The sequence below is a fragment of the Elioraea rosea genome (assembly GCF_007644105.1).
GTDB lineage: Bacteria > Pseudomonadota > Alphaproteobacteria > Acetobacterales > Acetobacteraceae > Elioraea_A > Elioraea_A rosea.
Genome location: NZ_VFAC01000003.1, coordinates 1 through 112,141, shown reverse-complemented (window position 1 = coordinate 112,141; position 112,141 = coordinate 1). Strand labels below are relative to the sequence as shown.

Annotated in this window: 110 protein-coding genes and 3 tRNA genes (1 of these 113 cut by a window edge); 51 read left to right on the top strand and 62 right to left on the bottom strand. The window is 69.3% G+C overall.

What is annotated here, in order from left to right:
* Positions 1–482: the 5' portion of a DUF3108 domain-containing protein gene (locus tag FIF60_RS03690; protein ID WP_144183960.1), read on the bottom strand. 352 nt of this gene lie to the left of the window's left edge; the window shows 482 of its 834 coding nt (coding positions 1–482); the start codon lies at positions 480–482; its stop codon lies beyond the left edge, outside the window.
* A 237-nt stretch (positions 483–719) separates the two neighbouring features.
* Between FIF60_RS03690 and FIF60_RS03685 the strand changes: the two genes are divergently transcribed.
* Positions 720–1,538 (top strand): hypothetical protein, encoded by an 819-nt coding sequence (locus tag FIF60_RS03685; protein WP_144183958.1) that lies wholly within the window; start codon positions 720–722, stop codon positions 1,536–1,538.
* 40 nt (positions 1,539–1,578) lie between these two features.
* Positions 1,579–1,653: transfer RNA gene (locus FIF60_RS03680), tRNA-Val, on the top strand.
* A gap of 19 nt (positions 1,654–1,672) precedes the next feature.
* Here the strand turns inward: FIF60_RS03680 and cysK are convergent.
* On the bottom strand, positions 1,673–2,656 hold the full coding sequence (gene cysK, locus FIF60_RS03675; protein WP_144183956.1) for a cysteine synthase A: 984 nt from the start codon (positions 2,654–2,656) through the stop codon (positions 1,673–1,675).
* Between the two features lie 67 nt (positions 2,657–2,723).
* Here cysK and FIF60_RS03670 point away from each other — a divergent pair, with 67 nt between their 5' ends.
* Positions 2,724–3,164, top strand: coding sequence for an RrF2 family transcriptional regulator (locus FIF60_RS03670; RefSeq protein ID WP_144183954.1), 441 nt, complete (start codon positions 2,724–2,726; stop codon positions 3,162–3,164).
* Between the two features lie 98 nt (positions 3,165–3,262).
* Positions 3,263–3,916 carry a peroxiredoxin gene (locus tag FIF60_RS03665; RefSeq protein WP_144183952.1) on the top strand — a complete coding sequence of 218 codons (654 nt, stop codon included), beginning with the start codon at positions 3,263–3,265 and terminating at the stop codon, positions 3,914–3,916.
* A gap of 261 nt (positions 3,917–4,177) precedes the next feature.
* Here the strand turns inward: FIF60_RS03665 and cobA are convergent, their stop codons facing one another.
* Complete coding sequence (gene cobA / locus FIF60_RS03660) at positions 4,178–4,960, bottom strand: uroporphyrinogen-III C-methyltransferase (RefSeq protein WP_144183950.1); 783 nt, start codon at positions 4,958–4,960, stop codon at positions 4,178–4,180.
* 96 nt (positions 4,961–5,056) lie between these two features.
* On the opposite strand from cobA, the gene FIF60_RS03655 reads away from it, so the two are divergent.
* The 8 genes from FIF60_RS03655 (at position 5,057) to FIF60_RS03620 (ending at position 13,712) form a co-directional block, all read left to right on the top strand.
* Positions 5,057–6,745, top strand: a complete 1,689-nt coding sequence (locus tag FIF60_RS03655) for an NADPH-dependent assimilatory sulfite reductase hemoprotein subunit (protein ID WP_204251095.1) — start codon at positions 5,057–5,059, stop codon at positions 6,743–6,745.
* Positions 6,746–6,830: 85 nt separating this feature from the next.
* Positions 6,831–7,811: a Bug family tripartite tricarboxylate transporter substrate binding protein gene (locus FIF60_RS03650; RefSeq protein WP_158639052.1), complete on the top strand. Its 981-nt coding sequence runs from the start codon at positions 6,831–6,833 to the stop codon at positions 7,809–7,811.
* Positions 7,812–7,814: 3 nt separating this feature from the next.
* Positions 7,815–8,462 carry a precorrin-2 dehydrogenase/sirohydrochlorin ferrochelatase family protein gene (locus FIF60_RS03645; protein ID WP_144183946.1) on the top strand — a complete coding sequence of 216 codons (648 nt, stop codon included), beginning with the start codon at positions 7,815–7,817 and terminating at the stop codon, positions 8,460–8,462.
* Positions 8,463–8,517: 55 nt separating this feature from the next.
* Entirely contained in the window at positions 8,518–9,885 is a 1,368-nt protein-coding gene (locus FIF60_RS03640; protein ID WP_144183944.1) for an ethanolamine ammonia-lyase subunit EutB, read from the top strand.
* Complete coding sequence (gene eutC, locus FIF60_RS03635; protein WP_144183942.1) at positions 9,878–10,615, top strand: ethanolamine ammonia-lyase subunit EutC; 738 nt, start codon at positions 9,878–9,880, stop codon at positions 10,613–10,615. Before FIF60_RS03640 ends, eutC begins: the two co-directional genes overlap by 8 nt.
* A gap of 97 nt (positions 10,616–10,712) precedes the next feature.
* Positions 10,713–11,699 (top strand): Bug family tripartite tricarboxylate transporter substrate binding protein, encoded by a 987-nt coding sequence (locus tag FIF60_RS03630; protein ID WP_144183940.1) that lies wholly within the window; start codon positions 10,713–10,715, stop codon positions 11,697–11,699.
* A 34-nt stretch (positions 11,700–11,733) separates the two neighbouring features.
* On the top strand, positions 11,734–12,204 hold the full coding sequence (locus tag FIF60_RS03625; protein ID WP_144183938.1) for a tripartite tricarboxylate transporter TctB family protein: 471 nt from the start codon (positions 11,734–11,736) through the stop codon (positions 12,202–12,204).
* Positions 12,204–13,712 carry a tripartite tricarboxylate transporter permease gene (locus tag FIF60_RS03620; RefSeq protein ID WP_239451477.1) on the top strand — a complete coding sequence of 503 codons (1,509 nt, stop codon included), beginning with the start codon at positions 12,204–12,206 and terminating at the stop codon, positions 13,710–13,712. The genes FIF60_RS03625 and FIF60_RS03620 overlap by 1 nt, the downstream gene beginning before the upstream one ends.
* Here the strand turns inward: FIF60_RS03620 and FIF60_RS03615 are convergent.
* The 3 genes from FIF60_RS03615 to FIF60_RS03605 all read right to left on the bottom strand — a co-directional run bounded on the left by FIF60_RS03615 (position 13,709) and on the right by FIF60_RS03605 (position 15,896).
* Positions 13,709–14,089 (bottom strand): hypothetical protein, encoded by a 381-nt coding sequence (locus tag FIF60_RS03615; RefSeq protein ID WP_144183936.1) that lies wholly within the window; start codon positions 14,087–14,089, stop codon positions 13,709–13,711. The genes FIF60_RS03620 and FIF60_RS03615 overlap by 4 nt on opposite strands.
* A gap of 8 nt (positions 14,090–14,097) precedes the next feature.
* On the bottom strand, positions 14,098–14,433 hold the full coding sequence (locus FIF60_RS03610; protein ID WP_144183934.1) for a hypothetical protein: 336 nt from the start codon (positions 14,431–14,433) through the stop codon (positions 14,098–14,100).
* Between the two features lie 65 nt (positions 14,434–14,498).
* Positions 14,499–15,896: a M20/M25/M40 family metallo-hydrolase gene (locus FIF60_RS03605; protein ID WP_144183931.1), complete on the bottom strand. Its 1,398-nt coding sequence runs from the start codon at positions 15,894–15,896 to the stop codon at positions 14,499–14,501.
* A 68-nt stretch (positions 15,897–15,964) separates the two neighbouring features.
* Between FIF60_RS03605 and FIF60_RS03600 the strand changes: the two genes are divergently transcribed.
* From FIF60_RS03600 to FIF60_RS03580, 5 genes are read left to right on the top strand one after another with little or no spacing between them, the layout of a single operon-like run.
* The gene (locus tag FIF60_RS03600; RefSeq protein WP_144183929.1) at positions 15,965–17,308 is read left to right on the top strand and encodes an acyclic terpene utilization AtuA family protein; all 1,344 of its coding nucleotides are present in this window, start codon (positions 15,965–15,967) and stop codon (positions 17,306–17,308) included.
* Positions 17,305–17,685 (top strand): AtuA-related protein, encoded by a 381-nt coding sequence (locus tag FIF60_RS03595; protein WP_144183927.1) that lies wholly within the window; start codon positions 17,305–17,307, stop codon positions 17,683–17,685. Before FIF60_RS03600 ends, FIF60_RS03595 begins: the two co-directional genes overlap by 4 nt.
* A 32-nt stretch (positions 17,686–17,717) precedes the next feature.
* The gene (gene dgcN / locus FIF60_RS03590) at positions 17,718–18,725 is read left to right on the top strand and encodes an N-acetyltransferase DgcN (protein ID WP_144183925.1); all 1,008 of its coding nucleotides are present in this window, start codon (positions 17,718–17,720) and stop codon (positions 18,723–18,725) included.
* 4 nt (positions 18,726–18,729) lie between these two features.
* Entirely contained in the window at positions 18,730–19,716 is a 987-nt protein-coding gene (dgcA, locus tag FIF60_RS03585; protein ID WP_144183923.1) for an N-acetyl-D-Glu racemase DgcA, read from the top strand.
* 29 nt (positions 19,717–19,745) lie between these two features.
* Positions 19,746–20,936 carry a pyridoxal-phosphate-dependent aminotransferase family protein gene (locus FIF60_RS03580; RefSeq protein ID WP_162616869.1) on the top strand — a complete coding sequence of 397 codons (1,191 nt, stop codon included), beginning with the start codon at positions 19,746–19,748 and terminating at the stop codon, positions 20,934–20,936.
* Between the two features lie 6 nt (positions 20,937–20,942).
* Here the strand turns inward: FIF60_RS03580 and FIF60_RS03575 are convergent, their stop codons facing one another.
* Positions 20,943–21,668: a maleate cis-trans isomerase family protein gene (locus FIF60_RS03575; RefSeq protein ID WP_144183921.1), complete on the bottom strand. Its 726-nt coding sequence runs from the start codon at positions 21,666–21,668 to the stop codon at positions 20,943–20,945.
* Positions 21,669–21,807: 139 nt separating this feature from the next.
* Between FIF60_RS03575 and hydA the strand changes: the two genes are divergently transcribed.
* On the top strand, positions 21,808–23,244 hold the full coding sequence (gene hydA / locus FIF60_RS03570; RefSeq protein WP_144183919.1) for a dihydropyrimidinase: 1,437 nt from the start codon (positions 21,808–21,810) through the stop codon (positions 23,242–23,244).
* A gap of 70 nt (positions 23,245–23,314) precedes the next feature.
* Positions 23,315–23,797 carry a TspO/MBR family protein gene (locus FIF60_RS03565; RefSeq protein WP_144183917.1) on the top strand — a complete coding sequence of 161 codons (483 nt, stop codon included), beginning with the start codon at positions 23,315–23,317 and terminating at the stop codon, positions 23,795–23,797.
* Positions 23,798–23,809: 12 nt separating this feature from the next.
* Here FIF60_RS03565 and FIF60_RS03560 read toward each other — a convergent pair whose 3' ends face one another.
* The 7 genes from FIF60_RS03560 to rplU form a co-directional block, all read right to left on the bottom strand.
* A complete protein-coding gene (locus tag FIF60_RS03560; RefSeq protein ID WP_144183915.1) occupies positions 23,810–25,015 on the bottom strand; it encodes a TIGR04063 family PEP-CTERM/XrtA system glycosyltransferase in 1,206 nt (401 codons plus the stop codon).
* Positions 25,016–25,031: 16 nt separating this feature from the next.
* The gene (gene wecC / locus FIF60_RS03555) at positions 25,032–26,273 is read right to left on the bottom strand and encodes a UDP-N-acetyl-D-mannosamine dehydrogenase (RefSeq protein WP_275426708.1); all 1,242 of its coding nucleotides are present in this window, start codon (positions 26,271–26,273) and stop codon (positions 25,032–25,034) included.
* Positions 26,270–27,403, bottom strand: coding sequence for a non-hydrolyzing UDP-N-acetylglucosamine 2-epimerase (wecB, locus tag FIF60_RS03550; protein ID WP_275426707.1), 1,134 nt, complete (start codon positions 27,401–27,403; stop codon positions 26,270–26,272). Before wecB ends, wecC begins: the two co-directional genes overlap by 4 nt.
* Positions 27,404–27,526: 123 nt before the next feature.
* A complete protein-coding gene (gene proB / locus FIF60_RS03545) occupies positions 27,527–28,642 on the bottom strand; it encodes a glutamate 5-kinase (protein WP_144183911.1) in 1,116 nt (371 codons plus the stop codon).
* Complete coding sequence (obgE, locus tag FIF60_RS03540) at positions 28,639–29,649, bottom strand: GTPase ObgE (RefSeq protein WP_144183909.1); 1,011 nt, start codon at positions 29,647–29,649, stop codon at positions 28,639–28,641. The genes proB and obgE overlap by 4 nt, the downstream gene beginning before the upstream one ends.
* 71 nt (positions 29,650–29,720) lie before the next feature.
* On the bottom strand, positions 29,721–29,990 hold the full coding sequence (gene rpmA, locus FIF60_RS03535; RefSeq protein ID WP_144183907.1) for a 50S ribosomal protein L27: 270 nt from the start codon (positions 29,988–29,990) through the stop codon (positions 29,721–29,723).
* A gap of 10 nt (positions 29,991–30,000) precedes the next feature.
* The gene (gene rplU, locus FIF60_RS03530) at positions 30,001–30,312 is read right to left on the bottom strand and encodes a 50S ribosomal protein L21 (RefSeq protein WP_144183905.1); all 312 of its coding nucleotides are present in this window, start codon (positions 30,310–30,312) and stop codon (positions 30,001–30,003) included.
* A 211-nt stretch (positions 30,313–30,523) separates the two neighbouring features.
* Between rplU and FIF60_RS03525 the strand changes: the two genes are divergently transcribed.
* Together FIF60_RS03525 and FIF60_RS21890 are read left to right on the top strand one after the other, a co-directional pair.
* On the top strand, positions 30,524–31,021 hold the full coding sequence (locus FIF60_RS03525) for a hypothetical protein (RefSeq protein ID WP_144183903.1): 498 nt from the start codon (positions 30,524–30,526) through the stop codon (positions 31,019–31,021).
* 292 nt (positions 31,022–31,313) lie between these two features.
* Entirely contained in the window at positions 31,314–32,165 is an 852-nt protein-coding gene (locus FIF60_RS21890) for a VWA domain-containing protein (RefSeq protein ID WP_204251094.1), read from the top strand.
* Between the two features lie 102 nt (positions 32,166–32,267).
* On the opposite strand, the gene FIF60_RS03515 is transcribed toward FIF60_RS21890, so the two are convergent.
* Entirely contained in the window at positions 32,268–33,242 is a 975-nt protein-coding gene (locus FIF60_RS03515; protein ID WP_158639051.1) for a Bug family tripartite tricarboxylate transporter substrate binding protein, read from the bottom strand.
* Between the two features lie 161 nt (positions 33,243–33,403).
* Between FIF60_RS03515 and FIF60_RS03510 the strand changes: the two genes are divergently transcribed.
* Positions 33,404–34,051 carry a hypothetical protein gene (locus FIF60_RS03510; protein WP_144183899.1) on the top strand — a complete coding sequence of 216 codons (648 nt, stop codon included), beginning with the start codon at positions 33,404–33,406 and terminating at the stop codon, positions 34,049–34,051.
* A 69-nt stretch (positions 34,052–34,120) separates the two neighbouring features.
* A tRNA-Ser gene (locus FIF60_RS03505) sits at positions 34,121–34,210 on the top strand.
* 458 nt (positions 34,211–34,668) lie between these two features.
* Here FIF60_RS03505 and FIF60_RS03500 read toward each other — a convergent pair.
* Positions 34,669–34,956 carry a hypothetical protein gene (locus tag FIF60_RS03500; protein ID WP_144183897.1) on the bottom strand — a complete coding sequence of 96 codons (288 nt, stop codon included), beginning with the start codon at positions 34,954–34,956 and terminating at the stop codon, positions 34,669–34,671.
* 256 nt (positions 34,957–35,212) lie between these two features.
* Between FIF60_RS03500 and FIF60_RS21480 the strand changes: the two genes are divergently transcribed.
* Entirely contained in the window at positions 35,213–35,794 is a 582-nt protein-coding gene (locus tag FIF60_RS21480; RefSeq protein WP_158639050.1) for a dienelactone hydrolase family protein, read from the top strand.
* Positions 35,795–35,997: 203 nt separating this feature from the next.
* Positions 35,998–36,132: a hypothetical protein gene (locus FIF60_RS22240; RefSeq protein WP_275426706.1), complete on the top strand. Its 135-nt coding sequence runs from the start codon at positions 35,998–36,000 to the stop codon at positions 36,130–36,132.
* Between the two features lie 249 nt (positions 36,133–36,381).
* Here FIF60_RS22240 and FIF60_RS03490 read toward each other — a convergent pair whose 3' ends face one another.
* The 7 genes from FIF60_RS03490 to FIF60_RS03460 form a co-directional block, all read right to left on the bottom strand.
* Positions 36,382–37,644 (bottom strand): TRAP transporter large permease, encoded by a 1,263-nt coding sequence (locus FIF60_RS03490; protein ID WP_144183893.1) that lies wholly within the window; start codon positions 37,642–37,644, stop codon positions 36,382–36,384.
* 28 nt (positions 37,645–37,672) lie between these two features.
* Entirely contained in the window at positions 37,673–38,206 is a 534-nt protein-coding gene (locus tag FIF60_RS03485; protein ID WP_144183891.1) for a TRAP transporter small permease, read from the bottom strand.
* A 23-nt stretch (positions 38,207–38,229) separates the two neighbouring features.
* A complete protein-coding gene (locus FIF60_RS03480) occupies positions 38,230–39,231 on the bottom strand; it encodes a TRAP transporter substrate-binding protein (RefSeq protein WP_144183889.1) in 1,002 nt (333 codons plus the stop codon).
* A 101-nt stretch (positions 39,232–39,332) separates the two neighbouring features.
* The gene (locus FIF60_RS03475; RefSeq protein WP_144183887.1) at positions 39,333–40,325 is read right to left on the bottom strand and encodes a transketolase family protein; all 993 of its coding nucleotides are present in this window, start codon (positions 40,323–40,325) and stop codon (positions 39,333–39,335) included.
* Positions 40,322–41,164 (bottom strand): transketolase, encoded by an 843-nt coding sequence (locus FIF60_RS03470; protein WP_144183885.1) that lies wholly within the window; start codon positions 41,162–41,164, stop codon positions 40,322–40,324. Before FIF60_RS03470 ends, FIF60_RS03475 begins: the two co-directional genes overlap by 4 nt.
* Positions 41,164–41,913 (bottom strand): SDR family NAD(P)-dependent oxidoreductase, encoded by a 750-nt coding sequence (locus FIF60_RS03465; protein WP_144183883.1) that lies wholly within the window; start codon positions 41,911–41,913, stop codon positions 41,164–41,166. The genes FIF60_RS03470 and FIF60_RS03465 overlap by 1 nt, the downstream gene beginning before the upstream one ends.
* Before the next feature lie 93 nt (positions 41,914–42,006).
* Positions 42,007–42,945 (bottom strand): LysR substrate-binding domain-containing protein, encoded by a 939-nt coding sequence (locus FIF60_RS03460; RefSeq protein ID WP_144183881.1) that lies wholly within the window; start codon positions 42,943–42,945, stop codon positions 42,007–42,009.
* Between the two features lie 100 nt (positions 42,946–43,045).
* On the opposite strand from FIF60_RS03460, the gene FIF60_RS03455 reads away from it, so the two are divergent.
* Positions 43,046–45,022: a transketolase family protein gene (locus FIF60_RS03455; RefSeq protein WP_144183879.1), complete on the top strand. Its 1,977-nt coding sequence runs from the start codon at positions 43,046–43,048 to the stop codon at positions 45,020–45,022.
* A gap of 100 nt (positions 45,023–45,122) precedes the next feature.
* Here the strand turns inward: FIF60_RS03455 and ureG are convergent, their stop codons facing one another.
* The 12 genes from ureG to urtA are packed head-to-tail and all read right to left on the bottom strand — an operon-like array spanning position 45,123 to position 55,673.
* The gene (ureG, locus tag FIF60_RS03450; protein WP_144183877.1) at positions 45,123–45,743 is read right to left on the bottom strand and encodes an urease accessory protein UreG; all 621 of its coding nucleotides are present in this window, start codon (positions 45,741–45,743) and stop codon (positions 45,123–45,125) included.
* Positions 45,740–46,435 carry an urease accessory protein UreF gene (locus tag FIF60_RS03445; protein ID WP_144183875.1) on the bottom strand — a complete coding sequence of 232 codons (696 nt, stop codon included), beginning with the start codon at positions 46,433–46,435 and terminating at the stop codon, positions 45,740–45,742. The genes ureG and FIF60_RS03445 overlap by 4 nt, the downstream gene beginning before the upstream one ends.
* The gene (gene ureE / locus FIF60_RS03440; RefSeq protein ID WP_144183873.1) at positions 46,419–46,946 is read right to left on the bottom strand and encodes an urease accessory protein UreE; all 528 of its coding nucleotides are present in this window, start codon (positions 46,944–46,946) and stop codon (positions 46,419–46,421) included. Before ureE ends, FIF60_RS03445 begins: the two co-directional genes overlap by 17 nt.
* Before the next feature lie 2 nt (positions 46,947–46,948).
* Positions 46,949–48,658: an urease subunit alpha gene (gene ureC, locus FIF60_RS03435; RefSeq protein WP_144183871.1), complete on the bottom strand. Its 1,710-nt coding sequence runs from the start codon at positions 48,656–48,658 to the stop codon at positions 46,949–46,951.
* A gap of 13 nt (positions 48,659–48,671) precedes the next feature.
* Positions 48,672–48,986: an urease subunit beta gene (locus tag FIF60_RS03430; RefSeq protein ID WP_144183869.1), complete on the bottom strand. Its 315-nt coding sequence runs from the start codon at positions 48,984–48,986 to the stop codon at positions 48,672–48,674.
* 11 nt (positions 48,987–48,997) lie between these two features.
* Complete coding sequence (locus FIF60_RS03425) at positions 48,998–49,300, bottom strand: urease subunit gamma (RefSeq protein ID WP_144183867.1); 303 nt, start codon at positions 49,298–49,300, stop codon at positions 48,998–49,000.
* A gap of 10 nt (positions 49,301–49,310) precedes the next feature.
* The gene (locus FIF60_RS03420; RefSeq protein WP_158639049.1) at positions 49,311–50,102 is read right to left on the bottom strand and encodes an urease accessory protein UreD; all 792 of its coding nucleotides are present in this window, start codon (positions 50,100–50,102) and stop codon (positions 49,311–49,313) included.
* Between the two features lie 43 nt (positions 50,103–50,145).
* A complete protein-coding gene (gene urtE / locus FIF60_RS03415) occupies positions 50,146–50,841 on the bottom strand; it encodes an urea ABC transporter ATP-binding subunit UrtE (protein ID WP_144183864.1) in 696 nt (231 codons plus the stop codon).
* Positions 50,842–50,844: 3 nt separating this feature from the next.
* The gene (urtD, locus tag FIF60_RS03410) at positions 50,845–51,597 is read right to left on the bottom strand and encodes an urea ABC transporter ATP-binding protein UrtD (RefSeq protein WP_144183862.1); all 753 of its coding nucleotides are present in this window, start codon (positions 51,595–51,597) and stop codon (positions 50,845–50,847) included.
* A complete protein-coding gene (urtC, locus tag FIF60_RS03405) occupies positions 51,594–52,709 on the bottom strand; it encodes an urea ABC transporter permease subunit UrtC (RefSeq protein ID WP_144183860.1) in 1,116 nt (371 codons plus the stop codon). The genes urtD and urtC overlap by 4 nt, the downstream gene beginning before the upstream one ends.
* A gap of 4 nt (positions 52,710–52,713) precedes the next feature.
* Positions 52,714–54,375: an urea ABC transporter permease subunit UrtB gene (gene urtB / locus FIF60_RS03400; RefSeq protein WP_144183858.1), complete on the bottom strand. Its 1,662-nt coding sequence runs from the start codon at positions 54,373–54,375 to the stop codon at positions 52,714–52,716.
* A 2-nt stretch (positions 54,376–54,377) separates the two neighbouring features.
* On the bottom strand, positions 54,378–55,673 hold the full coding sequence (gene urtA / locus FIF60_RS03395; RefSeq protein ID WP_204251093.1) for an urea ABC transporter substrate-binding protein: 1,296 nt from the start codon (positions 55,671–55,673) through the stop codon (positions 54,378–54,380).
* A gap of 387 nt (positions 55,674–56,060) precedes the next feature.
* On the opposite strand from urtA, the gene cnbZ reads away from it, so the two are divergent.
* A complete protein-coding gene (gene cnbZ / locus FIF60_RS03390) occupies positions 56,061–56,816 on the top strand; it encodes a 2-amino-5-chloromuconate deaminase CnbZ (RefSeq protein WP_144183856.1) in 756 nt (251 codons plus the stop codon).
* A gap of 52 nt (positions 56,817–56,868) precedes the next feature.
* Here the strand turns inward: cnbZ and FIF60_RS03385 are convergent, their stop codons facing one another.
* From FIF60_RS03385 to FIF60_RS03335, 11 genes are all read right to left on the bottom strand, one after another.
* Positions 56,869–57,858, bottom strand: coding sequence for a Bug family tripartite tricarboxylate transporter substrate binding protein (locus FIF60_RS03385; protein WP_144183854.1), 990 nt, complete (start codon positions 57,856–57,858; stop codon positions 56,869–56,871).
* Between the two features lie 29 nt (positions 57,859–57,887).
* Complete coding sequence (locus FIF60_RS03380; protein ID WP_144183852.1) at positions 57,888–58,853, bottom strand: SMP-30/gluconolactonase/LRE family protein; 966 nt, start codon at positions 58,851–58,853, stop codon at positions 57,888–57,890.
* Complete coding sequence (locus FIF60_RS03375; RefSeq protein WP_204251092.1) at positions 58,853–60,139, bottom strand: TRAP transporter large permease; 1,287 nt, start codon at positions 60,137–60,139, stop codon at positions 58,853–58,855. Before FIF60_RS03375 ends, FIF60_RS03380 begins: the two co-directional genes overlap by 1 nt.
* Positions 60,136–60,609 (bottom strand): TRAP transporter small permease, encoded by a 474-nt coding sequence (locus tag FIF60_RS03370; RefSeq protein WP_158639048.1) that lies wholly within the window; start codon positions 60,607–60,609, stop codon positions 60,136–60,138. The genes FIF60_RS03375 and FIF60_RS03370 overlap by 4 nt, the downstream gene beginning before the upstream one ends.
* Before the next feature lie 11 nt (positions 60,610–60,620).
* On the bottom strand, positions 60,621–61,631 hold the full coding sequence (locus tag FIF60_RS03365) for a TRAP transporter substrate-binding protein (RefSeq protein WP_144183848.1): 1,011 nt from the start codon (positions 61,629–61,631) through the stop codon (positions 60,621–60,623).
* A gap of 35 nt (positions 61,632–61,666) precedes the next feature.
* On the bottom strand, positions 61,667–62,680 hold the full coding sequence (locus tag FIF60_RS03360) for a Gfo/Idh/MocA family protein (protein ID WP_144183846.1): 1,014 nt from the start codon (positions 62,678–62,680) through the stop codon (positions 61,667–61,669).
* Positions 62,677–63,768: an isocitrate/isopropylmalate dehydrogenase family protein gene (locus FIF60_RS03355; RefSeq protein ID WP_144183844.1), complete on the bottom strand. Its 1,092-nt coding sequence runs from the start codon at positions 63,766–63,768 to the stop codon at positions 62,677–62,679. The genes FIF60_RS03360 and FIF60_RS03355 overlap by 4 nt, the downstream gene beginning before the upstream one ends.
* Positions 63,759–64,457 carry a GntR family transcriptional regulator gene (locus tag FIF60_RS03350; protein WP_239451476.1) on the bottom strand — a complete coding sequence of 233 codons (699 nt, stop codon included), beginning with the start codon at positions 64,455–64,457 and terminating at the stop codon, positions 63,759–63,761. Before FIF60_RS03350 ends, FIF60_RS03355 begins: the two co-directional genes overlap by 10 nt.
* Before the next feature lie 391 nt (positions 64,458–64,848).
* The gene (locus tag FIF60_RS03345) at positions 64,849–66,024 is read right to left on the bottom strand and encodes a glycosyltransferase family 4 protein (protein WP_144183842.1); all 1,176 of its coding nucleotides are present in this window, start codon (positions 66,022–66,024) and stop codon (positions 64,849–64,851) included.
* 3 nt (positions 66,025–66,027) lie between these two features.
* Positions 66,028–67,200: a radical SAM protein gene (locus tag FIF60_RS03340; RefSeq protein ID WP_275426705.1), complete on the bottom strand. Its 1,173-nt coding sequence runs from the start codon at positions 67,198–67,200 to the stop codon at positions 66,028–66,030.
* A 48-nt stretch (positions 67,201–67,248) separates the two neighbouring features.
* Positions 67,249–68,223: a radical SAM protein gene (locus FIF60_RS03335; protein WP_158639046.1), complete on the bottom strand. Its 975-nt coding sequence runs from the start codon at positions 68,221–68,223 to the stop codon at positions 67,249–67,251.
* Between the two features lie 521 nt (positions 68,224–68,744).
* On the opposite strand from FIF60_RS03335, the gene FIF60_RS03330 reads away from it, so the two are divergent.
* Complete coding sequence (locus FIF60_RS03330; RefSeq protein WP_144183836.1) at positions 68,745–69,254, top strand: GreA/GreB family elongation factor; 510 nt, start codon at positions 68,745–68,747, stop codon at positions 69,252–69,254.
* Here the strand turns inward: FIF60_RS03330 and FIF60_RS03325 are convergent.
* The 3 genes from FIF60_RS03325 to FIF60_RS03315 form a co-directional block, all read right to left on the bottom strand.
* On the bottom strand, positions 69,224–70,306 hold the full coding sequence (locus FIF60_RS03325) for a glycosyltransferase (protein WP_144183834.1): 1,083 nt from the start codon (positions 70,304–70,306) through the stop codon (positions 69,224–69,226). The two genes, FIF60_RS03330 and FIF60_RS03325, sit on opposite strands and share 31 nt — an antisense overlap.
* Entirely contained in the window at positions 70,303–72,393 is a 2,091-nt protein-coding gene (locus FIF60_RS03320) for an NAD-dependent epimerase/dehydratase family protein (protein WP_144183832.1), read from the bottom strand. Before FIF60_RS03320 ends, FIF60_RS03325 begins: the two co-directional genes overlap by 4 nt.
* Before the next feature lie 97 nt (positions 72,394–72,490).
* A complete protein-coding gene (locus FIF60_RS03315) occupies positions 72,491–73,396 on the bottom strand; it encodes a LysR substrate-binding domain-containing protein (RefSeq protein WP_144183830.1) in 906 nt (301 codons plus the stop codon).
* 139 nt (positions 73,397–73,535) lie between these two features.
* On the opposite strand from FIF60_RS03315, the gene FIF60_RS03310 reads away from it, so the two are divergent.
* Genes FIF60_RS03310 through FIF60_RS03270 form a run of 9 tightly spaced genes read left to right on the top strand, consistent with a single transcriptional unit; the run spans position 73,536 to position 81,821 of the window.
* Positions 73,536–74,567, top strand: a complete 1,032-nt coding sequence (locus FIF60_RS03310; RefSeq protein ID WP_144183828.1) for an ABC transporter substrate-binding protein — start codon at positions 73,536–73,538, stop codon at positions 74,565–74,567.
* Positions 74,568–74,627: 60 nt separating this feature from the next.
* Positions 74,628–75,662, top strand: coding sequence for an ABC transporter ATP-binding protein (locus FIF60_RS03305; RefSeq protein ID WP_144183826.1), 1,035 nt, complete (start codon positions 74,628–74,630; stop codon positions 75,660–75,662).
* Complete coding sequence (locus tag FIF60_RS03300) at positions 75,659–76,519, top strand: ABC transporter permease (protein ID WP_144183824.1); 861 nt, start codon at positions 75,659–75,661, stop codon at positions 76,517–76,519. Before FIF60_RS03305 ends, FIF60_RS03300 begins: the two co-directional genes overlap by 4 nt.
* Positions 76,516–77,328, top strand: a complete 813-nt coding sequence (locus tag FIF60_RS03295) for an ABC transporter permease (protein ID WP_144183822.1) — start codon at positions 76,516–76,518, stop codon at positions 77,326–77,328. Before FIF60_RS03300 ends, FIF60_RS03295 begins: the two co-directional genes overlap by 4 nt.
* Complete coding sequence (locus tag FIF60_RS03290; RefSeq protein ID WP_144183820.1) at positions 77,325–78,449, top strand: NAD(P)/FAD-dependent oxidoreductase; 1,125 nt, start codon at positions 77,325–77,327, stop codon at positions 78,447–78,449. Before FIF60_RS03295 ends, FIF60_RS03290 begins: the two co-directional genes overlap by 4 nt.
* Entirely contained in the window at positions 78,430–78,732 is a 303-nt protein-coding gene (locus tag FIF60_RS03285) for a (2Fe-2S)-binding protein (RefSeq protein ID WP_144183818.1), read from the top strand. The genes FIF60_RS03290 and FIF60_RS03285 overlap by 20 nt, the downstream gene beginning before the upstream one ends.
* Positions 78,729–80,087 carry an FAD/NAD(P)-dependent oxidoreductase gene (locus FIF60_RS03280; RefSeq protein WP_144183816.1) on the top strand — a complete coding sequence of 453 codons (1,359 nt, stop codon included), beginning with the start codon at positions 78,729–78,731 and terminating at the stop codon, positions 80,085–80,087. The genes FIF60_RS03285 and FIF60_RS03280 overlap by 4 nt, the downstream gene beginning before the upstream one ends.
* On the top strand, positions 80,080–80,718 hold the full coding sequence (locus tag FIF60_RS03275; RefSeq protein ID WP_144183814.1) for a hypothetical protein: 639 nt from the start codon (positions 80,080–80,082) through the stop codon (positions 80,716–80,718). Before FIF60_RS03280 ends, FIF60_RS03275 begins: the two co-directional genes overlap by 8 nt.
* Positions 80,715–81,821, top strand: coding sequence for an NAD(P)/FAD-dependent oxidoreductase (locus tag FIF60_RS03270; RefSeq protein WP_144183812.1), 1,107 nt, complete (start codon positions 80,715–80,717; stop codon positions 81,819–81,821). The genes FIF60_RS03275 and FIF60_RS03270 overlap by 4 nt, the downstream gene beginning before the upstream one ends.
* A gap of 16 nt (positions 81,822–81,837) precedes the next feature.
* On the opposite strand, the gene gltB is transcribed toward FIF60_RS03270, so the two are convergent.
* The 3 genes from gltB to FIF60_RS03255 form a co-directional block, all read right to left on the bottom strand.
* On the bottom strand, positions 81,838–86,394 hold the full coding sequence (gene gltB, locus FIF60_RS03265) for a glutamate synthase large subunit (protein WP_144183810.1): 4,557 nt from the start codon (positions 86,392–86,394) through the stop codon (positions 81,838–81,840).
* A gap of 17 nt (positions 86,395–86,411) precedes the next feature.
* On the bottom strand, positions 86,412–87,851 hold the full coding sequence (locus FIF60_RS03260) for an NAD(P)-dependent oxidoreductase (protein WP_144183808.1): 1,440 nt from the start codon (positions 87,849–87,851) through the stop codon (positions 86,412–86,414).
* A gap of 243 nt (positions 87,852–88,094) precedes the next feature.
* A complete protein-coding gene (locus tag FIF60_RS03255) occupies positions 88,095–89,063 on the bottom strand; it encodes a complex I NDUFA9 subunit family protein (protein WP_239451474.1) in 969 nt (322 codons plus the stop codon).
* 147 nt (positions 89,064–89,210) lie between these two features.
* Between FIF60_RS03255 and FIF60_RS03250 the strand changes: the two genes are divergently transcribed.
* The 8 genes from FIF60_RS03250 to hpf all read left to right on the top strand — a co-directional run bounded on the left by FIF60_RS03250 (position 89,211) and on the right by hpf (position 96,173).
* Positions 89,211–89,297: transfer RNA gene (locus FIF60_RS03250), tRNA-Leu, on the top strand.
* 237 nt (positions 89,298–89,534) lie between these two features.
* Complete coding sequence (locus FIF60_RS03245) at positions 89,535–90,185, top strand: ribonuclease D (protein ID WP_144183806.1); 651 nt, start codon at positions 89,535–89,537, stop codon at positions 90,183–90,185.
* 160 nt (positions 90,186–90,345) lie between these two features.
* Positions 90,346–91,365 (top strand): KpsF/GutQ family sugar-phosphate isomerase, encoded by a 1,020-nt coding sequence (locus FIF60_RS03240; protein ID WP_144183804.1) that lies wholly within the window; start codon positions 90,346–90,348, stop codon positions 91,363–91,365.
* A 42-nt stretch (positions 91,366–91,407) separates the two neighbouring features.
* Positions 91,408–92,118, top strand: a complete 711-nt coding sequence (lptC, locus tag FIF60_RS03235) for an LPS export ABC transporter periplasmic protein LptC (RefSeq protein WP_158639045.1) — start codon at positions 91,408–91,410, stop codon at positions 92,116–92,118.
* On the top strand, positions 92,118–93,113 hold the full coding sequence (locus tag FIF60_RS03230) for an LptA/OstA family protein (RefSeq protein WP_144184208.1): 996 nt from the start codon (positions 92,118–92,120) through the stop codon (positions 93,111–93,113). Before lptC ends, FIF60_RS03230 begins: the two co-directional genes overlap by 1 nt.
* Positions 93,110–93,922, top strand: coding sequence for an LPS export ABC transporter ATP-binding protein (gene lptB / locus FIF60_RS03225; protein ID WP_144183800.1), 813 nt, complete (start codon positions 93,110–93,112; stop codon positions 93,920–93,922). Before FIF60_RS03230 ends, lptB begins: the two co-directional genes overlap by 4 nt.
* Before the next feature lie 17 nt (positions 93,923–93,939).
* On the top strand, positions 93,940–95,445 hold the full coding sequence (gene rpoN / locus FIF60_RS03220) for an RNA polymerase factor sigma-54 (RefSeq protein ID WP_144183798.1): 1,506 nt from the start codon (positions 93,940–93,942) through the stop codon (positions 95,443–95,445).
* A gap of 131 nt (positions 95,446–95,576) precedes the next feature.
* Entirely contained in the window at positions 95,577–96,173 is a 597-nt protein-coding gene (hpf, locus tag FIF60_RS03215) for a ribosome hibernation-promoting factor, HPF/YfiA family (protein WP_144183796.1), read from the top strand.
* Positions 96,174–96,377: 204 nt separating this feature from the next.
* On the opposite strand, the gene FIF60_RS03210 is transcribed toward hpf, so the two are convergent.
* The 4 genes from FIF60_RS03210 to FIF60_RS03195 form a co-directional block, all read right to left on the bottom strand.
* A complete protein-coding gene (locus FIF60_RS03210) occupies positions 96,378–98,345 on the bottom strand; it encodes a PQQ-dependent sugar dehydrogenase (protein ID WP_144183794.1) in 1,968 nt (655 codons plus the stop codon).
* 183 nt (positions 98,346–98,528) lie between these two features.
* The gene (gene pip / locus FIF60_RS03205; RefSeq protein ID WP_144183792.1) at positions 98,529–99,482 is read right to left on the bottom strand and encodes a prolyl aminopeptidase; all 954 of its coding nucleotides are present in this window, start codon (positions 99,480–99,482) and stop codon (positions 98,529–98,531) included.
* 68 nt (positions 99,483–99,550) lie between these two features.
* A complete protein-coding gene (locus FIF60_RS03200) occupies positions 99,551–99,781 on the bottom strand; it encodes a DUF1150 family protein (RefSeq protein WP_144183790.1) in 231 nt (76 codons plus the stop codon).
* 78 nt (positions 99,782–99,859) lie between these two features.
* Positions 99,860–100,300: an Hsp20 family protein gene (locus FIF60_RS03195; protein WP_204251090.1), complete on the bottom strand. Its 441-nt coding sequence runs from the start codon at positions 100,298–100,300 to the stop codon at positions 99,860–99,862.
* A gap of 170 nt (positions 100,301–100,470) precedes the next feature.
* Between FIF60_RS03195 and def the strand changes: the two genes are divergently transcribed.
* The 4 genes from def (at position 100,471) to FIF60_RS03175 (ending at position 103,216) form a co-directional block, all read left to right on the top strand.
* Positions 100,471–101,007: a peptide deformylase gene (gene def, locus FIF60_RS03190; RefSeq protein ID WP_144183788.1), complete on the top strand. Its 537-nt coding sequence runs from the start codon at positions 100,471–100,473 to the stop codon at positions 101,005–101,007.
* Positions 101,008–101,012: 5 nt separating this feature from the next.
* Entirely contained in the window at positions 101,013–101,930 is a 918-nt protein-coding gene (gene fmt, locus FIF60_RS03185; RefSeq protein ID WP_144183786.1) for a methionyl-tRNA formyltransferase, read from the top strand.
* Positions 101,930–102,691, top strand: a complete 762-nt coding sequence (gene truA / locus FIF60_RS03180; protein WP_144183784.1) for a tRNA pseudouridine(38-40) synthase TruA — start codon at positions 101,930–101,932, stop codon at positions 102,689–102,691. The genes fmt and truA overlap by 1 nt, the downstream gene beginning before the upstream one ends.
* Positions 102,692–102,799: 108 nt before the next feature.
* On the top strand, positions 102,800–103,216 hold the full coding sequence (locus FIF60_RS03175) for an ester cyclase (RefSeq protein ID WP_144183782.1): 417 nt from the start codon (positions 102,800–102,802) through the stop codon (positions 103,214–103,216).
* A 41-nt stretch (positions 103,217–103,257) separates the two neighbouring features.
* Here the strand turns inward: FIF60_RS03175 and FIF60_RS03170 are convergent, their stop codons facing one another.
* The 3 genes from FIF60_RS03170 to dapD are packed head-to-tail and all read right to left on the bottom strand — an operon-like array spanning position 103,258 to position 105,813.
* Positions 103,258–103,839: a YIP1 family protein gene (locus FIF60_RS03170; RefSeq protein WP_144183780.1), complete on the bottom strand. Its 582-nt coding sequence runs from the start codon at positions 103,837–103,839 to the stop codon at positions 103,258–103,260.
* On the bottom strand, positions 103,836–105,002 hold the full coding sequence (gene dapE, locus FIF60_RS03165) for a succinyl-diaminopimelate desuccinylase (protein ID WP_408869786.1): 1,167 nt from the start codon (positions 105,000–105,002) through the stop codon (positions 103,836–103,838). Before dapE ends, FIF60_RS03170 begins: the two co-directional genes overlap by 4 nt.
* Positions 104,995–105,813, bottom strand: a complete 819-nt coding sequence (gene dapD / locus FIF60_RS03160) for a 2,3,4,5-tetrahydropyridine-2,6-dicarboxylate N-succinyltransferase (RefSeq protein ID WP_144184202.1) — start codon at positions 105,811–105,813, stop codon at positions 104,995–104,997. The genes dapE and dapD overlap by 8 nt, the downstream gene beginning before the upstream one ends.
* Positions 105,814–106,029: 216 nt before the next feature.
* Between dapD and FIF60_RS03155 the strand changes: the two genes are divergently transcribed.
* Positions 106,030–107,397 carry a GGDEF domain-containing protein gene (locus tag FIF60_RS03155; protein ID WP_144183778.1) on the top strand — a complete coding sequence of 456 codons (1,368 nt, stop codon included), beginning with the start codon at positions 106,030–106,032 and terminating at the stop codon, positions 107,395–107,397.
* Entirely contained in the window at positions 107,394–108,707 is a 1,314-nt protein-coding gene (locus FIF60_RS03150) for a DUF2336 domain-containing protein (RefSeq protein ID WP_144183776.1), read from the top strand. The genes FIF60_RS03155 and FIF60_RS03150 overlap by 4 nt, the downstream gene beginning before the upstream one ends.
* A 128-nt stretch (positions 108,708–108,835) precedes the next feature.
* On the opposite strand, the gene argB is transcribed toward FIF60_RS03150, so the two are convergent.
* From argB to yidC, 3 genes are all read right to left on the bottom strand, one after another.
* Complete coding sequence (argB, locus tag FIF60_RS03145; RefSeq protein ID WP_144183774.1) at positions 108,836–109,729, bottom strand: acetylglutamate kinase; 894 nt, start codon at positions 109,727–109,729, stop codon at positions 108,836–108,838.
* A gap of 112 nt (positions 109,730–109,841) precedes the next feature.
* Positions 109,842–110,546: a ribosome biogenesis GTP-binding protein YihA/YsxC gene (gene yihA, locus FIF60_RS03140; RefSeq protein WP_144183772.1), complete on the bottom strand. Its 705-nt coding sequence runs from the start codon at positions 110,544–110,546 to the stop codon at positions 109,842–109,844.
* Positions 110,495–112,141, bottom strand: a 1,647-nt coding sequence (gene yidC, locus FIF60_RS03135) for a membrane protein insertase YidC (RefSeq protein WP_144183770.1), incomplete at its 5' end; no start/stop codon positions are given. The genes yidC and yihA, both read right to left, overlap by 52 nt.

Here is a 112,141-nt window from a genome sequence, read left to right as displayed (position 1 = left end):
TTCGCGGTGGCGGCCTGGCGGACCAGCCCGGCAAGGGCGGTCAGCGCATCGACCGTGCCGCGCTGGAGCTCGGGCGGAACGGGGTCGCGCTCCTCCTGGTTGGCGGGTTCGAGGCGAAGGATTTCCGGGTTGGGACCCGTCCAGGCCATCGCGACCGCGCGCAGCCGATCGCGCCAGCGCCCCTCCATGCCGAACCGCTCCGGCGCGAGGCCGAGCGGCGTGGCGGCGGGGCGGATGCGCCCCTCGGCATAGGACGTCGTCTCGCCATCGATGAACACGGCCAGCATGCCTGTGGTGCGCATCGTGCCGACGACACGGTAGGCCTCCGCGCCGAGCTCGAGCGACGCATCGAGCGTCGCGACCGAGAAGCCGGACCAGTAGGCGGTGTAGCTCGCCTGCACCTCGGTTGGTGCCCGCGTCTCGGCGGCGGCACCGAAGGCGGCCACGGGAAGGGCGAGGGAGGCGATGAGGAGCGCGCGCATACGCTGCGATATGCCCCAACGACGTTCCGCATCAAGTGCAACCGTGCCGGCTCGCGCGACCGTGCCCGGTGCGTGCGTGCGACGCGAGCGCCGCCGGTAGCCCCGTATCACCGCATGTGTATGGTCAACAAAAAATAAACGCGCCTGTGTGTTCTGCGTCACGTCGATCACGTTTCGTTCTCATAGTATCATCCCACGCCATTCGACGGTCGCGCGTCAGGAAAGGGGACACAAGCGATGACATTTTTCGGTTCGGCGGCACTCTGGGGCAGTTGCGTCGCCATTGCTGTCGCTGGGGCGCAGGGTGCGAAGGCCGCCGCGGTCTCGAACGTGACGCAGGCCTTCGTCCGTTTCCATGTGTCGGAGGGCCTGTTCGCGCCGCCTTCGCCCACCCTCGCGGTGACCGATGTCATCTTCGCGACCACGCTCGGCACGGCCCGCGCTGGCGACGGCTCGGTCCGCCACGCCGAGAGCTTCTCGCGCTACGGCCAGGGCTTCCAGGCCGCCATCGCCGCGCAGGCAGAGATCGGCGCCTCGGGGGCGGCCACGGTCTCCTACACTGCCGAGATCACCGCCACCGTCACCAACCTCGCGGCGACCGGTACGGGGGCTGGCACTTTCTTCTACCTTCTCGACTTCAGCGCCTTCGACCGGCACGGCCTGCTGCCGATCAGTTCGGTCGGCGCGGTGGTCCTCGGCGCCATGGCCGACGACATGACGCGCGAGGAGGCACGGTTCGCGAGCAGTGTGACGTTCGACGGCGCGCTGATCGACCGAAAGGGCTGCGCGACGGGCGATGCCGGCGGCTTCCCGCTGCCGCCTTCCGGCGCCGAGTGCGGCCCAGACTCCCCGGATTTCAGCACGGTCGTCACGAGCTTCACGCTCGACGCAGGCGAGAGCCGGGACTTCTCCTGGACCCTGTCGGTGATGGCGGAGGCAGCGACCTTCGGCGTGACGCCCGAGGCCGTGCCCGTTCCGGCGCCTTCTCCCGCGCCGATCCTGGCCGCGGGGCTGCTCGGGCTGGCGCTGTCGCTGCGGCGGCGAGGCTCGCCTTGACAGGCAAGCCTCCGCACTCCTAAGACCCCGCACCTTGGATGGGCGCGTAGCTCAGCGGGAGAGCATCGCCTTCACACGGCGGGGGTCGTAGGTTCAATCCCTACCGCGCCCACCATCCTCGGTCCCGGAAGTGTTCAGTCGAACGAGGCGAAAAGCGGCGTCGAGAGATAGCGCTCGGCGAAGCTCGCGCAGATGACGACGACGCGCTTGCCGGCCATCGACGGCTCCTTCGCCACACGCAGCGCCGCAGCCACCGCTGCACCCGAGCTTATGCCGACAGGGATGCCGTCGGTGCGCGCGAGCCGCCGCGCGGTGGCGATCGCCTCAGCCTCCGCCACGCGCTCGATACGATCCAGCAGTTCGGGATCGAGGACGGAGGGCACGAACCCGGCCCCGATACCCTGGATGCCGTGCGGCGCGGCCCGCTCGCCCGACAGGACCGCGCTCTCGTCCGGCTCGACACCGATGACGCGAAGCCCGGGCCTGCGCGGCTTCAGTGCCCGCGCGATGCCGGTCAGCGTCCCGCCGGTGCCGACACCGCCGACGATCGCGTCCACCTCCCCTGCCGTGTCGACCCAGATCTCCTCCGCCGTCGTCGCCTCGTGGATTGCCGGGTTGGCGGGGTTGTCGAACTGCCGCGGCATCACCGCCCCAGGCGTGGCGGCGACGATCGCCTCGGCGCGGGCGATCGCGCCTGCCATGCCCTCGCGGGCCGGCGTCTCGACCACCTCCGCGCCCATGAGCCTCAACATCTTCCGCCGCGCCTCCGAGGCCCCCTCGGGCATCGTAACCACCAGGCGGTAGCCACGCGCGGCGGCGACGAAGGCAAGGGCGATGCCGGTATTGCCGCTTGTCGGCTCAACGAGCGTTCCCTGGCCGGGGCGGATCGTGCCCGCCTCCTCCGCGGCGCGGACCATCGCAAGCCCGATCCTGTCCTTCACAGAGCCGAGCGGGTTGAAGAACTCGAGCTTCAGCACGAGGTCGGCCGCGAGGCCCTCCGCGGCGGCAAGCCGCCCGGCGCGGACGAGCGGCGTGCGCCCGATCGTGTCGAGGATGGTGTCGTGGATCGTGCCCTGCAGCGTGGCAGGGAGCGGATCGTCGGCGAAGGAAGCGTCCATGGGAGGTGGAATACCACGAGACCGTGACGTAGTTTAGGCGGATGGCACATCGAGCGGAGGAAATCGGATGCTGGACGTGACGGGCCGCGAAGCCATCGCCGTCGCGGCGGTGGTCGACGTCGCCCTGCATGGCGGGGCGGACCCGGTTGGCGGCGCGATGGTGGCCGAGCGCCTCGGCCAGAACCCGCGCGGCCTCGAGCCGCTTCTGCAGGCGCTGAGCCGCGCCGGCATCCTCGCCTCGAGCCGCGGGCGACGCGGCGGCTACAAGCTCGCCCGCGCGCGGCGCGACATCACCGTCGGCGCCATCATCCGCGCGCTCGACGAGAGCGCACCTGCGGGGCCGGAGCTTCCGCCCATGGTCCGCGCGGTCGTCGCGCCCGCGTGGCGCGAGGCGGGGGCCAAGGCGCTCGCCACGCTCGACGGGATCACGGTCGAGCAGCTTGCCCGCAAGGCAGCCCAGGCGGGCCTCGCGCCAGAGCCGGACGTTCCGATCACCTATGCAATTTAGGCTTTTCTGAAAATCACGACCTCAGAGCGTTTTGAATTGCCGCTCTTCTCGGTCTATGCGTTGCTGGCCGGGCAACCATGAACGGGAGACCCGATCCCATGTCCATCCAGCTTGGCCAGATCGCACCCGACTTCACGCAGGAGACCAGCGAAGGTCGCATCTCCTTCCACGCCTGGCTCGGCGACAGCTGGGGCGTGCTGTTCAGCCACCCCAAGGACTTCACGCCCGTCTGCACGACCGAGCTCGCCGAGGCCGCGCGGCTGAAGCCGGAGTTCGACCGACGCGGCGTGAAGATCATCGGCCTGTCGGTCGATTCCACCGCCAACCACGGCGCCTGGGCCTCCGACATCGCCGAGACGCAGGGCCAGCGCCTGAACTTCCCCGTCATCGCGGACGCGGATCGTTCCGTGTCCAACCTCTACGGCATGATCCACCCCGAGGCCGATCCCTCCGTCACGGTGCGCACCGTGTTCGTCATCGACCCGCAGAAGAAGGTTCGGCTGACGCTCACCTATCCGCCAGCGACGGGCCGGAACTTCGAGGAGGTGCTGCGCGTGATCGACAGCCTGCAGCTGACCGACGCGCACAAGGTCGCCACCCCGGTGAACTGGCAGCCGGGCCAGGACGTCATCATCGTCCCGAGCGTCTCCGACGAGGAGGCGAAGCAGCGCTTCCCCGGCGGCTGGAAGGCGCTGAAGCCGTATCTCCGGATGGTGCCCGACCCGAAGGGCCCGAAGCAGGCCGCCGAGTAGCTACGCCTGAGCCGGCGACATTCAGCGCAGAGACCATTCGAGAATGCGCTGCCGTTAGTCAGATGGCGTGGTTTCCGAGAACCGGAGCGGAGCGTGCGTCAAGCCCGTGAGACCCGGAACCGCAGGAAGCCGAACCAAGGTGACCGCGGCAGTAGCGTGTTCGACTGGTCTCTCAGCTGCCGGCGATCAGCGCGACCGAGAAAAGCAGCCCGATGAAGATCGCCGCGCGGAGCAGGAGCGCGGCGAATTCGCGCGCCGGCGTCATCGCGCCACCGCCCGCGCCGGCACGGATGCGGAGGCGGCGAGCACCGCGGCGAGCGCAACGACAGGCCCGATCACGACCAGCGCGGGCGAGGCGATGCCTGCGCGCCGGACATCGAGCGTGCAGGCGCCGAGCGTCGTCGTCACGACGGACTGGTCTGGAAGGCTCGCGCGCGCGATCACGGCCACGGGGGTGGCCGGATCACGCCCGCCCGCGATCAGCCGGACCGCGATCGTATCGAGCGTCGAGACCGCCATGAACGCGACAAGCGTCGGCGCGCCGCGGGCGATCGCCTCCCAGTCGAGCCCTTCCGGAACCGATCCGCTCTCGTCATGGCCCGTCAGGAAGGTGACGGCGGAGGACAGCCCGCGATGCGTGACGGGAATGCCCGCAAGCGCCGGCGCGGCGATGCCGGCCGACACGCCTGGCACGATCTCGAACGGGATGCCGGCTTCCGCGAGCGCCATCGCCTCCTCCCCGCCTCTGCCGAACACGAAGGGGTCGCCGCCCTTTAACCGTACCACCCGCTTGCCCGCCCGCGCATGCGCCACGAGCAGCGCATTGATCCGCGCCTGCGGGAGCGTCGGCGCGGCCTTGCGCTTGCCGACGGCGACGATTTCCGCGCCCCGCCGCGCGTGGGCGAGCACGGCACGGCCGGCAAGCGTGTCGTGCAGGATAATGTCCGCCTGGGTCAGCGCCTGGGTGGCCCTGACAGTGAGGTGTGCGGGATCGCCCGGCCCTGCGCCGACGAGCCACACCGAACCGGGAACGAGCCGTTGCATGATTTGATGATGGCACGACTCATCTATGTGTGAAAATTCTTTTTGCGCTTTCAAATCGTGAATTCTATAAACGCCTGGCAGCGACGGAGGTCAGGCGTGGCGGGTCCATCGGGCGTCGAGCGGGTGAAAGCCGAAAGCCGCGGACTGCGCGGCGCCATCGCGTCGGAACTGGCAGACGACACTTCCCCCCAGGTCACGGAAGCCACCTACGGGCTTCTGAAGTTCCACGGCACCTACGAGCAGCATGACCGCGACACCGCGACGGCGCTGAAGCAGGCCGGGCGGGAGAAGGACTGGCAGTTCATGGTGCGGGTGCGCATCCCTGCCGGCAGGCTGACGGCGGCGCAGTACCTCGCGCTCGACCATCTCGCCGCGCGCCACGGCAACGGCACGCTGCGCGTCACCACGCGCCAGACCATCCAGTTCCACGGCATCGCCAAGCGGGACCTTCGCGACACGATCGCCTTCATCGACCACACGCTGCTGACCACCTTCGCCACCTGCGGCGATGTGGCGCGCAACGTCATGGCCACCCCTGCGCCGGTGAAGGATCGCGTACACGGCATGCTCGAAGAGAGCGCGCGGATGCTCTCGTCCGCTCTTCTTCCCCGCACCAGGGCGCACCACGCGATCTTCATCGCCGGCCAGGATGACGGGGCAGACGGCGAGGACGAGCCACTCTACGGGCCGACCTACCTGCCGCGGAAGTTCAAGATCGGCCTCGCGCACCCGGCCGACAACTCGATCGACGTGCTGGCGAACGATCTCGGCCTGGTGGCCGAGGTGGAGGGCGGCGCCATCTCCGGCTGGATCGTCTGCGTCGGCGGCGGGCACGGCATGACGCACAACAAGCCGCGGACCTATCCCCGCCTGGCGTCACCCGTGGGCCGGGTGGATCACGCAGACCTGCTTACTGCGGTCGAGGCCGTGGTGAAGCTCGCCCGCGATTTCGGCGACAGGACCGACCGCAAGCGCGCGCGCCTCAAGTACGTCGTCGACGACTTCGGCGCCGACTGGGTGAAGGACAGGCTCGCGGAACGGTTCGGCCGCAGGATGGACGACCCGCCACCCCTGCCCCGATTCACCATCCCGGACCATCTCGGCTGGCACGCCGAAGGCGACGGGCGCTGGTGGCTCGGCCTGCCCGTTCCCTCGGGCAGGATCGCCGACACCGAGGGCGCACGGCTGATGAGCGCGCTGCGCTCGGTCATCGCGCGGTTCGACCTCTCGCCCATCCTCACCCCGCAGCAGGACATCCTCCTCTCCGGCGTGCGGGAGGAGGAGAAGGCAACGGTCGAGGCCATGCTGCGCACCGCCGGCATTGCCTTCGCCGAGGACCGTTCCCCCCTCGCCCGCTGGGCGCTCGCCTGCCCCGCCTTGCCGACCTGCGGGCTGGCACTGACCGAGGCAGAGCGCGTGCGCGAACCGATGGTCGCCGCGCTCGAGGCCGTACTCCACCGCCACGGCCTGGAGGGCGAGCGCATCAGCGTCCGCATCACCGGCTGCCCGAACGGCTGCGCCCGGCCCTATGCGGGCGATATCGGCATCGTCGGCCGCATGCCCGGTTTCTACGCTCTGTACGTGGGGGGCGATTTCGAGGGAACGCGGCTCTCCTTCAAGCTCGCCGACAAGGTTGCGGAAGCGGGCATCGCCGCTGCGCTCGCCCCCCTCTTCGCCCGCTTTGCCGCCGAACGCGAGGCGGGTGAAGGCTTCGGCGATTTCTGCCACCGCCTCGGCCGCGACGCGTTGCTCGCCTCCGATCCCGCCAAGCTCGCGGCCGACTGAGATGGTCCGCGAAGCGCGCGCTCTCCTGCGATGTCGCCGCGTCTGACCGACGCTGCCGACACACGCCATCGCAGGAGAGATGACCATGACCGACACCACCCGCCGCACCGCACTTGCATCCGCGACCGCCGCCCTCGTGCTCGCCGCCACAGCGCGCCGCGCCGCGGCGCAGGGTACCTGGCCCGCACGGCCGATCCGCCTGATCGTTCCCGTCGCCCCGGGAGGCAGCCAGGACGTGGTCGCCCGCTACTGGGCGCGCGCCGTCGCTGACCGCATCGGCGGAACGATCACGGTCGAGAACGTTCCGGGCGGCGGTTCGACCATCGGCTACGCCGCGGCGGCACGCTCTGCAGGCGATGGCTACACACTTCTTGCCGGGGCAGACAGCCTCTCGATCGTCGGCACGCTCGCCCCGCGGCTCGGCTTCGACCCGCTCGGCTTCGCGCCGGTCCACCGCACGGTGCGCGTGCCGCAGATCCTCGTGGTCCGCGCCGACCATCCGTCGGCGGATCTCGGCGACTGGCTTTCCCGCGCCAGGGCGAAGGGAGCGAATGTCGGCACGCCGGGCACCGGCCAGCTCGCGCATCTCCTGACGGCGCAGCTCGCCGCCGAAAGCGGCGCGACGCTCACCCATGTCTCCTATCGCGGCGGGCCGCTCGCGCTGAACGATCTTCTCGCCGGGCATCTCGATGGGGTGATGATCAACATCGGCGCCGTCACCGGGCACGTGCGGGCCGGCAGGCTGCGCGGCCTCGCCGTCAGCCCGGGCACGCGAAGCGGCGCGCTGCCGGAGGTGCCGACGCTTGCCGAGAGCGGCTTCGCCGGGCTCACCGCGGTCGGCTGGCACGGCATCGTCGCCCCCGCCGGAACCGAGGCGGCGATCATCGCGCGGCTCAACGCGGCGAGCCGGGCGGCCGTGCAGGAGCCTGAGCTCGCCGGGCGCCTCGCGGCACTCGGCGTCGAGCCGACGGACGAGGGGCCGGAGGCGCTCGGGCTCGCGATCCGCGAGGACGCGGCGCGCTACGGCGAGATCATCCGCCGCTTCGACATCGTCGCGGAGGGCTGAGCGATGGCCGCCCTTCTCCCCCTCGCCTTCGACCTTGCTTCGGCCCGCGTCGGCATCGTCGGGCGCGGCCGCCAGGCGTTGAACCGGCTGCGGCTGGTGAGCGAGGCAGGTGTGGCCGACATCCAGCTCTGGTCCGACGCGCCATCTGCCGAGCTTGCATCGGCGACGCTGCGCCTTCGCCTCGGCCTGCCGAGCGAGAGCGAGATCGCCGGGCTGAAGCTCCTCTTCGTCGGCGACCTTGCCGAGGCCGAGGCCGAGCCGCTCGCCGCGACCGCGCGGCGCCTCGGCGTGATCGTCAACGTCGAGGACATTCCCCGCCTCTGCGACGTGCACGTTCCCGCCATCGTCCGCCGCGGCGACCTGACGCTTACCGTCTCGACCCGCGGCGCGGCACCCGGGCTCGCAGCCCGCATCCGGCGCGACCTTGAACGGCGCTACGGGCCCGAATGGGCGGAGCGGGTGGCCGAGATCGCCTCGCTCCGGGCCGAGCTTCGCAGGCAGGGCCACCCGCCCGATCGCGTCGCCGCGGCGATCGCCTCGACGGTCGCTTCCCGTGGCTGGCTTGGCGACCCGCCGGCCCATCGCTGGGGCGAGGAGCTCCGCTCGGCAGACGGTTCGGTTCCCGTCTGGCCGACCCTCTGCGCAGGCTAAGGGCCGGGCCGGCTGGGCACTGGACAGTGCGCCGGCCTGCGCGCCACGCTGGCGCATGGGCTTCGCGCACACGCTCGGCGGCACGCGCTTCGCGTTCGACACCCTTCGCGACCTTCTCGCGAAGGCAACCCCCTTCCGCTCGGGCGATGCGCTGGCCGGTGTCGCTGCCGGATCGGAAGCCGAACGCGTTGCCGCGCAGCACGCGCTTGCCGAGCTTCCGCTCACGCATTTCCTCGATGAGGCGGTTATCCCCTACGAGGAGGACGACGTCACCCGCCTGATCCTCGACGGGCATGACCGCGCCGCCTTCGCGCCCGTCTCGCACCTCACGGTCGGCGGCTTCCGAGACTGGCTCCTCGGCGAGGCGGACAGCGCGGCGCTCGCCGCCCTCGCGCCGGGGCTGACGCCGGAGATGGTCGCGGGCGTCGCCAAGATCATGCGCATCGCCGATCTCGTCTCCGTGGCCGCGAAGTGCCGCGTCACAACGCGGTTCCGCAACACGTTGGGCCTGCCCGGCACGCTCTCCGTGCGGCTCCAACCGAACGACCCGACGGACGATCCGCGCGGCGTGGCGGCGGCGGTGCTCGATGGGCTTCTGCTCGGCGCGGGCGATGCCGTGATCGGCGTCAACCCCGCGACGGACAGCGTGGCAAACACGATCCGCCTGCTTGAGCTGCTCGACATGGTGCGCGAGCGCTACGATATCCCGACGCAGTCCTGCGTGCTCGCGCACGTGACGACGACGATCTCCGCGATCGAGGCGGGCGCGCCGGTCGATCTCGTGTTCCAGTCGATCGGCGGGACGGAGGGGGTGAATGCGAGCTTCGGCGTCTCGCTCGCCCTGCTCGCCGATGCACGGGAGGCGGCGCTCTCGCTCAGGCGCGGCACGGTGGGCGACAACGTCATGTACTTCGAGACCGGCCAGGGCAGCGCACTCTCTGCCGAGGCGCATCACGGCGTCGACCAGCAGACGATCGAGGCGCGCGCCTATGCGGTGGCACGGCGCTACGAACCACTTCTCGTCAACTCCGTCGTCGGTTTCATCGGGCCGGAGTATCTCGCCAACGGCAAGCAGATCACCCGCGCGGGGCTCGAGGACCATTTCTGCGGCAAGCTTCTCGGCCTGCCGATGGGCGTGGATGTCTGCTATACGAACCACGCCGACGCCGACCAGGACGACATGGACGCGCTTCTGACGCTGCTCGGCGTCGCGGGCGTCACCTACGTGATGGGCGTGCCCGGGGCCGACGACGTGATGCTGAACTACCAGTCGACGAGCTTCCATGACGCGCTCGCCGTGCGCGCCGCGCTCGGCAAGCAGCCCGCGCCGGAATTCGCCGCCTGGCTCGACAGGATGGGGATCGGCGCCTCAGGGCTCGCCATTCCGCCCGCGCTCTCGCCCGCGCTGATCGGCCTTGGCTGAGCCGCCTTCCGCCTGGCGCGACCTGCGACGCTTCACCGCCGCGCGCGTCGGGCTCGGCCGGTCGGGCAACGGCCTGCCCACCCGGGTGCATCTCGCGTTCCAGGCAGCGCACGCGCTCGCACGCGACGCCGTGCATGCCCCGCTGGACACCGATGCCCTCGCGCGCGACCTCGCCGGGCTGGGCCTCGCCGTATCGTCGGTGCGCTCCCGCGCGCCAGACCGCGCCACCTATCTCCTCCGCCCCGATCTCGGCCGCGCCGGCAATGCGGACGACCTCGCCGCGCTACCGCGGGAGGGCGGCACAGCGCTGATGGTAGGCGACGGGCTTTCTGCAACCGCCGTGCAGCGCCACGCCGTGCCGCTTCTCGCATCAGCCCTGCCGCTTCTCGGCGAGGCCGCGCCGCGACGTGCCGTGATCGCGACGGGGGCGCGCGTCGCGCTCGGCGATGCCCTCGGCGAGGTGCTGGGGGCGGAGCTCGTGATCGTGCTGATCGGCGAGCGGCCGGGCCTGTCGGCTCCCGACAGCCTCGGCGCCTACATCACCTGGGCGCCACGCCCCGGCCGTACCGATGCCGAGAGGAACTGCATCAGCAACATCCGGCCCGGCGGGCTCGGCTTCGCGGAAGCGGCCGCGACGCTTGCCTGGCTCGTTGCCGAGATGCGGCGGCGGCGGCTCTCCGGCGTGGCGCTGAAGGACGAACGGCCGGCGGCACCCTCGCTGCCCGGCTGACAAATCCCCTTCCGCAAAGCCCGCGCTTCCGGCAACACTGCGCGCCCAAGCCCCGCCAGAGCCGGGGTGCATGCCAAAGTTGAGAGGGAGAGAAACGATGCTTCGACGCCGCACATTGCTCGCCGGCTCCACCGGCCTCCTCGCCGCGCCTGCGCTCGTCACCGGCGCTTCGGCGCAGGCGCAGTGGTCGCCCAACCGGCCGATCACGCTGGTGGTTCCCTGGGGAGCCGGCGGCGGCACGGATGCGACGGCGCGCTTCGTCGGCGCTGCGCTCGAGAAGGAGCTGAGCCAGCCGGTGAACGTCGTCAACCGCACCGGCGGGTCGGGCGTCGTCGGCCATTCCGCGATCGCGACCGCGCCGGCCGATGGCTACACGATCGGCATGATCACGGTCGAGATCGGGATGATGCACTGGCAGGGGCTCACCGAGCTCAAGGGCACGAGCTACACGCCACTCGCGCTGATGAACTCCGACCCGCCTGGCGTGCAGGTGAAGTCCGACAGCCCGCATCAGACCCTGAAGGCGCTCGCCGACGCGATCAAGGCGAACCCCGGCCGCATGACCGCCTCCGGAACCGGCCAGGGCGGCATCTGGCACCTCGCGCTCGCGGGCTGGCTGCAGGCGATGCAGCTCCCGCCGGACGCGGTTCGCTGGGTGCCCTCGAACGGCGCCGCTCCGGCGATGCAGGACCTCGCCGCCGGCGGCGTCGACATCGTCACCTGCTCGGTGCCGGAAGCGCGCGCGATGATCGAGGCGAACCGCGCCAAGAGCCTCGCCATCATGGCGCCGGAGCGGAACCCGCAATTCGCGAACGTGCCGACGCTGAAGGAAGAGCTCGGCATCGACTACACCCTCGCCGCCTGGCGGGGCATCGCGGGCCCGCGCAACCTGCCGCAGCCGGTCGTCGCGCGGTACGTTCCGCTGCTGCAGAAGATCTGGAACAGCGACGACTTCAAGACCTTCATGAACAGCCGCGGCTTCGGCATGACCTGGCGCGACCCCGCGGGCTTCGCCTCCTACATGGCCGAGGATGACGCGAAGATGGGCGTCGTCATGAAGGCCGTCGGCCTCGCCAAGTCGTGACGCTCCGCTTCTCGCCCGCGCGGGAGCGCCTCCCGTGCGGGTGAACGAGGCGGTGATCGGGGTCCTCCTGATCGTTCTCGCCGTCGCCGTGTTCCTGGCGACGGCGAGCTTTCCCCGCATCCCCGGCCAGCCCTACGGGCCCGACCTGTTTCCAAGGCTCGTCGGCGCTCTGCTCGGACTCGCGGGCGTGATGATGATCATCCGCGGCGTGGCGATGACGCCGCGCCGGCCCCTGGTCGAATTCCCGGAATGGGCGAGAAGCCACCGTGCCGCGGGCGCGATCGTTCTCGCGCTCGCTTCGGTGATCGCCTACATCCTCGTCTCCGACACGGTCGGCTTCGTGATCAGTGCGGCGGTGATGCTGCTCGTGCTGATGCTGTATCTCCGCGTCCGGCCCCATGTCGCGGTGATCGCCTCGGTCGCGACGACGCTGATGGTCGAATACGGCTTCGGCAGCCTGATGAGGATCCCGCTTCCGCGGGGCCTTCTCGTGGTGTTCGCCTGATGGGTGCCGTCGGCCAGGCCTTCGGCCTGATCCTCGATGTGAACGTGCTGCTGACGATCCTCGGCAGCGCGATCTTCGGCATCCTCGTCGGCGCCATCCCCGGGCTGACCGCGACGATGGCGACCGCGCTTCTCGTTCCGGTGACCTTCTTCATGCCGCCCGTGCCCGCGCTCGCCGCGATCGTGACGGCAACGGCGATGGCGATCTTCGCCGGCGACATTCCCTCGACGCTTCTGCGCATGCCGGGAACCCCAGCCTCGGCCGCCTATACCGATGAGGCCTTCGCGATGACGCGGAAGGGCCAGGCGGAGCTCGCGCTCGGCGTCAACGTCATCTACTCGGCCGTGGGCGGGCTGTTCGGCACGGTGGTGCTGATGGTCGCCGCCCCCGTCCTTGCCGACCTCGCTCTCGGCTTCTCGAGCTTCGAGTATTTCTGGCTCGCCTGCCTCGGCCTCACCTGTGGCGTGTTCATCGCCTCGCTCACCCCGCTCGCGGCGATGGTGTCGCTGCTGCTCGGCCTTCTGGTCGCGACCGTCGGGTTCGATGCCATCTCGGGCTACCCGCGCTTCACCTTCGGCGTGACCGACCTGATGTCGGGCGTGTCGTTCATTCCCGCGATGATCGGCCTGTTCGCTGTGAGCGAGGTGCTCCGCGGCATGGCAGACCCCGACAACGCCGCGACCATGCCGCAGCAGCGCATCGGCAACATCTTCAAGGGCCTCGGCGCGATCACCCGGCGCTACTGGCCGAACATCCTGCGCGGCAACGCCATCGGCACGGTCGTCGGCGCGCTGCCTGGCGCTGGGGCGGACATCGCCGCCTGGGTGGCCTACGCCGTCTCGAAGAAGTTCTCGAAGGAGCCGGAGAAGTTCGGCACCGGCCATGTGGAAGGGATCATCGACGCGACGAGCGCGAACAATTCCTCCCTCGGCGCGGCGTGGATTCCCGCGCTCGTCTTCGGGATCCCGGGTGATTCGATCACCGCAATCGTCATCGGCGTTCTTTACATGAAGGGGATGAACCCGGGCCCGACCGTGTTCATCCAGAACCCGCAGCTCATCTACGCGGTGTTCATGGCCTTCATCGTCGCCAACATCCTGATGGTGCCGCTGGGGCTCGCGGCGATCAGGGGGGCGACCTACATCCTGCGCGTGCCGCGGCGCGTGCTGCTGCCGATCATCCTGCTGTTCTGCATGGTGGGCAGCTTCGCCATCACCTCATCGGTGTACGGCATCATCATCATGCTCGCGGCCGGCGTCGTCGGCTGGATCATGGAGGAGAACGGCATCCCCGTCGCGCCGGCGATCCTCGGCCTCGTTCTCGGCGAGCTTCTCGAGCAGACCTTCATGACCTCGATGATCAAGGCGGAGGGCAACCTGCTCGCCTTCTTCGACCGGCCCCTCTCAGTCGTGCTCGGCGTGCTGACGATACTGGTGTGGCTGTTCGCGGGCCTGAACGCGATCCGCACGCTGATCCGCTCGCGGAAGGAGGCTGCGGCGGCAGGCTAGCGAACGATGCTCGCCCCTGCCGCAAGCGTCGCCCCGAAGCCCAGCACGAAGGCAAGCAGCATGAGGAGAGAGGGGATGCGGATGTTCGTTGCCATCGCGTCGGTCGTACCGGTTCCCTTGTCGAGCGCGTTGTGCGACCCCGTGATCGCAAGCATCGCCCACAGGCCGAAGAACACCGCGAGGCCGTAGAGCCCCCAGGCAAGCTGCAGCGCGACGGGAACGGAGAGTTCGGCCATTCCGGCCGGCTTGAACTCCTTGGCGAAGGTCACCGTCAGCGTCGCGATCGCGGTTGCGAGCGTGATCACCTGGCGGCAGGTCTCGTAGGCGCTCTTCAGCCCTTCGCGCGAGCTCGACGGCGACTTGGTTGGATCGGCCATGTCCGCCCTCAGCAGATTGGAAAGAGCGGGCAGAGCCTGCTGATCGCAGCACCCCAGGTGACCTCGCCGATCACCGGGCCGCGACTCTCGAGGTAGCCGCGTTCCTGGTGCGCCGCCTCGATCATCGCATCGATAAAGGTCGCGAGATTGCCCTCGGCGAGCCGGATCATGCCCTCCTCGGGAACGCGTTCCGCCTGGGCACGGTCGAGCACGAGCCTTGCCATCTGCTTGGCCTGCATGGGCAGCATCTGCTCAACGCCATCGCCGAACACGTAGCCACGGCTCGCGGCGTGGTGGGCGGCGAAATGCCAGAGGCGGGCTGCAACGACACGCGCGTCTGCCATCGCTTCTCTCCCGAATGCGGGCCAATCCTAGCGGAGCGGCACCCGGAACGCGAGCGAAACGAGGATCAGCGCGGCGTCGCGCCCTCCCCGAGGTCCCACCACAGCCCCGCCATCAGCGCGATGCCCTGGCGCAGCGTCGCGGGGATCGCGTGCTCGTCGGGCCCGTGCTGCTTGCAGCCGGAGTAGGAGTGCGGGATCCAGAGAAGCGGCACGTGGAGGTGGTCGACGAACACATCGCCTGGCAGGCCGCCGGAGCTGTTCGGGATCACCTGTGCGGGGCGGTTCATGATGCGCGCGATCGAGCCGGCGGCGAACGTCACCCAGGGGTTCGCGGGGTCAGTGCGGCTTGCCGGCATGCGGATGCCGGCACGCTCGATCCGCACCTCCGGAAAGCCCTGCGCATCGAGATGCTTCCGAAGCGCGGGCTCGAACACGGCGGCATCGGTATCGACCGTGTAGCGGATCTGGCAATGCGCACGGGCGTCGGGCGCGACGGCGTTCACCGGCCCGTCCGGCTTGCCCGAGACCATCGCGAGAACGATGAAGCTGTTCCAGCCGTAGATCTTCTCGGCAGGCGTCAGCCCCGGCTCGCCCCAGCCTTCGTCGATCGTCGCCGCCTCGCCGCCACCGCCGAGCGGGCAGCCCTCGAGCACCGACTTCACGGCCGCCGGCACGCCACCCGAGGGCGTCCAGCCAGGCACGAGGATCTTCCCGTTGCGGTCCATGATCGCCGCGAGCGCGTGGGCGAGGATGATCGCGGGGTCGCGCGTCAGCCCGCCCCAATGCCCGGAGTGCACGCCGCCCTGGCGGAGCGACACGACGAGGTCGAAATGGAACGTGCCGCGCGTTCCGGTGCAGATCGTCGGGATCTCCGGCGTCACGCGCGGCCCATCGGAGCCGATCAGCACGTCTGCCGCGAGCAGGTCCTTGTTCGCGGCGACGAATTCCTTCAACCCGGCCGAGCCACGCTCCTCGGCGGTCTCGATCACGAGCTTGAGGTTGAAGCCGAGGCGCCCGTTCCGCTCGGCCAGCACCGCCTCGAGCGCGGCGAGGTTCAGCGCATGCTGGCCCTTGTTGTCCGCGGTGCCCCGCCCGTACCAGCGCCCATCGCGCTCGGTGAGTTTCCAGGGGTCGAGCCCTTCGCTCCACTGCTCTGGGAGGCCGCGCACCGTGTCGCCATGGCCGTAGGTGATCACCGTCGGCAGGCCCTCTCCTTCGCTACGCAGGCCGACGAGGATCGGCCCCGCGCCAGCGACCGGGTTCTCATGAATCGACACCTCGAAGCCGAGGCGGACGAGCCAGTCCTTCAGCGCGCCGCCGAGATAGCGGTCGAGGTCCAGCCGGTGCGCCGCCTCCTGGCTCGTCGAGGGAATGGCCACGAGCCCGGCGAGCGTGTCGCGGAACGCGCCGCTGTCAAAATGCGCCGTTGCCCGTGCGATCGCTGCCTCGCGTGTGCCTGCCATCTCGTCCCTCCTTGCCGGTGGCGCGGACGCTGGCACCATCGTGCGCGAGCGTCTAGCCTCAGCCGCGCATGGCACGGCCCCTTCTCATCGGCAACGGCGCGGGGTTCTCGGGCGACAGGCTCGATGTCGCGCTTCCCGTGGTGCGCACGCTGATCGCGCGCGGCGGCCCCGCGGCGATGACGTTCGAGACGCTCGCCGAACGCACGCTGGCCCTCGGCGTTCTCGCGCGCCGCGGCAATGACGATGCCGGCTACGAACCCATGCTTCTTCCGCTGCTACGCCCCGTGCTTGGCCCCTGCCTCGGGCATGGCATTCCGATCATCGGCAATTTCGGTGCCGCCAACCCGCGCGGCGCGGCCGCAGCCATCGCTAGGCTTGCCTCCGAACTCGGCCTGCGCACGCCGCGCATCGCGGTGCTGGAGGGCGACGATGTGCGCGCGGTGCTCGATGAGCCCTCCGTGCTGTGGCCGGAAGGGCGGCCCACCGGCGAGATCGTCGCGGCCAATGCCTATCTCGGCGCCTTCCCGATCGCCGAGGCGCTGGCCGACGGCGCGGAGATCGTGGTGACGGGGCGCATCGCCGATCCTGCGCTGGCGCTCGGGCCGCTCATCCATCATTTCGGCTGGGCAGCGGGCGAGCATGACCGTCTCGCTTCCGGAACGCTCGCGGGACATCTTCTCGAATGCGGCGCGCAGGTGACGGGCGGCTACTTCGCCGACCCCGGCGTGAAGGACGTGCCGGGTACGGAACGCCTCGGCTTTCCCATCGCGGAGGTGACGGAGGATGGCGTGATCACCGTCACGAAGGCGGACGACACCGGCGGACTGGTGGACCGTCGCACGGTAACCGAGCAGATCCTCTACGAGATCCACGACCCGGCCGCCTATCTCACGCCCGACGTGACGCTCGACGTGACGGAGGTGCGCGTGGCCGAGCTCGGCAGCGACCAGGTGCGCGTCACCGGCGCGCGTGGGCGCCCCGCGCCGGACACGCTGAAGGCCACCGTCAGCCTCTCGGGTGGTTTCCTCGCAGAAGGCGAGATCAGCTACGCAGGGCCGAACGCCGGCGCGCGTGCGCGGCTCGCGTCGGACACGCTCCGCAAGCGCCTCGCGCCCGCCGGCAACAGCGTACGCTCCCGCATCGACATCCTCGGGCTGCAGGCCGTGTTCGACAGCGACGATGCGGCACGTGGCGCACGCGCGGTGGAGGATGGCGAGTTCCGCGTGCGCCTCGCCGCCGCCTCGCCCGATCGTGCCGCTGCGGAGGAAGCCGCGCGCGAGGTGCTGCATCTCTACTGCACAGGGCCTGCGGGCGGCGGCGGCGTTCGGGTCTCCGTCACCCCCCGCATCGCTACGACGAGCGCGCTGATCCCCCGCTCCCTCGTCACGCCGCGCGTGAGCCTCCTGCCATGAGCGAGGCCTTTACCGTTCCCCTGCACGCGATCGCCCATGCGCGCACCGGCGACAAGGGGAACAGGCTGAACTGCGCCGTGATCGCGCACGCGGCGGAGGCCTACCCCCTCCTCGCAGAGCAGGTGACGGAGGCGCGGGTCGCCGCGCTCTTCGCGCATCGCCGGCCGAGCCAGGTGGCGCGCTACCTCCTGCCGAACCTCTGGGCCATCAACCTCGTGATCGACGACGTTCTCGAAGGCGGGGTGAACGGCTCGCTCGGCCTCGACGGGCACGGCAAGACGCTCTCCTTCCTCGTCCTCACCCTGCCGGTCACCGTTCCGGGCGAGGTGCTCGCGCTCGTCCGGTCGGCCATTGGCGCGCGGGCGATCAGCGTCTAGCCTCCGGCCGTCCTGGAACAGGGAGTGGCCGCGTGCTGCAGATCCGTATCCCCTATCTGATCTTCCTCGGCGAGGCGCATGACCAGCTCGCCGGCAAGACGGGCGTCGGCGTCGCCGAATGGCGCCGCGAGCAGTGCGTCGGCCAGCTTCGCCTTCCCGGCTGCCAGGCCGATGCGGGCCTGCCCGACCTGACCTTGGAGCAGGCGGCCGAGAAAGGCGCCAAGACGCTGCTGATCGGCACCACCGTGCGTGGCGGGCGGATCAACGAGGCCTGGCAGCAGTTGATGGTGCGCGCGCTCGAGCTCGGGATGGATATCGCCTCGGGCCTGCATGACAGGGTGGGCGACCTCCCAGCGGTCCGCGAGGCGGCAGCGCTGTTCCACCGCACCATCCATGACGTGCGCACGCCGCAGGGCACCTTCCCGGTCGGCACCGGGCTGCACCGCGCGGGCAAGCGCGTGCTCACCGTCGGCACGGATTGCTCGATCGGCAAGATGTACACGGGGCTGGCGCTCGAGCGGGACATGAAGGCCGCCGGGATGAACGCGACCTTCCGCGCGACGGGCCAGACCGGCATCCTGATCGCCGGCTCCGGCATCCCGCTTGATGCCGTGGTGGCCGACTTCATCTCGGGCGCGGTGGAGATGCTGTGCCCCGCCAACGCGCCCGACCATTGGGACGTGGTGGAGGGCCAGGCCACTGTGCTGCATCCGTCCTATGCCGGCGTGACGGTCGGGCTCGTGATGGGTGCGCAGCCGGATGCGATGGTGATGGTGCATCACGCAACCCGGGCGACCATGCGAGGCCTCGGCGACAGGCCGGTTCCGGGCATCGCGGAGACGATTGCCGCGCACGAGGCCTGTGCCCGCGTCACCAACCCAGCCGCGAAGGTGATCGGCATCAGCCTCAACACCAAGGACATGGACGAGAAGGCCGCGATGGACGAGATCGCGCGCACGGCGGACCGTTTCGGCATGCCGACGATCGACCCGGCGCGGACGGGCTGCGGGCCGATCGTCGCCGTCCTGAAGGGGCTGTGAGGCGATGCCGCGCCTTCTCACCGTCCATGAGGAAGTGTTCCCGCTCCGCGGGACCTTCCGCATTAGTCGCGGTTCGCGTACCGAGGCGCGCGTTCTCGTGTGCGAGATCACCGAGGGCGAGGCGATCGGCCGAGGCGAATGCACGCCCTATTCCCGCTATGGCGAGACGGTCGACGACGTCGCCGCCGCCATCGCCGCGATCGGCCCCTCCATCGCGGGCGGGTTGGGGCGCGAGGGGCTGCAGCGGGCGATGCGTGCCGGTGCCGCCCGCAACGCGGTCGACTGCGCGCTGTGGGACCTCGAGGCGAAGCTCGCGGGCAAGCGTGTGTGGGAACTCGCGGGCCTGCCCGAGCCGAAACCGGTGACGACCGCCTACACGCTCTCTGTCGATGCGCCAGAGGCGATGGGCAAGTCGGCAGCAGAGGCGGCGGCGCGGCCGCTCCTGAAGCTGAAGCTCACCGGCGACGGCGAGGATGCCGCCCGCGTCGCGGCCGTGCGTGCCAACGCGCCGGAGGCGCGCATCATCGTCGATGCGAACGAGGCGTTGACGCTCGAGCAGGCGCGGGACATCGCGCCGGCGCTTGCCGAGGCGCGCGTGGAGATGCTCGAGCAGCCGCTGCACGCGGAGCAGGACGAGGCCCTGCGCGACGTCGCCTTCCCACTCCCGCTCGGCGCGGACGAGAGCTGCCACGACACCACCACGTTGAAGCGCCTGGTCGGTCTCTACCAGGTCGTCAACATCAAGCTCGACAAGACAGGCGGGCTGACCGAGGCGCTCCGGCTCCGCGAGGCGGCACAGGCCGCCGGGTTCAAGGTGATGGTCGGCTGCATGCTGGCGAGCTCGCTCTCGATGGCGCCGGCGCATCTTGTCGCCCAGGGGGCCGATTTCGTCGACATCGACGGGCCGCTGCTCATGGCACGCGACCGGTCGCCCGGCCTCCGCTACGATGGAAGCCTCGTCCACCCTCCCGAGCCCGACCTCTGGGGCTGAGCCAGGACCAACCACTCGGAGACGTCCCCGTGCCCGACACCACCGTGCCCCCGAAGCCGCGCGGGCGGCTGTTCTTCGCCAATCCTGGCCCGACCAACATTCCGGACAGCGTGCTCCGCGCGATCGATCGCCCCTCGGTCGACTTCATGGACGAGGCGTTCATCGCGCTGTTCGAGAACTGCGTCACGCGGCTCAAGAAGGTGCTGAACAGCTCGGGCCACGTGTTCATGTACGCCGCCTCCGGCCACGGCGCGTGGGAGGCGAGCCTGGTCAACCTGTTCTCTCCCGGCGACAGGCTGCTGATGCTCGAGAGCGGCTACTTCTCCGAGAGCTGGACCGAGATGGCGCGGAAGTTCGGCCTCGTGGTCGAGACCGTGCCGGCGGACTGGCGCCGCGGCGCGCAGGCCGACGCGGTGAAGGCCGCGCTCGCGGCCGATACGGGCCACGCGATCAAGGCCGTCTGCACCGTGCATAACGAGACCTCGACGGGCGTGACGTTGCCGGTGAAGGAGATCCGCGCCGCGCTCGACCAAACGCGCCATCCTGCGCTGCTTCTCTCCGACACGATCTCCTCCCTCGCCTCGCTTCCCTACGACATGGACGCCTGGGGCATCGACCTCACCGTCGGCGGCAGCCAGAAGGGGCTCATGCTGCCCACAGGCATGAGCTTCACCGTCGTCAGCGAGAAGGCGATGGCGGCGCACAAGGTGGCGAGGCTGCCGCGCCACTATCTCGACTGGTCGGTGATGCTCGGGCGGCGGCACAAGAGCTTCGTCGGCACCGTGCCGACGCAGATGTTCAACGGGCTTTCCGAATCCCTCCGCCTGCTCGAGGAGGAGGGCATGGAGGCCGTGTTCGCCCGCCACCGGCGGCTGGCCACTGCCGTGCGCGCCGCCGTCCGCGTCTGGTCCGCCAATGACGGGCCGCAGCTCTTCTGCACCGACCCCTCCCGCTATTCCGACAGCGTGACGGCCATCCTGATGCCCGAGGGCAAGGACGCGGAGGCAGTGCGCCGCGCCGCGCTCGGCCGCTACAACGTCTCGCTCGGCGGCGGCCTGGGCAAGCTCGGCGGCCGCGTGTTCCGCATCGGCCATCTGGGCGACCTGAACGAGCCGATGATCCTCGGCACGCTCGCGGCGGTGGAGATGAGCCTGCGCGATGCCGGCATCCCGCACGGCAAGGGCGGCGTGGCGGCAGCGATGGAGAGCCTCGCCTCCTGAGGCGGCTCAGCCCCCCTCGTCGAAGGCGCGGCCCCAGCCCCTGATCGCGCGCGGGTCACCGCCTGCGGCGACGATCGCTGCCCAGAGCGCGGTGGCGACCGTGTCGAGCACGGGCAGGCCGAGCTCGCGCTCGAGCAGGGGCGCGACCTTGCCGCCGCGCAGGTTCGTCGACACGATGGCGATGCAATCCACACCCTCTGCCGCGACCTCGCGCGCAAGCTCGGCCACGCGCTCGTCCGGCCATTCGGCGAAGGAGTAGTTTCCCGGGTCGTTCAGGTGCCGCTCGGCAACGATTGGCCAGCCCTCGCCGCGCAGCACCTCGAGCGTCGCCTCCTGCACGTCGTGCAGGAAAGGCGTGACCAGCCCGATGCGCCGCGCGCCGATGCGCCTGAGCAGCGCCTCGAGCCCGAGCATCGCCGTCGCGCCGGGAATGCCCGTCGCCTCCGCAAGCGTGGTGACGAGTGCGCGGTCTCCCCCAAGCCCGGTGTAGCAGGAGGAGGTGGCGTTCAGGCAGATCGCGTGCGGCTTCGCGTCGGCCAGGAGCGAGGCGGCGGCGAGAAGCGGCTCGGCGGTGAACTGCGCGAGCGCGGCGTCGGACCGGTCGAGCCGGGTGACGCGGAAGCGCGCGACATGGAGCGTGATGTGCGGCGTGCCGGCGAGCATCGCCTGGGTGTAGGGCTCTGCCACCGTGTTCGAGGACGGCACGAGCATGCCGATGCGGAGCGGGTCCATCGCCGGAGCGTTGCTGCAACGGGCCCGCCGCGCAAGCCCCCGCACTTCCTCCCCGGGGGCGCCCCGCGCAAAGTCGCCCCGTAGCGGCTGCGAGGCGCCACGGCTAGGCTGGCGCGCATCGGCTAGGGAGGGAGAAAGCATGTCCGACCATGACCTCGTGGTGCGCGGGGGAACGATCGTCACGGCATCGGATACGATGCGCGCCGACATCGGCGTTCGCGGGGGCCGCATCGTCGCCATCGCCGAGAGCCTCCCGGCCTCGGGCCGAAGCATCGAGGCCGAAGGGCTTCTGGTGATGCCTGGCGGCGTCGACACCCACTGCCACATCGAGCAGCTCGAGGCCAACGGCACGGTGCACGAGGACAGCTTCGCCACCGCCTCGGCCTCCGCCTTCGCCGGCGGCACGACCAGCGCGATCTGCTTCGCAAGCCAGTTCAAGGGACACCCGATCGGCCCGACGCTCGACGAATATCGCCGGCGCGCCCGCTCGGCGATGCTCGACTACTCCTTCCACCAGATCGTGACCGACCCGACGGACGCCGTGCTGAAGGAACTTCCCGGCATCGTCGCGTCCGGCATCCGCAGCTTCAAGATCTTCATGACCTACGACCCGCTTCACGTGGACGACCGCGAGGTGCTGCGCGTGCTCGCGGCCGCCAAGCGCCTCGGCGCGTTCGTCACCGTGCATTGCGAGAACTACGCGGCGATCGGGTTCATGACGGAGGCGCTGATCGCTGCCGGCCACACGGCGCCGAAGTATCACGCATGGTCGCGCCCCGCTGTGGTCGAGCGCGAGGCGACCTACCGCGCCATCGCGCTCGCCGAGCTCATCGACACGCCGATCCAGGTGTTCCACGTCTCCTCCGCCGAGGTGGCGGAGGAGATCGCCCGCGCCAAGGCACGCGGCCTCAAGGTATGGGGCGAGACCTGCCCGCAATACCTGGCGTTGACCGACGGGCACATGGACTGGCCCGGCTTCGAGGGCGCGAAGTTCATGTGCAGCCCCGCGCCCCGCGAGGCTGCGGAGCATGAGCGGATGTGGGGCATGATCCGTCGCGGCGTGCTCGACGTGATCAGCTCCGATCATTGCGGCTTCAGCTACGAGGGATCGAAGGGCAAGGGCCAGAACGGGCGCGACGTGCCGTTCCGCGACATCCCGAACGGCATCCCCGGCCTTGCCGCGCGCCTGCCGATCGTGTTCAGCGAAGGCGTCTCGAAGGGGCGGATCACGCCGAACGAGTTCGTCGCGCTCACCGCAACGAACCCTGCGAACCTCTTCGGCCTCTCCGGCAAGGGCCGCATCGCCATCGGCGCAGACGCGGATCTCGTGGTGTGGGATCCGAAGAAGCAGGTGACGCTGACGAACGCGCTGATGCAGCACGCGATCGACTACACGCCCTACGAAGGCATCGAGGTGACCGGCTGGCCGGTCGCGACGATCCGGCGCGGCGAGGTGGTGATGCAGGGCGGGACGGTGCAGGCCGAGCCCGGTTCCGGCCGGTTCCTCGCCCGCGGCCCCTATCCGCTCACCGCGCCGCGCGGCGTGGTGGCGAACGGGTTCGACCCGGCCGGCTGAATGGTGTCGCGCCATCGCGGGGGCCGCTTTTTCGCAACCCTTCGCGGCGCGGGCACGTTAGGCTCCGGCCATGGATGTCACATCGATCCTCGTGCTGGCCGGGTTCCTGGTCGCGTGCTTCGTCGTCGCGACCACGGCGGCGGTGTTCCGGCCGGATGCCTGGTACAGGGCGCTGCGCAAGCCGTCATGGAACCCGCCCGACTGGCTGTTCCCGCCTGCCTGGACCGTCCTCTACATCATGATCGCCGTGTCGGGCTGGCTGGTTTGGCGCGAGCGTGGCTTCAGCGGCGCGGCCCTGCCGTTCGTGGCCTATGTCGCGCAGCTTCTGCTCAACGGGCTCTGGTCACCGATCTTCTTCGGCGTGAAGCGGCTCGATCTCGCCTTTTACGAGCTCACCCTTCTCTGGGCATCGATCGTCGTCTGCATCATCCTGTTCGCGCCGATCAGCTCCACCGCCGCGCTGCTGCTGCTGCCCTACCTCGCCTGGGTGAGCTTCGCCGGCATGCTCAACTACACGATCTGGAAGCTGAACCCCGAGGCCGCTCCGGCGTGACGCTGGCCTGCCTCAGGCCCTGCGGGTGAGCCTGGCGAACACTGGCACGTAGCGGGCGCAGGAGGCTTCCCAGCTTCTCTCGCGCTCGACATAGGACCGGCCGGCTGCCGCGATCGCAGGCCAGGCCTCGCGCGCACCGAGCACCTCGACGACTGTGGCGGCAAGCGCGTCACGGTTGCCCGCGGGAAACAGGAAGCCCGTTTCACGGTCCGTCACGATCTCGCGGTGCCCTCCGACATCCGATGCGACGACGATGCGCCCGCTTGCCATCGCCTCGATCGGCTTCAGCGGGGTGACCAGGTCGGTCAGACGCATCTTCAGCCGCGGATAGACGAAGACGTCGACAAGGTCGTAGTAGCGGCCGACTTCGGAGAAGGGAACGCGGCCGGGCATGACGACATGGCCGGCAAGGTCGAGTTCGCCGATTCGGGCCTTCAGCGCCTCGGCTTCGTTGCCGCCGCCGACGAGAAGGAGCCGCACATCGGGCACGGCCGCGACGATCGCAGGCAGCGCCTCGACGAGAAGCGACAGCCCCTCGTAGCTGTAGAACGAGCCGATGAAGCCGAGCACCGCCTTGCCCTCGAGCCCGAACTCGGCGCGCAACGGGTTGAGGGGCAGCCGCTCCGTCGAGAAGCCCGACACGTCCACGGCGTTGGGGATGATCGTCACCTTCTCCGCGGGAATGCCGCGTGCGACGATGTCGTCGCGCGTGCCCTGGCACAGCGTGGTCACCGCATCGGCGCGGCGCAGCACATGCGTCTCCAGCCCGCGCGTGAGACGGTAGCGAAGATCGCCCTCCTTCAGCCGCCCGAGATCGGCCGCGGCATCCTCCCAGAAGGCGCGCACCTCGTAGACCACTGGGATGCCGACGCTCCTGCCGGCACGCGTGGCCGGCAGACCGTTCAGCGCAGGCGAGTGCGCGTGGATGATGTCGGGCCGTTCCGCCCGCGCAAGATCGAGGATCCGCGCCTCCGTGGCGCGCATCTCGGCGATGTAGTCGAGCACAGGCAGGCGCGAGAGCAGGCCCGACGGCGCGGGCGTTCGGTGGAACACGAGGCCCGCCGCCTCCTCCGCGCCGGTTCCCTTCTGCTGGCGCGGCGAGACGAGATGGACCGTCTCCCAGCCGAGCCTGCGCTGTTCGCGGATGATGCCGAGCGAGCGGGAGACATAACCCGACTGCAGGGGAGGGCCATGGTCGAGGACGTGCAGGACCTTCATCGGACGATCCGAGGGCTCACCAGGCGCCGCGCGTGTCGACGACGATCTTGTCCTTCACCACGTCATGGTCGACGGTGAGGAACGAGGCATGATCGACCAGGAGGACGAGGATGTTCGCCTTCTCGGTCGCCTGGTCGAAATCGGCGAGCGCGAGGCCAAGCTCGGCGAGGTCCTTCGGCAGAGCGTTGATGTGCGGCTCGACGACCAGGATCTCGCCGACCTTCTGGCGCGCAAGCTCGGCGACGATGTCGAGCGCGGGGCTCTCGCGGAGATCATCGACGTTGGCCTTGTAGGAGAGGCCGAGGCAGGCGATCACCGGCTCCTTCAGTTTCGCCGCGTGCGCGCGGACCTTCTCGACAACGAAATGAGGCTTCGCGTCGTTCACCTCGCGCGCGGTGCGGATCAGCCGGCTGTTCTCCCGGTCCGCTGCCACGATGAACCAGGGATCGACCGCGATGCAGTGCCCGCCAACGCCGGGACCTGGGTTGAGGATATTGACCCGCGGGTGCTGGTTGGCGAGCCGGATCAGCTCCCACACGTTGATGCGCAGCTTGTCGCAGATCAGGCTGAGCTCGTTGGCGAAGGCGATGTTGACGTCGCGGAACGCGTTCTCGGTGAGCTTCGCCATCTCCGCGGTGCGCGCATTCGTCAGGTGGATCTGGCCCTTGACGAAGATGCGGTAGAGCGCGGTGGCAGCCTGGGCGCATTTGCGGGTGAGCCCGCCGATGATGCGGTCGTTCTGCACAACCTCGCGCAGGATCTGTCCCGGCAGAACGCGCTCCGGGCAGTGGGCGATGCGGATGTCGGAGAGCTCACCCGCCTGGTGCGGGAAGGTGAGGTCCGCCCGGTGCGCGGCGAGCCACCGCGAAAGCTGCTCGGACGTGCCGATCGGCGAGGTCGATTCGAGGATGACGAGGTTGCCCTTCTCGAGCACCGGCGCGATCGCCTTCGCCGCCGCCTCGATATAGGAGAGGTCCGGTTCATGATCGCCCCGGAAGGGCGTGGGCACGGCGAGGATGAAGGCATCGGCCGGCTCGGGCGTCATCGTCGCGCGAAGCTTGCCTGCCTGCACCACCTTGCGGAGCAGGACGTCGAGCTCCGGCTCGACGATGTGCGGCTCCCCGCGATTGATGCTGTCGACCGCGCTCGGGTTGACGTCCACGCCGATGACATCGACGCCGTTGTCGGCGAAGACGGCCGAGGTGGGAAGGCCGATATAGCCCATGCCGATGACGCTGATGCGGCTGAAACGATTCACGTGCCCCGTCCCTCCAGGATCATGCGCGCAACGATACGCTCGGCGGCCTTGCCGTCGCCGAACGGATTGGCCGCCTTCGCCATCGCCTCGTAGGCGGCACGGTCATCGAGAAGCTCGGTCGCGGCGGCGACGAGCCCTGCCTCGTCGGTGCCGACGAGCCGCGCCGTGCCTGCAGCGATCGCCTCCGGCCGTTCGGTCGTGTCGCGGGTGACGAGAACGGGTTTGCCGAGGCCCGGCGCCTCCTCCTGGATGCCGCCCGAATCCGTCACGATCAGATCGGCCTGCCGCATCAGGTGAACGAAGGGGAGGTAGTCGAGCGGCGCGATCAGGTGCACGGCGGGGCTGTCGGCAAGCACGGCGCGGGCGGTTCGCTGCACCTCGGGGTTCAGGTGAACCGGGTAGACGATCTCGACATCGCCGCGACGGGAGAGCGTGGCGAGCGCGCGGCACACGCGCTCCAGCCCGCCCTCGAAGTTCTCGCGCCGGTGGCCGGTGACGAGAACGAGGCGCTTCGAGCGGTCGCGCCAGCCAAACAGCGCATCGAGCTCTCCGCGAAGCGCGTCATCCGTATCGAGCCGCGCGCACACCGCGTGCAGCGCATCGATCACCGTGTTGCCTGTGACAAGCACCCGCGAGGCCGGCACCCCCTCGCGCGCGAGATTGGCCGCCGCCGCCTCGGTGGGGGGGAAGTGCAGCGTCGCGATCTGGCCGGTGAGCCTGCGGTTCATCTCCTCGGGCCACGGCGAGTAGATGTTGCCCGTGCGCAGGCCGGCCTCGACATGGGCGACCTTCACGCGGCGATAGAAGGCGGTGAGCGAGGCGGCGAAGGCCGTGGTGGTGTCGCCCTGCACGATCACCCAGTCAGGCTTCTCGGCCTCGATCACCGCGCCGAGGCCCTCGAGCACCGCCATCGTCACATGCGTCAGGTCCTGTCCGGGCTTCATGATCGCCAGGTCATGGTCCGGCGTGAGGCGGAACACCGCGAGCACCTGGTCGAGCATCTGGCGGTGCTGGCCGGTGACGCACAGAACGTGCTGGACCGATGCCTCACGCTGGAAGGCGAGCACGACCGGGGCGAGCTTGATCGCCTCGGGCCGGGTTCCAAACACCGTCAAAACACGCAAAGACACCTCCGCGAGCCGCAAGGCACGTTCGGACCACCCTAGGGGAAGAGTGTTTCTGAGCCGGTAAGGGCAGTGTAGCGCGTTGATTAATGATGGAAGACGGCGCCTCTGCCTACCATCGCGTGCAGATCACAGCAGGGCCAGGTCGTCGCGGTGGATCATCTCCTCCCGGCCGTCGAAGCCGAGGATCGCGGCGATGTCGCGGCTGTGGCGGCCGGCGATGCGGCGGGCATCCTCGGCGGCGTAGTTGGCCAGCCCCCGGGCGAGCGCCGTTCCCTCTGCCACGACCTCCACGCAGTCGCCCCGCTCGAACGTGCCTTCCACGGCGCGGACGCCGGCGGGAAGGAGCGACCGCCCGGCCCGAAGCGCCTTCGCGGCCCCGGCATCGACGACGAGCCGGCCCGACGGGTTCAGCGCACCGGCGATCCAGCTCTTCCAGGCACTCCTCGGCGCAGCGGTGGCGGCGAACACCGTCCTCCGCGCCTCGCCCGCCATGGTCGCGGCAAGCGCATGCGCCGCGCCGCCATGGGCGATCACCATGCGGCAGCCCGCGCCGGTGGCGATCTTGGCGGCGGCGAGCTTCGTCACCATCCCGCCCGAGCTCATGCCGGGGATGGCATCGCCCGCCATCGCCTCGATCTCGGGCGTCAGCGCGGCGACCTCTGGGATGTGTGCGGCGGCCGGGTCGCGCCGCGGGTCGGCGGTGTAGAGCCCGTCGATATCCGAGAGCAGCACAAGAAGGTCGGCCGCGACCATCTCGGCCACGCGGGCCGCAAGCCGGTCATTGTCGCCGAAGCGGATCTCGGAGGTAGCGACCGTATCGTTCTCGTTGATCACCGGCACGGCACCCAGCCCAAGGAGCGTCTCGAGCGTCGCGCGGGCGTTGAGGTAGCGGCGGCGCTCCTCGCTGTCGTCGAGGGTGAGGAGGAGCTGCGCGGCCGGCAGGGCGTGCGGGCCGAGGGCCTCCTCCCAGGCCCGGGCGAGCGCGATCTGCCCGGCGGCGGCGGCGGCCTGCTTCTCCTCGAGCCGCATGCGCGCCTTGGGCGGCAGGGCAGGAAGCCGCACCCGCCCGAGCGCGATGGCGCCGGAGGAGACGACGATCACCTCCACCCCGGCCTTGCGCAGGGCGGCGATGTCATCGGCAAGCGCGGCGAGCCAGGCGGTGCGCGGCTGCCCGGCCGCCTCATCGACCAGCAGGGCCGATCCGACCTTCACCACCAGGCGGCGGGCGGAGAGTCGCGTCACGCCGCGTCCCTGCCCCGCGCTGCAGCGATGGCGAGCCAGAGTGCGCGGAGCACCTCCTGCTTGCCCTCCCCCGTCGCCCCCGAGAGCACGAGCACGGGCTTGCCGCAGGCACGCGACAGCGCCGCGCGGCGGGCCGAGAGCGCGCGCGGCTCGATCGCGTCGGCCTTGTTCAGCGCCACGATCTCGGGCTTCTCGGCGAGCCCGCCCCCATAGGCCTCGAGCTCGGCGCGGACGGTGCGATACGCCTCCGTCACGGCGGACTGCGTGCCGTCCACCAGGTGAAGCAGCACCGCGCAGCGCTCGACATGCCCGAGGAACCGGTCGCCCAGGCCCACGCCCTCATGCGCGCCCTCGATCAGCCCGGGAATGTCGGCGAGAACGAACTCCGAGGTCTCGCCGAGGCGAACGACGCCGAGCTGCGGGTTCAGCGTGGTGAAGGGATAGTCGGCGATCTTCGGCTTGGCGGCCGAGGTTGCGGCGAGGAAGGTCGACTTCCCGGCATTGGGCAGGCCGATCAGCCCGGCATCGGCGATCAGCTTGAGCCGCAGCCACACCCAGCGTTCCTCGCCCGGCGTGCCCGCGTCGGCCCTGCGGGGGGCACGGTTGGTCGAGCTCTTGTAGTGGGCGTTGCCGAACCCGCCGCGCCCGCCATGGCAAAGGACGATCCGCTGGCCCTCATGCGTGAGGTCGGCCAGCACGGTTTCCTTGTCCTCGGCGAGGACCTCGGTGCCGACGGGGACCTTGAGGATCAGGTCATCGCCGCCCGCGCCTGTCATGTCCTTGCCCGCGCCATCGCCGCCTCGGCCGGCCTTGAAGTGCTGGGCGTAGCGGTAGTCGATCAGCGTGTTGAGGTTGGCCACAGCCTCGACGATGACATCGCCGCCCTTGCCGCCATTGCCGCCCCAAGGCCCGCCGAACTCGATGAAGCGCTCGCGCCGGAAGGCCACGCAGCCATTGCCGCCATCGCCAGCCTTCATCCAGATCTTCGCTTGGTCGAGAAATTTCATGGGTGGTGACCGCCAACGAAAAAGGGGCCGAAACCGGCCCCTTTACGCACGCGTGTCAGGGCCGCGCGAGACTATTCCGCAGCGGCCGGCAGCGGGTCCACGTTCACGTGCACGCGGTCCTCGCCCTTGCGCTCGAACCGCACCTTGCCGTCCACCAGGGCGAACAGCGTGTGGTCACGGCCGACGCCGACGTTCACGCCAGGCTTCATCTTCGTTCCGCGCTGGCGGACGATGATGTTGCCCGCGATCGCCGTCTGCCCGCCGAACAGCTTCACGCCGAGGCGCTTGCCCGCGCTGTCGCGCCCGTTGCGGGACGAACCGCCTGCCTTCTTGTGTGCCATCGGTTCCTCCTCAGCCCTGGATGTCGCCGATCCGCAGCACCGTCAGGTGGCTGCGGAAACCACGGCGGCGACGGGAGTTCTTCCGGCGCCGCTTCTTGAACACGATCACCTTGTCGCCGCGCTTCTGCTCGAGCACGGTCGCGGCCACGGAGGCGCCGGCGATCGTCGGCGCGCCGAGCGTCACCGCCCCGTCACGCGCGAGCATCAGCACGTCGGTGAAGGTCACGGTCTGGCCGGCCTCGGCCTCGAGGCTGTCGACGGTCAGCACGGCGTTCGGAGTGACGCGATACTGCTTCCCGCCAGTGCGGATCACGGCGTACATCGGTGCGGTTCCTGCCAAACGCGGCCCGGACGGGGTGGCCAGCCGGGACGCAAACAAACCCTGCCGCGGGGCCAGGGGCCGGCCGCGGGAAGCGGCGAGATACGCTCCAGCGCCCGGGAAGTCAACGCCGTATGGCGCAGGCCTGGGGCCGGGCTATGGTGCCGGCGCATGGCTCGACGCACCACCCCCCGCCGATGACCGAACCGGCCCGATGACCGATCTGGCCGGGACGATCCGCGTCCGCTCCGCCCGGGCGCTCGCCGCCCACCTCGCCGCCGCCCCTTCGGTGACGTCGGGGCTTTATGCCTGGTGCGCGGCGCTTGGCATCGGCGCGGGGCCGATCCGCGTGCTCGCCCGCTCCGGCGGCGCGGCGCCGCCTGCCCTCGCCGCGATGCTCGGGGAAGAGGCCGCCAGCGCGGCCTTCCGCCGCGTCGTGCTCGGCCGAGGCAACATCGCGCTCGCCGAGGCCGACAACCTCTTCCTCCCCGCCCGCCTGCCCGCCGCCATGCGCGCCCGGCTTGAGCGCACGGACGAGCCGTTCGGCGCCGTCATCGCCCCCATCGCCCCGGTCCGGCGCACGGTCACCTGCGAGACCGACGAGGGGCCGATGGCTGGCGCCGTGCTCGTGCAGACAGCGCTTCTGCACGCGCCGGATGGCACGCTGATCGCGGCCGTGGCCGAGCGTTTTCTTCCCGTCCTGCTGCGGTAGCGCCGGAGCACCAAGCGGAGGCGCCTCGCTGCCGCAGCGGCATGCTCGCCCCGAGCCGATACGCGCACGCGCCGGACGCATCGGAATGCGATATAGGTCCGGAACGATGCAAAACCGACACTACCAGGACGTGTGTCGCCATTCTTTACACGACAGATCAGCGCATGCCCGCCGATGAGCCATCAGCGCCGCATTGCCGCCAATGGCATACCCATTGCTGCGTTTGATGGCGCCCGTCGCCCTGCATTCTGTTCGGTCGACGATGTGCAACCATCGATTGGGAGGGGGAAAAGTGAAGAACCCAATCAAGTTTGCCGCCGCGGTGGCGGTGGCCATGAGCCTTGCGACCGGCGCTTCCGCGGCGATCAGGACCGATATCGTGTTCGTTGTCGACGAGTCGGGGAGCATGGGCACAGAGCAGGTGAACCTGCGCAACAACATCGGCCTGTTTGCCTCCATCCTGTCGGCCGGCGGCGTCGATGCGACCTACGCGCTCGTCGGCTATGGCAACAGCGCCATCGCACCGCGGCTGATCACCGACTTCACCAACCCCAGCGCATTCGCAACAGCCGCGACAGGGCTGCAGACGAGTGGCACTGCCGAAGTCGGCTACAGTGCCATCACCTTCGCGCTGAACGGCATCTTCAACCAGTCGCCCACGCTGAGCTTCCGGCCCAACTCGCTGAAGAACATCGTGATCGTCAGCGACGACGGCTCCAACAACGAAGCCTGCATTTCGGGCCGGGCCTTTCTGTGCATCGGCGGCGCGCCAGATGCGGGCGGCACGGGCGCGACGCAGGCGAGCGTCGACGCGCTGCTGAAGGCGAACAACGCGCTCCTGAACGCGGTGATCAGTGGGTCGGCCGCAAACGGCGACTACGCCGGTCTGGCGACGGGCAATGGTGGGCAGGTCTTCAACCTTACCGGTCTCGGCGGCAGCGATCCGACGGCGACGCAGATCTTCGTCGACGCGTTCGCACGAGCGAAGCTGCAGGAGATCATCGACACCTGCGAGACGAACCCGAACCTGCCCGGGTGCAACCCTGGCGGCGGCGAGACCCCGGTTCCCGAGCCTGGCACGCTCGCCCTGCTCGGCGCCGGCCTCCTCGGCCTCGGCGTCGTGCGCCGGCGCAAGGCAGCCTGACTCGGCACCTGCCGGCCGCGGCAAGCGTCCGGCCGCCACCGCCGAAACGGAAGGGGAGGCTCGCGCCTCCCCTTCCTGCGTTCCGGCCTGGCCGCCCTGCTGTCAGTCGATGCGGGCGCCGGAAGCGCGCACCACCTCCGCCCAGCGCGGCACCTCGACATCGATGCGCTTCTTCAACTGCTCAGGGGGCCCGACCGTCGCGCGCGCGCCCATTTCGACGAACCGTGCCTGGAAGGCCGGGTCGGCCCCGATCTTCAGCATCGCGGCGGTGATCTTCTGCGCGATCGGCGCCGGAAGATCCTTCGGTCCGATCAGGCCGGACCAGGAGGTGACGTCGAAATCGGCGACGCCCTGCTCGATCAGCGTCGGCACGTCGGGAAGGCCAGGCCAGCGCTGCGCCGTCGAGACGCCGATGGGGCGGATCTGCCCGCCCTGGATCTGGCCGATGATGGTCGGCAGGTTGTCGAACATCATGTCGATGCGCCCGGCGATCAGGTCCTGCACGGCCGTCGCGCCCGTGCGGTACGGCACGTGGGTGAGCTCGATGCCGACGCGGCGCGCGAAGTATTCCGTCGAGAGATGCCCCGTCGTGCCGTTGCCTGGCGTGCCGAACGTCTTCTGCCCGGGCCGGGCCTTCGCCGCGGCGATGAAATCGGCGACCGTGCGGATCGGCGTCGAGGGGTTCACAACGAAGACGTTGGTGATCTCGTAGAGATCGGCCAGCAGTGTGAAATCGGTCTCCGGGTTGAAGGGAAGCTGGCGGTAGAGCGAGACATGCGTCGCGAGCGGGCCGATCGTGGAGATGCCAATCGTGTAGCCATCCGGCCGCGCCTTGGCGACCGCATCGACGCCCACGTTGCCCGCGGCGCCCGCCCGGTTTTCCACCACCACCGGCTGGCCGAGCTCGCCACCGAGGCGTTCGGCGATGACGCGCGAGAGCACGTCGGTCGACCCCCCGGGAGGGAAGGGCACGATGAAGCGCACCGGGCGGCTCGGCCAGGCGTCCTGCGCCGAGGCCGCGGCGGCGACCGGCAGCGACGCGGCGGCGGACAGAAGCGTTCGGCGTGAAATCGTCATGCGGTGTCCTCCCCTTCGGCGGGGCATGGTCCCCGCCCTGTGGCTGCAGGATGGCGGCACCCGCCGCCGCCCGCAACCGGCCGGGCTTGCATGCGGGCGCGTGGCTTTTCAAGCCGGATACGACTGCTAGCCTCGGTGCCGCGACACCAGGGGACGGACGGATGGCGACCTACGAGCTCTACGGCCTCGGCAGCGAGCGGATGCCGCCGAGCTATTCCTCCTACCGCTCGTATCGCTTCCCAACGACGGTCTCCGTGCCGGCGCGGTTCGGCGGCGGCGCCGCACCGCTCGCGGTGAAGGACCTGTTCGCCACGACGTTCGATGAGCTCGCGCGCTGCGCGGCGCGCAAGCGCTGCAACGCCCATTTCCGCCTGCTCGGCAAGGGGATGGGGCTTGCCGACATCATCGGCGGCTGGCGATTCTATTTCTTCGCCTTCGGGCCGGAGGGCGAGCAGGGAAGCTGGCCCGAGACGGACAAGGGCGTGACCTACGCGCAGGTCGTCGGCCAATACCCGAAGACGAGCTTCGCCGAGATCGGCGTGCACATCACGGCGCTGAGGAGTGCAGCGTTCCTGACGGCGACGCTGCTGCACGAGCTCGCCCACATCGCCGGCGCGCCTGGCGCGAGCGACGAGGACTACGCGACCCACGCTGCCGGGAAGCTCCCCGCCAAGGAGTTCGACCGGTTGCACCTGGCCGAGGAGGCGGTGCGGGCCTGCGGCATGCGCGAGCATTACAAGAAGGACGTGATCGGCGCGCTCGACGAGCTCAGGACGCTGCGAGGGGGCGACCCCCGGCGGATTGCCTGACGTGGGGGTAAGTCCTGTGGCGGCCGGCGTTGCACGGGCCCGCTGGCTCGTGTAGGACGCGGCCCGACCGGAGGGGTGCCAGAGTGGTCGATTGGGCCGGTCTCGAAAACCGGAGTACCGGCAACGGTACCGTGGGTTCGAATCCCACCCCCTCCGCCACGCAGGCTCAGGGCTGCCGGACTGGAGCCATCGGGCGGTCGTTTGAACCAGCCGGCAAGCGGTGACCTCATCCGCCCCGTCCACTCTCTGGCCACGTGCGAAGGGTCACCAAGACGGCAGATCGCGCCTCAATGCTGAGAGAACTCGTGCTCCATGAATGCCGGGTCGTAAGGCGGCCACCGCAACGTCGCGCCGACGGCGGACAGGTTTGTCCGAGCAAATCCGAGCCTCCCTCGGGCCATGCGGCAAGCGTGCCGTCAAGTCAGGACCGGCATCGCTCCGCCCCTCATGACCGACAGGAGTTCAGGGCGCAGCCCTCGTCCGGAACCATCCGGGTGCAGCTCCAGATGTCCCCACTCCGGCACGCCTGCCCGCCACAGCCCGTCGGGCAGCAGGGTCCGCATCGCCGCATCGTGGAAGTGGATGGCGTGGTCGGTCACGCGAATGGTGCGGTGTGGTTAGATCCGCAGCAGGGCGGCGACGTCGTGCGACGCTTCCTCGCGTGCACCGGCATGCCCAAGCGCGGCGATCGAGAAGATCCGGGAGAGCGGCAGGCCGGGCCCGCGGATCAACGCCGTTCGGGATGCCACCACGGCGTCGGCGAAGCGCCTCGTGAACAGAAGGACGCAAGTTCTGGCCGCGCTGATGAGCGGTGAGTCCATCGGCCTGGCGATCCGCTCGTCCAGCGCGTCGAGATGCCGGCCCGCCAGCTCCGGATCGCCAGATACCAGCGCATGCTGGTCCATATGTTCTCTTGCGCGACCACCGGTCGGCATCGCGAAGGGTCAATCCGGGGCGGATAACGCCAACCAGTTATCCGTCGTTGCGTTTTACGGCCTGCCCTGAAGCTTGCCAACGTCCGAACCCATTCCTGCATTCACCCAAATGTGCAGAGATCATCGGCGGCACTTCGGGAGCGCTTCGGGACAGGGCATTCCAGGAGGTTGTCTGCTTCGTTTCATGCCCACAGCAGCAGCAACGCCCAACTCCGACCATCAAGATATGCTCCAGGGAGGATCGCGCGACGCTGACCTCATCGAAGTCGAGCCCGTGCGCGCTCAATCACGGGCCACAGTCGCTTCCGCGCTCCGGGCCGTCTGTTGCGCTGCCGCGGCTGCGCTCCTCTGCTTTGACGCGGGGTCTATTCCCGCACGCGCGGGACAGCAGGATGCGGCGATCACGCTGCTGGCGCTCGGAAATGGGGGCCACGGCGTGCTCAGCGTGCCAATGCCCGTCGACACGGCAGGGCTGCCGGCGGTGGTGGTTGTGCACGACATGCGCGGGCACAACTTTCGCGCCCTGCTCTATGTCGACAAGCTTCTGGCGCTCGGCATCACCGTGTTGGAGATCGAGCCGTTCCCGCAAGTGACCAACGGCGTCGCGGCCTTGCCGATCGTGGACGACCTCGATGCTGCCATGCTGGTGACAGAAGCGGCCGACGCGCTGGCCTTGGCCGGAGAGGTAGACCCGCGCGCCATCGGCGTGGTGGGCTTCGGCGCCGGCGCGCGTGCTGTTCTGCTGGTCAGCCGGCTGCAACGGCCGTACGCCATTGGCAGCGCGCGCCCTGCTCTATCCTGGGTGTGAGACACTGCGCCGGCCGTCCTTCGCGCGCCTCCTGCCAGATGCGCAGGGTGTGGCGCCGAGCAGGGAGGGTGGCGCGCCATCCCTGCCCGCTGCGGCGCCGGGTGGACACATGCTCCTGCGGCCACGATCCTGCCAAAACGCACGCAAGCTGCGCAGCGCTGGCGAGGACCCTCGCTGCCGCGGCCGAGGTACGGCACGTCGTGATGCCAGAGGATGTGGGCGGCGGCCGGCCGGTCGACGAGGAGGTGACGGGCGGGGCGGCGTTTGCGGTCGATACGGTCATTGCCTTCCTCGCCGACACGTTGCGCTCGGCGCCCATGAGTGCCGCCGCGCGGTGAGTATGTCGATCCATCCCGACGGGCCTGTGGGCGCACCGCGATAAATGGCCGCGTAACGGGACCGACGCCACCGGGTTGTTCGCTGCATTGCCGGTCCAGGATGGAGGCGCTCCGGACCATCGCCACGTCCGTGGGCGGTTCCGCGCGGATCGTGACGCCTTCGCCATCGCGACTGTTGTGTTCGCCGGCGGCGAACGTGCCGTCTCGAGCGCGCCGGGAACTGCCCCGAATCGCATGCCGTGGTGCGGCTCAGTATCGGATCGTCAGGACCGGGACGAAACTGAAGAGCATCAGCACCGTGAACCCGACGGCATAGTACGGCAGCAGCTCGATCGAAGCGCGCAGGATGGGCACACGCGCGATCGTCGTCGAGATGAACAGCGTCGTGCCCACGGGCGGCGTGTACAGCCCGATAGCGAGATTGAGCACCATGATGACGCCGAGCTGAACGAGGTCGAGCCCGATCGATTGCGCAAGCGGCACGAAGATCGGCCCGAGCAGAAGGATCGCCGCCGGCAAGTCGATGAACATCCCAGCCACGATCATGATCCCGTTCATTGCCAGCAGGATCAGCCAAGGCTCCTGCAACGTTGCGGTGGCCCATGTGGCGAAGGCCTGCGGCGCCTGCACGAAGGTCATGATCCAGCCGACGGCGGCGCTCGCCATGATCACGAGCATCACCACCCCTGTTGCCCGCCCCGCGTTGACCAGCGCGGAGAGAAACCGACCTACGGTCATGTCGCGATAGATGAGCCAGGCGACAGCGAGTGCGTAGAGAACCGCCATCACCGACACCTCCGTCGGCGTGGCGACGCCGAACCGAAGGCAGGCAAGGATGAGAATTGGCATCGCGATGGCCGGCATGGCGGCAAGCGCCAGCCTGCCAAGCTCACCCCGGGCGATCCTGCTGTGCGTCACAGGAAAGCCCCTGAGCCGCGCGGAGAGATTGCACACGAGCAGGAACCCGGCCGCGAGCATCAGCCCTGGCAATACGCCCGCAAGGAACAGCGCTCCCACCGAGACATTGCTCACGAGCGCATAGAGAATCATCGGGATGGAGGGCGGGATGAGAATCGCGATCGTCGCGGCCGCGGCATTGTTGGCCGCCGCGAAGCCGGCCGGATACCCCTCGCGCTTCTGCCAGGGAATCAGCACGGAGCCGAGCGCCGACGCATCGGACACTGCCGACCCCGAGACGCCGCCGAATACGACGGAGCCGACGACGGTCGTGCTCGCAAGCCCGCCTCTGTAGTGGCCGACCGTCGCGGAGGCGAAGCCGATCAACCCCTGCCCCAGCCGCCCCGTCATCATCAGCTCGCCCGCGAGGATGAAGAACGGCAAGGCAAGCAGCGGGAAGGACTGCGTCTGCGCGAACATCTGCTGCACGACGACAAGCAGCGGCAGCGCGCCGTCGGACCATAACGCCGCTCCCGAGGCGATCATCAGCGTGTGCGCCACCGGAACGGAGAGAACCAGCAACCCGAAGAAGACGACGGTTAGGACGAGGCTCATCGCACGCTCCTCACGGCCGAGCGCGCGCTCATGTCACACTGTCCTCCCGCGCTGCCTCAGGCGCCGCGCCCGGGCCGAGCAGCGTGACCCTGAGCGCGATGGTCGCCGCCGACACGGCGGTCAGCCCCGCGAGCATGGACATCGCCCAGTAGCCGTAGCTGCCGGGGATGCGCAGGATCGTGCTCTGCTGCAGCCTCGCGATCTCGGCCACCTCGAGCGCGAGCAGCGCGAGCCATGCATAGGCCGCGACGACCATGGCATTGACGATGACGATCAGCACCTGCCTGCCACGCTCCGGCAACTGGCGCGGCAGGATGTCGACCGCGATATGCGCGCCTGCCTGCGCGGCAAGCACCACACCGGCCGCAATGAACCAGGGGAAGATCTGCTCGGGGATCTCCTGCGCCCAGGCGAAGCCGCCCATGCCGAGGGCGTAGCGCGCGATCACGTTCGCCGCGAGCACCGCGAGCAGCACGAGCCCCGTCGCTGCGACGATGACGCGGCAGAGAAGGGCGACGGCGCGATCGATCGCCGCCGCCCCGCCGAGCAGGATGGCCTTCACCGCGCCCTTCCCGGCGCGCTGCCTCAGGCCGTGGCAGCCCGGCGCACCTCGCGCACGAATTCGCCGAAGGGACGCTTCTCCCACGCATCGAGAACGCCGGCCGTAGCGGTACGGAAAGCGTCCTGGTTGACCTCGTTCACCGCGACATTGGCGTTGCCCTTGAACTCGGCGAGGAGCGTCGTGTCGCTCTCGACCATGATGCGGCGGTTCATCGCCTCCGCTTCCTTCATCGCGTCGAGCATGGTGCGCCAGTCGGCATCGTTGAGCCGCCCGCGCGCAATGCGGCTGACGAGAACAGGCGTGCTCTCCCACTTGTGCGCGGAGAGCGAGATGTACTTGTTCACCTCGAAGAGCTTCGAGGAGTGGATGTTGGCGAGCGGGTTCTCCTGCCCATCGACGACGCCCTGCTGCAGCGCCACGTAGAGCTCGGAGAAGTTGATCTGTTGCGTGGCCGCGCCAAGTGCCTGGAATGTGTCGATCGTCGCCGGGTCCGCAGGCGTGCGGATCTTGAGGCCGCGCAGATCGTCCGGCGTGGTGATCGGCCGGCGGCTGTTGGTGATGTGGCGAATGCCGTTGTCCCAGTAGCTGACGAGAAGGAGGCCGAGCGGTTCGAACCGGCGGGCGAGGTTCTGCCCCACCGCACCGTCGACCAGGCGATAGGCCTGCGCGTTGGTCGCGAACAGGAAGGGAAGGCCGAGTGCTGCCATCTCCGGCACAAGCGACGAGGCAGGCCCCTGGCTGTTGACCGACATGTCCAGGGTGCCGGTGCGAAGCGCGGTCAGCATCGCAAGGTCATCGCCGAGCTGCGCAGCCCCTGCCACGCGGATCTCGATGCGGCCGTTGGTCCGCGTCTTAACGAGTTCCGCGAAATGATCGGCCGCGACCCAGCGAGGATTGCCGCGCGCTGCATTGTGGCCAAGCGTGAGACGTATTTGCCCCTGCCCGCGCGCGATGGAGGGAGCTGCGAGCAGCGCGCCGGCACCAAGCAGGGCGCCGCGTCGTGTGGCCTTCATCCAGTTGGTCATGATGTTCGTTCCTTCCCTATTATGGTTCCATTGTACGGGCGGCTTCCGCCCGCAGTGTCAGCCGCCCGTCCCGGCGCGGCATCGGTCGATCCGTTCCCCGATCAGAGCCACTCCCTGATGCGTCGCGCCACGGCCTCGGCCGAGATGCCGTAGCGGTCATGCAATGTCGGCAGCGCGCCGGCATCGAGGAACCTGTCGGGCAGCGCGATCTGCCGGAACCGGGGGGCCAGGCCCGCGCGCAGAAGCGTCGCCGCGACAGCCTCGCCCAGGCCGCCCACCTCACTGTGGTTCTCAGCCACGACCACGAGGCGCCCAGGACGCCCAGCCTCGGCCAGGATCGTCTCGGCATCGAGCGGCTTGATCGTCGGGCTGTGCAGCACCGCCGCCGAGACGCGGTCCTCAGCCAGCAGCTTCGCCGCCTCGAGCGCGCGCATCGTCATGATGCCGGAGGAGATGATGAGCACTTCGGCGCCGTCACGCAGCAGCGCGGCGCGGCCGAGGCGGAAGCGGTACCCGTATTCGTCGAGCACCAGCGGCACGTTGCCGCGCAGGAGCCGCATGTAGACGGGGCCCGGGTGCGCGGCGATCGCGGGCACGGCTTCGGCGATGTCGAGCGCATCGCACGGGTCGATGATCGTCATCCCCGGCATGCCGCGGAAGATGGCGAGATCATCCGTCGCCTGGTGGCTCGGCCCGTACCCCGTCGTCAGCCCTGGCAGGGCGCAGACGATCCGCACCGGCAAAGACTCCTCCGCGATGGCCATGCAGATGAAGTCATAGGCGCGGCGGGAGGCGAACACCGCATAAGTAGTGGCGAAGGGCATGAACCCCTCGCGCGCCATTCCGGCGGCCGCGCCCATCAGCAGCTGCTCCGCCATGCCCATCTGGTAGAAGCGGTCAGGAAAGCGGGCGGCGAAGACATGCAGGTCGGTGTACTTGGCGAGATCCGCCGTCATGCCGACGATGCGCGGGTCGGCCTCCGCGAGGCGGCAGAGCGCTTCGCCGAACGGCGCAGCCTCGGTCCTCTGCCCCTCGGACGCGAGGGAGGCGATCATGGCCGAGGTCGTGAGCCGTTTCCGGGCCGCGACGCTCATGCCCGCGCTCCTTCCACGATCGCGATGGCCTCGGCCCATTCATGCGGCTCGACGCGGAGGAAGTGACTCTTCTCCCGCGCCTCGAGGAACGGCACGCCGCGCGCCATCCGCGTGTCGCAGATGATCACCCGGGGGCCAGGCACTGTGGCCGCACGCGCAGCATCGAAGGCCGCGACGAGGCTCGGGATGTCGTTGCCGTCGACACGCTGCGCATGCCAGCCGAAGGCCCGCCACTTCTCCTCGAGCGGCTCGAAGCCGAGCACGGAGGAGGAACGGCCATCAGCCTGCATCTGGTTCACGTCGACGAGTGCGATGAGGTTGTCGAGCTTCCAATGGGTGGCCGACATCGCGGCCTCCCACGTCGCACCCTCGTTGAGTTCGCCATCGGACAGAAGCGTGTAGACGCTGGCGGCGGACCCCTTGCGCTTCAGGCCAAGCCCCATGCCTATGGCCACTGTCAGCCCCTGGCCGAGCGAGCCGCCCGTGATCTCCATCCCCGGCGTGCAGGCCGCCATGCCGGACATGGGCAGGCGGCTGTCATCCCCGCCATAGGTCTCGAGTTCGGAGAGAGGGATGATCCCCGCTTCTGCAAGCGCGGCATAGAGAGCGATCGCGTAGTGCCCGATCGACAGAAGGAACCGGTCACGCCCCTCCCAGGACGGCTCTTCCGCCCGGTACCTCATGGCGTGGAAATAGGCCACCGAGAGCACGTCGGCGATGCCGAGCGCCTGGGCGATATAGCCCTGCCCCTGCACCTCGCCCATCCTCAGCGCGTGCAGGCGGATGCGGCGCGCGCGCTCCGCGAGGCCGGGGGCGTTGGTGAGCCGGGCTTCCGCCATCAGTGGATCAGCATCCCACCATTGACGTCGATCACCGCACCGGTGACGTAGGCGGAGAGATCGGAGGCGAGGAAGAGATAGATCCGCGCCACGTCGATCGCATCGCCCAGCCGGTTCAGCGGAATGCCCTTCCTGATCTCGTCCTTCATCTCAGGCGTCAGCTTGCCTCCGGTGATGTCTGTCTGGATGAGGCCAGGGGTGACGCAGTTGACGCGGATGCCATCGGGGCCGAGCTCGCGCGCCATCGCCTTGGCAAGCCCGAGCACGCCCGCCTTCGCCGCGGAGTAGTGAGGCCCGCCGAAGATGCCGCCACCGCGCTGGGCGGAGACCGAGCTCATGCAGGCGATCGCCCCCTGCTTGCGCGCGCGCATGTGCGGGATGAAGGCCTGGCTGAGGTAGAGAACGCCGGAGAGGTTGACGTCGATCACCCGCTCCCAGTTCTCCGGGCCGATGTCCATGATCTTGAGAGGCTGGGTGATGCCGGCGTTGTTGATCAGGATATCGACATGGCCAAAGGCGGCGATGGCTGCCTCGGCGGCGGCCTTGCAGCTCGCGAGGTCGGACACGTCGCACCGGATGCCGACATGCTGCGGCCCGAGGGAGGCTGCGGCGGCCGTGGCGCCAGCTTCATCGATGTCGAAGATGGCAACGCGCGCGCCGTGCTCTGCAAAGAGCCGAGCGGTGGCAAGGCCGATGCCGCGTTCGCTCGCCGCGCCAGAGATCACCGCCGTCTTGTTGGCAAGCAGCACACCATCCTCCCTTCGTATTCTTGGGTGGGATGTTCCTGAGCAGCCGCCTCACCGGCAAGTGAGAAAAACCGGCCCTTCAGTGAGCCTGGTTCATCATTGCCTCGGTGCGGTCTCGTAGGCCGCGAGATCGAGGGGGAGTCCGAGCTCGCGCCCAAGCCAGTCGATGAAGAGCCGCAGCGCCGGCGCGTAGCGACGCGCGCGGGGAAAGACGAGCCAGTGCCCGACATAGGTCACGTCCGCCGCCACGCCGGCCAGGGGGCGCACGAGGCGGCCGGAGGCGAGCTCGCGTTCGGCGAAGCGGAGGGATTCCAGCGCCACGCCAAGTCCCTCGGCAGCGGCGGAGAGGGAGAGGAAGCTGCGGTCGAAGCGCGGGCCCGCACTCTCGGGGCCGACGAGGCCGTTAGCCGAGAACCAGTCGGGCCAGCGCACCTTCTTCACCGCACTTTCGATCAGCGTTTGGCCCAGCAGGTCACGCGGCGTGCGGATCGCGCCGGCGAGCGACGGCGCGCAGAGCGGCGTCACCGTCTCCCGACCGAGCGGCATGATGGCAAGCGCCTGGTAGGCCTGCGCGCCATAGTGCTCCGGCTGCGGCGCGCCGTAGACGATGTCGGCATCGAACTCGTCGCCGCGGAAGCGCGTGTAGTCCGCCCCCGCCGCGATCCTGACCTCGAGCCCGGCATTCTCCTCGAGAAGGCGCTTGAGCCGCGGCACCAGCCATTGCGCGGCGAAGCTCGGGGCGCAGTGAAGCCGCAAACGTTCCGGCCCCCGCGCGGCGATCGAGCCGATGCCGAGGCGCAGTTCGCCGAACCCGCGCTCGACGTGGCGCATCAACGTCTCGCCCTGGGGCGTGAGCCGAATGCCCCTCCCCTCCCGCACGAAAAGCGGGGCGGCAAGCAGGTCCTCGAGCCCGCGGATGGCGTGGCTCACCGCGCTCGGCGTCAGGCCGAGATCGGTCGCGGCGGCGCGGAAGGAGCCGGTGCGCGAGACGGCCTCGAAGGCGCGCAGGGCGGAGAGCGGCAAATGGAGCTTCATGGACGGATGATGAAACAGGTTCATCATCGGGCGCAAAATTCTCTCTTGCCGGTGACTTTGCCGCACGCGACGGATGGCAGGACGCAAGGGAGGGAAGCGCATGTCGAACGTCGATCCACGGCGCATGGCCGATGCGATCCGCATCCTCACCGTCGATGCGTGCGAGCGCGTGGGCGAGGGGCATTGGGGCACGCCGCTGGGCGCGGCCGAGATCGCCACCGCCCTCTTCACACGGCACCTGAAGTTCAACCCCGCCGATCCGACCTGGTTCGACCGTGACCGTTTCGTGCAATCGAACGGCCATGGCTCGATGCTGCTCTATTCGCTGCTCTATCTAACCGGCTACGCCCACATGCCGCTTTCCGCGCTCAAGACCTTCCGTGAGATCGGCTCGATCTGCCAGGGCCACCCGGAGCGCGAGCCGGAAGCCGGCATCGAGATCACCACCGGCATGCTCGGCCAGGGCATCGCCAACGCCACCGGCATGGCGGTGGCCGAGGCCTACCTCAACCACCTGCTCGGCCCCGGCATCGTCGATCATCGCACCTGGGCGCTTGTCGGGGATGGCTGCCTGCAGGAGGGCATCGCGCATGAGGTGATCTCGCTCGCGGGCCACCTCCGCTTGGGCAAGATGACCTGGCTTTGGGACGACAACCTGATCCAGGACGACGGCGCCGTCGGCCAGTCGATCAGCGAGGACATGGACGCGCGGTTCCGCGCAGCGGGCTGGCATGTCCAGCGGGTCGAGGGTCACGACATGGAGGCTGTCTCGGCCGCCATAGAGGCTGCGAAGTCTGACCCCCGCCCCTCGCTGATCGCCTGCCGGACCATGATCGGCCGCGGCGTGCCCGGGCTCGAGGGTACGCGCAGCGCGCATGCGGGCAAGCTCACGCGCGAGAACACGGAGGCCGCGCGCGCGCGGCTCGGCTGGGAAGGCGAGGCCTTCGCAATCCCTGAGGACATCCTCTCCGCCTGGCGCATGGCCGGACGCCGTGCGGAGGCAGCACACGCGGAATGGACCGCGCGCGTTGCCTCCCTTCCGGCCGAGAAGCGCGCGCTGGTCGACCGCGTCTCGAAGGGTGACCTGCCCGAAGGGTGGCGCGACACGCTGCAGAGCTACGCACGCGAAGCCGCGGGGCGGAGCGAGTTCGGCATCTTCTTCTCGGGAGAGATCGTCGATCGCCTCGCGGCCGCCATTCCCGAACTCCTTAGCGGCGCGCCCGACCTTGAGGCGGCGACGAAGCACAAGCGCTCGCTTTCCGCCTTCACGGCCGAGGACCGCGGGGGGCGCTACCTTCACTACGGCGTGCGCGAGCACGCGATGGGCGCGATGCTGAACGGGATGGTCGCGCATAGCGGCGTGGTGCCCGTTGGCGTCACCTATCTCGTCTTCGCCGATTACGAGCGGCCCACGTTCCGGCTCGCGGCGATGATGGGCCTGCCGACGGTGTTCGTGTTCAGCCACGACTCGATCGGCATCGGCCGCAACGGCCCGACGCACCAGCCTGTCGAGATCCTTGCAAGCCTCCGTGCGATCCCGAACATGCTCGTCTTCCGCCCCGCCGACGGCGTGGAGGCAGCCGAGGCATGGGAACTCGCCCTGGCGAACCGTTCCGGCCCCTCGTGTCTCGTCTTTCCGCGCCAGAAGCTCGGACCCGCACGCGATGCCGCGAGCACCGGCGAGAACCGGTCCGCCAGGGGTGCCTACGTGCTTGCCGAGGCGACCGGTGGGGAGCGGCGTGCGACGCTTCTGGCCACCGGCACGGAGGTCGCGATCGCACTTGCGGCGCGCGCGACGCTCGAAGCCGAGGGCGTGCCGACCGCTGTCGTCTCCATGCCGTGCTGGGCGCTCTTCGAGCAGCAGGATGACGCGTATCGCAACGATGTCCTTGGCGCCGGCACCGTTCGGGTGGCGGTGGAGGCTGCCGTCAGGCTCGGGTGGGACAGGTACATCGGCCCCGACGGCGGGTTCGTCGGCATGAGCGGCTTCGGAACCTCAGGGCCGGACGACGCTCTCTACGACCATTTCGGCATCACCGCAGAGGCTGTCGCCAGCGAAGTGCGCGAGCGGCTCTGACCTCTCCGCCACGCCCGAGCCGGCGGGGACGAAGCCCGCACGCGGGCAACCCCGGCCCACGGTCACTCCAGCGCGCCGCGGCCAGGGTCTACGCTTCTCCTCAGCCTGCGAGGCCACCCTGGCGTTCGACGAACCGTGCCACCTCCTCGACGCCCTCGCCGGCGCGGATGTTGCTGAACACGAACGGCCGCTCGCCGCGCATCTTCCGCGCGTCGCGGTCCATGACGGCGAGCGAGGCGCCGACATGTGGCGCAAGGTCGATCTTGTTGATGACGAGAAGGTCCGACCGCGTGATCCCGGGCCCCCCTTTGCGCGGAATCTTGTCTCCCGCCGAGACGTCGATCACGTAGATCGTGAGATCGGCGAGCTCCGGGCTGAAGGTCGCGGCCAGGTTGTCGCCGCCGCTCTCGATCAGGATCAGGTCGAGGGCGGGAAAGCGCTTCGTGAGCTCGGCGACGCCGGCGAGGTTGATCGAGGCATCCTCGCGAATGGCCGTGTGCGGGCAGCCGCCGGTCTCGATCCCAAGGATGCGCTCGGCCGGCAGGGAGCCCGCGCGTGTGAGAAACTCCGCATCCTCCTTGGTGTAGATGTCGTTGGTGATCGCGGCGATCTCGTAGGCCGTGCGGAAGCGCTTGCAGAGCGCATCCATCAGCGCCGTCTTGCCGGTGCCGACAGGACCACCGACGCCGACGCGAAGCGGGCCCGATGCGGAACGTCTCATGTTCGGAACAACCTCGTGTACTGGGTTTCGTGCGCCATCGAGGCGATATCGGCGCGGAAGCAGGCTCCCCCCGCATCCTCGATCGCTGCTTCGCCGGCAGAAGCCGTGAGGGCGGCGACGCTGCGCTCGAGCGCGGCGAGAACACGAAGCCCGTCGCTCTGACCGAGCGGAACGAGCCGCACGGCGGCGGAAACGACCATGCCGGCGAAGGCCTGGAGATGGGCCGTAAGAGCATTGTCGAGCGCGATGCCGGCGGCTCCGGCGGCAGCACCGAACGCGACGGCGTAGGTCAGCCTCTCGGGTGGCGGCAGCGCCTCGGCGATGGCTGGCCAGGCGGCTGCAAGCGCGCGAGCAAAGGCCGCTCCCTGTGCGAGTTGCTCGACCTGCCGCTCCAGGGAAGGTGCGAAGGCGGCCGAGAGCGATGCGATCGCCGCCAGCGCCTTTCCGTCGCGTGCCACCGCGGCCCGGTGCGCGTGCGCGAGGAACACAGCATCGCTCCACCCGCTGCCATGCTGGAGGAGATCCTCCATCCAGGCGAGAAGACTTGCCGCATCGCTTACCTCCCCCGCCTCGACCGACCATTCCAGGCCATGCGCGTGCGAGAAGGCACCAACGGGGAAGGCGGGAGAGCTCCAGAGCAGCAGCCGCCAGAGAGCAGCCGGCTCGAGCGTGCGATCAGGAGCCGAGGTCATGGTCTCCCGCGAGCGTCGTCGGCGCCCTTGGCGCCCCGCGTTCATCATCATCGTCATGATCGTGGTGGTGATGGTGGTGCCCGCCCGCATAGGCGCCGCCCTCCGGGTCGAACGGCGCATCAACAGCCGTCGCAGTGCCGCCGAGACCCTCGACCATCTGCGCGATCACATGATCGGCGCGGATTCGGATGCGATCGCCGAGAAGCTGCGTCGGCAGGTGACGATTGCCGAGATGCCAGGCAATGCGCACGAGCGCCGCCGCATCCGGCGCAGCGATCTCGAGAAGCGGCTCGGCTGCGGCGCGGACACGGATGCGGTGGCCGTTCTCGCAGAGGAGCGCATCGCCCTCGCGCAGGTGCCGTGCGCGCGCGAGATCAAGCAGTACCTGGACGCCAGACGACGTCGTGAGCCTGATGCGCCGCCGGTGCCGCCGGTCATGGTCGAGCACCACTTCGTCGTCGGACGCACCGCTCCAGCCCCCTGCGGAAATAACCTCCGTGGCGCGAAGCATCGTCAGTAGAGGAAGTAGCGCTGCGCCATGGGCAGCACGGTTGCGGGTTCGCAGGTGAGCAGCGCGCCATCCGCCCGAACCTCGTAGGTTTCCGGGTCCACCTCGATGAATGGGCAGGCATCGTTCAGCACCATGCTGCGCTTGCCGATGCCGCCGCGGGTGTTGCGCACCGGCTCGATCATGCGCGAGAGCCTGAGCGCCGCGGGCACGCCCGCGTCGATCGCCGCTGCCGAGAGGAAGGTGACGCAATGCGCACCGATGGCGGTGCCAAAGGCCGCGAACATCGGCCGGTCATGCACCGGCTGCGGCGTGGGGATCGAGGAATTCGGGTCGCCCATCGCAGCGCGGATGATCGAGCCGCCCTTGATCACGAGATCGGGCTTCACCGCGAAGAAGGCTGGGCTCCAGAGGCAGAGATCGGCGAGCTTGCCGACCTCGACCGAACCAACGACGTCGGCGATGCCCTGCGCGATGGCCGGGTTGATCGTCACCTTCGCGATGTAGCGGCGCACGCGGAGATTGTCGTTCTCGCCCGCCTCCCCCTCGAGCCGTCCGCGCTGGACCTTCATCTTGTGCGCGGTCTGGAAGGTGCGGATCAGCACCTCGCCTACACGGCCCATCGCCTGGCTGTCAGAGGAGATGATCGAGAACGCACCCATGTCGTGCAGGATGTCCTCTGCCGCGATCGTTTCGCGCCGTATCCGGCTCTCGGCGAAGGCGACATCCTCTGGGATGTTGCTGTCGAGGTGATGGCACACCATCAGCATGTCGAGATGCTCGTCGATGGTGTTGACCGTGAAGGGCCGCGTCGGGTTCGTGCTGGAGGGGATGACGTTGGCAAGACCCGCAACGCGGATGATGTCCGGCGCGTGGCCGCCGCCCGCGCCTTCCGTGTGGAAGGCGTGGATGGTGCGACCCTTGACCGCGGCGATCGTATCCTCGACGAAACCGCTCTCGTTCAGCGTGTCGGTGTGGATCATCACCTGGACGTCGAAGCGGTCAGCCACCTCGAGGCAGCAGTCGATCGCGGCCGGCGTGGTGCCCCAATCCTCGTGCAGCTTCATCGAGGAGGCGCCGGCGCGGATCATCTCCTCGAGCGCTGCGGGGCGCGAGGCATTGCCCTTGCCCGCGAGCGCGATGTTCACGGGCAGCCCCTCGACCGCCTGCAGCATGCGCGCGAGATGCCAAGGCCCAGGCGTGCAGGTGGTGGCCGCGGTACCTGTGGCAGGCCCGGTGCCGCCGCCGACCATGGTGGTGATGCCGGAGGCGATCGCATCCTCGACCTGCTGAGGGCAGATGAAGTGGATGTGGCAGTCGATGCCGCCGGCAGTGAGGATCTTGCCCTCGCCCGCGATCACTTCCGTTCCAGGGCCGACGATGATGGTCACGCCAGGCTGGACGTCGGGATTGCCGGCCTTGCCGATGGCAGCGATGCGCCCGTCCTTCAGCCCGACATCGGCCTTCACGATGCCCCAGTGATCGATGATCAGCGCGTTGGTGATCACCGTATCGATGGCGCCCTCGGCCCGGCTCGCCTGCGACTGCCCCATCCCATCGCGGATCACCTTCCCGCCGCCAAACTTCACCTCCTCTCCGTAGAGCGTGAAATCCTTCTCCACCTCGACGATCAGGTCGGTGTCGGCGAGGCGCACGCGGTCTCCCACCGTGGGACCGAACATGTCGGCATAGGCAGCGCGCGTGATGCGGGCCATGGCTCCTCTCCCCTCAGGCCTTCTCGAGCGGGCCCATCACCGCCTGGCGAAAGCCGGTGACGATCCTCGCGCCGCGGAAGGGTACGAGCGTGACCTCGCGGGTCTGCCCGGGCTCGAAGCGGACGGCGGTGCCAGAGGCGATATCGAGCCGCTTGCCGCGCGCCGCCTCCCGGTCGAACGCAAGAGCCGGGTTCGTTTCGGCAAAGTGGTAGTGGCTGCCGACCTGCACTGGCCGGTCGCCGGTATTGGCGACGACAAGAGTGGTACGCGGCACGCCGGCGTTGAGCTCAATCTCGCCTTCCGCGGGGAACACCTCGCCAGGGATCATCGGTCGACTCCTCAGCGGATCGGGCGGTGGACGGTGACGAGCTTGGTGCCGTCGGGGAAGGTCGCTTCCACCTGCACGTCGTGGATCATCTCCGCCACGCCCTCCATCACCTGAGCGCGGGTGATGACGCCGGCGCCTGCGGCCATCAGGTCAGCGACGCTTCGGCCATCGCGCGCCCCCTCGAGCACGAAGTCGGTGATCAGCGCGATCGCCTCCGGGTGGTTCAGCTTCACCCCACGCTCGAGGCGCCGGCGCGCCACCATGGCGGCAACGGCGATGAGCAGCTTGTCCTTCTCCCGCGGGGAAAGGTTCATGCACGGTTCCTCAGCATTGCCACACGCGCGGCAGCGGCCGATTCTGCCTCAGTGCCCCAAGCCCTGCCACAACCATCCGACGCAACGCCGCACCATCGGCGGCGACGATGCGCGACAGCAACAGACCATCGCGCAGGCTCGCCCCCGCCTCCACGCCTTCGCGAGCCTCCCGCGCGAAGGCTTCGCGCAGGCGGTCGCGGACGATCTCTCCGCCCTCCCCCGCCCAGATGATCGAAGCAATCGCTGCGCCACCGCGCGCCACCGCTGCACGGTCCAGGATCGCTGCGACCGAGCCTTCGAGCCTGATCCGGTCGGCGTGAACGAGGGTGCCCTCGCGGTGGATATCGATCCGGTCACGGAACTGCCCGTGCAGCATGCGCTCGCCCCGCGCCGTGCGGCCGAACACGACCGCCTCGACGAGGAGCATCGAGGCGCCTCGGCCAAGGGAGACGGACAGCGAGCGGTCGAGTCGTGCGCCATCGAACAGGATGGTCTCCTGCGGAAGCCATTCGGCAAGCGCGTCCGGGCCGATCTCGAGCGTCGCATCGACCCGAGCGGGACGATCATCGTCGCGGGCACGATAGACACGCTCTGCGGCGGCGGCGCTCACGGTCGCTTCGGCGCCCTCGCGCCAGGTGACGCTGGTGGAGAACCGATCGCCCGAGGCGATTCCGCCGGCGGTGTTGAGCACCACGGCGCCGGCAAGCGCGCCGCGCTCCGGGCGCGGCAGGCGCGCGCGCAGCGAGCCCTGCTGCTCGAAGCGTGCGATCTCCGTCAGTGCCCCGCGACGGGCGAACGACATGGCAAGGCGCCCCGATGCGCGCGGCAACGACAGGGAGAGAGCACTAGACCGTGAGACGCCGTCTGACATCGCCCTCGTCGAGCGTCAGAAGTGGACCCGAGAGCACGACCTCGCCCCTGTCCATGATGACGGCGGACCCGGCAAGCTCCTTCGCGAAGTCGAAATACTGCTCGACAAGGAGGATGGCCATCTCGCCGCGATCGCGCAACAGGGTGATGACGCGCGCGATATCCTTGATGATCGAGGGCTGGATGCCCTCCGTCGGCTCGTCGAGAACGAGCAGGCGCGGGCGCATCACCAGCGCGCGGGCGATGGCAAGCTGCTGCTGCTGACCGCCGGAGAGATCGCCGCCACGGCGGCCCAGCATCTGCTTCAGGACCGGGAACAGGTCGAAAATCTCGTCCGGCATGTGCCGCTTCCCGCGCGGCAGCACGGCGAAGCCCGTCTCGAGGTTCTCCTGCACCGTCAGAAGCGGGAAGATGTCACGCCCCTGCGGCACCGAGCTTATGCCGCGCCGCGCCCTTTCCCAGGGCGGCAGGGCGCCGATCTCCTCCCCCTCCCAGGTGATCGAGCCGGCAGCGATCCTGTGCTGCCCGACGATGGCGCGCAGGAGCGACGTCTTGCCCACGCCATTGCGGCCGAGGATGCAGGTGACCTCGCCGCGCGGGGCCGTGAGCGAGACGCGCCGCAGCGCCTGTGCCGCGCCATAGAAGAGGTCGATGCCTGAGACGATGAGCACCGGTCAGCGCCCGAGATAGACTTCGATGACGCGCGGGTTCGCGCTCACATGGTCGATCGACCCCTCGGCAAGCACACTTCCCTCGTGCAGGCACGTGACCTTCACGCCGAGGGCGCGGACGAAGGCAATGTCGTGCTCGACGACGAGGATGCTGTGCGAGCGGTTGATCTCGACGAGGAGTTGGGAGGTCTCCTCCGTCTCGGCATCTGTCATGCCCGCGACGGGCTCGTCCACGAGCAGGAGTTCGGGGTCCTGCGCGAGCAGCATGCCGATCTCCAGCCACTGCTTCTGCCCGTGCGAGAGCCCGCCCGCGAGGCGCTCGCGATGATTGGAGAGGTGCACGGTCTCGAGGATCTGATCGATCCGCTCCCGCTCGGGCAGGGTGGAGGCGAACCGGAAGGCGCGGCGCGCCCGCCGGTCACCCTCAAGTGCGAGCAGCACATTGTCCTCCACCGTCTGCGTCTCGAACACGGTGGGCTTCTGGAACTTGCGCCCGATGCCGAGCGCGGCGATGGCCGGCTCGTCGAGGCGGGTGAGATCGTGACCGTCGCCGAAGATGGCCTTGCCTGCGTCGGGGCGCGTCCTGCCGGTGATGACGTCCATCATCGTCGTCTTGCCCGCGCCGTTCGGGCCGATCACGGCGCGCATCTCCCCGGCTGTGAGGACAAGGGAGAGGGTGTTCAGCGCGCGGAACCCATCGAACGTCACCGTCACGCCGTCGAGATAGAGAAGGGTGTCTCCCTGCTGCGTCGTCATGCCGGACCCGCGATGGGTGCCGCGCCGACGGCCCGGCGACGCTCGGCCGTGACAATCCCGCCAACGATGCCGCGCGGAATGAGCAGCGTCACGAGAATGAAGAGGCCGCCGAGCGCGAAGAGCCAGATCTCGGGCAGCCGCGTCGTGAAGAACGTCTTGAGCAGGTTGACGGCGACCGCGCCAACGACCGCGCCGGCAAGCGTTCCCCGTCCGCCGACCGCGACCCAGATCACCGCCTCGATCGAATTCATCGGCGCGAACTCTGAAGGGTTGATGATGCCCACCTGGGGCACGTAGAGCGCGCCGGCGATGCCGGCCATGACGGCAGAGACGACAAGCGCGACGAGCTTGTAGGATTCGGGGCGGTAGCCGAGGAACCGCACCCGCGCCTCGGCGTCGCGCACCGCGAGCAGCACCTTGCCGAAGCGGCTCGCCACCATCAGCCGGCAAACGGCAAGGCCAAGCAGAACCGCAACGCCGCTTGCCCAGAGCAGGCCGACGCGCATCTCGTCGGTCCGGAGGCTGAAGCCGAGCAGCTCGCGGAAATCGGTCAGCCCGTTGTTGCCGCCGAAGCCCATGTCGTTGCGGAAGAAGGCAAGCATGGTGGCGAAGGTGAGCGCCTGGGTGATGATCGAGAGATAGACGCCGCTGACGCGCGCGCGGAAGGCAAGGAAGCCGAAGCCGAAGGCGAGCAGGCCGGGCACGAGCATCGCCATCAGCATCGCGAAGGCGAAGCTGTCGAACCCGTACCAGTACCAGGGCAGTTCCTTCCAGTTCAGGAACACCATGAAGTCCGGCAGCACTGCGTGGCCATAGACGCCGCGCGGCCCGATCAGCCGCATCAGGTGCATGCCCATCGCGTACCCGCCGAGGCCGAAGAACACGCCATGGCCGAGACTGAGGATTCCGCCATAGCCCCAGACGAGATCGATGCCGAGCGCAAGCAGGGCGTAGCAGAGATACTTGCCCGAGAGGCTCACCACATAGGTCGGCACGTGCAGCACCGAGCCTGGCGGGAAGGCGAGGTTGCCGATGCCGATGGCGAACGTGACCAGCGCGACGATGATCGCGACGGCGACGACGAGGCGATCGGAGAAAAGGGCCGTGCGCATCGCCTCAGCTCTCCACCGCGCGGCCTTTGAGCGGGAACAGTCCGCGCGGCTTGCGCTGAATGAAGAGGACAAGCAGCAGCAGCACGACGATCTTGCCGAGGACGGCACCGGCGATCGGCTCGAGGAGCTTGTTGACGATGCCGAGCGTCATCGCCGCGACAAGCGTTCCCCAGAGATTGCCCACCCCGCCGAACACCACCACCATGAAGCTGTCGATGATGTAGCTCTGCCCGAGGTTGGGACTTACGTTGTCGATCTGGCTCAGCGCCACGCCCGCAAGCCCCGCCACGCCCGAGCCGAGCGCGAAGGTCATGCAGTCGACCCAGGGCGTGCGGATGCCCATGCTCCCGGCCATGCGACGGTTCTGCGTCACCGCCCGCATCGCAAGCCCGAAGGCGGTGCGGCGCAGAACGAGCATCAGCCCGAACAGCACGATCATCGAGAACACGATGATCCAGAGCCTGTTCCAGGTGACCAGCACGCCGCCGAGCTCGAACGCCCCGCTCATCCAGGACGGATTGCCGACCTCGCGGTTGTTGGGGCCGAAGATCGTGCGCACCGCCTGCTGCAGAACCAGCGACAGGCCGAAGGTGGCCAGAAGCGTCTCGAGCGGACGGCCATAAAGGAAGCGGATGATCAGGCGCTCGACCAGCGCTCCGGCGAGTGCGGAGACGAGGAAGGCGAGCGGAACGGCGAAGGCGAGAGACCAGTCGAGCAGCCAGGGCGCGTTCCGTCGCATCGCTTCCTGCACGACGAACGTCGTGTAGGCGCCGAGCATCACCATCTCGCCATGGGCCATGTTGATCACGCCCATGGTTCCGAAGGTGACGGCAAGCCCGATCGCGGCGAGCAGCAGAACCGAGCCGAGGCTGATGCCGTAGTAGATGTCCTGGACGATGCGCAGCATCGCCTGGCGCCTGTCGATCGCCGCCACACCAGCCGCGGCAGCCTGCGCCACCGCCTCGCTCACGCCGGCGAGGCCGGCGAGGAGGTTCCTCGCCTCGAGATCGCCGCGCCTGGCAATGAGCGCGACCGCGGCGAGCTTCGCATCGTCCGCCATGGCGGAGCCGAGCACGGCTGCGGCGCGCGCGGCCTCCATTGCATGGCGGACGCGCGCCTCGGTCTCGCGGGCGAGCTGCGCGTCGAGAGCGGGGATGGCGTCGGGGTCGCGCGAACGGAACACGCGCTCCGCCGCCGCGAGCCTTACGCGCGGATCGGGGTTCGACAGCGAGAGTGCGCCGATCGTCGCATCGATCGCGCGGCGCACGCGATTGTTCACCCTGAGTGGCCGCAAGGCGGCAGGGGCAACGCCCTCGGCCACCTCGCCTGTCGCGGCATCGCGCATCCGACCCTGGGCATCGCGCCAGAACACGGCGCGGTCGGCCTGGCGGAACAGCAGCGTTCCGTCGCGCAGGGCCTCGACGATGCCGAGCGCGTTCGGCTCCCCGCTCAAGGCGAGGCGCTCGACGGCCCTGGCCAGTTCGTCGAAGTTCGTGGTCGCGAGAGCGCGGATCGCCTCGCCCTGCACGCCACCCTGTGCAGCGGCAGGCGCCGCGAGACCAAGCAGGATCGCGAGAGTCGCGACGATGCGCCGAACCGCCCGACCCGCCGTGCACAGGGAGGGGACGCCGGGGGAATGCCCCGCCGTCCCCCACCTCGCCACCATGCTCAGCCGCCGCCGCAGCGGCCGGCGCGCACGTTAAAGTTGCCGCAGCGCATCGGCGCGCGCCAATCGGCGATCAGGTCCTTGGAGCCCTCGAGATAGTCGGACCATTCGTCGCCGACCACCGTGCCGGGCGTCTGCCATACCGTACTGAACTGTCCATCGGCCTGAACCTCGCCAATCAACACCGGCTTGGTGATGTGGTGGTTCGGCATCATCGTCGAGATGCCACCTGTCAGGTTCGGCACGGCGACGCCGATCAGCGCGTCGATCACCGGGTCGGCCTCCGTCGTGCCGGCCTTCTTCACCGCCTCGATCCACATGTTGAAGCCGATGACGTGCGCCTCCATCGGGTCGTTCGTCACCCGGCGCGGGTTCTTGATGAAGCCATGCCAGGTGGAGATGAACTCCTTGTTGATCGGGGTATCGACCGACATGAAGTAGTTCCAGGCCGCGAGATGGCCGACCAGCGGCGCGGTATCGATGCCCGCCAGCTCCTCCTCGCCGACCGAGAAGGCAACGACGGGAATGTCGGTCGCCTTGATGCCCTGGTTGGCGAGCTCCTTGTAGAAGGGAACGTTGGCGTCGCCGTTGATGGTCGAGACCACGGCCGTCTTCTTCCCGGCGGAGCCGAAGCGCTTCACCTGCGCGACGATGCTCTGCCAGTCGGCGTGGCCGAACGGGGTGTAGTTCACGAGGATGTCGTCGGCCGCGACGCCCTTCTGCTTCAGGTAGGCATCGAGGATCCGGTTCGTGGTGCGCGGATAGACATAGTCCGTGCCGAGCAGCGCCCAGCGCTGCACGTTCTCGTCCGTCATCAGGTAGTCGACGGCAGGAATGGCCTGCTGGTTCGGCGCCGCACCGGTGTAGAAGATGTTCTTGCTGCTCTCCTCGCCCTCGTACTGCACGGGATAGAAGAGGATGTTGTTCAGCTCCTCGAAGACGGGCAGCACCGACTTGCGGCTGACGGAGGTCCAGCAGCCGAACACGGCGGCCACGCGCTGAACGCTGATCAGCTCGCGCGCACGCTCGGCGAAGAGTGGCCAGTTCGAGGCGGGATCGACCACCACGGGCTCGATGCGCCGGCCGAGCACGCCGCCCTTCTTGTTCTGCTCCTCGACGAGCATGAGCATCACGTCTTTCAGCGTGGTCTCGCTGATGGCCATGGTGCCGGAGAGGGAATGCAGCACGCCGATCCGGATCGGACCTGCCTGCGCGCGGAGAATGGCGGGGCTTGCAAGGGTGCCCGCGGCTGCCATGGCCGCGCCGCCGGCAAGAAGGGAACGACGAGAAAGTCTCATGATGTGGTCTCTCCCTGGATGCGCGTTCCGGTACGCCATGCCGCGCCCTCCAGCCTGGGATGAGCCCCGAACCACCCCATGGCCGGACGTTCCGGGCACGACCCAGCGTCCGTTTCCGCAGCGCAGCAAACCGCATGCCAGCGTCTGACCGGCCTACTGGCTGTTGGCGCGATCGGCCTTCGCCCAAATCTTGCGCGAATGCTCCCGGTGATGCCGGATAATTCATCGCACGCGTAATGGCCGCCCATTTTCTAGGCGACCTTGTGGCGCCTGCCTGCGGTGCGGGTTCGCTCGGTGGGTTCCTGCCCTTGCGGCTGTCGGCCACTATCCAACGGACGGGGCGCCGAGCCCGCTCCGCGCGCCAGTCGTATGGGGAGGAGATCATTCGTGTCGAAGGCACTCCGTTTCGAGCCGGGCAACTACCGGTTCATCCCGTCGGTCTTCCAGTATTCCGCCGGGATCGCCGCCGAGGACGGTTTCGAGGTCGAGCGCGTGCGCCTGCACCGCCCGCTGCCGCTCACCGAGGCCTTCGCCTTCGTCGAGCGGCATCTCGCCTCGCTCGGCCGTCCATCAACCGCGTTCGCCGCGTGCGAGCTGCGATCACCCGCCCCCTTCACCGACCAGGGCTTCACTGCCTTCAACCGCCTCTACGTGGAGGCGCTCGAGCGCTGGGGCATCTACAGAGACGGCGTCAATCCGGTGGCTCGAACGAATGTCTGTCCGATCTACGACGTGCCGGACGAGCCCGTTGTGTTCGCCTTCTCCTACACGATCCCGGCGCGTGGCCCCGCGGACAGACCAAGCTTCGTCATCGCCGGCGGCGGCGAGGCGCCGGAGGGCGATGGGCCGTATCGCGACCGTACCGTACGGTACGGCGAGACACACCCCGAGGCACTGCGCGAGAAGGTCGACTTCGTCCTCGGCGAGATGGAGAGGCGGCTCGCGGCCCTCGGCCTCTCCTGGGCCGATGCGGTCAACCCGCAGGCCTACACAGTGTACGACATCGGACATCTGCTCGGACCCTGCTTCGGGTCACGCGGCGCGCTGCGGCCTGGCCTCGTCTGGCACTACGCGCGCCCTCCCGTCGTCGGGCTCGACTTCGAGATGGACGTCATGGGGCCGACGCGGACGATCGTGGCCTGACCGTGATCATGTCCCGTCCGCGCTGCCCCCCGCACCGGGTGGTGCCGTCGCGCTACGTGTCCAGCCGGACGTTCGCGGCACGCGCCACCTCGCGCCACTTCGAGATCTCGCTCGCGATGAAGCGCGCATACTCCTCCGGCGTGCCGGGGTCGGGGAAGCCGCCGAGCTGGACGATGCGATCGGCCGTCGCCTTGTCGCGCAGGATGGCCACCGCGTCGGCATTGATGCGGCGGATGATTGCCTCGGGCGTTCCGGCAGGTGCGACGATGCCGGACCAGCCGAGCGCCTCGAAGCCGGGCGAGACCGTCTCGGCGACCGTCGGAACGTCAGGAAGCTGCGGTGTCCGCGCACGCCCCGTGACGGCAAGCGGCCGGATGCGATTGGCCTGGATGTGCGGCAAGGCGGACGCCAGGCTGTCCACCATGATCTTGACGGTGCCGGCGATCAGGTCGGCCATCGCAGGCCCGCTGCCGCGATAGGCAACATGGGTCATCTCGAGGCCGAGCCGATGCGCGAGCATCGCGGCCGTCATGTGCTGCGCCGTGCCGGGCCCGGCCGAGGCATACTGCACATGGCCTGGCGCACGCCGCGCGAGCGCGACGAACTCGGCCATGGTCGCCGCCTCGAAATCCGGGTGCGCGACGAAGATGAGCGGCAGCGTGAAGATGTTCGTGACTGCGGCGAAGTCACGCTCCGCGTCGTAGGGCAGCCTCGCCATCACCGACGGATTGATGCCGAGCGTGCCAGACGTGCCTATGCCCAGCGTGTAGCCGTCCGCCGGCGCACGGGCGACGGCCTCCATGCCGATCGCCCCCGCACCGCCGGCGCGATTCTCGACGACGACGCGCTGCGGCCACTGCTTCGAGAGCTCATCGGCCATAAGCCTTGCGAAGATGTCGGCCGCCTGGCCGGGCGGGAAAGGAACGATCATCCTGACCGGCCGCGTCGGCCAGTCGCTCCCTTGGGCGCGTGCTGTCGCGATGGCTGGCAGGGCAAGCGTCGCGCCGAGCAGGCTGCGGCGGGTGGCGGTGTGTCGGGTCATTGTCGTTCCTCCCTCACGTCGTTTGTTCGTCACCATGACCAGTGCGGTGGCGGGTGGCCCGCCACAGGCATCGGCGTGCGCATGATGTGGCCGGCAAGCAGGCAGCCGAGCCAGGCTTCGCGCCTGCCGGGTCCTGCGAAGGCGAGCGACGACACGTTTGCCAGGGCGCTCGAGCCGGCCGTGGCGAGATCACGCGCTGCGAGGCGCCCCGCACGCCACGCGGCCTCGACGCGCGCGACATGCGCGGGGTCGCCGCCGTCGAGCATGCGCGTCACCGTTCCCGCCCGCGGGTCGATACGGAGAAGCCGGTTCGCGACGATGGCCGTCACCCAGACGTGGCCCTCGATGTCGAAGGCAAGGCCATCGGGAAACTCGCCTTCGCCGAACGCCACGAGACGCTCCTTCGGCCCGAGCGTGCCGTCGGCATGCAGGGGGATCCGGGCGAGATGGCGCGAGTAGGTTTCGTTGACGTACAGGGAGCGACCATCGGGCGAGGGCAGGCATTCGTTGGTATAGCCAAGGCCGTCGGCCACGATCCGCGCGCCGCGATCGTCCATCAGGACGATGAAGCCGCTCGCCGCGTCCGGCCGCCAGTCGCGCTGGCGCGGCGAGAGCCGGGTCGAGACAGTGATCCAGAGGTGGCCGGCGGCATCGCGCGTCGCGTAGTTGGTCGGCGGCAGGGCAACGCCATCGACCTCGCGGAGGACAGGCGACACGTCGCCCGTTCGCGTCAAGCGAAAGACACCGCCCTCCTCGGCGCCGAGATGGGCGATCAGGAAGCTGCCGTCACGGTCGAACGCGATTCCGTTCGGCTTCAGGCCGGAAGGAAGGTCGGCGGTGGTGCCCCGGATCAGCCGATGCGTGCCGTCGGCCGCATGTTCCGCCACCCCGCCCCGGAAATCGGCCGAGTAGACCGTGCCGTCACGTGCCACGAGCACGCATTCGGGACGCTCGAGCCCGCTTCCGTGGAAGGAGACGTCCTCGACCCGCAGCATCAGCGGAACCAACCGACAGGCGCCATGACGAAGCCAGGGAAATAGGTGACGACGCCAAGCACGATGCAGCAGAGCCCGAACATGGGCGCGAGTTCCCGCGTCGTTCCCCACATCCGTGCCTGGGCGATCTTCACCGCGACGAAAAGCGTGCCGCCGACCGGAGGCGTGAACAGTCCCATGGCGAGGTTGCAGGTCATGATCAGGCCGAGATGCACGGGATCGACGCCGAGGCCTCGCGCAACGGGCAGGAGCAGCGGCGCGGTCAGGACGAGCGCAGGAACCGGCTCGAGGAAGATGCCGAGAACGAGAAGGGCAAGGTTGACCGCGAGCAGGAACTCCCACTTGGAGAGGTTCCAGGCATTGAGCGTCGCAACCATGTTCATCGGCACGCCTTCCATCGTCATCACCCACGCGAAGGCAGTGGTTGCGCCGATGACAAGCATGACGGTGGCCGAGGTGACGAAGCTGTCGCGCAGGATCCGCGGAACGTCGACCCAGCCGAGCTCCCGATAGACGTAGCGCCCGATCAGCAGGGCGTAGAACACCGCGACGGCAGCCGCCTCGGTCGGCGTGAAGACGCCACCGAAGATGCCCCCGAGGATCACGCCGGGGAACAGCAGAGCCGGGATGCAGTCGCGGAACGAGGCGAGCAGCTCCGTCGCCGAGACGGGCCTGCCGCCCGGGTCCCACCCGCGGGCACGGCCGAGATACATGCACCAGAGGATCAGCACGCCACCGAACAGGAGGCCCGGGATGAAGCCTGCGAGAAACAGCTCCTTCACCGACACGCCACCCATGAAGGCGAAGATCACCATCGGGATCGACGGTGGAATGATGATGCCGATCGTGCCGGCGACCGCGACCAGTGCGGCCGCGAACTCGCGCGTGTAGCCCCGCTGCCGCATGCCCGGGATCATCACCGCCCCGATCGCTGCGCTGTCGGCGACGGCCGAGCCCGAGACACCCGCGAACAGCATCGAGGACGAGACGGTGACGACGCCGAGCCCGCCGCGCAGGAAGCCGAGCGCCTTGGAGGCGAAGTCGATCATCCTCCGCCCCACCCCGCCAGCCACCATGATCTCCCCGGCAACAATGAACATCGGCACGGCAAGAAGGTGGAACGGCTCGACGCCGCCGATGAAGGAGAGCAGCACGCCTTCGGTGACGTACCAGTTGGGCGAGAGATGGATATAGGCGAAGGTTGCGACGAGGAGCGCCCAGACGAGCGGCACGCCGAGCAGAGCGATGCCCATGAAGAACAGGAAGGTCGAGACGAAGAGCGTCACTGTGCCGCGTTCCCCGCCAGCACGCGGCGGACGATGAACAGAAGGCCGAGCACCGCGCTCACCGGCATGGCGGCATAGGCGAGCCCCATGGGGATGTACGTGACGGAGAGGGTCTGGCCCATCATCTGTTCGGCCAACGCCCAACCCCAGAGCAGGAGCACGATCAGCACGCCGGCGGCGATTGCATCGGCCAGCCAGTGGAGGGCCTGGCGCAGGCGCGCGCCTGCGGCATCGACGAGCTCGGTGATCGTCAGGTGCGCGCCAAGCTGGATAGCGCGCGCCCCGCCAAGGAAGGTGAGCCAGAGGAACACGAACTCGCCGACCTCGTTCACCCACGCCAGCGAGAGGTTGAACACGTAGCGTGCGATGACGTTGATCATGACGACCAGGGTGAGCCCGCCCCCGCCGATGATCAGGAACGCATCGAGCGCGCGCCCGGCCGTCACGCAGCACCGATCGAGCGCGCGCATCATGTCCCTCCTCAGGCCTGGCCGCGAAGCGCGTTCGCTTCCTGCAGGAACACGTCGACCGCTTCCTGGCCGTATTGCTGGCGCGCGCGGACGATCGCCCCCTGCGAGGCCTCGCGCCAGGGCGCGAGATCGGGGCGGTTCACCGTCGCGCCGGAAGCGGTCATCTGTTGCAGGAGCTTCTCGTCGTTCTCGGCCACCGTGCGGCGGTTGTGCTGGCCGCTCTCCCGGCCGGCCTGCATCAGCGCGTCGCGTGCCGGCGGCGGCAGCGAGTTCCAGGTACGCTCGGCGACGCAGAGCCAAAGCGGCGAATAGACATGGTTCGACAGCGTGATGTGCTTGGCCACCTCGTGGAAGCGCTGGCTCATGATGGTGTCGATCGGGTTCTCCTGACCGTCCACGGTGCCCTGCTGGATCGCGAGATACACCTCGGTCACCGGCATCACGACCGGGTTCCAGCCCTGGCTTTCCATGATCCAGCGGATCATGTCGACCGGCGCGATGCGGAGCTTCCGGCCGCGAGCCGCAGCGGGCGACGGAAGGGGGAACGTGGTCGAGAAGCTGCGGAAGCCTGCTTCCCAGTCGCCGATCACGCGCATGCCACGGCCGATCAGCGCCTGCTTCTGACCGGCGATGAACTGCGACCGGTCATAGAGCCGCCAGCCCTGTTCGTAGGTCTCGGCAAGGTAGGGAAGGGCGATGAGGTTCAGCGGGCGGGTATGCGTCGCGTAGGTGACGACGCCGGTGATCGCGAGGTCGATCGACCCGACGGCGACCTGCTCGAGGCTGCGCGCATCGTTGGCAAGCTGGCCGGAGTGGTAGACCTGCACGCGGAAGCGGCCGTCAGTCAGTTCGCCAACGCGGCGGGCGAAGAGGTTCGCGGCCTCCTGCCGTGCGCCGAGATCTGTGTCGGTATGGTTGAGCCTGAGGGTACGCGGCTGCTGGCCATGGGAGATGGCCGGCGCGGCGAGCGTTCCGAGACCGCCGAGCAGCATGGAGCGGCGGGTCGTTGCGATGCGTGTCATTTTCCTGGTTCCTCCCGTTTTCCTTGTCGGTTTCGCTAGACGGTCACGAAGCGGCCCTCCTCGGCCGAGCGGTAGATGGCTTCCTCGATCTCCATGTTGCGCAGCCAGGCGCGACCGGTGTTCGCGATGGGCGCTCCATCGCGCAGATGCGCGAGCGCGGCCTCGCATTGCCGGAACACGCAATCCCCGCCATAGCCGCGCGCCTCCCAGGCATAGGCATGCTCTGTTTCCTCGCCGCGATGGCGACGCAGGAACAGCCGACCGTACCCGTCGAGCCGGATCGTCCCGCCCGTGCCCTCGACGAGCAGGACGCCGTTGGTCATGCGCGGATCGTCGGAGGGGTGGTCGATCAGGCGGTTGCCATCGACGATGCCGCTGCGACGCGCGTTCGCGAAGGCGAACAGGATCGTCGCTGCATCCTCGCCCACGATCGCCGGGTTCAGCCTGCGCAGCCGTGCAAAGACGCCGGCGACTTCGCCGAAAAGGAAACGGAACACGTCGATCAGATGGATGATGGTCTCGTGCACGAGGAAGCGCGGCATCGCGCGGAAGTAGGGCTGGCGCGCCAGATAGGCGTCCTCGCCCTGCCCGTCGCCGGAGCGGAGCCGGAAGGAGATGTCCAGCGGCTCGCCGACCGCACCCGACTCGATCAGCCTCCCCGTCTCCTGGAACCACGGCATGAAGCGGAAGTTCTCGTGCACGAGAAGAGGCATGCGAGCCTGTTCGGCATGCTCGACGATGGCCAGTGCGGCATTCCAGTCAGGCGCGAGCGGCTTCTGGCAGATTGCCGGAATGCCGCGCGCGGCGCAGAGAGCGACAAGCTCCGCATGGGTGGCGGGCGGCGTCACGATGTCGAGCAGATCGGGCCTGACCGTGTCGAGCATCACCTCGGCGTCGGTGAAGGCGCGTGCGCCCGCGATGCCGGCGGCGGCCTGTTCCGCCTTCGCCCCGTCACGGTCGCAGACGGCGACGACCTGCACCGGCAGGCGCGCCCAGGCATCGCGGTGGAACGCGGCGAAGTATCCGCAGCCGGCCACCGCGACCTTCATGTCGGAATGTTCTCCGCAACCGCACGGGCGACCTCGACGGTGCCGGCGCCACCGAACTCCGCCGTGCGGAGGCCGTTGGCGAAGGCGGTGTCGACGGCCTGCTCGAGCTCCTGCGCGGCATCCGACCAGGCCTGCCCTGCCCCACGTGCGCCGAGCCAATCGAGCATCATCGCAGCGGACAGGATCATCGCGGTCGGGTTGGCGATGCCCTTGCCGGCGATGTCGGGGCCAGTGCCGTGGCTCGGCTGGAATACCGCATGCGTGTCGCCGATATCGGCCGACGGCGCGTAGCCCATGCCGCCGATCAGCCCCGCACCGAGGTCGGAGATGATGTCGCCGAACATGTTCTCCATCGGCAACACGTCGAAATCCCATGGCCGGCGGACGAGGTCGAGCGCCATCGCGTCGATGTAGTGCTCGCCGGACGGAACAGACGGGAACTCGGCGGCGACCTCGCGGAACACCTTCCGCATGAAGGCCATGGAGGTGAACACGTTGGCCTTGTCGACGAGCGTCACCTTCTGCGGGCGGCCGAGCCGCTCGGCCCGGCGTTCGGCGAGGCGGAAGGCGAAGCGCGAGAGGCGCGCGGTGGTGGCGCGCGTGATCACCATCGTGTCGCGCGCTTCCGTGTCGTCGATCACCTCGCCGCGGCCGCGCGCCCAGAATAGGCCCTCGGTGCTCTCGCGCAGCACCACGAGGTCGATCTCCTTCGCCCGCGGATGGGCGAGCGCGAGCGGCACCCCGGGAATGGCGCGGATTGGCCGCACGCCGGCATAGAGGCCGAGACGAAAGCGGAGGTCGAGCTGCGGGGCGATCTCGGTTCCGTCCGGATAGCGGATGCCGGGCCACCCCATGGCGCCGAGCAGGATCGCGTCGGAGGCTTCGGCCTTGCGGAACACCTCCTCGCTCATCGCCGTACCGGTCTCCCGGTACACGAAGGCGCCGGCCTGCAGCGTCTGCGTGCTGAGGCCGAGGCCGTGGCGGCGCACGAGCTTCTCGAGCACACCCATCGTCGCCTCGGTCACCTCGACGCCGATCCCGTCACCCGGCATCACCGCGACCTGGACGCTGTTCGTGGCTAGAGCCATGCAAGACCACTCCGTTCGATGAGAGACATCAGTTCGGTGCCGCCGCGCCGGCGGTGCAGCCGGTAGAGCTCGCGCGCGCTGTCGCCATCGCCGGCAGCAATCGCGACCATGATGGCGCGATGCTCTGCGGTGGACGCGGCAGGCAAGGGGCGGAGATTGAGCGTCAGCATCCGCGCGCGGTGGGCCTGGTCCCACACCTGCATCACCATCGCGGCGAGCCGGCGGTTGCCGCAGAGATCGACCAGGCCGCTGTGGAACGCTTCGTCGGCCTTCGCCCAGGCCGGGCGGTCCTCGTTCGCCAGTGCCGCTTCCATGGCTTCGCAGGCGCTGTGCAGTGGCGCGAGCTCGTCGGCGGGAAGGCCGCGGCGCGCGAGCAGCTCGGCGGCCTTGGGCTCGAGACTTTCGAGCACGTCGTAGATGTCCCGCATGTCGGCGAGCGACACGGGCAGCACGCGCATGCCGTGGCGCGGCGTGACCGCGACGAGCCCGTCGCGTTCGAGCCGCAGCATCGCCTCCCGGATGGGGGTGCGGGAGCATCCCAGTTCGAGGGCCAGCTCCGCCTCGAGCCGCTGCGTGCCAGGCGGCAGCGCGTTGTCGAGGATCATCTGCTTGAGCCGCTGGTGCGCGGCCTCGGCGGCCGTGGCTGGTCGCGCCCTGCGCGCGGCAGGAGCCCCTGCAACGACGCTCACGACAGCCGCTCGTGCGGGATTGGCGGGCTGGACCTTCGTTGGCCTGGGCACAGCGATGGGATCGACAGGGTGAGCCTCACGCGTCCGTTAACGTATGCATTGAAGTATGCGGGAAGCTCTGCGTCAAGGGGGGCGGATGGGTCCTCCACGGCAACGGGAACGATCGGCGTATTCGCATGCGCATCGGCTGCGAGCGTCAGGATTGACCTCTGTCGGCGACACTCCTCGGACCCGGCCCGGACACTTTCTGACCCGCAACTCCACCTGCGTGCTGATCCGGGACGGGTCGCAGGAAGCGGGTGACCCAATCGGTTAGCCAAACAAGAAGCTCAGTACAGTTTACACCTTACTGTAAGAACATGTGCCAATTCTATTGTGTACAAAATGGACTTCAGTTTTGGTGCATCGCGCTGACCTTCCTATTTACTTTGTTCACGCGCTCCGTCGAACTGCGATAGAAGGCGCTGTACTCACCCCATTCTCGCTCGAACGAGAACTGCCCAACCGCGCGCCGTGCGCGGTCACTCAGTTGCGCGCGTAACGACGGGCTCCTCAAGAACTGGACTACCGCACTCGCCAAATCCGCCGGACTGCACGCAGGCACAAGAATTCCTGCCGGTCGGCCATCGGGTCCGGCCAGAATGGCGGGGATGCCGCCGACGTTTGTGCAGACGGCTGGGCAGGCGCACGCCATTGCTTCGAGAAGCGCCAACGGCGCAGCCTCATCGAGCGAGGGCAGCATGAAGACACTCGCTGCACGAAGCAGGGCTGCGGGCTCCGCGACGTTGCCGACGAACCGTATGAACGGCATCGAAGCGGCTTTCCGCCGCATCTCGGCCTGCAACGGTCCTTCGCCTGCGAGAACGAAGACGGCATCCGGGCAGACAGCGTGTACCAGGCCTGCCGCCTCGATGACGTCCACATGACGCTTCACGGGGTCAAAGCGCGCGAGGTGCACAATGAGTGGTCGATCACGCGCAAGACCCAACCGGCCATGCCAACCTCCGTCGTCGCCATTGGGCGAAAACTCGTCAAGGTCGACGCCGTTCCGGATGATCTGGCAATGCGGGAGCCAGCCAGCCGTCACAAGCCGTGCGGCGAGATCGTCAGACACGGCCGTCAGGGCCGTTGCACGGGAGGCGGCCAGACGCGTCGAAATTTTCGCTGCCAACGTTCCGTGTGTCGGCCACGTGTGGAACGTTGCGATGAGCTTCGGCGCCCATGACTGGGCCAGGGCACACGCCATCGCCGCATAGCAGAGAGCCGTGTCGTTATAGGCATGAATCACGCCCACTCCGAAGCGATGGAAGCGCCGCACCAAGTACCCGACAAACCGAAAGTCCCAGCCCGGTCTCCGTGGGACGAAGCGGACAGGCACAGGGCCAGGATCGAGGTCGCTGCCGGGGGAGCGGTACGGCGTATCGAACAGCCATAGCTCGTGCCGGTCGCCGACGCGAATTCCGCGTCGCGCCAGGCGCAGGGCGGCGCGCTCCTTGCCTCCCACTTCAAGCCCGCTGAGAAGATGCACCACGGACGGCGACTCGGTCGGGCGATCCAGCATTTTCATCGCTCAGCCCGGCGCAGGCGTTTCGCCCAAGGCCCGCTCACCCGTTGCAAGGGCCGCGCGGGGCGGGCTCGCCGCATAGCGAATGCGGCTGGCAAGGTCCTTGCTGATTCGGCTGTCCCGCTCGCAATGACAGTTGGGACAGTTCAGGCGGAACGCATCGAGGGCAGCCTGGCGATGCGCCTCGGTGAACAGCATCTCCCGGAGAGGCCGCTCACGGATGTTCCCAAGCTTGAAGGTGACGTAGCAGAGCTGCACAGAACCATCAGCACCGACCCAGATCAGCGTTCGCGCATCGCAAGGCACGCGCATTCCTGGCCCTTTCAGAAGCCAGTCTGGAATCGAATGGATGCTTGCAAGACTTTCTCTCACGCGGGTCGGATGCGACCGCTTCAGATCACTCAATGCAGAGGCGAAGGCGCGCAGCGCTGATTGGTCCGCCGCCGTGAACTTCAGTCCGCCCTCGGTTCCGTCGGTGAAATATGGCAGGGAGTAGTGCAGCAGGTCCGTATGGAACGACATGTCGAACCGCTCGGCGAACTCCCATCCCGCACGCAGCGCAGCAAGCGAGACGCTTGGCCGCATCACCAGATAGTTCAGCTGGAGCGAGAGCTCGCTCCCGTAGCGGCTCCTGACGTAGCGAAGGGCATCCTCGAGGCGCGCGAAGCGGTCTGATCGTCCCGAATAGCGGTCATAGGCTTCATCGGCCCCATAGTAACCTAGTGTGATGTTGCGAAGGCCGGCGTCGTAAAGAGCATCGATCTTCTGCCGCAGCAACAGGCCGTTGGTCGTGATGTATGTGCCCAACCCGAGATCAACCGCGTGACGCACCATTGCTGGCAAGTCGCGGTGGAGCAGAGGTTCGCCGCCATAGAGCCTCACCAGCTCGATCCCGGCGCTCCGCGCGTCGGTCAGCAATCCCTTGACCTCATCCAGGCTGAGCTGCTCGCCGACCATGAAGTCGCGCCCATAGCGACAGCCGATGCAGCGCAGGTTGCAGTGTGCGGTGATCGCAACCGTGAGCCGACGCGGTCTTGGCTGAAGCACGCTCGGCACTGCCCGGGCAATCGTGTGCTCGATCAGCCCTGCCGCGCGCTCCGCCTGGACAAGAACGCGCTTCGCTCCCGGGCTCGATCGGGCTGCCGTCCTCACGGCCCGACGAACTGCGTCAGTCGCCATCCGTAGTTTCGCACGCGCACCGTTGGCGTCGCATTCCCCTCCCATCGCTCAGCGCTCCTCGCCTGCGAGCGGCACGGCGTAGCGTCGCTGGGAGGCCGCGTCCTTCTGGATCCGGCTCTCGACGAGGCAGGTGCAGTTCGGGCAGTTGAGCTGAAACCCGTCGCGGGCGGCACGGTGATGCTCACGCGAGAACAGGATATCCCGAAGCCGCTGCCTGTTGACGTTCCCGAGCGGCAGCGCCGTATCGCAGAGCTGCACCGTCCCGTCCGCCCCGATCCACAGAAGCTCGTACGCATTGCACGGGACACGCATCGCCGGCCCGTTGATGAGCCAATCCGGGATCGAGCGGATGAAGGCTTCCGAGTGAACGAACCGGGCCGGAGCTCCACGTTTCAGTCTCAGCATTTCGCACGCAACTTCCGCTGCCGCGTCGCGGTGATCGGACGTGAGAAGGAGTTGATCCTCGGCGCCGCCGGTGAAGAACGGGATGGACCCCGAGGCCAGATCGACGTGGAAGAACATCCCGTATCGCTCCGCGAAGGCCCATGCGGCACGGAGCGCTTCGACGGTGCATGTGGGTCGGAGGAGGACGAAGTTGAGCTGGAGTTGGAACCGGTCTCCGTAGAGCCGTCTTACGGTTTCCACGCTCTGCTCGAGGCGCCGGAAGTGCCCGGGCCGTTGCGTGTATGCCTCGTAGGCGTCACCGACACCGTAGAAGCCGATCGTTGCGAGGCGCAGGCCCGCCTCATACAGGGGGCCGATCTTCGGGCCGAGATGCGTCCCATTTGTCGTGACATAGGATCGCAGACCAAGTTCGGATGCGTACCGGATCATGCCTGGAAGGTCGGGGTGCAAGAGCGGCTCGCCCCCGTAGAACCGGACTGTCTCCATGCCGCCGGCCTTCGCGTCGGAGAGGACGTGCATCACGGTGGAGAGCGACAGGCGATCGCCGGGCATGAAATCGCGGCCGTATCGGCAACCGACGCAGCGAAGGTTGCAGTTGGCTGTGATCGCGAGGGTCAACTGTCGAGGGCGCGCTCTAATTGTGGCGGGAACCCATCGACCAACCGTATGGTGCGCCCTCGCGCCGCTCAAATACACGCTTTTGGCGAAAGAACGGAGCTTCGGTCGCTCTTCAACAAGAGCACGCAAGGCCAGTTGCAACTTCGAGTTTAACATTCCCCCCATCTCCAATAAATCCTGCATACGAAAACTTCTTCGTTACAAAATGCTCGCATAGACAATTACTTGAGTCCAGACGATCAATACGCTCGCCATGGTTGAACGTTTTTCTGTTTTCTCTCGTACCTGATCATGGTCTGCGAGCGAGGCGAATGCGCCGCAATATGGTTAGCGCGCTCGTACGTCATTCACGGACGCAGCAGACCACAGCGAAACCGGCGCATGTTGCCCACCTCTTGTTGAACCGGTAGCCGTCCAGCACCTGGCCGTCCCACCACCGAACCCGAAGGCGGCATGTCCCTCTTCCCCTCGCCGGCGCCATGACGGATTGCGCGCCGCTCCCCCGCATGCACGATGCAGGGATGAGCAAGGCCTTCGTCCGCGAGCCTGACGAGGACACGCCTGACCGCCTGCCCGAGCTCCCTGTTCCGCCGCCGCCGAACCCGGTGACGGCGGAGGGGCACCGGCAGATCGTCGACACGCTCGCGGAGATCGATGCCACCCTCGCCGCCGGGGCCGGTGCAGCAGAGCGCACGGAGATCGCGCGGCTGCAGCGCGAGCGGCGCTACTGGGCCGCGCGGCTCGCCGCCGCACAGGTAACGCCACCGCCGGAGGATGCGGAGGAAATCGGCTTCGGTTCGGAGGTGACTGTGCTCTGGCCGGGGCGCGGCGAGGTCACGCTGCGCATCGTCGGGGAGGACGAGGCCGATCCCGCGCGCGGCCTGATCGGCTGGCGCGCCCCCGTCGCCGTGGCGCTGATCGGCAATGGCACAGGCGATGCTGTGGAGGTTCCGCTGACCGGCGTGACGCTGCGCCTCGTCGTGCTCTCGGTATGGAACGGTCAGCCTGGAGAGGCGAACACCCGCGCATAGGCGTCAACCATCAGGTGCTCGTTATACTCCCGCTCGGCCTTGGCGCGGTTGGCGGAGCCGGCATCGCGGCGAAGCGTGTCGTCGAGCAGAAGCCGCGTCATCGCTCCGGCGAGCGCAGCCGTGTCGCGCGGCACCACAGTGGGCGCATTTTCGGGTGCAAGCATCAGCCGCACATCGCCGACATCCGTCGCAGCGACCGGCAGGCCGGCCGCCATCGCCTCGAGCACCGAGAGCGGCATCTGTTCGGTATCGGAGGACAGGGCGAACAGGTCGAACCCGGAGAACAGCGATGCGGGCTCCGGCTGGTGGCCATGGAACAGCACATCGTCAACGAGGCCGAGCTCGCGCGCGAGCGCCTCGAGCGCGGCGCGCTCGGGCCCGTCGCCCACGATGGCGAGCCTTGCTGGGCGAAGCGCGCGCACCGAGGCAAAGGCGCGCACGAGCCGTGCGAGGTTCTTCTCGGGCCTCAGCGCCGCAACCGTGCCGATCACCGGCACCGGCGGAAGCACCGCCCGGTCGCGCGGGGTGAAGCGCGAGAGGTCGATGCCATTCGGGATGTAGCGAAGCCGAGCGGGCGGCAGGCGCCAGATGTCGCGCGCGATCGCCTTGAGCCGGCGCGAGGGAAGCACCACCGTCGCGCGGCGCAGCAACAGCCGCCGCATCCAGACGCGGCGGGGGATCTGCCGGTCCCGCTCCTCGGGGCCGAACCCGTCCTCCACATGCACCTGGCGCACGAGCGGCAAGGCATTGGCCATCGCCCACTCGATCGTGCCCCAATTGTAGGTGACGAGCAGATCGGGCTTCAGCGTCTTCAGCGCGCCTCGGAACCGGAACGCGTTCGCAAGCATCTCGCCCTTGCGGAAGGCGATCTCGGGGAAGGTCACGTCGGCCTCGGGCGGCAGGCGCTCGCGGCAACCGAGCCGCCCGTCCATAACGATCACGGCATGCCGCCAGGAGGCGCCGAGGCCGGCGACGAGCTGGGCGAAGCGAACCTGCGGCCCCCCCACCGCGAAGGTGGAGAACACCGAGAGCATCAGAGGTGCGGGGCTCATCGCCCGTGCACGTCGACCGCCTCGCGGATGAAGACGGCACGGTCAGATACCGGCTGCCAGCCGAGGTCGCGCTTGGCATCCGCGCAGTCGATCCGAGCGGCGAGGCCACGGGAGAGGAAATCGCGCTTCGGCGGCATCGGAGCACGCCTTCCGCCCGCGCGCTTGATCACCCACTTGCCGATGTCCTCGAGCCAGAGCTGTGTCGGCCATTGCGGATGGAAGCGGATTGGCCGGCCGGTCGCCCGCGCGAGCTCGGCAACGAACTCGCGCGCAGACAACCTCACATCTCCGACGAGGTTGTAGCAGCGCCCCTCGATTCCCGGCGTGCGGGCCGCGGCGAGTATCGCGTCGGCCACGTCGCGCACCAGCACGAACGGAAGCGGGTTGTCGCCGCGGCTCCAGCCGATGACGTGCTGCTCGTTGTTGAAGAAGCCAAGGCCAGAATGGAACGGCGGCGTACCGGCACCGACCACCAGGCCGGGCCGGAGGATGACGAGCGGCAGCTTCTCCGACGCATGCATCGCGAGAAGCGCGCGATCCGCCTCGGCCTTGGCACGAGCATAGTCGCCGCGCTGTTCGGCCATCGCGTCTGGCGGCGTCGCGCCCGTCACGGCCCCGTCCTGCGGGCCGAGATAGAGCGACGCGATTGAGCCGACATGAACGAGCCGCTCGACGCCCCGGACGAGGCAGAGCCGCGCGACCATCGTCGCGCTGTCGACCATCGCCGCGCGCACCGCCTCGTAGGTTGCCCCGCCTCCGCCATGCGCGAGGTTGACGACGATGCGCGCCGGGCCGATCGCGCGCGCAACGTCCTCCTCCTTGCGCACATCGCCGCGGATCAGCGCAACGGACGGGTGGTCGAAGATCGCGGGCAGGTTGCGCATCGTGCGGGCAAGGACGGCGACGCGATAGCCGGCCTCGACCAGCACGCGCACGGTCTCCGCGCCGATGAACCCGGTGCCGCCAAGCACGGCGATTTCCCAGGTGTCGGGCGAAGGCGGGCGCGCCGGGCGCGGCTCCGTCGCGCCGAACGTCGCCTCGGCAAGCCGTTCGCACACCGAAACCAGGCTCGCGCCGAACGCGGCATCTGCCTCGAACCGCCTGCCCCCGTCGAGCGCTGCGTGGAAGGCGGCGATGCTTCCCTTCATGCTCAGGAAGAACGCGTCCGACCGTCCCTTCAGCTTCACCATCGAGAGCGCGTAGTCGGCCATGTTGCGCAAGCCTGCGCCGGCGAGCGACAACCCCGTCGAGGCCGAGGAGAGCGCGTTGTCCACCGCGCCGAGATAGCGCGTGCGGCCATGGCGGTAGCAGCGATTGGCCAGCATGTCGGCGACGAGGACGCCGTCATCGCCCAGCACCGTGATCTGCCAGAACGGGAACTCCTGCCCGACGGCGAAACGAAGCGTCGCCGGAAGCCTAGCGCAGCCGAGCGTCGCGGTCAGGCTCGGGCGGAGCGAAAGCCCCGGCGCGAGGGGAAGGGCGGGTTCGGCGATCGCGGCGATCTCGCGGATCTCGCCCGCGAGTGCTGCGATCTGCGACAGGGGATGCACGGCCTGCTCGAGCAGGATGTTGACGGGACGGTCTAACATCCAGTGCCCGAACTGCCGCGCGGCAAGCTGGCGCAGCGGCACGTTGTAGAGGCAGTCGACATGGCTCGGACGCCCGATCTCGCCACGCTCGAGGCGCGCGCGGAGCGAGGCGAAGGCCGGGTGGAAGAGGAAGTTCTGGTTGACCCCGAGCATCGCACCCGAGCCTGAAGCGGCCTCGGCGAGCGCGGCGCATTCGGCGCTCGAGACCGCGAGCGGCTTCTCGAGCAGCACCGCCTTGCCGGCCTCGAGGATCGGACTGGCGATCGGCTCGTGCAGGTCTGGCGGCACGAGCACATGGGCGGCATCGAACGCGTTGGCGGCGAGTGCTGCTTCGGCGGAAGGGAAGGTCGCCGCGCCGCCGCAGGCCTGAGCCAGCCGCTCCGCGACCGCGGCGGCGGGGTCGACGATGGCGGTGATGCGCACGCCGGCAAGCCCGCGCAGCGCCTCGGCATGGGCTTGCGCGATGTTACCGGCGCCGATGAGAGCGACACGTCGCAACGTCAGGGGCTCCAGCTCAAAGGGTCGAGGTCCGGACAGTCGGGCCCCATGAGCGGGGGCCGCGGCAGCATATGGCCTTGGAGATGTGACGCAATCGTTAGCCGCCTCGCGCAGCGGCGTCGGCGAGCGCGGCCGTGAAGCCCTCGAGGAACTCCTCGGCTACGCCGGAAAGGCCGCGCTGGGCGGGATAGACGGCGGAGATCGCGAACATCACCGCCGGCTCGAAGGGAATGGCGACGAGGCCTGTTCCCTCATATTCAAGCGCCGTGAACCCATCGACGAGCCCGACGGCGGCACCGGAGCAGACGATGGCGCAGAGGATCTCCGACAGGGGCGTCTCGATCCTCTGCCGCCTCTGGATGCGCCTGTCGGCGAACAGCCTGTCGATCTCGTCGCGGGCCGATGCGCCGGGGCTCAGCGAGACGAAATCCTCGTCATGGAAATCCTCCGCGACGATCCGCCTCCGGCGGGCGAGGCGGTGCCGCTCCGGCACGACGGCCATCATGCGCGACTGCGGGAGTGACCGCGTCGCGACGGCCGGGTGCTGCATCCTGCCCATGGCGAAGCCGAGGTCGCACTGCCCGGAGGAGACCCAGTCGATCACGTGATGGGACAGCAGCCCGTAGATCGCGAGGTCGAGCTTCGGGCGGTCCTTCATGAAGCGGCCCGCGAAGCGGGGCAGGAACCCGTTCGCCAGCGCCGGCATCACGGCCAGCCTCAGCACGCCCGCACGGCGCGTGCGCAGCTCCGAGGCGGCATGGGCGATGCGGTCGAGCCCGACATAGGACCGTTCCACCTCCGAGTAGAGCACCAGCGCCTCGGAGGTCGGCACCAGCCGCGTGCCGCGGCGGGTGAACAGCGTCAACCCGAGCCGGGCCTGGAAATCCTGCAGGAGCCGGCTCACCGCGGGCTGGCTCACCTTCATGGCCTCGGCCGCACGCACGGTGCTGCCGCCGAGCATCACGGCGCGGAACGCCTCGATCTGGCGCGGGTTCAGGTGCATCGACGCATCTATAACACCAGGACATTGATGGGGCCAAAATAAGCATTTGACGCATGGAACACACCCACTCGATGCTGCCTCTGCAACAAAGCGGGGCACGGCGCAGTCCGGCGCCGACAAGGAAGAGGGAGACCTGACCATGCAGACGACACTGCGCGGGCTCGCGCTCGCCGGGACGCTCGCCATTGCCGCTATCCCGGCAGAGGCGCAACAGACCTTCTACGTCGCAGGCTATGGCGGCAGCTTCGAGCAGACGATCCGCAAGGAGGTGCTGCCCGCCTTCCAGCAGCGCCACAACCTGCGCATCGAGTACGTTGCCGGCAACAGCACCGACACGCTCGCCAAGCTCCAGGCCCAGCGCGGCAACCAGCAGATCGACGTCGCCTTCATGGATGACGGCCCGATGTTCATGGGCATCCAGCTCGGCTTCTGCGCGCCGATCACCGGCCTTCCGGAGGCCGACATCGTTCCGGCTGCACGCTTCCCCGGCGATCGCGCGGTGGGCGTCGGCATCGTTGGCACGGGGCTGATGTACAGCATCGACTACTTCAAGGAGAAAGGCTGGGCTCCGCCGACCTCCTGGAACGACCTGACCGACCCGAAATTCCGCAAGCTCATCGTCATCCCGCCGATCAACAACACCTACGGCCTGCACACGCTCGTGATGTTCGCGCGCATGGCCGGCGGGGGCGAGCGGCAGATCGAGCCAGGGTTCGCCGCGATGAAGGACAAGGTGAACCCGAACGTGCTCGTCTACGAGCCCTCGCCAGGCAAGATGACGGAACTGTTCCAGTCGGGCCAGGCGGTGCTCGGCGTTTGGGGTACGGGCCGCGTCGCCTCCTTCGCCGCGACCGGCTTCAATGTCGGCTTCGTCTATCCGAAGGAGGGCACCCCGACGCTCCTCGCCGCGATCTGCCCGATCGCCAAGCAGAACCCCTCGCCCATCGCGCAGGAATTCGTCCGCGCCATGGTCGCGCCCGAGCTTCAGGCGCTGCTTGCGCGCGAGTACGGCTACGGCCCGGTGAACCGCCACGCGCCGGTCGACCCCACGGCGATGCCGATGGCCCCCGTGGGCGAGCGGGCCCAGCAGCTCATCAATGTCGATTGGGACGTGATCAACCAGAACCGCGATGCCTGGACGCGGCGCTGGAACCGCGAGGTAGAACGCTGAGCTGAAAGCGGGGGCGGCGGCGTCGGTGCCGCTGCTCCCACCCCTTTTCCCCGCACGGACATGACCTCCCTCGTTCTCGAAGGCCTGACCAAGCGGTTCGGCGCCCATCTGGCGGTGGACGGGCTCGACCTCTCCGTCGCACAGGGTGAATTCGTCTCGCTTCTCGGCCCCTCCGGCTGCGGCAAGACGACGACGCTGCAGATGATCGCTGGCTTCGTCGACCCGACCGCGGGGCGCATCCTGCTCGGCGGAACCGATATCTCCTCCGTGGCACCAAGCCGGCGTGGCCTCGGGATCGTGTTCCAGTCCTACGCGCTCTTTCCGCACATGACGGCGGCGGAGAACGTCGCCTTCGGCCTCGAGATGCGGAAGGTGGGAAAGGCCGAGCGCGAGAAGCGCGTGCGCGAGACGCTCGCCCTCGTCGGCCTCTCCGGCTTCGAGGAGCGGTTCCCCCGGCGGATGTCTGGCGGGCAGCAGCAGCGTGTCGCGCTTGCCCGCGCGCTCGTCATCGAGCCCTCCGTCCTCCTGCTCGACGAGCCGCTCTCCAACCTCGACGCGAAGCTGCGCGAGGAGATGCAGATCGAGCTCAGGCTCATCCAGCGCCGCCTCGGCACCACGACGCTTCTCGTCACGCATGACCAGGGCGAGGCGATGGCACTGTCGGACCGCATCGTCGTGATGAATGCCGGCCGCGCGGAGCAGATTGCCCCGCCGCACGAGGCCTATGAGCGGCCCGCGACGGCCTTCGTCGCCTCCTTCCTCGGCAAGACCAACCGCCTCGAAGGAACGGTGCGCGACGGCACGATCACGATCGGCGGCGTTGCCTTTCCCGCCCCGCCTGTTCCCTCCGGCCCGGCCGTCGCCATCGTGCGGCCCGAGCGCATCGCGCTCGCCTCGCCCGGAGCGGGGCTCGCGGGGCGCATCGCCACGCGCGTCTTCCAGGGCAGCCACTGGATGCTGCATGTCGAGACAGCCATCGGCCCGGTGCTCGTCATCCGCCAGAATGCGGGCGATGCCGTGCCGGCGGAGGGCGAGGCGGTCGGCCTCGTCTGGCAATCGGCCGACATGGCGATCCGCCAGGTGGCCGCGGCATGATCTCGCGCGCCACAGCGCCGTGGCTTCTCGCTGGGCCGGCGCTGCTCCTCTTCGTCGGCGTCGTGCTGATCCCGATCGCGATGACGGTGCTTCTCTCGTTCCATCGCTGGGGGCAGTTCACCGGCATCGAGCCGGTGTTCATCCTCGACAACTGGAAGGAGGTGTTCGCCGATCCGTACTTCGCCGAGATGTTCCTGCGTACCTTCCGCATCGCGGTCGCGGTGACGCTGATCTCGGCACTGATCGGCACGCCGGAGGCCTATGTGCTTCACAGGATGAAGAGCCCCTGGAAAGGCATCTGCCTGCTCATCGTGCTGGGCCCGCTGCTCATCTCGGTCGTCGCCCGCACGCTTGGTTGGGCGCTGCTGTTCGGCGGCGAGACGGCCATCGTCAATCAGGCGCTGCTGCGCCTCGGCGTGATCTCCGAGCCGCTGCGCTTCATGTTCACCGAGACCGGCGTGATCATCGCGCTCACCCACGTACTCGTGCCCTTCATGGTGCTCTCGGTCTGGGCGGCGCTGCAGAGGATCGACCCGCGGGTCGACGATGCCGCCGTCTCGCTCGGCGCCTCCCGAGCAACGGTGCTCGGGCGCATCGTTCTGCCACAGGCGGTTCCCGGCATCCTCGGCGGGGCGATCATCGTCTTCGCGCTCGCTGCCTCCGCCTTCGCGACGCCCGCGATCATCGGCGGGCGTCGCCTCAAGGTGGCCTCCACCCTCGCCTACGACGAGTTCCTGAACACGCTGAACTGGCCGCTCGGCGCCGTCGTGGCGGTGCTGCTTCTCGCCGCGCTAGCCCTCGTCATCATCGGCGCCAACCGGATCGTCGAGCGCCGCTTCGCGCAGGTGTTCGAATGAGGCGGAACGGCTGGCTCGCGCTCGCCTTCAACGCGCTGTTCCTCGCATTCATCCTCGCGCCGATCCTCGTCGTCTGCTTCGTCGCGTTCACGCCGGAGGGGTTCCTCTCCTTCCCGACGCACACCTGGTCGCTCCGCTGGTTCCGCGCGATCGCCAACTATCCCGAGTTCATCGACGCGTTCTTCGCTAGCATCTGGCTCGGCCTGCTTTCCTCGGCCATCGCCGTTTCCCTCTCCGTTCCCGCAGCGCTCGCCATCGCGCGCTACCGCTTCCCGGGGCGGGAGCCAATCACCGCGCTGTTCCTGTCGCCGCTGATGATCCCGCATGTCGTGCTCGGCATCGCGTTCCTGCGCTTCTTCACGACGATCGGAATCGGTGGAACCTTCACCGGGCTCGTCATCTCGCACATCGTCGTGGTGCTCCCCTTCGCGCTCCGGCTCGTGCTCGCCTCGGCAGCGGGGATGGACCGGTCGATCGAGAACGCGGCGATCTCGCTCGGCGCCTCTTCCGGCACCGTGTTCCGCCGCGTCACCCTGCCCTTGATCATGCCGGGCGTGGCAAGCGGCTGGGCGCTCGCCTTCATCCAGAGCTTCGACGAGGTGACGATGACGGTGTTCATCGCAGCACCGGGAACGACCACGCTTCCGGTGCGGATGTTCCTCTACATCCAGGACAACATCGACCCGCTGGTGACGTCCGTCTCGGCCTGCGTCATCGGGCTCACCGTCGCCTTCCTCGTCCTGCTCGACAGACTCTATGGCATCGAGCGCCTGCTCGCGGGGCGGGCGGCGCAGGGAGAGGAAACATGAGCACGGCACAGGCGTCCGACGCCGTCGTCATCGGCGGCGGGCTTGTCGGCGCCGCGATCGCGTATGGGCTCGTTCGCAAGGGGCTCGAGGTCGTTCTGCTCGACGAAGGCGACGTGGCCTATCGCGCGAGCCGGGGCAACTTCGCGCTCGTCTGGGTGCAGGGCAAGGGCGACGGCCAGCCCGCCTATACGCGCTGGACGCGCGCCTCTGCCTCGGAATGGCCCGGCCTCCGCGACATGCTTGCGGAGGCGACCGGAATCGATACGCATCTGCAGCAGCCTGGCGGGATGCATCTGCTCTTCAGCGATACGGAAGTCGCCCAGCGCCTCGCCCTGCTCGAGCGCATGAAGCTCGCCGCCGGCAACCACGGCTACGAGTACCGGCTCGTCGAGGGGCAGGAGCTGCGCGACATGCTTCCGGGCGTCGGCCCGAAGGTGATCGCTGCGACCTACACGCCGTATGACGGGCACGTGAACTCGCTTAAGCTTCTGCATGCGCTGCATCGCGGCTTCGTTGCCGCGGGCGGGCGCTACGTCCCGAACACGACGGTGACGGGCGCGTCCGCCGCGCCGGGCGACTTCCGGATCGACACGGCCGAGGCGCGCTACGCGACGCTTCGCGTGGTGCTCGCGGCGGGGCTCGGAAACCGCGAGCTCGCGCCGCACTTCGGGCTCCAGGCCCCGGTCGTTCCGAACAAGGGGCAGGTCCTGGTCACGGAGCGCACGAAGCACCTCCTGCCGATGCCGACCGTCTGCGTGCGGCAGACCGACGAGGGCACCGTGATGCTGGGCGACAGCAAGGAGGACAAGGGGTTCGACCTGAGCCAGACGCCGGACGTGATGGCAACGATCGCCCGCCGCTCGATCGACAGCTTCCCCTGGATCGGCCAGCTCAACATCGTGCGCGCGTGGTCCGCGCTGCGCGTGATGTCCGCCGATGGCTTCCCGATCTACGAGCAGTCGCGGCGCTTTCCCGGCGCCTTCGTCGCCAACTGCCACTCGGGTGTGACCCTCGCCGCCGCGCACGCCCTGCTTCTCGCCCCGATGATCGTCGCCGGAGATCTCGACCCCATGCTCGCCCCCTTCACCGCCGACCGTTTCGATGTTCCGGCTGCGGCCTGAGGCGCGCGCCGCCGTGCGCGTGACGGTGGATGGGCGGGACGTGTCGGTGCCGGAAGGCGCATCGGCAGCGGCCGCCGTGCTTCTCGCAGGAGCCGATGCGATCCGACAGACGCCCGTCACCGGTGCGCCGCGCCTGCCCTACTGCATGATGGGCGTGTGTTTCGACTGCCTCGCCGAGATCGACGGCGTGCCGAACCGCCAGGCCTGCATGGTTCCAGTGCGCGAGGGCATGGTGATCGCGTGCCAGCGCGGCGCGCGCGTGATCGACCCGGAGGCAGCATGAGCGGCATGGTCGATGTGGTCATCGTCGGCGCGGGCCCGGCCGGCATCGCCGCCGCACTCGAGGCGAGCGCGCAGGGTCTCTCGGTCACGCTGATCGACGAGCAGCCCGCCCCGGGCGGGCAGATCTGGCGCGGGGTAGAGCAGGCGCAGGGTGCCGGCACGCTGGGCCAGGACTATGTCGCGGGCGCCGATCGCGCCCGGGCGCTGCGCGCCTCCGGCATCGACTACCGGCCGGCCACGACGCTGTGGCATCTCGACGAGGCCGGCGTCGCCTCGGTTCTCTCGTCGGGGCACTCCGACCAGATCGAGGCGCGGCGCGTCATCCTCGCCACCGGCGCTATGGAACGCCCCGTTCCGATCCCGGGATGGACGCTGCCCGGCGTGATGACGGCGGGAGCCGCGCAGATCCTGCTCAAGACTGCCGCCGCGGTGCCGCAGGGGCCCGTGGTGCTCGCTGGCCAGGGACCGCTTCTCTGGCTGATCGCGCAGCAGCTCGTCGCCGCAGGCGCACCGCCCACGCTGATCCTCGAGACGCGACGCGCGAGCCCCGTCGCCACCGCACTCGGTCATCTGTCCGGGCTCTGGCGCGGGCGGGAGTGGGTCGCGAAGGGGCTCACGATGATGCGGGCGGTCCAGTCCGCCGGCGTGAGGGTGGTCACCGGCGCCAGCGGGCTTCGTGCCGAGGGGAAGGATCGTCTCGAGCGCGTCACATGGTCAGGCGGCGCGCAGCACGCGGCGACGCTGCTCCTGCATGAGGGCGTGATCCCGAACGTGCAGGTGAGCCTCGCCCTCGGCCTCGCGCATGAGTGGGATACCGCGCAGCTCTGCTGGCGGCCGCGGCTCGATGCCTTTGGCGCGACGTCGGAGACACGCATCGCCATCGCAGGCGACGGCGCGGGCATAGGCGGCTGGCAGGCGGCGGAGGCGCGCGGCCGGCTGGCCGCGCTCGATGCCGCGCATCGCCTCGGCCGCCTCGATGCCGCACAGTGCGATGCGCTTGCCGCACCCTGGCAGGCGGAGCTTGGCCGTGCGCTCGCCATCCGCCCCTTCCTCGATGCGCTGTATCGCCCGGCGAAGGAGGTGCTCCTTCCGCCCGATGCTGAAACGATCGTTTGCCGTTGCGAGGAGGTGTCCGCCCGCCGCGTGCGCGAGGCTGCACGGCTCGGCGCCACCGGCCCGAATCAGGCGAAGGCCTATCTACGCTGCGGCATGGGCCCCTGCCAGGGGCGGCTCTGCGGCCCGACGGTCGCGGCGCTGATCGCCGATGAGCGCGGCGTCCCTGTCCAGACCGTCGGCACCTATCGGCCGCGTGCGCCGTACAAGCCCATCACGGTCGCGGAACTCGCCGATGGCTGAGCGAATCGTCATCGTCGGCGGCGGACCGGCAGGCCAGGCTGCGGCGGCGCTGCTTCCCGAGGCTCGGCTCATCGCGCGGCCGGACGAAACCGCCTGGCATGGCGAGCCCGGAACGGTCTGGCTTCTGCGCGACGGCGCGGTCGAGCCGCTCGGCTTCGATACGCTCGTCATCGCCGCACCCGTGCCACGTCTCGCCATCGCGTTCGGCTGCGCGATGCGCGGCTGGCAGCCTGTGGTGGACGAGGCGGGGCGCACGAGCGTTCCCGGCATCCACGCTGCTGGGGCGATCATCGGAGCGGTGACGGCGGAGGAGGCCGCGCGCCATGGCCGGATTATCGCGCAGTCAATCCTCGGCTTGGCGCCGGAAGGCACGATCCTCTCGGCCGATTTGCCGGAGGACGAGGAGGAGAGGCGCAGCCTAAGCCACGGCTTCACGCCGCGCGAAGCGGCGGTGGCGCGGCTCGGCGAGCACGGCGACACGACCGACCTATTTGGCCCACGCCTCGGCGAGCCGATCCTGCTCTTCCCCGCCTCGCCCGTTCCGCTCGCAGCGCTTGCAGCGCGCACCACCACGCCGCCGGCGCAGCGCGCACGGCAATACGATGCGTTCATGCAACGGGAGCAGGAATGAGCGGCTGGGGCGCGATCGTCATCGGGGGCGGGCTGCACGGGCTGTCCGCCGCGCTCCAGCTCGGCAGGCGCGGAGCGAAGGTCCTGCTTCTTGAGGCCGATCGCGTCGGCGCGCATGCCTCCGGTGCCTCGGCGGCAGGCGTGCGCACGCTCGGACGCGACCCGGCGGAGATCCCGATCGCCGTCGCAGCCCTCGAGATGTGGCGCGGCATCGCTGGCCTCGTCGGTGAGGATTGCGGCTTCGTCCAGAGCGGGCAGGTGAAGGTTGCCGAGACGGAGGCCGAGCTCGCCCAGCTCGGAGAGCGTGTTGCCAAGGTGCGCGCGCTCGGCTGGGAGCATGAGGAGGTGATCGACCGCGCCGAGCTCCGGCGCGTGCTTCCTGCCGTCGCCCCCCATTGCGTCGGCGGCATGATCGTGCGGACCGACGGCTTCGCCATCGCCTACCGTACCGTTCTTGCCTTCCGCCGCGCGGCGGAGGCGGCCGGCGTCGTCGTGCGCGAGCATTCCCCCGTGCGCGGGCTCGAGCGATCGGGCGGAACCTGGCGCGTGCGGCTTGACGGAGGGGTGACGGAGGGGGCGCCCATCGTCGTCAACGCGGCCGGGGCCTGGGGGCCGCGCGTGGCGATGTTGGCGGGCGAGCGCATACCCATCGGCTACTCCGCCTTCATGATGCTGCTCACCTCACCGCTCCCACCCTTCGTCACCCCTGTCGTGGGCGCGACGGGACGGCCACTCTCCTTCAAGCAGCTCGCCTCGGGCCACGTGATGATCGGCGGCGGGCACAAGGGGACAGGCGACCTCGAGACCGGAACGTACCGTCTCGACATCGACAGGGCGGCGTACTCGGCCCGCACCGCGCTCGAGCTGTTCCCGGCGCTCGAGGGAAGCGAGATCGTGCATGCCTGGTGCGGCATCGAGGGCGTCGGCGAGGACGACCTGCCCATCATCGGGCTCGGACGTTCGGAAGGCCTCGTGCACGCATTCGGGTTCTCCGGCCACGGCTTCGCCATCGCGCCAGCGGTCGGCGAGATGGTGGCGCAGCTGGCGCTCTACGGGCAGAGCAACCTGCCCGTCGCGCCGTTCAATCCATTCCGCTTCAGCTGAGCGGCGGCCGGGGAGCTCAGTCCCCGGCCTGCGCCTTCACCGTCTCGAGCGACAGCGGAACGGGCAGGTAGCGCACGAAGTCCTTCGGCACGACCTGCCAGATATGCGCGCGCTCGCGCGGCCAGTCGTTCAGAAGCATCGCCGCGAAGCGGGAGTTCGTCTCCGCGACATGGCGCATCACGAGGTCGCGCAGGAGCGTCTCCCAGTGCGGGTGGGCGAGGCGCTGCCACAGAACGTGCTCGGGGTTGATCCGCACAGGCAGCAGCTCGCCCGGGTCGTAGACGAAGGCCTGGCCGCCCGTCATGCCCGCAGCGAAATTGTCGCCGACCGCTCCGAGGATCACCGCGACGCCGCCCGTCATGTACTCGCAGCCGTTCGAGCCGCAACCCTCGACGACTGCCGTGGCGCCCGAGTTGCGCACGGCGAAGCGCTCGCCGGCCTGGCCGGCCGCGAAGAGATAGCCCGCCGTCGCGCCGTAGAGCACGGTGTTACCGATGATCGTGTTCTCGTTCGACCGGAGCGTCGAGGACGGCGCCTGGCGCACGACGATGGTCCCGCCGGAGAGTCCCTTGCCAACGTAGTCGTTCGCGTCGCCGAACACTTCGAGCTTAAGCCCCTGCACGGCGAAGGCGCCGAGGCTCTGCCCCGCCGAGCCGCGCAGCCGCACCGTGACATGTCCGGGCGCAAGCCCCTTCATGCCGAACTGCCGCACGATCTTCGACGACATCTTCGTCCCGATCGTCCGGTAGGTGGAGCGGATGTTGTACTGGAGCTGCATCTTCTCGCCGTCGCGGAAGAGCGGTGCGGCGTCGGCGATCATCTGCGCATCGAGCGTCTCGGGAACCTCGTTCCGGCCCTCGAGCGTGCAGAACCGCGCATAGGGCCCCGGGTCGGCCTGCGCGAGGATGGGGTTCAGGTCGAGATCGTCGAGGTGTGCGCCGCCGCGGCTGACCTGCTGCAGGAGGTCCGTCCGCCCGATCACGTCCTCCAGCTTGCGCATGCCGAGGCCCCCGAGGATCTCGCGCACCTCCTCGGCGATGAAGCTGAAGAGGTTGATCACCTTCTCCGGGCTGCCGTCGAACTTCGCGCGCAGCGCCTCGTCCTGCGTGCACACGCCGACGGGGCAGGTGTTCGAGTGGCACTGCCGGACCATGATGCAGCCCATGGCGACGAGGCTCGCGGTGCCGATGCCGAACTCCTCGGCGCCCAGCATCGCCGCCATCACCACGTCGCGGCCGGTCTTGATTCCGCCGTCGGTGCGGAGCCGTACGCGATGGCGCAGCCGGTTCAGCATCAGCACCTGGTGCGCCTCGGAGAGGCCCATCTCCCAGGGAAGCCCCGCGTACTTGATCGACGTCTGCGGGCTCGCGCCGGTGCCGCCGACATGGCCCGAGATGAGGATCGTGTCGGCCTTCGCCTTGGCGACGCCCGCCGCGATCGTTCCGATGCCTGAGCGCGCGACCAGCTTCACGCACACCGCCGCCTCGGGGTTGATCTGCTTGAGGTCGTAGATGAGCTGCGCGAGGTCCTCGATCGAGTAGATGTCGTGGTGCGGCGGCGGGCTGATCAGCGCGATGCCTGGTGTCGAGTGCCTGAGCCTCGCGATGATCTCGGAGACCTTGAACCCCGGCAGCTGGCCGCCCTCGCCGGGCTTCGCGCCCTGGGCCATCTTGATCTCGATCTCGCGGCAATTGTTCAGGTATTCGGCCGTCACCCCGAACCGGCCGGAGGCGATCTGCTTGATCGCGCTGTTGGCGTTGTCTCCGTTCGAGCGCGGCCGCGCGCGCGCGGCATCCTCGCCACCTTCGCCGCTGTCGGACTTCGCGCCGATGCGGTTCATCGCGATCGACAGCGTCTCGTGCGCTTCCGGCGAGAGCGCGCCGAAGCTGATGCCCGGAGAGACGAGCCGCTTGCGGATCTCCGTGACGCTCTCGACCTCCTCGACGGGGATGGGCTTCCGCCCCTCCATCTTGAAGTCGAGAAGGTCGCGCAGCGCGATCGGCGGCAGCTTCCGCACCGCCTCGGAATAGCGGAGATAGGTCTGGTAGCTGTCCGTCGCGACCGCGGTCTGAAGCATGTGGATCAGCGAGCCGCCGAAGGCATGCGCCTCGCCCGCACGGCGGAGCTTGTAGAGCCCGCCCACCGGCAGAGTCACGGCGTCCGCGTTCCAGGCCCGCGCATGCAGCGCGAGCACCTTCCGCGCGATGCCCGAAAGCCCGATGCCCGAAATGCGGCTCTGCATGCCCGGGAAGAACTCGGCGACCAGCGCGCGGGAGAGGCCGATCGCCTCGAAGTTGTACCCGCCGCGATACGACGAGAGCACCCCGATGCCCATCTTCGACATGATCTTGAGCAGGCCCTTATCGAGGGCCTTGCGGTAGCGCTGAACGGCCGTCTTCAGCGCCATGTCGCCGAACAGGCCGCGGCGATGGCGGTCGGCGATGCATTCCTGGGCGAGCCAGGGGTTCACCGTGGTCGCGCCGACGCCGATGAGCACCGCGACGTAGTGGACATCCACCGCCTCCGCGCAGCGCACGTTGAGCGAGGTGAAGGTGCGCAAGCTCTGCTTCACGAGATGCGTATGCACTCCGCCCGTGGCGAGGATCATCGGGATGGCGCAGCGCTCTGCCGAGACGCGCTCATCGGTCAGGATGACGTGCGCCGCACCTGCGCGGATGCCCTCCTCCGCCTCGCGTCGGATGCGCTCGATTGCGCGCCGCAGCCCCGCCTCGCCCTCGGCGACGGGGAAGGTGGCATCCACCTCGACGGCGCCCGTGCCCATGTGCGCGCGCATCGCCTCGAACTCTGCGGTGGTGAGCACGGGGCTCTCGAGCTGAAGCAGGTCGCACTGCCCCTGCTCCTGGTCGAGCACGTTCCCGAGGTTGCCGAGCCTGGTCTTCAGCGTCATCACGCGGGTTTCGCGCAAGCTGTCGATCGGCGGGTTCGTCACCTGGCTGAACGCTTGCCGGAAATAGTGCGACAGCGGACGATACTGGTCGGACAGGACCGCGAGCGGCGTGTCATCTCCCATCGAGCCGACGGCCTCGTTCGCCTCCTCCACCATCGGGTGGAGGATCATCTCGAGCTCCTCGAGGGTCAGCCCGGCACCGAGCTGGCGGCGACGGAGCGCCTCGCCGGTGAGCTGCGCAGCCTCGGCGCTGTCGGTGCGGATGAGCGCATCGAGATGCAGGGTGCGCCGCGTCCATGCGCCGAAATCCTCGCGCGCGGCGAGCATGTCCTTCAGCTCGCGGTCGGAATAGAACTTCGGCGCATCGAGATCGACGGCGATGCACTGGCCGGGGCCGACGCGCCCCTTGGCGACGATCTCGTCCTCGCGGAGCTTGACCATCCCCGTCTCGCTGCCGACGACCAGAAGCCCATCGGCCGTGATCGTGTAGCGCATCGGCCGAAGCCCGTTGCGGTCCATGCCCGCGACCACCCACCGGCCATCCGTGCCGCAGATCGCCGCCGGACCGTCCCACGGCTCCATCACGGCGTTGCAGTAGAGGAACAGCGCGCGGTGCTCCTCGGGCATCGTCGCGTTGTTGCCGACGCTCTCGGGAATCATCAGCGCCTTGGTCATCGGCGCGTCGCGGCCCGCCCGCACCAGAACCTCGAACACGTTGTCGAGGGTGGCGGTGTCGGATCCGCCGGACTGGATCACCGGCTTGATGTCGTCCATGTACGCATCGAGCAGAGGCGAGGCGAGCCGCGTCTCGTGGCTCTTCATCCAGTTCACGTTGCCGGTGATCGTGTTGATCTCGCCGTTGTGCGCGATCATCCGGAACGGCTGCGCGAGCCTCCAGGTGGGGAAGGTGTTGGTCGAGTAGCGCTGGTGATAGATCGCGAAGCGCGAGGCGAAGCGCTCGTCGACGAGGTCGGGATAGAACTGCGTCAGGCTCTCGGCGAGGAACATCCCCTTGTAGATGATCGAGCGGCACGAGAGGCTGCAGATGTAGAGATCGGCCACCTGTGCGGCGATGGCGGCCTTCTCGATTCGGCGGCGGATCACGTAGAGATCGCGCTCCACCGTCGCGTCGTCGCGGTTCTCCGGATCGTAGAGCATGATCTGCTCGATCTCGGGCCGCGTGGCGTTGGCCTTCTCGCCGATCACCGCGACGTCGATCGGCACCTGGCGCCAGCCATAGATGCCGTAGCTGAAGGCGAGGATCTCCGTCTCGATGATCTGGCGGCAGCGCTCCTGCGCGCCGAGGTCGGTCTTCGGCAGGAACACCTGGCCGACCGCGATGCGGCCGGGCCGCACCGTGTCGCCGCCGCGCGTCACCGCCTCGGCGAAGAAGTCGCGCGGGATCTCGATGTGGATGCCCGCGCCGTCGCCTGTCTTGCCGTCGGCATCGACCGCGCCGCGGTGCCAGACGCTCTTCAGCGCGTCGATGCCGGCCTGGACGACGCGGCGCGAGGGCTTGCCGTCGAGCGCGACGACGACGCCGACGCCGCAGGCATCGTGCTCGGTGAGGTCGATCTCGGCCGCGCGCAGGGTCGCGGCATTCGCATCGTGGGCAGCAACGAAATCTGCGCCGCTCTCGCTCCGTCCGGGGATCATTCCGTCCATCGCCATCACTCCCCTGCTCACTCTGCCGCCACGGCGACGGAGGAGGCTGCCTTGTCCTGGATGAACCGATGCATCGAAGCGGCCGCATCCCGGCCGTCCTTGATCGCCCACACGACGAGCGAGGCGCCGCGCACGATGTCGCCCGCCGCGAATACGCCCGGGATCGCCGTCATCATCGCGCGGTCGACCTTCAGCGTGCCCCAGCGCGTCACCGCGAGCGCGTCGTCGCCGAACATGCGCGGCATGTCCTCCGGGTCGAAGCCGAGCGCCTTGATCACGAGATCGGCCTCGAGGGTGAAGCCGCTTCCGGCGATCGGCTCGACCTGCTGGCGGCCGGTCGCATCCGGAAGGCCAAGATGCATCCGCACCGCGCGCACGCCGCTCACCCTGCGGTCGCCGAGGAACGCCTCAGGTGCGGCGAGCCATTCGAAGCGCACGCCCTCCTCCTCGGCATGCTTCACCTCGCGCATCGAGCCAGGCATGTTCGCCTTGTCACGGCGGTAGAGGCAGGTGACGGAGGCTGCGCCCTGGCGGACCGCCGTGCGCACGCAGTCCATCGCCGTGTCGCCGCCGCCGATCACGACGACCTTGCTGCCCTCTGCGTTCAGCGTGCCGTCATCGAAGCCGGGAACCTCGTCACCAAGCCCCCGGCGGTTCGAGGCGGTGAGGTAGTCGAGCGCGGGCACGATGCCGGAAAGCCCCGATCCGGGGCCGCCGAGCTCGCGCGCCTTGTAGACGCCGGTCGCGATCAGCACCGCGTCGTGGCGGTTGCGCAGCTCGGCAAGGGAGATGTCGCGGCCGACCGCACAGTCCATGTGGAAGCGGATGCCGGCGGAGCGGAACAGCTCCCACCGGCGCAGCACCACCGGCTTCTCGAGCTTGAAGTTCGGGATGCCGTAGATCATCAGTCCCCCGGGGCGGTCATACCGGTCGTAGATGTCGACGGCGTAGCCCTGGCGGCGAAGCTGCTCGGCGGCGGCGAGCCCGGCCGCGCCGGCGCCGACGATGCCGACACTGAAGGGGATCTCGCGCGCGGGTTTGGGCGGGCGCACCCAGCCTTTCTCGAAGGCGGTGTCGGTGATGTACTTCTCGACCGCGCCGATCGTGACGCTCTCGAAGCCCTTCTCGATGACGCAGTTGCCCTCGCAGAGGCGGTCCTGCGGGCAGATCCGGCCGCAGATCTCCGGGAAGGTGTTGGTTGCGGAGGAAACCTCGTAGGCCTCCTCGAGCCGCCCTTCGGCGGTGAGCTTCAGCCAGTCGGGGATGTTGTTCCCGAGCGGGCAGTGAACCTGGCAGAAGGGAACGCCGCACTGGCTGCAGCGGCTTGCCTGCTCCGCCGCGCGCTCGGCCGAGAACTGGCGGTAGATCTCATCCCAGTCCCCTGCCCGCTCTGCCGCCGTGCGCTTGTCCGGCGTGCGCTGCGGGGTCGCGACGAATTTCAGCATCCGTTCGGCCATGCGTCTGCTCCCGTAAGGGCATGCGGCCGGGAGTGCTCCGATCGCACGGGCGCTCCCTTGTCCTTCAGCGCCGGGCGCGGCTTTAACATTAGGTCAGCGGCGCTGACGAGGTGAAAAACACCTAATACGACCGCATCGGCCGCAAATTCCGCTGATTGGCGACGACTGGGTACGAAGGGCGCCTCTCGGCCAGAGCTTACCCCGCACTGTCAACGATGGTAGGTCCGATCTGGCCCTTTCTGCCTATGCCCGCCGCGCCGCTGGCCGGAAGCGTTCCAGATAGGCCGGAACGATCGCCTCCACCGCCTTCGGCGCGATGCCAAGATCGGCAAGCGTCAGAGCACCTTGAGCGACGACGTTGTCACGTTGCAGCAGAAGGAGCTGGTCACGCGTCAGCGGCGGGGTGGGGAGCAACTCGAGGAAGCGGGCCTGGATAGCGCCGACCGAGAACGGAAGGTCGAGCAGCAGGCGCTTGCGCCTGGTCTCGGCGAGGATGAATTCCATCAATTGGCGGTAGGTGTACACGCGCGGCCCGCCGAGCTCGTAGGTCCTGCCCGCTGCGTCCGGCCGGTCAACCGCGGCCATCACCGCATCGGCCACGTCCCCGACATAGACGGGCTGGAACCGCGTCCTTCCCCCACCATAGAGGGGCAGGGCGGGCAGAAGCCGAGCCAGCGCACCGAAGCGGTTGAAGAACCCGTCCTCCGGCCCGAACACGATGGAGGGACGAAGCACCACTGCCGCGGGGAAGGCGGCGCGCAGGGCGGCCTCGCCCTCTGCCTTGGTGCGGCCATAGACGCTCTCGCTCGCCGCATCCGCCCCGATGGCGGAGAGGTGCACGACATGCGCGGCCCCCGCCTCGGCTGCGGCCTGGCCGACGATGCCTGGTCCCTTGCCCTGCACCTCGGCGAAGCGCGACCCCGCGCCCTCGAACAGGATGCCGACGCAGTTCACCACGACCGATGCGCCCGAAACCGCTGCGGCGACGAGGCGCGCATCGGTCACCGATGCGCGGACGGGAATGATCTGCCCCGGCACGCCCATCGGCTTGAGCTCGGCCGCCCGCTCGGGGTCACGGCCGGCGACGCGGACGAGGAAACCACGCTCTGCGAGCCGCTTGACGACGTAGCGCCCGATGAACCCCGCCCCGCCGAACACCGCGGCGACGCCGCCGGCCCCGCTCATGCCCGAACCCTGGGCCAAACCCGCCATGGACCATTCCCTCCACGAAACCGCTTGCGCACACCGACTGGTCACAATGTGGCCGAGGGGGCGGGTTGCTCAAGCATCGCAGATGCGCAGGGGCGGCGTTGACGCGTCCTGCGCCGGGCGGTAATCCTCCCGGCCTCCCACCGGAATGCCCAGGTGGCGGAATTGGTAGACGCGCAGGTTTCAGGTACCTGTGGCCGAAAGGTCGTGGAAGTTCGAGTCTTCTCCTGGGCACCAGGGTTCATCGCATCGTTGGTCAGTGGCGCACCGTCAGGCGCTCGCTTCGGCGTGCCCAAGAGCCCGGCCGGCGCGCGCAGCTGCGCAGGCGGCCTGTCATCGAACTCGATCGAGGCTTGGGTCAGCCATAGCCCTGTCAGGTCGAGCGGGTTGGCGTCGGCGGCGGTTCACCGCGTCGGCGCCGCGCCCCGGACGCGGAGTTGGCGGGGGCGGCGATCCCCGCTACAAGCCCGGCCGATGACGACCCTCTTCGCTCACGGAACGACCATCCACCTCCATCGCCACGACCTGCCCGACGGGCTTTCGCTCGGGGCCGTCGTCGCGGTCGACAGCGAGACCATGGGGCTCGACCCGCGGCGCGACAGGCTGTGCCTGGTGCAGCTCTCCGCCGGCGACGGCGAGGCGCATCTCGTGCACCTCATCCCCGAGAGCCTCGGCGGCAGGGGCTATGACTGCCCCAACCTCAAGGCGCTGCTCGGCGATGCCGCGACCGTGAAGCTGTTCCACTTCGCCCGGTTCGACGTCGCGGTGTTCCACCATTTCCTTGGCGTCGAGACGCGGCCGGTCTGGTGCACCAAGATCGCCGCCAAGCTGGTCCGCACCTTCACCGACCGGCATGGGCTGAAGGACCTCTGCAAGGACCTTCTTGGCGTCGAAGTGTCCAAGCAGCAGCAGTCGAGCGACTGGGGGGCACCGGAACTGACGCCGGAGCAGCTCGCCTATGCCGCGTCGGACGTGCTCCACCTGCACGCCCTGAAGGCAAGGCTCGAGGGTCTTCTCGCGCGCGAAGGGCGGTCGGCCCTCGCCGAGGCGTGCTTCGCCTTCCTGCCCGCTCGCGCCGCGCTCGACCTGCTCGGCTACGAGGAGCCTGACATCTTCCACCACTGAGGGCCCCGCAGACTCGCTCCGGCGCGTTCACGGCCCGTCAACCCATGCCGGTGCACGTTTCCGTGCCATGGCACATCTTTTGCCTGTCAAGCACGACGTGTCGTTGACCCGGCCTCGGGGCAAGCCCTACATGCTTGTCCAGGGATCGGATGACCGACGCATGACACTCCACCTCGCCGGCTCTGCCGCGCCTGAGGCCGCAACCAGCACGCACGACGATCGCACAGGCGGGGGAGACCTCGCCGCAGGCCGCGCCGTGCTCGAGACGGAGGCCGGCGCCCTCGTCGCGCTCGCCGCGCGGCTCGACGGCGCCTTCGTCCGCGCGCTCGACCTGCTCGCTGCCGCCACGGGGCGCGTCGTCGTCACAGGCATGGGCAAGTCGGGCCACGTCGCCCGCAAGATCGCCGCCACCCTGGCATCGACCGGCACGCCCGCCCTCTTCGTCCATCCGGCCGAGGCGAGCCACGGCGATCTCGGCATGATCACCGCCTCGGATGCGGTGCTCGCCCTCTCCAACAGCGGCGAGACGCCGGAACTCGCCGACCTGATCGACTATGCGCGACGCTTCGCCATCCCCCTCGTCGGCGTGACCGGCCGGGCGGGAAGCGCGCTCGCCGAGCATGCCGATGTCGCGCTGATCCTCGCCGAGGCGCCGGAGGCGTGCCCGATGGGCCTCGCGCCGACCACCTCGACGACGCAGATGCTCGCGCTCGGCGATGCGCTCGCGGTCGCGCTGCTCGCGCGCAAGGGCTTCACGGCGGCCGATTTCCGGCTGTTCCACCCGGGCGGCAGGCTCGGGCGGCGGCTCCTTCGCGTGCGCGACCTGATGCATGCCGGGGCGGAAGTGCCGCTCGCGCCGGAGGAGACGCCGATGCACCAGGCGATCCTGCGGATGACGGCAGGCCGCTTCGGCTGCCTTGGCCTCGTCGGCGAGGATGGCCGGCTTTCCGGCATCATCACCGACGGCGACCTCCGCCGCGCCATGGCGCCCGACCTGCTCGGCCGCAATGCCGCCTCGGTCATGACACCACGCCCGCGCACGATCTCGCCCGACGCCCTCGCTGCGGAGGCCATGCGGTTGATGAACGAGGCACGCATCACGGCACTGTTCGTGACCGAGGGGGAGACGCCCGTCGGCATCGTCCACGTGCACGACCTGTTGCGCGCCGGGGTGGCCTGAGCGGATGGCGGCATGATGGCCGAGCCGGGCAGGATCAGGCGCGTGAGCGAGATCGACGGCAGCATCGCGGAACCGACGGCCTCGGCGCGGCTCGGGTTCGGCGCGCGGCGCCGGCGCGCGCCCGACCAGGCAGCGCTCGCCCGCCGTCGCGTCGCCGTCTCGGTGCTCAAGCGCGCCCTGCCGCTGCTCGCCTTCGCCGCGCTCGCCCTCGTCGCGCTCTGGCCGCAGATCGCGGGGCTGGAGGAAGGCATCCGCGTCTCCTACCGCAAGCCGACATTGTCCACGCAGACGGGTGCTGCCAGCGTGCTCGCCCCCCGGTTCCAGGGCACAGACGAGCGCGGCAGGCCGTACACGCTGTCGGCCGACAGCGCCGTGCAGCCCGCAGGCTCCGAGCTGGTCGAGCTCACCCAGCCGCGCGGCGACCTCACCCTCGAGGACGGCGCCTGGGTGATGCTCCAGTCCGATGACGGGCGGTTCAACCGGGGCGAGCGGCTGCTCGACCTCTCCGGCAATGTCGCGGTGTTCCACGACAGCGGCTACGAAGTGCGAACGGACAGCGCCCGGGTCGATTTGCGCGCTGGCCGTGCCGAGGGCGACCAGCCCGTCGCCGCGCAGGGCCCCGCCGGAACGCTCGACGCGCTCGGCTTCACGATCAGCGAGCGCGGCGATGTCGTAGTGTTCGGCGGTCCCGCGCGGATGGTGCTGAGCTCGCCCTCCGGCGCGCCGACGCCGCCCGAGCGAGGCCAGCCGTGATGCTGCCCCGGCGCGCGGCCCTCGCCCTTGCTCTGACGGCCTCCGCCACGTTCGCCTGCAGCGCCGTGGCGCAGGAGCTTGCGCTGACCGGCGAAGGCCCGATCGAGATCCTCGCGGACGGGGCGATCGAGTGGCGGCGCAACGAACAGGTGGTTATCGCGTCCGGAAACGCGCGCGCCATCCGCGGCGCGACGACCGTCTATGCCGACAGGCTGCTCGCCCGCTACCGCTCGCGCGGCGGTTCGGCACGCCCCGCCGCCCCCTCGCCCGATGCGTCCGCGCAGGCCGCGTTCGGCGGCGGCGGGGGAGAGATCTTCCGCCTCGAGGCAGACGGTTCGGTGCGCATCATCACCGGCCAAGACCGCGCCGAGGCGGACCGTGCTGTCTATGACCTCGATCGCCGCGTGCTCGTGATGACGGGGCGTGCGCTGAAGCTGACCAACGGCACCGACACCGTCACCGCCCGCGACGCGCTCGAATACTGGGTCGACCGGCGCATGGCGGTGGCGCGCGGCGGCGCGACCGTGACCTCTCCCGGCCGGGCGCTCGATGCGGACACCCTCGTCGCCTATTTCCGCGAAGCGCCCGCCGAAGGTGCCGCACCTCGCCCCGCTCCGGCAACGCAGGCGGCCTCCTCCGCGCCGCCCGCGCTCGCGCCAGGCTCCGGGCGGCTCGACCGCGTCGAGGCGTTCGGCGACGTGCGCATCCGCACCGCGACAGAGTTCGTGCGCGGCGACCGCGGCATCTATACGCCCGATACGGGCATCGCCCGCATCGCCGGCAATGTCGGCATCACGCGCGGGCAGAACCAGCTTGTGGGCGAGGTCGCTGAAGTGAACCTGCAGACAGGCGTCTCCCGCCTGCTTCCAGGCCAGGGCGGCCGCGTCGCGGGGCTTCTCGTGCCGGAGGAGAGGGCGCGGCCGGACCAGCCGGGCATCACCCCGGCCCCGGTTCCGGGCCCGAGCCTCCTGCCGCCGCGGCGGACCGCGCCATGACGCCCCCTCCGGGACCGCGCCTGGAGAAGCCGAAGCCGGAGGCCCCGAAGGGTGAGCCGCGCCGTCCGCTCGAGGTCGTCGCCGGCGGCGGCGGGCTGGTCGCGACGGGCCTGGGCAAGCGCTACCGCAAGCGCCCGGTGGTGCGGAACGTGTCGCTCTCCGTGCAGCGGGGCGAGGCGGTCGGCCTGCTCGGGCCGAACGGCGCGGGGAAGACCACGTGCTTCTACCTGATCGTCGGCCTCGTCGCGCCGGACAGCGGCACAATCACGCTCGACGGCGCAGACATCACGACGCTGCCGATGTATCGGCGTGCGAGGCTCGGCCTCGGCTACCTTCCGCAGGAGGCCTCGATCTTCCGCGGCCTGACGGTCGAGCAGAACATCCGCGCAACGCTGGAGGTGGTGGAGCCGGACGCGTCGGCGCGCGACGCGCTGCTCGACGAGCTGCTCGCCGAGTTCTCGATCTCGCATCTGCGCCGCACCCCGGCCATCGCGCTTTCGGGCGGCGAGCGGCGGCGCGTCGAGATCGCGCGCGCGCTCGCCACGCACCCGAACTTCGTCCTGCTCGACGAGCCGCTCGCCGGCATCGACCCGATCGCCGTGGGCGAGATCCGCGACCTCGTCGCGCACCTGAAGGACCGCGGCATCGGCGTCCTGATCACCGACCACAACGTGCGCGAGACGCTCGAGATCATCGACCGCGCCTACATCCTCCATGACGGCCAGGTGCTGATGGAGGGAAGCCCGCACGACATCGTCGCGCATGAGGGCGTCCGGCGCGTCTATCTCGGCGACCGGTTCAGCCTCTAGGCCCGGGAGCAGGCGCGATGGCGATCGGTCCGCGTCTCGATCTGCGCCTCGGCCAGGCGCTCGTGATGACGCCGCAGCTGCGGCAGGCCATCAAGCTTCTGCAGTATTCGAACATCGAGGTGGCCTCCTTTCTCGAGGCCGAGCTCGAGAAGAACCCGATGCTCGAGCGCGACGAGACCGGGCCCGACGGCACGGCGCAGCAGCAGCCCGCCGAGGCGGCAGCGGCTGAACCGACGCTCGCCGACACCGGCCCGAGCCTCGCCTCGGACGGCGAGGCGCCGCTCGATGCCGATTTCGTCAATGTCTATGACACGGGCGGCAGCGCCGATGGCGCAGGGGCGGAGGCCGGCGCGGGCGGGCTCGACGGAACCCGCATCGGCAGCGGGGGCCGAAGCGATTTCGAGGGAGACGAGCGCGGCATCGAGGACCATGCGGTCGAGCGCGTCTCGCTGCGCGAGCACATGGCCGAGCAGCTCCGCCTCTCGATGGGCGATGCGACGGATAGGCTGATCGGCGCCTGCCTGATCGCAATGCTCGACCCGGCCGGCCGCATCGCCGGCGATCTCGGCCAGCTCGCCGCCAATCTCGGCTGCGGCCTCGAGCGCGTCGAGGTCGTGCGCGCGCGGATGATGCGCTTCGACCCGCCCGGCGTGTTCGCGCGCGACCTTCGCGAATGCCTCGCCGTGCAGCTTGCCGAGAAGAACCGGTTCGACCCCGCGATGGCCGCACTGATCGACAATCTCGAGCTGCTCGCGCGGCGCGACATGAAGCGGCTGATGGAGATCTGCGGCGTCGATGCCGAGGACATGGCCGACATGGTGGCCGAGCTCCGGCGGCTCGACCCCAAGCCCGGCGCCGCGTTCGAGGCCGAGGCCGCGACCACGGTGGTGCCCGACGTGCTGATGCGGCGCGCACCCGATGGCGGATGGATCGTCGAGCTGAACCCCGAGACGCTGCCCCGCGTTCTCGCCAACGGCACGTTCCATGCGCGCATCTCGGCGGGCGCGCGCACCAAGGAGGAGAAATCCTTCATCGCCGAGCACTGGGCGAACGCGACCTGGCTCGTCAAGAGCCTGCAGCAGCGCGCGAGCACGATCCTCAAGGTGGCCGGCGAGATCGTCCGCCAGCAGGACGGGTTCTTCCGTCATGGCGTGTCGCACCTGCGGCCGCTGATCCTGCGCGACATCGCCGAGGCGGTGCAGATGCACGAGAGCACGGTCAGCCGCGTGACGGCCAACAAGTACATCGCGACGCCGCGCGGCACGCTGGAACTGAAGTTCTTCTTCACGACGGCGATCGCCGGCACGGGCGGGGAGAGCCATTCCGCGGAAGCGGTGCGGCATCGCATCCGCGACATGATCGCAGGCGAAGATCCGGAGAACGTGCTCTCGGACGATCAGATCGTTGCGGCGCTGAAGCGCGAGGGAGTGGACATCGCACGCCGCACGGTGGCCAAATACAGGGAGAGCCTCCGCATCCCCTCCTCCGTCCAGCGGCGGCGGGAGAAGGCGATACCGGCCTAATCGACCCGACCGGCCGGCATTGCCCGGCAAGGCGCCCCGCAGAAGGGCGGTACGAGGACTGACACGAGGGACGTCGAAGGCCAGACGAGTAGGACATGGCCACCATGACTGAGGGTGGAAGGACAACGCCAATGCACATCACCGTCTCGGGCAAGCAGGTCGACGTGGGTGACGCGCTGCGCACCTATGTTGCCGAGCAGCTGGGGATCATCAGCGGCAAGTACTTCGACCATGCGCTGGAGGCGCAGGTCGTCTTCTCGAAGGCCCGCTCCTTCTTCATGTGCGACATCCAGATGCACGCCGGACGCAACATCATCATGCGCGGCGAGGGCGAGGCGCAGGATGCGCATGCGGCGTTCGACGCCGCGGCCGAGCATGTCGGCAAGCGGTTGCGCCGCTACCGCCGCAAGGTGAACGATCACGCGCGCGACGCAGCCCATCGCGAACGCCCCATGGCGGCGACGCAATACGTGCTGAGCCAGGAGCGGCCGGTTGACGAGGGCGAGCCCGAGGCCGAGGGCATGAACGGCATCCACGGCGTCGTCGTCGCCGAGATGCCGGCCGAGATCGAGACGCTGACGGTCGGCGAGGCGGTGATGCGGCTCGACCTCGCGCACGTGCCGGTGCTGATGTTCCGCGAGCGGAAGAGTGGCTCGCTCAGCGTCGTCTACCGCCGCGACGACGGGCATATCGGCTGGATCGATCCGTCGGCAGCGAAGGTCGAGTAGGGGCGAGGCCGTCGCAGCGCCAGGTCCGCGCTGCGATCTCCACCTGCGCGTCGTCGTGCGGGCGTTCTCATGGCTGTCCATCCGGGGCGCCCGCTTGAAGGGTGAGGTGTGGCAATCACAACCTCCACCCTCAGCGACACCCTCCATGGCGACGGGTTGCCGGGCGGACTGCAGAGATGATCCCGTTGCTGCGCGACAGGGTCGCTACAGAACCAGATCCGACGCGGTCAGCACGAGCGTTCCCGTCAGATAAATGCGCAGGTCAGTGACCCCGTCGCCGAAATCGATGCCGACCAGGGTGTCACCTGCCCATTGCGCGAAGCGCACGCTGCCGACGCCGCGGCCCAGATAGGCGCCGGTGCCCACGAAGGCGAAACCCTGGTCGCCGGGAGCCGATCCACCATCCAGGAGCGACAGGTCGATGCGATCGCCGTCGGCCTGACTGAAGTCGGTGACACGGTCGGCCAAGCCATCATTGGGCCCCTGAACCACGAAGGAATCGGCGCCCCCTCCGCCGGTCATGGTGTCGTTGCCCTCCCAGCCCTCCAGCCGGTTTGCGCCCGAACTGCCGATCAGCCGGTCAGCGAAGCGCGTGCCGCGCATGTCCTCGATGCTGCTCAATCGGTCGCCCGCGGCGTCCCCACCCGAAGCGGTGCCGGCCGCCAGGTTCACCGTCACCCCGGCGGCGCTGCCCCACCAGCTGGCCAGGTCCCTGCCGGCCCCACCGTAGAGGCGATCGGCGCCTGCCCCGCCGTTCATGACGTCGTCTCCGGCGCCGCCCATCAGCACGTCGTCGCCCGCTTCCCCTCGAAGCACGTCACGACCCGCGTTGCCGGCGATGACGTCGCCGCCGTCGCCGCCTTCCAGCGTATCGTCGCCGTCCATGCCGGCAATGCGGTCCGCGCCGCCCTGGCCGCGCACCGTGTCGTTGCCGGCGCCGCTGAACACCACATCATTGCCGGCACCGGCATTGATCGTGTCCGCCTGATCGGCGGAGTTGTAGCGAGGTGCCAGGCGGAAGATCCCGCCATCGAAGTCGACGCCGTACAGGTTGCCTTCCGCGTCCTCGCCGAATGACGCGACATTGTCGAGGACCTCGGTCTTGAGCGTGCGTTGCCATGCGCCGCTGGCATCCGACAAGGACCAGATGCGGCCGCTGATGAAGTCGCCGAACACGAAGGCCCCGTGCAGCCCCTCGCTGCCGCCCCCACGATGCACATATCCGCCAGTTACGGATCGGTCGCCGCCGGCATGGCCGTAGTCGAAGATCGGGAAGGTGAGGCCTGCGCTGCTGCCGCCGGCAAAGGGCAGGCTGCCTTCGTAGAGATTCCAGCCGTAGTTGGCACCCCTTGCGCCGAGGTTGATCTCCTCGCGCGCGCCCTGCCCGACATCTGCGATCCAGAGTTCGCCCGTCGCGCGGTCGAACGAATCGCGCCACGGATTCCGGAAACCCGTCGCGAAGATCTCGTCGAGGCCCGCGACATTGACGAACGGGTTGCCTGCCGGAATCGCGTAGTTGCGGTTGGCATCGGCCGGGAACGCATCGCCGTTGATGTCGATGCGCAGCATCTTGCCGAGCAGGGAACCGATGTTCTGGGCATTGCCGGACGGATCGCCCGTACCCCCGCCATCGCCGGTGGCGATGTAGAGCAGCCCGTCCGGCCCGAAGCCCATCCAGCCGCCCTTGTGATTGGTCAGGCTGGAAGGTTGATCGATCGTCATCACCGGCCGGGCGCTGGCGGGGTCGAGCCTGTTGGGATTGCTGGCGCTCGCCCGGTATTCGCGGATCTCGGAATCGCCGGCGGGATTGACCAGGTAGACATAGGCCCTGCCATTGCCGGCGTATTGCGGATGGAGCGCCAGTCCAAGCAAGCCCTGCTCACCGGCGGTCGCGATCTGGCCCGAAACGTCAAGGAAGGCGGTGCCGGCACGGGTGTTCGTCGCGGTGTCGACGATCTCGATCTGCCCGCCTTTCTCGACCACGAACAGGCGCGTCGGATCGTCTGGAGCGGAGGTCAGGAACAGCGGCTGCGAGAGCCCGGAGACGATCGGGACGACGTCGATCGGCGACGCCGACCGGCCGCCTGCATCCGGATCGAAACCGTAGATGAGATCCGCCCCCGACGTCCCCGTCTGCGCGTTGGCGCTGTCGTTGCCGATGATCGTCGCCATGGCCGTTTCCTCCCCGCTGCGCTTCTCCTACCCATGCTGGAAGCCGCGAGGCGCGCCGCACTCGCGGCATGCATGCTCTGCGCGAGGACACCGCGGCGCCTGCGCACCGATCGGGACAGTCATTGTTCTCCGACAGCGTGACGAAACCCTAGGCCCGCCCTGGTGCCTGTCAACCAGTGCCCCTCAGGGAGATGGGGTGATGCCGTCCTGCGCCTCGATCAGCGCGCGGGCCATGTCGGGCTCGTCGATCGAATGGTTCGCGTCGTTGACGACGACGAGCCGCGACCCCGGCCAGGCGCGGTGCAGGTCCCACGCGCTCCGCATCGGCGTCACCACATCGTAGCGGCCCTGGACGATCACCGCAGGGATGTGCGCGATCGCGCCCAGCCCGGCGAGCAGCGACGCTTCCGGCACGAAGAAGCGGTTGACGCAGTAGTGCACGAAGAGGCGCGCGATGGGCAGGGATTGCGCCGCGGCGGCGAGCCCCGCGACATACGCCTCGCGCCCGCGGAACTGCACCGTCCAGGCGCTCCAGGTCCTGAGCGCGAGCGCGGCAGGAAGATGCGTCGCGGGATCGTCGTCCATCAGGCGGCGGTGGAAGGCCTCCATCGGGCTCGTCCGCTCCTCTGGCGGCAGCACCGCCATCAACGCCTCCCACCGGTCGGGGAAGAGTTCGCGCGTGCCCGTCCACCACCACGCGACCTCGCTTTCGCGGCCGAGGAAGATGCCGCGCAGAAGCAGGGCGCGCACGCGCGCGGGATGCGCCTCGGCATAGGCGAGCGCAAGGAAGCTGCCCCATGACCCGCCAGCGATCACCCAGGCCTCGACACCCAGGCGCAGACTGATCGTTTCGATATCGGCTACAAGGTGCTGCGTGGTGTTGTTCGCCGCTTCCGCATGCGGCATCGAGCGGCCCGAGCCGCGCTGGTCGAACAGCACGATCCGGTAGCGTTCCGGATCGTAGTAGCGGCGGTTGTGCGGGCGGAACCCGTTCCCGGGGCCGCCATGCAGGTAGAGAAGCGGCACGCCGCCCGGGTTGCCGCACTCCTCGACATGGAGGGTGTGGCCATCGCCGACCTCGACGCGGTGTCGGGCGAAGGGTTCGATCGCAGGGAAGAGGACGTCGTCCAGGGTCATGCGCGCAGGCTACTGCCTCGGCGCGGAGCCGCAAGCGCCGCTTCCGCCGGACGGGCCGGGAACGCCGGTCAGTGCACGGAGAGCGGCACCATCTCGTGCTGCACGACGGCGGCAGCAGCCTGCTCTGCATCCGGCGCGAGCCCGATCTGCGTGCCATCGGCGCTAAAGATCGCGATGGCGGGCGCGCCATCGACCAGCACCGAGCGCAGATAGGCGATGCCGCCGACCCCGAGCTGGGCGAGTTGTTCCCGCGTCGGCGTGGGGATGTGCCGGTCGCGCTTGTGGGTGTTTGCCTTCATCGGTTCTTCTCCATGGGCGCCCTCTCGGCGCGCCCGTTCATGTGGCCGTGCCGCCATGGCCCCGGCCTGCCCAAGGCCTCAGCGCCCCGCCCCGTTGCCGCCGTTCGGCGTCTCGCCGATGCGGATGGTGCGCACCCGCGCCTCGGCCTGGGGGCGATGCAGGTCGATGTGCAGGAGCCCCTTGTCGAGCCAAGCGCCCTTCACCTCGATGCCCTCGGCGAGCACGAAGGGTCGCTGGAACTGCCGCGCCGCGATGCCGCGGTGCAGGAACACCCGGCCTTCGCTGTCGTCCGTCTGCTTGCCCCGCACGACGAGCTGGTTGTCCTCGAGCGTGATTGAGAGCTCATCCATCGTGAACCCGGCAACGGCCAGGGTGATGCGGAGCGAATCCGAGCCGGTCTGCTCGATGTTGTAGGGCGGGTAGCCCTCGGCACTGACCTTCGCCATGCGCTCGCGCGCCTGCTCGAGATGGTCGAAGCCGAGGAAGAGCGGGCTCCCGAACAGCGTCATCCGTGTCATGCAAGCCTCCTCCAGCGAGCGGGGCATTCGCGCGGGGCCCGATCAGGCACCCCGGCTCATTGGAAGGTGGGCAATCCGATCGCCTGGCGCAAGTGAGCCCCTCTCCGGCCCGGGGGCTGCCACGCCGCGCCGGCATTGCCCGCGCTCACGCCCGGCATTACCTAGGCGCGGTGACCGATATCTTCGCCCCCGACGCGCTCCTGCGCATCCTGATCGCGCCCGACCCGGTCCTGCGGCGCACCGCCCGCCCCGTGGGCGATGGCGACGCCGACCAGGTGCGCGCGCTCATACCGCGCATGCTTGCCTCGATGTACCACGCGCCGGGCATCGGGCTTGCCGCGCCGCAGGTCGGCGTCTCGCTCCGCCTCGCGGTGATCGACCTGCAGCGCGACGAGCAGCGCGAGCCGATCATCCTGATCAACCCCGAGATCGTCGCCCGCAGCAGCGAGACCGAGCCGCACGAGGAGGGCTGCCTCTCCCTCCCCGGCCAGTATGCCGACGTTGTCCGCCCCCGGGCGGTGACGGTGCGCTATCTCGACGAGGCCGGCGCGCGGCAGGAAGTGGCGGCTGAGGGGCTTCTCGCCCGCTGCCTGCAGCACGAGGTCGACCATCTCGATGGCGTCCTGTTCGTCGACCATCTCTCCGCGCTCAAGCGCAACATCCTTCTCCGCAGGCTCGCCAAGGCGCAGCGCGCGAAGGAAGGCTAACGCCCATGCGGCTCGCCTTCATGGGCAGCCCCGACTTCGCCGTCCCTGCCCTTCGCGCGCTGGCAAAAGCGGGGCATGAGATCGCCGCCGTCTACTGCCAGCCGCCGAAGCCAGCCCATCGCGGCCAGGCGCTGACACGCTGCCCGGTGCATGTCGCGGCCGAGGAGATGGGGCTCGCCGTGCGTACCCCCGCCCGGCTCCGCAAGGCGGAGGAGGAGCACGCCGCCTTCGCAGCGCTCGGGCTCGATGCCGCGATCGTTGCCGCCTACGGGCTGATCCTGCCCAAGGCGATGCTCGATGCGCCGCGCCGCGGCTGCCTCAACATCCACGCCTCGCTGCTGCCGCGCTGGCGGGGTGCAGCGCCGATCCAGGCCGCCATCCTCACGGGCGACGCCGAAAGCGGCGTGACCATCATGCGCATGGAGGAGGGCCTCGATACGGGGCCGATGCTGCTGAAGGAGGCAGTGCCGGTCACGGACGCGACGACCGCGCCGGTGCTGCACGACGCGCTGAGCGCGATCGGCGCGCGGCTGATCCTGCGCGCGCTCGACGAGGATCCGCCCCCCGTGCCGCAGCCCGAGGAGGGCGTCACCTACGCGCCGAAGCTCGGGCCGGCGGACAGGCCGCTCGATTTCGGCCTCGACGCGATCAATCTCGCGCGCCGGGTTCGTGCGCTGAACCCCTGGCCGGGAACGGTCGCCGCCCATCGCGGCACGGTTCTGAAGCTGCTCGCCGCCGTGCCCGATCCAACACGCACCGACGCCGCGCCAGGAACGATCCTCTCGGGCGGGTACGTCGCCTGCGGCGGCGGCACGGTGCTCCGCCTCCTGAAGCTCCAGCGCCCCGGCAAGGCGGCGCAGGAGATCGATGCCTTCCTGCGCGGCTATGCGCTGCCGGAGGGCGAACGGCTCGAGACACCCTGATGCCGCGCTACGTTCTCCGCCTCGAGTACGACGGCGCGCCCTTCGTCGGCTGGCAGCGCCAGGCGGAGGGGCTTTCGGTGCAGCAGGTGGTGGAGGAGGCCGCGGCGCGTCTCGTGGCCGGCGCCGCGGTCGAGGCCGCCGCTGCGGGCCGCACCGATTCGGGCGTGCACGCGTCCGGCCAGGTGGCGCAGATCGAGCTTCCCCGCGTGATCGACGGCGAGACGCTGCGGGATGCGCTGAATTTCCACGTCAAGCCGCACCCGGTGGCCATCCTCGCCGCTGCCCGCGCGCCGGAGGGGTTCCATGTGCGGTTCAGCGCGATCGGCCGCGCCTACCGCTACCGTATTCTCGACCGGCGCGCGCCGCCCGCGCTCGAGCGTGGCCGGGTCTGGCATGTTCCCCGCCCGCTCGATGCCGAGGCGATGCACCGCGCCGCGCAGGCGCTCGTCGGGCGGCACGACTTCTCCTCCTTCCGCGCGGCCGCCTGCCAGGCCTCCGGGCCGGTCCGCACGCTCGACAGGCTCGACATCGGCCGCGTCGGCCAGGAGATCGTGGTCGAGACCGCGGCGCGGAGCTTCCTGCACCACCAGGTCCGCAACATGGTCGGCTCGCTCCGCCGTGTGGGAGACGGAAGCTGGACGGAGGCAGACATCGCCCGCGTCCTCGACGCCGCAGACCGCCGCCAGGGCGGGCAGACCGCGCCGCCCGAGGGGCTGACGCTGACCGAGGTGCGCTACCCGGACGGGCTCTGCCCGGTCTGACGCAGCTTTTTTACGACCTCGGAAATATATCGACCCCGCATGCAGTGGGCCCTCACGACGTGCTAGGGTCCTGATCACCGATGAGTAGAAAAGAGGCGAGAAGCCCCCATGGCCAGCATCACGGACACCGCGCGTGCCTTCTTCGACATCGTGGAGACCGGCCAGGGCTGGAGCGCCGCATCGGCCCACTGCACGCCCGATGCAAGCTTCGCCTCGCAGGCAGAGCCGCTGGCGGAGATCAAGACCGTGCAGGCCTATGCGGAGTGGATGCGCGCACTGCTCGGGTTCATCCCGGACGGCCGCTACGAACTGCGTTCGTTTGCCACGGATGACGAACGCGCCACCGTCTCTGCCTACGCCGTGTTCTCCGGCACCCATAGCGGCGAAGGCGGCCCATGCCCGGCAACGGGCAAGGGGACCGAGACCGACTACGTCTACGTGATGCAGTTCGCGAACGGAAAGATCCGGCACATGACGAAGATCTGGAACGCTGGCTGGGCGATGCGCGAACTCGGCTGGACCTGACGCTTGCCGGCGGCAGCGGGAGGACGACGGCGAAGGTACAGTCAGCCGGCCCCGATGGTGAGGGCGAGGCCATCGATGAAGAGGCCGAGCATCACGCCGGCTCCGACGACGAACCCCGCCCGCGCGCCGGGCACGTCGAGCGCGGTCTTCGCCACGAACCACGCCACCCACACGGCATAGGCGAGCGCTGCGAGGCCGAGCAGCACGCCGACGGCGGCAGGAACGCCGGGAAGCGCGCCGATCGCTGCGGCCGCCATGGCAGCCAGGACCTGCGGCACGGTGGACCAGTTCCAAGCCGCGACGAAGGCCGGGAAGTTCCGCCGCCTGCCCATCTGCTCCATCACGCCCCACATCAGCAGCGGGAAGGCGAACCAGTCGATCACGTAGCCGACCGCCTGGGCCGCGAAGGCGCGAAGGCCGAGGCCGCCCTCCTGCCCGACGAGAAGGTGCAGCGCGAGAAAGGCTGGGGCGCAGATCCACATCGCCGCGAAGCTCGCCCACGCGCCTTCCGGCGAGGTGTCGACCACCGCCATCCCGTCCTCGCGGCCGCGCGCGAGCATGAAGCCGCCCCAGACGCCCGCCGCGATCCGCCGCAAGCGCGGCGAGGGGGCGGGGTTCGTCATCCGCAGAAAGCGTCGATCACGCCGCGATAGACATGCGCGAGGTCGCCAAGCTCTGCCACCGGCACCCGCTCGTCGACCTTGTGCATCGTGGTGCCGACGAGGCCGAACTCGGCGACGGGGCAGTAGCGGGCGACGAAGCGGGCATCGGAAGTGCCGCCGCCTGTGTCGAGCTTCGGACGTATCCCGGTCGTCGCCTCGATGGCAGCGCTGAGCGTCTCCACCGCCTCGCCAGGCTCGGTCAGGAACGCCTCGCCGGAGCAGGAGATGTCGAGCGCGTGCCGCGGCGCATGCCGGGCGGCCTGCTCGTGCAGCCAGGCGGAGAGGCTTGCCTCGGTATGGCGGTCATTGAAGCGGATGTTCCAGGTCGCCGAGGCCCGGCCTGGGATCACGTTGCTCGCAGGGTTGCCGACATCGATGGTCGTGACCTGGAGGGAGGACGGCTCGAACCACTCCGTTCCCCGGTCGAGCTCATGCGTGGTCAGCGCGGCGAGAAGTGCGACGAGACGATGCGTGGGGTTGTCCGCCCGCTGCGGATAGGCGGCATGCCCCTGCGTTCCCTCGACCGTGATGCGCCCGGTCAGGCTGCCCCGCCGGCCGATCTTCACCGTATCGCCGAGGCGGGACACGGAGGTCGGCTCGCCCACGAGGCAGAAGCCGGGGATCTCCTGCCGCTCCTCCATCCACTCGAGCACCTTCACGGTTCCGTCGACCGCCTCCCCCTCCTCGTCGCCTGTGATGAGGAAGGAGAGCGCGGCGGGCGGAGCACCGCCATGGTGGTCGAGCCAGCCCGCGACCGCGGCGACGAAGGCGGCGATGTTGCCCTTCATGTCCACCGCGCCGCGACCGTAGAGAATGCCGTCGCGCAGTTCGGCCCCGAAGGGATCCGCACTCCACCCGCCATTGCCCGGCGGCACCACGTCGGTGTGGCCGGCGAAGCAGAGCGCCGGCCGGCCGGGCCCGATCCGCGCGTAGAGGTTGCGCACCTGGCCGAAGGTGACGTCGGTACAGGTGAAGCCGAGACCGCCGAGCACCTCGGCGAGCAGCGTCTGCGCCCCGCCATCCTCCGGCGTGACGGAGGGGCAGCGGACCAGCGCGGCCGTCAGCGCGGCCGGGTCGCGCGCCAGCCAGGCGCGGTTGCCGGCCGGCCTTGCGGCATCAGTCACGCAGCAACTCGTTGATCGAGGTCTTGGCACGGGTCTTCTCGTCGACGCGCTTGACGATCACCGCGCAGTAGAGCGAGGGGCCGGCCGAGCCATCGGGCAGCGGGCGGCCGGGAAGCGAGCCGGGCACCACCACCGAGTAGGCAGGCACGCGGCCCATGAACACCTCGCCTGTCGCGCGGTCGATGATCTTCGTGCTCGCGCCGAGGAACACGCCCATGGACAGCACCGAGCCGCGCTCGACGATCACCCCCTCCGCGACCTCGGAGCGGGCGCCGACGAAGCAGTCGTCCTCGATGATCACGGGGGCGGCCTGCAGCGGCTCGAGCACCCCGCCGATTCCGGCCCCGCCCGAGATGTGGCAGTTCCTGCCGATCTGCGCGCACGAGCCGACCGTCGCCCAGGTGTCGATCATCGTGCCGCTGTCGACATAGGCGCCGACGTTCACAAACGAAGGCATGAGCACGACGTTCGGCGCGATATAGGCGGACCGGCGCACGACCGAGCCCGGAACGGCACGGAAGCCCGCCTCGCGGAAGCGGTTCTCGCCCCAGCCCTCGAACTTCAGGGGAACCTTGTCGTAGGCGCCGGCGGCGGTGTCCATCGGCGCGCTGTCGGTCAGCCGGAAGGAGAGAAGCACCGCCTTCTTCAGCCACTCGTTCACCACCCAGCCATTCGGCCCGGGCTCGGCGACGCGCGCCTTGCCGCCGTCGAGCATGTCGAGCGCAGCCATGACGGAGTCGCGCGCCGCCCCCGATGTCGCGGGGCCGAGCGATGCCCGGTTCTCCCAAAGCGCCTCGATCTCGTTCCTCATCGCCGCCGAACCGTCCGTCACGCGCCCCTCCGCAAGGTTTTCCCGGCCCCAGGCCGGGTCCCGGCCCCCCGTCCGGGCGAGGCCGGACGCTGGCGAGACAGGGCGGCCCTGTCAACGCCCGGGCGCCGCGACGCGACGCGATTTCGCCGCCGCGATAACCCATGGTTTACGCGAAGGGCGCAACTCTATGCCGGCAACCAGGGGCATCCCGCCGACATGGACACCGGAATTCAGCAGGCCTCCCTCGACGCGGTCTTGCGCGATGCGCTGCTGGACAGCCGCCAGCGCTGGCGCGACCTCGTCGAGATGGCTGCCGACCTCGTGTGGGAGACCGACGCGGAGGGCCGCTTCACCTTCGTCGGGCCCGACCCGGCGCTCGGGTGGTCCGCCGGCGCGCTGCTCGGCGCCCCGGCCGAGGCACTGCTCGCCGATGACGGGCACGGCATCGCCCCCTTCTCGCCCTTCCGCGTGCAGCGCCAACGCCGCGGCGTGCGCAGCTGGGTACGCCGGGCCGACGGCTCGCTCGCCTGCATGGCCTTCGCCGGCGTGCCGCTGATCGGGCCGGACGGGCACATCATCGGCGCCCGCGGCGTCGCCCGCGACGTGACGGAGGAGGAGGAAAGGAACGCCTCGCTCGCCGCCTCGCTCCGCCGCGAGGCGCTGACGGATGCGATCCTCCAGGAAGCGCGTTCCGAGGTGCTTGCAGACGGCATGCTCACCGGTGCGGCGCGCGCGCTGCTTCCGGCGATCGGCGCGACCGGCGTCGCGGTGCTGCGGCGGGCGGGCAAGGAGTTCACCCCGCTCGTGAAGCTCGGCGACACGCTTCCGGGGCTGCTCGCGCTTGCCGCCGCCGTCGCCGCCATTCCCGGCGACGAGCCGCACAGCCTCGAGTCGCCGGACGGGCACTCCGTGATCGCCGCGCCCGCGCTTCAGCCGGGCCATGGCGACGGGCTCCTGATGCTCTGGCGCGCTCCGGGCGGGCGGGCCTGGGACGACGAGGAGCACGCGCTCGTCCGCGCAGCGGCCGGGGTGATCGGCATCATGCTCGCCCACCAGGCGCTTCAGGCGGAGATGTTCCGCCAGGCGCGCACCGACCCCCTGACGGGGCTGATGAACCGCCGCGCCTTCCTGGAGGAACTCTCCCGCCGGCTCGACCGGCTTGACCGCGAGCGTCAGCCCGGCGCGCTGCTCTACATCGACCTCGACAACTTCAAGCCCGTGAACGACCGCCTCGGCCACGAGCAGGGCGACGCCGCGCTGAGGGCTGCGGCGCAGATGCTTCGCGGCGCAGTGCGTCCGACCGACCTCGTCGCCCGCATCGGCGGAGACGAGTTCGCGCTCTGGCTCGACGGGGCGGACCTCCGTATCGCCACCATGCGCGCGGAACGGCTGCTCGCCGACGCACCGCTCTCCCTCGCGCATGTCTCGGCCGATCCCGACACGCCGATCTCGTTCTCGATCGGCATCGCCGTCCGCGACGGCGCGAGCGGCGAGGATCTGAGCCACATGATCGTGCGCGCCGATTCGGCGATGTATGCGGCCAAGCGCGCTGGCAAGTCGGCGTGGAGCCTGGCACCGGCATGACAGGGTTCAAGCCGCACGCGATGCGTGCCCCGGAATACGAGGACGCCAAGCGCGTCGCCCGGTCGGGCGACACGGGCGAGCGCACGGCTCTGGCGCGCCAGAGCGGCATGGCGCCGGAGATCCTGTACTACCTCGCCGCCGACAAGGCCGCGCCGGTGCGCATCGCCGTCGCCTCGAACGACGCGACGCCGCCGCAGGCCAACGCGATGCTCGCGGCCGACCCGGACGCTGCCGTGCGCGTCGCGCTCGCACGCAAGATCGCCGCCCTCTCACCGCAGCTCGACCAGGAGGAGCAGGATCGCCTCTCGCGCCTGACCTGGGAGACGCTCGCGCGGCTCGTCAACGACACCGCCGTCGAGGTGCGCGCGGCGATCGCCGATGTCGTGCAGGCGATGCCGGATGCGCCGCGCGCGCTGATCACGCGGCTTGCGCGCGACACCGAACTTCCCGTCGCGGGGCCGGTGCTGCAGTTCTCCCCGCTGCTCGGCAGCGAGGACCTGCTCGCCCTCGTGGCCGACCCGCCGGCGCCCTGCACGGTGTCGGCCATCGCACGGCGGCCGCACCTGAACGCGCAGGTGTCGGACGCGATCGCCGCCTCGGCGAGCTCCTCGGCCATCACGCAGCTTCTCGCCAACACATCCGCGCAGATCCGCGAGACGACGCTCGATGCGCTGATCGCCCGCTCTGCCGACCATACCGAGTGGCACGAGCCTCTGGTGCAGCGGCCGAAGCTCACCGCCAATGCCGCGCGCAGGCTCGCCGGCATCGTCGCGGAGCATCTCGTCATGCTGCTCTCGGAACGACCCGATATCGATCCGGCCACCGCCGCGTTCCTGAAGAGCCAAGTGGTGAAGCAGGTCTCCTGGAAGGGCCAGCAGACGAACCATCCCTCCGACGACCCCGCTCCGGGCAAGGCGCTCGGCGAGGCGGCGGCGATCGAGACGGCGGGGGAGCTGAACGAGGACAGGCTGCTGATGTCGGCAGCGCTCGGCGAGGCGCGGCTCGTCTCCGCCATGCTCGCACGCGGCGCGGAGGTTCCGCTCGCCGTGGTCGAGCGTGCCGCGGCGCTGAGGAGTGCCAAGGGCCTCGTCGCGCTCTGCTGGAAGGCGGGGTTCAGCATGCGTTCGGCCGTGGTGGTCCAGGCCCTGCTCGGGCGGCTTCCGCCGGCCGCGGCGATCACCTCCGTTCCCGGCCAGGCCTGGCCGCTGTCGGAGGAGGAGATGCGCTGGCAGATCGCCTTCCTCGGCCGCCCCCAGGGCCCCGGCAAGCCGACCGCCGGCGCCGGCCTCGCCACCCTCGCGTCAGGCTGAACGCTCAGGGTTCTCGCGCAGCGAGCAAGCGCGCGAACGGCGCGCCGCGCCCTATGGCGCGAGCCAAGCCGCCGGAGGCGGCGCCCGGCGCCTGAGGGCCCAGAAAGTCCTGATCAGGCCTTGACTGATCAGGGCCTGATCAGCGTGCCGGCGCCGTGCTCCGTGAAGAGCTCGAGCAGGATGGCATGCGGGATGCGGCCGTCGAGGATCACCGCCCCCTCCGCGCCCGCGCGCACGGCCTGCACGCAATGCTCGACCTTCGGGATCATGCCGCCCGAGACCGTTCCGTCGGCGATAAGCGCCTCGGCCTCAGCGCAGGTGAGCTCGGGGATCAGCTTCTTGTCGCGGTCGAGCACGCCTGGAACGTCCGTCAGCATCAGGAGGCGCTTTGCGCCGAGCGCACCGGCGATCGCGCCGGCCACCGTGTCGGCGTTGATGTTGTAGGTGCGCCCCTCCGGCCCGATGCCGACGGGCGCGATCACCGGCACGATCTCGGCGCCGCGCAGCGCCGTCAGCACTCGCGTGTCGACGAACTCCGGCTCGCCGACATATCCGAGGTCGAGCACGCGCTCGATGTTCGAGCCGGGATCCTTCTTCGTGCGTAACAGCTTGCGCGCGCGGATCAGCCCGCCATCCTTGCCCGAGATGCCGACGGCGGTGACGCCCGCGGTGGTGATCAGGTTCGCGACCTGCTTGTTCACCGTGCCGGCGAGAACCATCTCGACGACCTCGACCATCTTCTCGTCGGTCACGCGCAGGCCGTCGACGAAGTTCGACTTGATCTGCAGCCGCTCGAGCATGGCGTTGATCTGCGGCCCGCCGCCATGGACGACGACCGGGTAGAGCCCCGAGAGCTGCAGCCAGGCGACGTCGCGGCCGAAGGTGACGGCAAGGTCCTCCTCGCCCATCGCGTGGCCGCCATACTTGATGACGACCGTCGCCTCGTCGTAGCGCAGCAGGAAGGGCAGTGCCTCGGAGAGGATCCGCGCGCGTTCCTCGCCGCTCTTCGTCGCCTCAGCCATGCCCGGACCCTCCTCGTTTCGGCGCGCGTCTTGCAGCCCTTGCCGGCGCCGGTCAAGCGGCGCCGGTGCGTGTCACCCTTTCGTAACGCGGTCCCGCCCCCCTCACCGACGCTTACGCGCAGAGCGCGGCGATCTCGGCGCGGAGCTCGGCGATGCCCGTGCCGGTCTCGGAGGAGGTCGCGAGAACCGAAGGCAGCGCGGCGGTGTGCGCACGCGCGGTCGCGCCCGCCTTCTCCGCCATCGCCGCGAGCGCGGGTGGCTTCAGCTTGTCTGCCTTGGTCAGGACGATCTGGAACGCGCAGGCCGCCTTGTCGAGCAGCGTCATCGCCTCGGCATCGGCCGGCTTGAAGCCGACGCGCGCGTCGATGAGCAGCATCACCCGACGCAGGGTGGCGCGGCCGCGAAGGTAGTCGAACATCGCGCCCTGCCAGGCCTCCTTCACCGACTTCGCCGCCTCCGCGTAGCCGTAGCCGGGCATGTCGACGAGCGTGAGCCTGCCGCCAAGGTCGAAGAAATTGAGCTGCTTCGTCCGCCCCGGCGTGGAGGAGACGCGCGCGAGCGCCCGCCTTCCGGTCAGCGCGTTCAGCAGGCTCGACTTGCCGACGTTGGACCGCCCGGCGAAGGCGACCTCCGGGCCACGCTGGGGCGGCAACTGGTCGAGCGTCTGGGCGGCGTGGAAGAACTCGCAGGGGCCCGCGAACAGCTTCCGCGCCGCCTCGAGCGCGGCCTCGTCGAAGGCGGCCCCGTCAAATTCCGGTGCGGCGCTCAGGTCTTCGCCGCAGCGGGTTGCTGCGCCACCCGCTTCATCATGAACCATTGCTGCGCGATCGAGAGCAGGTTGTTCCAGGTCCAGTAGATCACGAGGCCGGCCGGGAAGGTGCCGAGCATGAAGGTGAAGATGATCGGCATGAACTGGAACACCTTCGCCTGAACCGGGTCGGGCGGGGCGGGGTTCAGCTTCTGCTGGAAGTACATCGTCGCACCCATCATCAGCGGCCAGATGCCGAGATGCAGGAACGGGCCGATGACAGGCAGGATCGTCGGATCCCACGGAATGAGGCCGAACAGGGTGAAGATGTTCGTCGGGTCGGGCGCCGAGAGGTCGCGGATCCAGCCGAAGAACGGCGCGTGCCGCATCTCGATGGTGACGAACAGCACCTTGTAGAGAGCGAAGAAGACAGGAATCTGGATGATGATGGGCAGGCAGCCGGAGACAGGGTTGACCTTCTCCCGCTTGTACAGCGCCATCATCTCCTGCTGCATCTTCTGCGGGTCTTCCTTGTACTTCTCCTTCAGCTCCTGCATCTGCGGGGCAAGAAGCTTCATCTTGCCCATAGACTTGTAGCTCTTGTTGGCGAGCGGGAAGAACAGCAGCTTCAGGAAGAACGTGAAGATCAGGATCGCGACGCCATAGTTGCCCGTCATCTCGTGCAGGAAGTGAAGCGCAGAGAAGAAGGGCCGCGTCAGGAAGTAGAACCAGCCCCAGTCGATCGCCTTGTCGAGGCCCTCGACGCCAAGCTGCGCCGAGTAGCGGTCAAGCAGCGAGACCTGCTTGGCGCCGGCGAAGAAGTGGTTGCGCGCGCTGTCGGCAAGGCCCGAGCGCACCTGCTTCGGCTCGCCGAGGAAGTCGATCTGGAACCGGTTCTGCCCCTCCTCGGGTAGGACGCGGAAGGCGAACTCGGTCTGGCGCGTCTGGTCGGGCAGGAGCGCGCTCAGCCAGTACTTGTCGGTGAAGCCGCCCCAGCCGCCACGGCCCTCGTGGCGGAAGGAGATGCCGCTGTTCTTCTGCGCCTCGTCGCGCGCCGTCGAGTAGGTCTGCTCGGTCAGCCGCCCGCCGAACACGCCGACGAGGCCTTCGTGCAGGATGTAGTTGCCCGCCGTCACCGGGGTGTGCTCGCGCCGGATGCGCCCCCACGGGCGGAGCGTGACGGATTCGTCGCGGCTCGAGGTGACGCGCTGCTCGACGGTGAACAGGAAATTGTCGTCGACACGCACGATGAGCTCGAACAGCAGCCCATCACCGTTGTCCCACGACAGCGTCACCGGCCGGCCTGCCGTCAGCGCTGTCGAGGAGGTCTGCCACTGTGTGTTGACGTCGGGGACGCGCACACTTGCGTCGGGAGAGGTCCAGCCGAACTGCACGAAATGTGGAGTGGGCGTGTCACGGCCGAACAGGATGCGCACACGCGGGCTGTCGGGCTCCACCGTCTCGCGGAAGTTGCGCAGCTCGACATAGTCGAACCGCGCGCCGGTGAGGTTGATCGAGCCGACGATGCCAGGGCTGTCGATGCGCACGCGCAGATCGGGCGTGGTCTGCGCGGGCGACCGTGCACCCGCCTCGCCCGGCGCAGCGCCGGGCGCCTGGGCGGCGACCTCGGCGGCGCGCCGCGCGGCAGACTCCGCCTCGGCCTG

Bases quoted from the DNA above. Each gene is read 5' to 3' on its own strand.
- ureG (WP_144183877.1), bottom strand. From the start codon at position 45,743: ATGAGACGTTCCGCATCGGGCCCGCTTCGCGTCGGCGTCGGTGGTCCT.
- FIF60_RS03255 (WP_239451474.1), bottom strand. From the start codon at position 89,063: ATGGCGGGTTTGGCCCAGGGTTCGGGCATGAGCGGGGCCGGCGGCGTC.
- FIF60_RS03300 (WP_144183824.1), top strand. From the start codon at position 75,659: ATGATCTCGCGCGCCACAGCGCCGTGGCTTCTCGCTGGGCCGGCGCTG.
- FIF60_RS03240 (WP_144183804.1), top strand. From the start codon at position 90,346: ATGACACTCCACCTCGCCGGCTCTGCCGCGCCTGAGGCCGCAACCAGC.
- FIF60_RS03445 (WP_144183875.1), bottom strand. From the start codon at position 46,435: ATGACCTCGGCTCCTGATCGCACGCTCGAGCCGGCTGCTCTCTGGCGG.
- FIF60_RS03380 (WP_144183852.1), bottom strand. From the start codon at position 58,853: ATGCTGCGGGTCGAGGACGTCTCCTTCCACGGAAGCGGGCTCGAGCGT.
- rpmA (WP_144183907.1), bottom strand. From the start codon at position 29,990: ATGGCACACAAGAAGGCAGGCGGTTCGTCCCGCAACGGGCGCGACAGC.
- dgcA (WP_144183923.1), top strand. From the start codon at position 18,730: ATGCCGCGCCTTCTCACCGTCCATGAGGAAGTGTTCCCGCTCCGCGGG.
- FIF60_RS03285 (WP_144183818.1), top strand. From the start codon at position 78,430: ATGTTCCGGCTGCGGCCTGAGGCGCGCGCCGCCGTGCGCGTGACGGTG.
- rpoN (WP_144183798.1), top strand. From the start codon at position 93,940: ATGGCGATCGGTCCGCGTCTCGATCTGCGCCTCGGCCAGGCGCTCGTG.
- FIF60_RS03230 (WP_144184208.1), top strand. From the start codon at position 92,118: ATGCTGCCCCGGCGCGCGGCCCTCGCCCTTGCTCTGACGGCCTCCGCC.
- FIF60_RS03340 (WP_275426705.1), bottom strand. From the start codon at position 67,200: ATGGCGACTGACGCAGTTCGTCGGGCCGTGAGGACGGCAGCCCGATCG.
- FIF60_RS03195 (WP_204251090.1), bottom strand. From the start codon at position 100,300: ATGACACGGATGACGCTGTTCGGGAGCCCGCTCTTCCTCGGCTTCGAC.
- FIF60_RS03615 (WP_144183936.1), bottom strand. From the start codon at position 14,089: ATGGCCGATCCAACCAAGTCGCCGTCGAGCTCGCGCGAAGGGCTGAAG.
- FIF60_RS03385 (WP_144183854.1), bottom strand. From the start codon at position 57,858: ATGACCCGACACACCGCCACCCGCCGCAGCCTGCTCGGCGCGACGCTT.
- FIF60_RS03610 (WP_144183934.1), bottom strand. From the start codon at position 14,433: ATGGCAGACGCGCGTGTCGTTGCAGCCCGCCTCTGGCATTTCGCCGCC.
- FIF60_RS03280 (WP_144183816.1), top strand. From the start codon at position 78,729: ATGAGCGGCATGGTCGATGTGGTCATCGTCGGCGCGGGCCCGGCCGGC.
- hydA (WP_144183919.1), top strand. From the start codon at position 21,808: ATGTCCGACCATGACCTCGTGGTGCGCGGGGGAACGATCGTCACGGCA.
- FIF60_RS03640 (WP_144183944.1), top strand. From the start codon at position 8,518: ATGGGCTTCGCGCACACGCTCGGCGGCACGCGCTTCGCGTTCGACACC.
- FIF60_RS03490 (WP_144183893.1), bottom strand. From the start codon at position 37,644: ATGAGCCTCGTCCTAACCGTCGTCTTCTTCGGGTTGCTGGTTCTCTCC.
- FIF60_RS03245 (WP_144183806.1), top strand. From the start codon at position 89,535: ATGACGACCCTCTTCGCTCACGGAACGACCATCCACCTCCATCGCCAC.
- hpf (WP_144183796.1), top strand. From the start codon at position 95,577: ATGCACATCACCGTCTCGGGCAAGCAGGTCGACGTGGGTGACGCGCTG.
- FIF60_RS03345 (WP_144183842.1), bottom strand. From the start codon at position 66,024: ATGAAAATGCTGGATCGCCCGACCGAGTCGCCGTCCGTGGTGCATCTT.
- obgE (WP_144183909.1), bottom strand. From the start codon at position 29,649: ATGAAATTTCTCGACCAAGCGAAGATCTGGATGAAGGCTGGCGATGGC.
- ureC (WP_144183871.1), bottom strand. From the start codon at position 48,658: ATGGCCCGCATCACGCGCGCTGCCTATGCCGACATGTTCGGTCCCACG.
- cobA (WP_144183950.1), bottom strand. From the start codon at position 4,960: ATGCAACGGCTCGTTCCCGGTTCGGTGTGGCTCGTCGGCGCAGGGCCG.
- FIF60_RS03420 (WP_158639049.1), bottom strand. From the start codon at position 50,102: ATGTCGTTCGCCCGTCGCGGGGCACTGACGGAGATCGCACGCTTCGAG.
- FIF60_RS03260 (WP_144183808.1), bottom strand. From the start codon at position 87,851: ATGGCCGAACGGATGCTGAAATTCGTCGCGACCCCGCAGCGCACGCCG.
- FIF60_RS03310 (WP_144183828.1), top strand. From the start codon at position 73,536: ATGCAGACGACACTGCGCGGGCTCGCGCTCGCCGGGACGCTCGCCATT.
- FIF60_RS03315 (WP_144183830.1), bottom strand. From the start codon at position 73,396: ATGCACCTGAACCCGCGCCAGATCGAGGCGTTCCGCGCCGTGATGCTC.
- FIF60_RS03645 (WP_144183946.1), top strand. From the start codon at position 7,815: ATGGCCGCCCTTCTCCCCCTCGCCTTCGACCTTGCTTCGGCCCGCGTC.
- FIF60_RS03475 (WP_144183887.1), bottom strand. From the start codon at position 40,325: ATGAGCGTCGCGGCCCGGAAACGGCTCACGACCTCGGCCATGATCGCC.
- FIF60_RS03455 (WP_144183879.1), top strand. From the start codon at position 43,046: ATGTCGAACGTCGATCCACGGCGCATGGCCGATGCGATCCGCATCCTC.
- FIF60_RS03270 (WP_144183812.1), top strand. From the start codon at position 80,715: ATGAGCGGCTGGGGCGCGATCGTCATCGGGGGCGGGCTGCACGGGCTG.
- FIF60_RS03365 (WP_144183848.1), bottom strand. From the start codon at position 61,631: ATGACACGCATCGCAACGACCCGCCGCTCCATGCTGCTCGGCGGTCTC.
- FIF60_RS03155 (WP_144183778.1), top strand. From the start codon at position 106,030: ATGGACACCGGAATTCAGCAGGCCTCCCTCGACGCGGTCTTGCGCGAT.
- yihA (WP_144183772.1), bottom strand. From the start codon at position 110,546: ATGGTTCATGATGAAGCGGGTGGCGCAGCAACCCGCTGCGGCGAAGAC.
- FIF60_RS03670 (WP_144183954.1), top strand. From the start codon at position 2,724: ATGCTGGACGTGACGGGCCGCGAAGCCATCGCCGTCGCGGCGGTGGTC.
- FIF60_RS03685 (WP_144183958.1), top strand. From the start codon at position 720: ATGACATTTTTCGGTTCGGCGGCACTCTGGGGCAGTTGCGTCGCCATT.
- FIF60_RS03355 (WP_144183844.1), bottom strand. From the start codon at position 63,768: ATGGCTCTAGCCACGAACAGCGTCCAGGTCGCGGTGATGCCGGGTGAC.
- FIF60_RS03565 (WP_144183917.1), top strand. From the start codon at position 23,315: ATGGATGTCACATCGATCCTCGTGCTGGCCGGGTTCCTGGTCGCGTGC.
- urtC (WP_144183860.1), bottom strand. From the start codon at position 52,709: ATGCGCACGGCCCTTTTCTCCGATCGCCTCGTCGTCGCCGTCGCGATC.
- FIF60_RS03525 (WP_144183903.1), top strand. From the start codon at position 30,524: ATGACCGATCTGGCCGGGACGATCCGCGTCCGCTCCGCCCGGGCGCTC.
- FIF60_RS03200 (WP_144183790.1), bottom strand. From the start codon at position 99,781: ATGAAGGCAAACACCCACAAGCGCGACCGGCACATCCCCACGCCGACG.
- FIF60_RS03605 (WP_144183931.1), bottom strand. From the start codon at position 15,896: ATGGCAGGCACACGCGAGGCAGCGATCGCACGGGCAACGGCGCATTTT.
- FIF60_RS03620 (WP_239451477.1), top strand. From the start codon at position 12,204: ATGGGTGCCGTCGGCCAGGCCTTCGGCCTGATCCTCGATGTGAACGTG.
- FIF60_RS03170 (WP_144183780.1), bottom strand. From the start codon at position 103,839: ATGACGAACCCCGCCCCCTCGCCGCGCTTGCGGCGGATCGCGGCGGGC.
- rplU (WP_144183905.1), bottom strand. From the start codon at position 30,312: ATGTACGCCGTGATCCGCACTGGCGGGAAGCAGTATCGCGTCACTCCG.
- FIF60_RS03295 (WP_144183822.1), top strand. From the start codon at position 76,516: ATGAGGCGGAACGGCTGGCTCGCGCTCGCCTTCAACGCGCTGTTCCTC.
- FIF60_RS03510 (WP_144183899.1), top strand. From the start codon at position 33,404: ATGGCGACCTACGAGCTCTACGGCCTCGGCAGCGAGCGGATGCCGCCG.
- FIF60_RS03175 (WP_144183782.1), top strand. From the start codon at position 102,800: ATGGCCAGCATCACGGACACCGCGCGTGCCTTCTTCGACATCGTGGAG.
- fmt (WP_144183786.1), top strand. From the start codon at position 101,013: ATGCGGCTCGCCTTCATGGGCAGCCCCGACTTCGCCGTCCCTGCCCTT.
- FIF60_RS03150 (WP_144183776.1), top strand. From the start codon at position 107,394: ATGACAGGGTTCAAGCCGCACGCGATGCGTGCCCCGGAATACGAGGAC.
- FIF60_RS03650 (WP_158639052.1), top strand. From the start codon at position 6,831: ATGACCGACACCACCCGCCGCACCGCACTTGCATCCGCGACCGCCGCC.
- FIF60_RS22240 (WP_275426706.1), top strand. From the start codon at position 35,998: ATGCCAGAGGATGTGGGCGGCGGCCGGCCGGTCGACGAGGAGGTGACG.
- FIF60_RS03330 (WP_144183836.1), top strand. From the start codon at position 68,745: ATGAGCAAGGCCTTCGTCCGCGAGCCTGACGAGGACACGCCTGACCGC.
- lptB (WP_144183800.1), top strand. From the start codon at position 93,110: ATGACGCCCCCTCCGGGACCGCGCCTGGAGAAGCCGAAGCCGGAGGCC.
- gltB (WP_144183810.1), bottom strand. From the start codon at position 86,394: ATGGACGGAATGATCCCCGGACGGAGCGAGAGCGGCGCAGATTTCGTT.
- urtA (WP_204251093.1), bottom strand. From the start codon at position 55,673: ATGAGACTTTCTCGTCGTTCCCTTCTTGCCGGCGGCGCGGCCATGGCA.
- FIF60_RS03630 (WP_144183940.1), top strand. From the start codon at position 10,713: ATGCTTCGACGCCGCACATTGCTCGCCGGCTCCACCGGCCTCCTCGCC.
- FIF60_RS03425 (WP_144183867.1), bottom strand. From the start codon at position 49,300: ATGAACCTTTCCCCGCGGGAGAAGGACAAGCTGCTCATCGCCGTTGCC.
- FIF60_RS03560 (WP_144183915.1), bottom strand. From the start codon at position 25,015: ATGAAGGTCCTGCACGTCCTCGACCATGGCCCTCCCCTGCAGTCGGGT.
- FIF60_RS03275 (WP_144183814.1), top strand. From the start codon at position 80,080: ATGGCTGAGCGAATCGTCATCGTCGGCGGCGGACCGGCAGGCCAGGCT.
- FIF60_RS03360 (WP_144183846.1), bottom strand. From the start codon at position 62,680: ATGAAGGTCGCGGTGGCCGGCTGCGGATACTTCGCCGCGTTCCACCGC.
- FIF60_RS03305 (WP_144183826.1), top strand. From the start codon at position 74,628: ATGACCTCCCTCGTTCTCGAAGGCCTGACCAAGCGGTTCGGCGCCCAT.
- FIF60_RS03325 (WP_144183834.1), bottom strand. From the start codon at position 70,306: ATGAGCCCCGCACCTCTGATGCTCTCGGTGTTCTCCACCTTCGCGGTG.
- FIF60_RS03600 (WP_144183929.1), top strand. From the start codon at position 15,965: ATGGCACGGCCCCTTCTCATCGGCAACGGCGCGGGGTTCTCGGGCGAC.
- dapD (WP_144184202.1), bottom strand. From the start codon at position 105,813: ATGAGGAACGAGATCGAGGCGCTTTGGGAGAACCGGGCATCGCTCGGC.
- ureE (WP_144183873.1), bottom strand. From the start codon at position 46,946: ATGCTTCGCGCCACGGAGGTTATTTCCGCAGGGGGCTGGAGCGGTGCG.
- FIF60_RS03460 (WP_144183881.1), bottom strand. From the start codon at position 42,945: ATGAAGCTCCATTTGCCGCTCTCCGCCCTGCGCGCCTTCGAGGCCGTC.
- argB (WP_144183774.1), bottom strand. From the start codon at position 109,729: ATGGCTGAGGCGACGAAGAGCGGCGAGGAACGCGCGCGGATCCTCTCC.
- FIF60_RS03500 (WP_144183897.1), bottom strand. From the start codon at position 34,956: ATGGACCAGCATGCGCTGGTATCTGGCGATCCGGAGCTGGCGGGCCGG.
- FIF60_RS03470 (WP_144183885.1), bottom strand. From the start codon at position 41,164: ATGGCGGAAGCCCGGCTCACCAACGCCCCCGGCCTCGCGGAGCGCGCG.
- FIF60_RS03210 (WP_144183794.1), bottom strand. From the start codon at position 98,345: ATGGCGACGATCATCGGCAACGACAGCGCCAACGCGCAGACGGGGACG.
- FIF60_RS03595 (WP_144183927.1), top strand. From the start codon at position 17,305: ATGAGCGAGGCCTTTACCGTTCCCCTGCACGCGATCGCCCATGCGCGC.
- urtB (WP_144183858.1), bottom strand. From the start codon at position 54,375: ATGGTGGCGAGGTGGGGGACGGCGGGGCATTCCCCCGGCGTCCCCTCC.
- pip (WP_144183792.1), bottom strand. From the start codon at position 99,482: ATGACCCTGGACGACGTCCTCTTCCCTGCGATCGAACCCTTCGCCCGA.
- FIF60_RS03665 (WP_144183952.1), top strand. From the start codon at position 3,263: ATGTCCATCCAGCTTGGCCAGATCGCACCCGACTTCACGCAGGAGACC.
- urtD (WP_144183862.1), bottom strand. From the start codon at position 51,597: ATGACGACGCAGCAGGGAGACACCCTTCTCTATCTCGACGGCGTGACG.
- truA (WP_144183784.1), top strand. From the start codon at position 101,930: ATGCCGCGCTACGTTCTCCGCCTCGAGTACGACGGCGCGCCCTTCGTC.
- FIF60_RS03430 (WP_144183869.1), bottom strand. From the start codon at position 48,986: ATGATCCCTGGCGAGGTGTTCCCCGCGGAAGGCGAGATTGAGCTCAAC.
- FIF60_RS21480 (WP_158639050.1), top strand. From the start codon at position 35,213: ATGCTCCAGGGAGGATCGCGCGACGCTGACCTCATCGAAGTCGAGCCC.
- FIF60_RS03575 (WP_144183921.1), bottom strand. From the start codon at position 21,668: ATGGACCCGCTCCGCATCGGCATGCTCGTGCCGTCCTCGAACACGGTG.
- cysK (WP_144183956.1), bottom strand. From the start codon at position 2,656: ATGGACGCTTCCTTCGCCGACGATCCGCTCCCTGCCACGCTGCAGGGC.
- FIF60_RS03515 (WP_158639051.1), bottom strand. From the start codon at position 33,242: ATGACGATTTCACGCCGAACGCTTCTGTCCGCCGCCGCGTCGCTGCCG.
- FIF60_RS03480 (WP_144183889.1), bottom strand. From the start codon at position 39,231: ATGACCAACTGGATGAAGGCCACACGACGCGGCGCCCTGCTTGGTGCC.
- FIF60_RS03290 (WP_144183820.1), top strand. From the start codon at position 77,325: ATGAGCACGGCACAGGCGTCCGACGCCGTCGTCATCGGCGGCGGGCTT.
- FIF60_RS03370 (WP_158639048.1), bottom strand. From the start codon at position 60,609: ATGCGCGCGCTCGATCGGTGCTGCGTGACGGCCGGGCGCGCGCTCGAT.